107 protein-coding genes and 2 pseudogenes (1 of these 109 only partly in view) are annotated in these 111709 nt (G+C 68.2%); 61 read left to right on the top strand and 48 right to left on the bottom strand.

All coding sequences use genetic code 11. From position 1 onward, the window contains the following. Window positions 1-42 precede the first annotated feature (42 nt). A complete protein-coding gene (locus tag LGM42_RS04045; protein ID WP_226231624.1) occupies window positions 43-597 on the top strand; it encodes a hypothetical protein in 555 nt (184 codons plus the stop codon). A gap of 207 nt (window positions 598-804) precedes the next feature. Here LGM42_RS04045 and LGM42_RS04040 read toward each other — a convergent pair whose 3' ends face one another. Continuing rightward, entirely contained in the window at window positions 805-1272 is a 468-nt protein-coding gene (locus LGM42_RS04040) for a lytic transglycosylase domain-containing protein (RefSeq protein WP_099317268.1), read from the bottom strand. Between the two features lie 173 nt (window positions 1273-1445). Beyond that, entirely contained in the window at window positions 1446-2882 is a 1437-nt protein-coding gene (locus LGM42_RS04035; protein WP_226231623.1) for a helix-turn-helix transcriptional regulator, read from the bottom strand. Between the two features lie 323 nt (window positions 2883-3205). On the opposite strand from LGM42_RS04035, the pseudogene LGM42_RS04030 reads away from it, so the two are divergent. The 10 genes and pseudogenes from LGM42_RS04030 to pilV all read left to right on the top strand — a co-directional run. Next, window positions 3206-3400 (top strand): annotated as a pseudogene (locus tag LGM42_RS04030) (IS256 family transposase); the annotation flags it as partial. A 476-nt stretch (window positions 3401-3876) separates the two neighbouring features. Further along, complete coding sequence (locus LGM42_RS04025) at window positions 3877-5019, top strand: toxin co-regulated pilus biosynthesis Q family protein (RefSeq protein WP_226231622.1); 1143 nt, start codon at window positions 3877-3879, stop codon at window positions 5017-5019. Continuing rightward, window positions 5019-6752 carry a PilN family type IVB pilus formation outer membrane protein gene (locus tag LGM42_RS04020; RefSeq protein ID WP_059639198.1) on the top strand — a complete coding sequence of 578 codons (1734 nt, stop codon included), beginning with the start codon at window positions 5019-5021 and terminating at the stop codon, window positions 6750-6752. Before LGM42_RS04025 ends, LGM42_RS04020 begins: the two co-directional genes overlap by 1 nt. Window positions 6753-6777: 25 nt before the next feature. Then, a complete protein-coding gene (gene pilO2 / locus LGM42_RS04015; RefSeq protein WP_226231621.1) occupies window positions 6778-8094 on the top strand; it encodes a type 4b pilus protein PilO2 in 1317 nt (438 codons plus the stop codon). Between the two features lie 46 nt (window positions 8095-8140). Further along, window positions 8141-8680, top strand: coding sequence for a type IV pilus biogenesis protein PilP (pilP, locus tag LGM42_RS04010; RefSeq protein WP_226231620.1), 540 nt, complete (start codon window positions 8141-8143; stop codon window positions 8678-8680). A 4-nt stretch (window positions 8681-8684) separates the two neighbouring features. Beyond that, window positions 8685-10469: a GspE/PulE family protein gene (locus tag LGM42_RS04005; protein ID WP_226231619.1), complete on the top strand. Its 1785-nt coding sequence runs from the start codon at window positions 8685-8687 to the stop codon at window positions 10467-10469. Continuing rightward, entirely contained in the window at window positions 10459-11535 is a 1077-nt protein-coding gene (locus LGM42_RS04000) for a type II secretion system F family protein (protein WP_060311198.1), read from the top strand. The genes LGM42_RS04005 and LGM42_RS04000 overlap by 11 nt, the downstream gene beginning before the upstream one ends. 103 nt (window positions 11536-11638) lie before the next feature. After that, on the top strand, window positions 11639-12193 hold the full coding sequence (locus LGM42_RS03995; protein ID WP_226224828.1) for a type 4 pilus major pilin: 555 nt from the start codon (window positions 11639-11641) through the stop codon (window positions 12191-12193). 52 nt (window positions 12194-12245) lie between these two features. After that, window positions 12246-12725 (top strand): type IV pilus biogenesis protein PilM, encoded by a 480-nt coding sequence (gene pilM / locus LGM42_RS03990; protein ID WP_060967711.1) that lies wholly within the window; start codon window positions 12246-12248, stop codon window positions 12723-12725. Beyond that, window positions 12718-14415: a shufflon system plasmid conjugative transfer pilus tip adhesin PilV gene (gene pilV, locus LGM42_RS03985; RefSeq protein WP_060311195.1), complete on the top strand. Its 1698-nt coding sequence runs from the start codon at window positions 12718-12720 to the stop codon at window positions 14413-14415. Before pilM ends, pilV begins: the two co-directional genes overlap by 8 nt. Window positions 14416-14512: 97 nt before the next feature. Here pilV and LGM42_RS03980 read toward each other — a convergent pair whose 3' ends face one another. Further along, window positions 14513-15619, bottom strand: a complete 1107-nt coding sequence (locus LGM42_RS03980) for a type IV pilus twitching motility protein PilT (RefSeq protein ID WP_395129553.1) — start codon at window positions 15617-15619, stop codon at window positions 14513-14515. A 103-nt stretch (window positions 15620-15722) separates the two neighbouring features. Here LGM42_RS03980 and sctC point away from each other — a divergent pair, with 103 nt between their 5' ends. From sctC to LGM42_RS03960, 4 genes are all read left to right on the top strand, one after another. Then, complete coding sequence (sctC, locus tag LGM42_RS03975; protein ID WP_226231617.1) at window positions 15723-17492, top strand: type III secretion system outer membrane ring subunit SctC; 1770 nt, start codon at window positions 15723-15725, stop codon at window positions 17490-17492. A 40-nt stretch (window positions 17493-17532) separates the two neighbouring features. After that, window positions 17533-18753 carry an ATP-binding protein gene (locus LGM42_RS03970; protein ID WP_226231616.1) on the top strand — a complete coding sequence of 407 codons (1221 nt, stop codon included), beginning with the start codon at window positions 17533-17535 and terminating at the stop codon, window positions 18751-18753. 88 nt (window positions 18754-18841) lie between these two features. Further along, entirely contained in the window at window positions 18842-19597 is a 756-nt protein-coding gene (locus tag LGM42_RS03965; protein WP_226231615.1) for a response regulator transcription factor, read from the top strand. Beyond that, window positions 19594-21021 (top strand): secretin N-terminal domain-containing protein, encoded by a 1428-nt coding sequence (locus tag LGM42_RS03960; RefSeq protein ID WP_226231614.1) that lies wholly within the window; start codon window positions 19594-19596, stop codon window positions 21019-21021. The genes LGM42_RS03965 and LGM42_RS03960 overlap by 4 nt, the downstream gene beginning before the upstream one ends. Before the next feature lie 140 nt (window positions 21022-21161). Here the strand turns inward: LGM42_RS03960 and LGM42_RS03955 are convergent, their stop codons facing one another. From LGM42_RS03955 to LGM42_RS03935, 5 genes are all read right to left on the bottom strand, one after another. After that, complete coding sequence (locus LGM42_RS03955) at window positions 21162-21617, bottom strand: molecular chaperone Tir (RefSeq protein WP_060311191.1); 456 nt, start codon at window positions 21615-21617, stop codon at window positions 21162-21164. Window positions 21618-21740: 123 nt separating this feature from the next. Continuing rightward, a complete protein-coding gene (locus LGM42_RS03950) occupies window positions 21741-21950 on the bottom strand; it encodes a hypothetical protein (protein WP_006765597.1) in 210 nt (69 codons plus the stop codon). 173 nt (window positions 21951-22123) lie between these two features. After that, window positions 22124-22411 carry a type III secretion system protein gene (locus LGM42_RS03945; RefSeq protein ID WP_226094072.1) on the bottom strand — a complete coding sequence of 96 codons (288 nt, stop codon included), beginning with the start codon at window positions 22409-22411 and terminating at the stop codon, window positions 22124-22126. Beyond that, window positions 22408-23481, bottom strand: a complete 1074-nt coding sequence (gene hrpD5, locus LGM42_RS03940) for an HrpD5 family protein (RefSeq protein WP_081083173.1) — start codon at window positions 23479-23481, stop codon at window positions 22408-22410. The genes LGM42_RS03945 and hrpD5 overlap by 4 nt, the downstream gene beginning before the upstream one ends. Before the next feature lie 87 nt (window positions 23482-23568). Beyond that, a complete protein-coding gene (locus tag LGM42_RS03935; protein WP_226231613.1) occupies window positions 23569-24633 on the bottom strand; it encodes a helicase in 1065 nt (354 codons plus the stop codon). Between LGM42_RS03935 and LGM42_RS03930 the strand changes: the two genes are divergently transcribed. Then, window positions 24625-24810: a hypothetical protein gene (locus LGM42_RS03930; protein WP_226231612.1), complete on the top strand. Its 186-nt coding sequence runs from the start codon at window positions 24625-24627 to the stop codon at window positions 24808-24810. The two genes, LGM42_RS03935 and LGM42_RS03930, sit on opposite strands and share 9 nt — an antisense overlap. On the opposite strand, the gene sctS is transcribed toward LGM42_RS03930, so the two are convergent. The 6 genes from sctS to sctU are packed head-to-tail and all read right to left on the bottom strand — an operon-like array spanning window position 24780 to window position 30845. Continuing rightward, on the bottom strand, window positions 24780-25043 hold the full coding sequence (gene sctS, locus LGM42_RS03925) for a type III secretion system export apparatus subunit SctS (protein ID WP_059582636.1): 264 nt from the start codon (window positions 25041-25043) through the stop codon (window positions 24780-24782). The two genes, LGM42_RS03930 and sctS, sit on opposite strands and share 31 nt — an antisense overlap. A gap of 10 nt (window positions 25044-25053) precedes the next feature. Then, on the bottom strand, window positions 25054-25710 hold the full coding sequence (sctR, locus tag LGM42_RS03920) for a type III secretion system export apparatus subunit SctR (RefSeq protein ID WP_059582633.1): 657 nt from the start codon (window positions 25708-25710) through the stop codon (window positions 25054-25056). After that, window positions 25697-26821, bottom strand: a complete 1125-nt coding sequence (sctQ, locus tag LGM42_RS03915) for a type III secretion system cytoplasmic ring protein SctQ (RefSeq protein WP_226231611.1) — start codon at window positions 26819-26821, stop codon at window positions 25697-25699. The genes sctR and sctQ overlap by 14 nt, the downstream gene beginning before the upstream one ends. Window positions 26822-26828: 7 nt before the next feature. Then, window positions 26829-27788 carry a type III secretion system protein SctP gene (gene sctP / locus LGM42_RS03910; protein WP_226231610.1) on the bottom strand — a complete coding sequence of 320 codons (960 nt, stop codon included), beginning with the start codon at window positions 27786-27788 and terminating at the stop codon, window positions 26829-26831. Between the two features lie 16 nt (window positions 27789-27804). After that, complete coding sequence (locus LGM42_RS03905; RefSeq protein WP_059583109.1) at window positions 27805-29781, bottom strand: FHIPEP family type III secretion protein; 1977 nt, start codon at window positions 29779-29781, stop codon at window positions 27805-27807. Window positions 29782-29786: 5 nt separating this feature from the next. Next, window positions 29787-30845, bottom strand: a complete 1059-nt coding sequence (gene sctU, locus LGM42_RS03900) for a type III secretion system export apparatus subunit SctU (protein WP_226231609.1) — start codon at window positions 30843-30845, stop codon at window positions 29787-29789. A 376-nt stretch (window positions 30846-31221) separates the two neighbouring features. On the opposite strand from sctU, the gene LGM42_RS03895 reads away from it, so the two are divergent. The 9 genes from LGM42_RS03895 to LGM42_RS03855 all read left to right on the top strand — a co-directional run bounded on the left by LGM42_RS03895 (window position 31222) and on the right by LGM42_RS03855 (window position 38112). Beyond that, window positions 31222-31791, top strand: coding sequence for an HrpB1 family type III secretion system apparatus protein (locus tag LGM42_RS03895; protein WP_059582619.1), 570 nt, complete (start codon window positions 31222-31224; stop codon window positions 31789-31791). A gap of 28 nt (window positions 31792-31819) precedes the next feature. After that, the gene (locus LGM42_RS03890) at window positions 31820-32218 is read left to right on the top strand and encodes a serine kinase (protein ID WP_060311186.1); all 399 of its coding nucleotides are present in this window, start codon (window positions 31820-31822) and stop codon (window positions 32216-32218) included. A 1-nt stretch (window position 32219) separates the two neighbouring features. After that, window positions 32220-33014, top strand: a complete 795-nt coding sequence (sctJ, locus tag LGM42_RS03885) for a type III secretion system inner membrane ring lipoprotein SctJ (RefSeq protein WP_060311185.1) — start codon at window positions 32220-32222, stop codon at window positions 33012-33014. Window positions 33015-33066: 52 nt separating this feature from the next. Continuing rightward, window positions 33067-33822, top strand: coding sequence for a type III secretion protein HrpB4 (locus LGM42_RS03880; protein WP_226231608.1), 756 nt, complete (start codon window positions 33067-33069; stop codon window positions 33820-33822). Beyond that, a complete protein-coding gene (sctL, locus tag LGM42_RS03875; RefSeq protein ID WP_226231607.1) occupies window positions 33816-34847 on the top strand; it encodes a type III secretion system stator protein SctL in 1032 nt (343 codons plus the stop codon). Before LGM42_RS03880 ends, sctL begins: the two co-directional genes overlap by 7 nt. 51 nt (window positions 34848-34898) lie before the next feature. After that, the gene (sctN, locus tag LGM42_RS03870; protein WP_226231606.1) at window positions 34899-36290 is read left to right on the top strand and encodes a type III secretion system ATPase SctN; all 1392 of its coding nucleotides are present in this window, start codon (window positions 34899-34901) and stop codon (window positions 36288-36290) included. Between the two features lie 15 nt (window positions 36291-36305). Beyond that, complete coding sequence (locus LGM42_RS03865; protein WP_060311181.1) at window positions 36306-36791, top strand: type III secretion system protein; 486 nt, start codon at window positions 36306-36308, stop codon at window positions 36789-36791. A 51-nt stretch (window positions 36792-36842) separates the two neighbouring features. Next, on the top strand, window positions 36843-37649 hold the full coding sequence (gene sctT, locus LGM42_RS03860; RefSeq protein WP_226231605.1) for a type III secretion system export apparatus subunit SctT: 807 nt from the start codon (window positions 36843-36845) through the stop codon (window positions 37647-37649). Window positions 37650-37722: 73 nt separating this feature from the next. Beyond that, window positions 37723-38112, top strand: coding sequence for an HrpB1 family type III secretion system apparatus protein (locus tag LGM42_RS03855; RefSeq protein ID WP_226231604.1), 390 nt, complete (start codon window positions 37723-37725; stop codon window positions 38110-38112). Between the two features lie 52 nt (window positions 38113-38164). On the opposite strand, the gene LGM42_RS03850 is transcribed toward LGM42_RS03855, so the two are convergent. After that, window positions 38165-39124 (bottom strand): aromatic alcohol reductase, encoded by a 960-nt coding sequence (locus LGM42_RS03850; RefSeq protein ID WP_059582599.1) that lies wholly within the window; start codon window positions 39122-39124, stop codon window positions 38165-38167. Window positions 39125-39216: 92 nt separating this feature from the next. Between LGM42_RS03850 and LGM42_RS03845 the strand changes: the two genes are divergently transcribed. Next, the gene (locus tag LGM42_RS03845; RefSeq protein ID WP_059583104.1) at window positions 39217-39630 is read left to right on the top strand and encodes a winged helix-turn-helix transcriptional regulator; all 414 of its coding nucleotides are present in this window, start codon (window positions 39217-39219) and stop codon (window positions 39628-39630) included. A gap of 71 nt (window positions 39631-39701) precedes the next feature. On the opposite strand, the gene LGM42_RS03840 is transcribed toward LGM42_RS03845, so the two are convergent. After that, window positions 39702-40100 (bottom strand): nuclear transport factor 2 family protein, encoded by a 399-nt coding sequence (locus LGM42_RS03840; protein WP_059639222.1) that lies wholly within the window; start codon window positions 40098-40100, stop codon window positions 39702-39704. Between the two features lie 82 nt (window positions 40101-40182). On the opposite strand from LGM42_RS03840, the gene LGM42_RS03835 reads away from it, so the two are divergent. Together LGM42_RS03835 and LGM42_RS03830 are read left to right on the top strand one after the other, a co-directional pair. Then, entirely contained in the window at window positions 40183-41124 is a 942-nt protein-coding gene (locus tag LGM42_RS03835) for a LysR substrate-binding domain-containing protein (protein ID WP_060311180.1), read from the top strand. 362 nt (window positions 41125-41486) lie between these two features. Continuing rightward, window positions 41487-41699 (top strand): hypothetical protein, encoded by a 213-nt coding sequence (locus tag LGM42_RS03830; protein WP_059583102.1) that lies wholly within the window; start codon window positions 41487-41489, stop codon window positions 41697-41699. A 75-nt stretch (window positions 41700-41774) separates the two neighbouring features. Here the strand turns inward: LGM42_RS03830 and LGM42_RS03825 are convergent, their stop codons facing one another. The 3 genes from LGM42_RS03825 to LGM42_RS03815 form a co-directional block, all read right to left on the bottom strand. Beyond that, window positions 41775-42200, bottom strand: a complete 426-nt coding sequence (locus LGM42_RS03825; RefSeq protein ID WP_060311179.1) for an NUDIX hydrolase — start codon at window positions 42198-42200, stop codon at window positions 41775-41777. 167 nt (window positions 42201-42367) lie between these two features. Next, complete coding sequence (locus LGM42_RS03820; RefSeq protein WP_059639225.1) at window positions 42368-43756, bottom strand: nucleobase:cation symporter-2 family protein; 1389 nt, start codon at window positions 43754-43756, stop codon at window positions 42368-42370. Window positions 43757-43910: 154 nt separating this feature from the next. Then, window positions 43911-44888, bottom strand: a complete 978-nt coding sequence (locus LGM42_RS03815; RefSeq protein ID WP_226231603.1) for a LysR family transcriptional regulator — start codon at window positions 44886-44888, stop codon at window positions 43911-43913. 132 nt (window positions 44889-45020) lie between these two features. On the opposite strand from LGM42_RS03815, the gene LGM42_RS03810 reads away from it, so the two are divergent. From LGM42_RS03810 to LGM42_RS03800, 3 genes are all read left to right on the top strand, one after another. Beyond that, entirely contained in the window at window positions 45021-45740 is a 720-nt protein-coding gene (locus LGM42_RS03810; RefSeq protein ID WP_226231602.1) for an SDR family oxidoreductase, read from the top strand. Between the two features lie 241 nt (window positions 45741-45981). Continuing rightward, window positions 45982-46317 carry a putative quinol monooxygenase gene (locus tag LGM42_RS03805; protein ID WP_060311753.1) on the top strand — a complete coding sequence of 112 codons (336 nt, stop codon included), beginning with the start codon at window positions 45982-45984 and terminating at the stop codon, window positions 46315-46317. After that, on the top strand, window positions 46314-47471 hold the full coding sequence (locus LGM42_RS03800) for an iron-containing alcohol dehydrogenase (RefSeq protein ID WP_226231601.1): 1158 nt from the start codon (window positions 46314-46316) through the stop codon (window positions 47469-47471). Before LGM42_RS03805 ends, LGM42_RS03800 begins: the two co-directional genes overlap by 4 nt. A gap of 130 nt (window positions 47472-47601) precedes the next feature. Here the strand turns inward: LGM42_RS03800 and LGM42_RS03795 are convergent, their stop codons facing one another. After that, window positions 47602-49782 carry an ornithine decarboxylase gene (locus LGM42_RS03795; protein WP_226231600.1) on the bottom strand — a complete coding sequence of 727 codons (2181 nt, stop codon included), beginning with the start codon at window positions 49780-49782 and terminating at the stop codon, window positions 47602-47604. A 506-nt stretch (window positions 49783-50288) separates the two neighbouring features. Here LGM42_RS03795 and LGM42_RS03790 point away from each other — a divergent pair. Next, entirely contained in the window at window positions 50289-52589 is a 2301-nt protein-coding gene (locus tag LGM42_RS03790; RefSeq protein WP_226231599.1) for an Orn/Lys/Arg decarboxylase N-terminal domain-containing protein, read from the top strand. A 58-nt stretch (window positions 52590-52647) separates the two neighbouring features. Next, a complete protein-coding gene (gene potE, locus LGM42_RS03785; protein WP_059582571.1) occupies window positions 52648-54033 on the top strand; it encodes a putrescine-ornithine antiporter in 1386 nt (461 codons plus the stop codon). Between the two features lie 7 nt (window positions 54034-54040). Here potE and LGM42_RS03780 read toward each other — a convergent pair whose 3' ends face one another. Beyond that, window positions 54041-54949, bottom strand: coding sequence for a LysR family transcriptional regulator (locus LGM42_RS03780; protein WP_060311172.1), 909 nt, complete (start codon window positions 54947-54949; stop codon window positions 54041-54043). A gap of 199 nt (window positions 54950-55148) precedes the next feature. Between LGM42_RS03780 and LGM42_RS03775 the strand changes: the two genes are divergently transcribed. Next, entirely contained in the window at window positions 55149-55733 is a 585-nt protein-coding gene (locus tag LGM42_RS03775) for a putative glycolipid-binding domain-containing protein (protein ID WP_060311749.1), read from the top strand. 4 nt (window positions 55734-55737) lie between these two features. Here the strand turns inward: LGM42_RS03775 and LGM42_RS03770 are convergent, their stop codons facing one another. After that, complete coding sequence (locus LGM42_RS03770) at window positions 55738-56730, bottom strand: sulfonate ABC transporter substrate-binding protein (RefSeq protein WP_060311171.1); 993 nt, start codon at window positions 56728-56730, stop codon at window positions 55738-55740. Window positions 56731-56944: 214 nt separating this feature from the next. After that, a complete protein-coding gene (locus tag LGM42_RS03765; RefSeq protein WP_226231598.1) occupies window positions 56945-57352 on the bottom strand; it encodes a DUF427 domain-containing protein in 408 nt (135 codons plus the stop codon). Between the two features lie 348 nt (window positions 57353-57700). Here LGM42_RS03765 and LGM42_RS03760 point away from each other — a divergent pair, with 348 nt between their 5' ends. Further along, a complete protein-coding gene (locus tag LGM42_RS03760; RefSeq protein WP_226231597.1) occupies window positions 57701-59362 on the top strand; it encodes an ABC transporter substrate-binding protein in 1662 nt (553 codons plus the stop codon). A 45-nt stretch (window positions 59363-59407) separates the two neighbouring features. On the opposite strand, the gene LGM42_RS03755 is transcribed toward LGM42_RS03760, so the two are convergent. From LGM42_RS03755 to LGM42_RS03730, 6 genes are all read right to left on the bottom strand, one after another. Then, window positions 59408-60355, bottom strand: coding sequence for a TauD/TfdA dioxygenase family protein (locus LGM42_RS03755; RefSeq protein WP_060311168.1), 948 nt, complete (start codon window positions 60353-60355; stop codon window positions 59408-59410). Between the two features lie 171 nt (window positions 60356-60526). Continuing rightward, complete coding sequence (locus LGM42_RS03750; RefSeq protein WP_226231596.1) at window positions 60527-61480, bottom strand: TauD/TfdA dioxygenase family protein; 954 nt, start codon at window positions 61478-61480, stop codon at window positions 60527-60529. A 148-nt stretch (window positions 61481-61628) separates the two neighbouring features. Then, a complete protein-coding gene (locus LGM42_RS03745) occupies window positions 61629-62474 on the bottom strand; it encodes an ABC transporter ATP-binding protein (RefSeq protein WP_226231595.1) in 846 nt (281 codons plus the stop codon). Window positions 62475-62514: 40 nt separating this feature from the next. Next, window positions 62515-63348, bottom strand: coding sequence for an ABC transporter permease (locus LGM42_RS03740; RefSeq protein WP_226231594.1), 834 nt, complete (start codon window positions 63346-63348; stop codon window positions 62515-62517). Window positions 63349-63383: 35 nt separating this feature from the next. Then, a complete protein-coding gene (locus LGM42_RS03735) occupies window positions 63384-64226 on the bottom strand; it encodes an ABC transporter permease (protein ID WP_060009457.1) in 843 nt (280 codons plus the stop codon). A gap of 14 nt (window positions 64227-64240) precedes the next feature. Next, window positions 64241-65308 carry an ABC transporter substrate-binding protein gene (locus LGM42_RS03730; RefSeq protein ID WP_059582549.1) on the bottom strand — a complete coding sequence of 356 codons (1068 nt, stop codon included), beginning with the start codon at window positions 65306-65308 and terminating at the stop codon, window positions 64241-64243. A 199-nt stretch (window positions 65309-65507) separates the two neighbouring features. On the opposite strand from LGM42_RS03730, the gene LGM42_RS03725 reads away from it, so the two are divergent. Further along, window positions 65508-65654, top strand: a complete 147-nt coding sequence (locus LGM42_RS03725) for a hypothetical protein (RefSeq protein WP_226231713.1) — start codon at window positions 65508-65510, stop codon at window positions 65652-65654. A 28-nt stretch (window positions 65655-65682) separates the two neighbouring features. Here the strand turns inward: LGM42_RS03725 and LGM42_RS03720 are convergent, their stop codons facing one another. After that, complete coding sequence (locus LGM42_RS03720; protein ID WP_089465776.1) at window positions 65683-66669, bottom strand: ABC transporter substrate-binding protein; 987 nt, start codon at window positions 66667-66669, stop codon at window positions 65683-65685. A gap of 167 nt (window positions 66670-66836) precedes the next feature. After that, a complete protein-coding gene (locus tag LGM42_RS03715; RefSeq protein ID WP_060311164.1) occupies window positions 66837-67715 on the bottom strand; it encodes a LysR family transcriptional regulator in 879 nt (292 codons plus the stop codon). A 100-nt stretch (window positions 67716-67815) separates the two neighbouring features. Between LGM42_RS03715 and LGM42_RS03710 the strand changes: the two genes are divergently transcribed. After that, a complete protein-coding gene (locus tag LGM42_RS03710) occupies window positions 67816-69387 on the top strand; it encodes an MFS transporter (RefSeq protein WP_226231593.1) in 1572 nt (523 codons plus the stop codon). Between the two features lie 122 nt (window positions 69388-69509). Here LGM42_RS03710 and LGM42_RS03705 read toward each other — a convergent pair whose 3' ends face one another. The 4 genes from LGM42_RS03705 to LGM42_RS03685 all read right to left on the bottom strand — a co-directional run bounded on the left by LGM42_RS03705 (window position 69510) and on the right by LGM42_RS03685 (window position 73627). Beyond that, a complete protein-coding gene (locus LGM42_RS03705) occupies window positions 69510-69941 on the bottom strand; it encodes a DUF1090 family protein (protein WP_226231592.1) in 432 nt (143 codons plus the stop codon). Further along, window positions 69938-71179, bottom strand: coding sequence for a LysR family transcriptional regulator (locus tag LGM42_RS03700; protein ID WP_319001432.1), 1242 nt, complete (start codon window positions 71177-71179; stop codon window positions 69938-69940). Before LGM42_RS03700 ends, LGM42_RS03705 begins: the two co-directional genes overlap by 4 nt. Window positions 71180-71324: 145 nt before the next feature. Further along, window positions 71325-72053 (bottom strand): aspartate/glutamate racemase family protein, encoded by a 729-nt coding sequence (locus LGM42_RS03690; protein ID WP_060311160.1) that lies wholly within the window; start codon window positions 72051-72053, stop codon window positions 71325-71327. Between the two features lie 23 nt (window positions 72054-72076). Beyond that, the gene (locus tag LGM42_RS03685) at window positions 72077-73627 is read right to left on the bottom strand and encodes an NCS1 family nucleobase:cation symporter-1 (RefSeq protein ID WP_264168082.1); all 1551 of its coding nucleotides are present in this window, start codon (window positions 73625-73627) and stop codon (window positions 72077-72079) included. A 233-nt stretch (window positions 73628-73860) separates the two neighbouring features. Between LGM42_RS03685 and LGM42_RS03680 the strand changes: the two genes are divergently transcribed. Both LGM42_RS03680 and LGM42_RS03675 read left to right on the top strand, forming a co-directional pair. Beyond that, on the top strand, window positions 73861-74127 hold the full coding sequence (locus LGM42_RS03680) for a lipase chaperone (protein WP_059582530.1): 267 nt from the start codon (window positions 73861-73863) through the stop codon (window positions 74125-74127). Window positions 74128-74325: 198 nt separating this feature from the next. Next, window positions 74326-74877, top strand: a complete 552-nt coding sequence (locus tag LGM42_RS03675) for a DUF3005 domain-containing protein (RefSeq protein ID WP_226224780.1) — start codon at window positions 74326-74328, stop codon at window positions 74875-74877. Window positions 74878-75050: 173 nt separating this feature from the next. On the opposite strand, the gene LGM42_RS03670 is transcribed toward LGM42_RS03675, so the two are convergent. Beyond that, window positions 75051-75812, bottom strand: coding sequence for a DUF4397 domain-containing protein (locus tag LGM42_RS03670; RefSeq protein ID WP_059582525.1), 762 nt, complete (start codon window positions 75810-75812; stop codon window positions 75051-75053). Between the two features lie 527 nt (window positions 75813-76339). Between LGM42_RS03670 and LGM42_RS03665 the strand changes: the two genes are divergently transcribed. Beyond that, on the top strand, window positions 76340-76672 hold the full coding sequence (locus tag LGM42_RS03665) for a hypothetical protein (protein ID WP_060311159.1): 333 nt from the start codon (window positions 76340-76342) through the stop codon (window positions 76670-76672). 117 nt (window positions 76673-76789) lie between these two features. On the opposite strand, the gene mmsB is transcribed toward LGM42_RS03665, so the two are convergent. From mmsB to LGM42_RS03650, 3 genes are all read right to left on the bottom strand, one after another. Further along, the gene (gene mmsB, locus LGM42_RS03660; RefSeq protein WP_226231590.1) at window positions 76790-77680 is read right to left on the bottom strand and encodes a 3-hydroxyisobutyrate dehydrogenase; all 891 of its coding nucleotides are present in this window, start codon (window positions 77678-77680) and stop codon (window positions 76790-76792) included. Window positions 77681-77697: 17 nt separating this feature from the next. After that, a complete protein-coding gene (locus LGM42_RS03655; RefSeq protein WP_060311157.1) occupies window positions 77698-79224 on the bottom strand; it encodes a CoA-acylating methylmalonate-semialdehyde dehydrogenase in 1527 nt (508 codons plus the stop codon). 121 nt (window positions 79225-79345) lie between these two features. Continuing rightward, a complete protein-coding gene (locus LGM42_RS03650) occupies window positions 79346-80665 on the bottom strand; it encodes an MFS transporter (RefSeq protein WP_060311156.1) in 1320 nt (439 codons plus the stop codon). Between the two features lie 158 nt (window positions 80666-80823). On the opposite strand from LGM42_RS03650, the gene LGM42_RS03645 reads away from it, so the two are divergent. Both LGM42_RS03645 and LGM42_RS03640 read left to right on the top strand, forming a co-directional pair. Then, on the top strand, window positions 80824-81783 hold the full coding sequence (locus LGM42_RS03645; RefSeq protein WP_060311155.1) for a LysR family transcriptional regulator: 960 nt from the start codon (window positions 80824-80826) through the stop codon (window positions 81781-81783). A 100-nt stretch (window positions 81784-81883) separates the two neighbouring features. Beyond that, window positions 81884-82675 carry a hypothetical protein gene (locus LGM42_RS03640; protein ID WP_060311746.1) on the top strand — a complete coding sequence of 264 codons (792 nt, stop codon included), beginning with the start codon at window positions 81884-81886 and terminating at the stop codon, window positions 82673-82675. A gap of 56 nt (window positions 82676-82731) precedes the next feature. Here LGM42_RS03640 and LGM42_RS03635 read toward each other — a convergent pair whose 3' ends face one another. Both LGM42_RS03635 and LGM42_RS03630 read right to left on the bottom strand, forming a co-directional pair. Then, window positions 82732-83454, bottom strand: coding sequence for a haloacid dehalogenase type II (locus tag LGM42_RS03635; RefSeq protein ID WP_060311154.1), 723 nt, complete (start codon window positions 83452-83454; stop codon window positions 82732-82734). A gap of 201 nt (window positions 83455-83655) precedes the next feature. Further along, a complete protein-coding gene (locus LGM42_RS03630) occupies window positions 83656-85518 on the bottom strand; it encodes a sulfatase-like hydrolase/transferase (protein WP_226231589.1) in 1863 nt (620 codons plus the stop codon). Between the two features lie 135 nt (window positions 85519-85653). Here LGM42_RS03630 and LGM42_RS03625 point away from each other — a divergent pair, with 135 nt between their 5' ends. Both LGM42_RS03625 and LGM42_RS03620 read left to right on the top strand, forming a co-directional pair. Further along, the gene (locus LGM42_RS03625; RefSeq protein WP_226231588.1) at window positions 85654-86703 is read left to right on the top strand and encodes a LysR substrate-binding domain-containing protein; all 1050 of its coding nucleotides are present in this window, start codon (window positions 85654-85656) and stop codon (window positions 86701-86703) included. A 285-nt stretch (window positions 86704-86988) separates the two neighbouring features. Continuing rightward, window positions 86989-89238 (top strand): putative bifunctional diguanylate cyclase/phosphodiesterase, encoded by a 2250-nt coding sequence (locus tag LGM42_RS03620; RefSeq protein WP_226231587.1) that lies wholly within the window; start codon window positions 86989-86991, stop codon window positions 89236-89238. 27 nt (window positions 89239-89265) lie between these two features. On the opposite strand, the gene LGM42_RS03615 is transcribed toward LGM42_RS03620, so the two are convergent. After that, window positions 89266-90327, bottom strand: coding sequence for a diguanylate cyclase (locus tag LGM42_RS03615; protein ID WP_060311153.1), 1062 nt, complete (start codon window positions 90325-90327; stop codon window positions 89266-89268). A gap of 67 nt (window positions 90328-90394) precedes the next feature. Beyond that, complete coding sequence (locus tag LGM42_RS03610; protein ID WP_060311152.1) at window positions 90395-91399, bottom strand: chemotaxis response regulator protein-glutamate methylesterase; 1005 nt, start codon at window positions 91397-91399, stop codon at window positions 90395-90397. Window positions 91400-91710: 311 nt separating this feature from the next. Between LGM42_RS03610 and LGM42_RS03605 the strand changes: the two genes are divergently transcribed. Next, window positions 91711-92139 (top strand): hypothetical protein, encoded by a 429-nt coding sequence (locus LGM42_RS03605; RefSeq protein WP_226231586.1) that lies wholly within the window; start codon window positions 91711-91713, stop codon window positions 92137-92139. A gap of 43 nt (window positions 92140-92182) precedes the next feature. Here LGM42_RS03605 and LGM42_RS03600 read toward each other — a convergent pair whose 3' ends face one another. Then, window positions 92183-92407 (bottom strand): hypothetical protein, encoded by a 225-nt coding sequence (locus LGM42_RS03600; RefSeq protein WP_050013757.1) that lies wholly within the window; start codon window positions 92405-92407, stop codon window positions 92183-92185. A 274-nt stretch (window positions 92408-92681) separates the two neighbouring features. On the opposite strand from LGM42_RS03600, the gene LGM42_RS03595 reads away from it, so the two are divergent. From LGM42_RS03595 to LGM42_RS03580, 4 genes are all read left to right on the top strand, one after another. Next, window positions 92682-93371 (top strand): DUF969 domain-containing protein, encoded by a 690-nt coding sequence (locus LGM42_RS03595; protein WP_059582489.1) that lies wholly within the window; start codon window positions 92682-92684, stop codon window positions 93369-93371. Next, entirely contained in the window at window positions 93368-94318 is a 951-nt protein-coding gene (locus tag LGM42_RS03590) for a DUF979 domain-containing protein (protein WP_099317303.1), read from the top strand. The genes LGM42_RS03595 and LGM42_RS03590 overlap by 4 nt, the downstream gene beginning before the upstream one ends. A 19-nt stretch (window positions 94319-94337) precedes the next feature. Continuing rightward, entirely contained in the window at window positions 94338-95360 is a 1023-nt protein-coding gene (locus tag LGM42_RS03585; protein ID WP_060311739.1) for a DUF2891 domain-containing protein, read from the top strand. A 156-nt stretch (window positions 95361-95516) separates the two neighbouring features. Beyond that, entirely contained in the window at window positions 95517-96581 is a 1065-nt protein-coding gene (locus LGM42_RS03580) for an asparaginase (protein WP_226231585.1), read from the top strand. A gap of 58 nt (window positions 96582-96639) precedes the next feature. Here the strand turns inward: LGM42_RS03580 and LGM42_RS03575 are convergent, their stop codons facing one another. Continuing rightward, window positions 96640-97614, bottom strand: coding sequence for a LysR family transcriptional regulator (locus LGM42_RS03575; protein ID WP_059582480.1), 975 nt, complete (start codon window positions 97612-97614; stop codon window positions 96640-96642). Window positions 97615-97756: 142 nt separating this feature from the next. Here LGM42_RS03575 and LGM42_RS03570 point away from each other — a divergent pair, with 142 nt between their 5' ends. After that, on the top strand, window positions 97757-99163 hold the full coding sequence (locus LGM42_RS03570) for an aspartate ammonia-lyase (RefSeq protein WP_060311148.1): 1407 nt from the start codon (window positions 97757-97759) through the stop codon (window positions 99161-99163). Window positions 99164-99240: 77 nt separating this feature from the next. Beyond that, window positions 99241-100746, top strand: coding sequence for an amino acid permease (locus tag LGM42_RS03565; protein WP_059582475.1), 1506 nt, complete (start codon window positions 99241-99243; stop codon window positions 100744-100746). A gap of 63 nt (window positions 100747-100809) precedes the next feature. Here LGM42_RS03565 and LGM42_RS03560 read toward each other — a convergent pair whose 3' ends face one another. After that, complete coding sequence (locus LGM42_RS03560; protein ID WP_226231584.1) at window positions 100810-101493, bottom strand: alpha/beta hydrolase; 684 nt, start codon at window positions 101491-101493, stop codon at window positions 100810-100812. A gap of 256 nt (window positions 101494-101749) precedes the next feature. Between LGM42_RS03560 and LGM42_RS03555 the strand changes: the two genes are divergently transcribed. The 9 genes from LGM42_RS03555 (at window position 101750) to LGM42_RS03515 (ending at window position 109488) form a co-directional block, all read left to right on the top strand. Next, window positions 101750-101992: an antitoxin gene (locus LGM42_RS03555; protein WP_059639270.1), complete on the top strand. Its 243-nt coding sequence runs from the start codon at window positions 101750-101752 to the stop codon at window positions 101990-101992. Further along, window positions 101989-102396 (top strand): type II toxin-antitoxin system VapC family toxin, encoded by a 408-nt coding sequence (locus LGM42_RS03550; RefSeq protein ID WP_226231583.1) that lies wholly within the window; start codon window positions 101989-101991, stop codon window positions 102394-102396. Before LGM42_RS03555 ends, LGM42_RS03550 begins: the two co-directional genes overlap by 4 nt. Before the next feature lie 398 nt (window positions 102397-102794). Then, entirely contained in the window at window positions 102795-105182 is a 2388-nt protein-coding gene (locus tag LGM42_RS03545; protein WP_226231582.1) for an MCP four helix bundle domain-containing protein, read from the top strand. Between the two features lie 22 nt (window positions 105183-105204). Continuing rightward, complete coding sequence (locus LGM42_RS03540; protein WP_059583079.1) at window positions 105205-105933, top strand: methyl-accepting chemotaxis protein; 729 nt, start codon at window positions 105205-105207, stop codon at window positions 105931-105933. Continuing rightward, window positions 105930-106511 carry a hypothetical protein gene (locus tag LGM42_RS03535; RefSeq protein ID WP_060311143.1) on the top strand — a complete coding sequence of 194 codons (582 nt, stop codon included), beginning with the start codon at window positions 105930-105932 and terminating at the stop codon, window positions 106509-106511. The genes LGM42_RS03540 and LGM42_RS03535 overlap by 4 nt, the downstream gene beginning before the upstream one ends. Before the next feature lie 22 nt (window positions 106512-106533). After that, window positions 106534-107493, top strand: coding sequence for a chemotaxis protein CheX (locus LGM42_RS03530; protein ID WP_060967658.1), 960 nt, complete (start codon window positions 106534-106536; stop codon window positions 107491-107493). Between the two features lie 36 nt (window positions 107494-107529). Further along, window positions 107530-107895, top strand: coding sequence for a response regulator (locus LGM42_RS03525; RefSeq protein ID WP_059639893.1), 366 nt, complete (start codon window positions 107530-107532; stop codon window positions 107893-107895). Window positions 107896-108040: 145 nt separating this feature from the next. Further along, complete coding sequence (locus LGM42_RS03520; RefSeq protein ID WP_226231581.1) at window positions 108041-108511, top strand: DUF3592 domain-containing protein; 471 nt, start codon at window positions 108041-108043, stop codon at window positions 108509-108511. 23 nt (window positions 108512-108534) lie between these two features. Next, window positions 108535-109488, top strand: a complete 954-nt coding sequence (locus LGM42_RS03515) for a hypothetical protein (protein ID WP_226231580.1) — start codon at window positions 108535-108537, stop codon at window positions 109486-109488. Between the two features lie 21 nt (window positions 109489-109509). Here the strand turns inward: LGM42_RS03515 and LGM42_RS33155 are convergent. Next, window positions 109510-109690: pseudogene (locus LGM42_RS33155) on the bottom strand (LysR family transcriptional regulator); the annotation flags it as partial. Window positions 109691-109895: 205 nt separating this feature from the next. Between LGM42_RS33155 and LGM42_RS03510 the strand changes: the two are divergent. Further along, window positions 109896-110690: an enoyl-CoA hydratase gene (locus tag LGM42_RS03510; RefSeq protein ID WP_099317312.1), complete on the top strand. Its 795-nt coding sequence runs from the start codon at window positions 109896-109898 to the stop codon at window positions 110688-110690. Between the two features lie 188 nt (window positions 110691-110878). On the opposite strand, the gene alr is transcribed toward LGM42_RS03510, so the two are convergent. Next, on the bottom strand, window positions 110879-111709 hold the 3' portion of the coding sequence (gene alr / locus LGM42_RS03505; RefSeq protein ID WP_226231579.1) for an alanine racemase. The gene runs 291 nt beyond the window's last position; 831 of the gene's 1122 nt are visible here — the last part of the coding sequence; its start codon lies beyond the right edge, outside the window; its stop codon occupies window positions 110879-110881.

Genomic DNA, 111709 nt, shown 5'->3' with positions numbered 1-111709 from the left:
CCGCACCGACATCGAGCGATGTTGCTGGCGACGGAAATCGTCATGTCACTCAAGGAGTTCGCCATGAACAACTTAGGAATTCGACCGGGGCTCGTCCAGTCCCGTGTCGCGGAGTTCGAGAAAGGGACGAAGAACGGTGCGACCGACGGCGCGCAAAAACAAGCGCCCGCGCGCACCAAAGGCCAACTGGACGGGCTGTCCAGCTTCAAGGGGGCCGACGGCGCGCCGCCACCTCCGCCTCCGCCGCCGCGCAACTTCGCGAGCCTGCCGGGGCGTGCGGGGAACGTCGGTGCACAGGTGCTGAGTTCGGCGCTGCATGCCGGAAGTCACTTTCTGCCGCCCGGCGTCGCGTCGACTGCAATGCATGCGGCGGGGGACATCGTGCGTCCATCGGCCCTCGGCGCAGGGGACCCCGTGACGCAAATGGCCGCGATGCAAAACGACTTCATGCAGCAGCAAAGCGAGATGACGCGGCTCAACAACGCGAACACGTTGGCGGCCGCCGTCAACCAGCAATCGCAGGAGCTCACATCGGCGCTGGCGTCGGTGGGTAACAAGGGTGCCAGCAACATTTCGAACGCCGCCAAGGGGCAGTAGCGGCTGCGGCGGGCCGCGGCGTTTTCGCGCGCGGCTCGCGAACGCCCCGGTCTGATCGTCCACGCTTCCTGCCTGCCTTGTTCCTGCTTCGTCTGCGCTTCGTGCTTGCCCTGGCGCTCGCCATGCGGGACGATTTCCTCATGCAACGTCGCATTCTCGCTTGACGACGTTCGCTGGCAGCCGGGTCTCCCCGGCTACCCCCTGGTCTTACTGCCCGTCATCCGTCAGCTTCATGCGCTCGACGATGCGTTCCACCGAACGCGCGTAGCGGTCGCGCTCGGCAGGTGTCTCCGAATGGTAGGCACCGATCGCCGCCCAGGTATTCCCGTACTTGACCATCATCTTGTGCAGGTGCCACGCAGCCACGTAGACGCTCAGGCATGGGTTCATGAGGTCGTCCGCCGAGACGCCGTAGCGCGACAGCAGCGGAAGGTGAATCGAGTTGATCTGCATCATGCCGTAATCGGTCGAACCGTTCCGGTTGCGATGGAGCGCGTTCGCGTTGCCATGCGATTCTTGCCACGCGATCGCGCGCAGCACGACGGGGCTCACCTGCTGATAGGCTGCGGCCGCCGCAAAGCAGTCGGGAGTCTGGGCGCGCACTTCGGCGGGCCGCGCGGACAGAATGGCAAGCGCCAGCACGAGCGCCGGCTTGGGGGTGAATGGTCGCATCATGGATCATCCGGTAAGAGAAGCGGTGCGGGAATCGCTTCGCACCGACGTGCGAATGAAAACGCCGTCCGACCCACGCGTGTGCGTTTCGTCGGACGGCGTTGGCGAAAAAAGCCGTGGGCCGGCCGTGTTGGCGATCGGCGGTGCAGGCGCTTGGGCGCCGCACACCGCTGCCCTCAGCGGCCCATCGTCTCCGACGGCGCTTCCTGGAACACGCGCCGGTAGCCGTTGACCAGCGTCGAACGATGGCGCACGCCCCACTTGTTCGCGACGTCGAGCACGCGCGTGGCCGGTGCGCCGTCGTCGAGCAGATCGCCGCGAATGCGCTCCATCCGCTGGCGCCGGATCAGTTCGCTCGGCGACAGCCCGAGGTGGTTCTTGAACGCTGCCTGCATCGCGCGCTCGGTCACGCCCACATGCGATGCCACTTCGCGCACCGAAAGGTCCTTTTGGTCGAGGTTGTCCATCAGGTAGCGATAGGCGCGTCGGTATTTCGCCGGCAGGCGGGCGCTCACGTCGTCGGAGCGCTGCGCCGTGCGCGACGCCTGCATGTGATCGGCCGCGGCGGCGGGCATCGACATGCTGTCCGCGCGCACGTGCTGAATCGACGCGAGCGCGTAGCGGCCGTAGAACTGCGCGAATTCGTGCGTGCGCATCTGCTGCTGCATGATCTTCGCGCGGCAGTAGAGGTAGTCGAGGTACCAGCGCGCATGCTGGCTGCCTTGCGAATTCGCCGCGCCGGACGCATCGAGCATCGCTTCGGCCAACGGCGTCGCGTGGCCGGCGATCGCGGCCAGCGTGATTTCCAGGCACAGGCTGCGGTGGTAATCGTTGAGGCCGGCCTGGCGGCTCCAGCTCACGTATTGCTTGAGCGTTTCGCCCGCGCTCGTCCGGCCGTCGGCCAGCGAAACGAGCCGGCTCAGGTGCGAGAGTCGCTCGGCCAGCAGCGGCAGCACGGTCCCGGCGGGCTGCGAGCCGGGTACCGGTGCCTCGCTCGGCTCGAACTCCGCGATGGCCGAGCGCCAGTAGATGTGGTCGGCGAGTCGCTCCGCACCGTGCAGTTCGTGCTGCGCGAAGAGGTCCCGCCGCAGCGCGTCCACGAGGTAGCTCCAACGGCGATCGCCATGCGTTGCCGCCAGAGCGGCCAGCTCGCCGAGGCGATGGCACGCTGCCTGGATCAAGCCCAGATGAAACGAAACGAGCGTCGCACCGAGGAGGCTGTCGAGACGTTGGCGCGGCGTGGCCGCCTTTTCCTCGCCGACGCGCTTGAAGCAACTGAGCGCGACGTTGAACTGGTTGCGGAACAAGGCTTGCCAGCCGGTATTGCGGCACGACGCGATACGCAGACCGTCGCGATGGGCGCGAATGGCTTTTTGCGCGCGGCGATACGTTTCCTCCGCTTCTTCATGGCGGCCGAGCATCAGCTCGAGGTCGGCGCAGACTTGCAGCTGTGCGTAGCCGGGCTGAGCTTGCGCCGTGTCGGTATCGGCATGGCGTGCGGCGTGGCGGACAGCGTCGAGAAACTGGCCGTGGAGCATTTTCGAGGCGACGTCCGCGGGGGTGTCGTCGAAAGCGAGGGCCGAGGCGGCGGCGAAGTAGATCGTTGAGAACATGTCGTGCTCCTGACTCAATGAGCGATGCGTTAAGCGGCGTGAAACGATTCGTGAAGCCGTGAGCGCATGTTTTCATCGCAGGCCGATTCAGGCGCGTGTTTGTGATGGTTTGTTACCTTCGGTTCGGGATCGGCATGTGCCGGATAGGGCGGTGCCGCGGTGGACTTTCACGCACGAGCGGGCGGCCTGTGTCGCGGCTTTTTGATGATTTGTTACGTTCGCCGCCGCCGTGCGCCGTTTGGCGCGGTGCACGGCGAGCCTGTCCGGATCTTCGTGTGTGACGCATGAACCGACGGCCAGGGAGCCGCTTCATGCCACGCAAACTCGAGTCGCTGCACATGCAGGCTCGGACGATGATCACGGCGCGGCCACTTCCCGTCGGATGAGGCGGCGCTCAAGCTGATCTGGCTGGCGCTGCGCAACGTCTTGGTCGAGTGGACCGGTTCCCGGCACGATTGGAGCGCGCCGTGAATCAGTTCGCGCTTGTTTATTCAGAAAGATTAAACAATGGAATCTGAATATCAATCCGCCTGACACACGGATTTCCGGATACCACCTGTACGGCACCCAATTGGCGGCTTGCCCGCGAACGGCGCCATAGCACACGTTTGTATCTGCCATATTTCCAGGGTGGCCATTCCGCGATTCGTGCCTAAACGTCCAAAAAAATTCCTCGGCTGCCACAGCGCCATGCTGGGCGGGGCTTGCGGCGCGAAGGCGACGTTCTCTCGCCAGTGCCTGTATCATCCATGCCGGCCGAGACAGGATGATTTTTCAGGATTATTTTTTTACTTAAAGGTGCGGTGTACGTTGTCGTAAACACCCATTGAGCTGTAGTGCTATCCTTACGCGGCGTTACGGTTTTCTTACATAATTTCTTTCGAATTCCTGACGCCTTTCGGTGCTGCTTTTCGGGCGGCCATTGGCGTGGTTCAAGTAGATTGAAAAGAACGTGGCAACAAGAAAAATAGAGCTTCCGGTGCATCCGAGGTGCATGAGCGACAAGAGGTGGAACCGGGCGAGGGCGAATGTCTGGATAGCGGCGATGCCGTCGGCAATTCGGGTGCTGCTGTGCGGCGTCTGGTTCGCCTGCACGGTCGCGCACGCTTCCGATCAGCAAGTAATCGTCGACGGCGGGCAGCGCCTGGGCGGCGTCGTGCGCACGGGCGGCCACGACGTTCCGTTGCTGCGCGCGCTCGAGCAGATCATGCCGACGAGTTACAGCATCAATGTGCCGAATGCGGGCGCATGGGCCGACGCCCCCGTGAGCTGGCGCGCCGGCTCGTCGGTCGCGCACGCGCTCGGCGAGGTGCTGTCGGTCGATCCCGCGCTGCAGGCGCGCATCGATACGGATATGCGCTTGCTCACGGTGACTGCGCATGCACGGCGCGCAAACGTTGACGCGCCGCGGCCTGCCTCGCAGGCGGCCGGCGCGGCGTCGCGCACGAACGGTGCCGCCACGAATGCGTCTTCCACGTTGCCCACGGGCGCGACGGCGATGGCGCCCGCGGCGGGGTCTGCCATTGCACAGGCGCAGACCGTGGCGCAGGCGCGCGTTTCGACGTCGACGCCTGCAGCACCGGCATCGGCTCGCATACCGGCGGCAGCACCGGCGGTCGTGCCCGTGGCAGCACCAGCACCAGCACCAGCACCCGCTCCGATGACGTCGCCCTCACCGGCAGCCGGGCCGGCCATGCCGGCATCGGTGCCGACACTTGTTTCAGCACCGCCGCGAGCGCAGGTGCCCGCGCCCGCAAAGCGTGACGCCATCGAGCCCCCGCTGCTCGCCGCCATGCAGCCGGCGTCCGGCCCGGACTCGCCGGCCCCATCGTGGGCGCCCGTCGCGACGCCGGCGTTCGCACCCGCGGCGGCGCCCGAGCGCACGGAGTGGCAGATGCGCCTGTCGGACGGCTCCGTGCGCAATGCGCTCGCGCGCTGGGCGAGCGAAGCCGGCTGGCAATTCATTTGGGACGTGCCGACCGATTTTCAGGTCGACGCGACGGCCACGATACACGGCACGCTCGCCGAAGCGCTGCGTCAGGTGACCAATGCGCTCGCCGGCGCGCAGGTGCCGATTCAGGTGGTCTTGTACCAGCGCAACCGCGTCATGCGCGTCGTTCCCAAAGGAGCAAGTTGATGAGCGTCCTCCGTCGTCCTTTCGTCATCCTTGCCGCCTGCCTCTCGCTGCTCGCGGGGTGCACCGGCCTCCTGGACAAGATCGAGCGCAGCTCGCAGGCCGATACCGCGCGTGCGGGGCAACTGCTCGGCAAGCTGTCGAACGGCGACAACCGCGCGGTGCCGGGCAGTGACGACGTCATCGTCAAGGACGAACTCTGGCTTTCGGGCAAGACGATCAAGATCGCGGCGAAATCGACGCTGCCGAAGCTCTTCGACGAGCCGGCGAGCTTCGACGGCACGGTCGATTCGCTGCGCATGTTCGCCGATCGCATTTCGCGCCTCGCGCACCTGCCGGCCAAGGTCGCGCCGGGCACGAGCGAAGCGGCCGCGCGCGCGACGCAGACCGCGGTCGATACGGGCGGCGCCGGAGCCTATCCCGGCGTGCCGCCGCTGCCACCGGGCCTGCTGCAGGGGCCCGCGCCGAGCACGAGCGCCGCGACGGTGGCCGCGCGCGTGCCGAACGTATCGTCGCCCGTGCGCATCGCGTATTCGCGCGGCACGCTGCGCGGGCTGCTCGACACGGCGTCGGCCCGCTTCGGCGTCTACTGGAAGTACGAGGACGGCGCGATCGTCTTCTTCTACACGGCCACGCGCGTCTACCAGGTGGTCGCCATTCCGGGCGACTCGAGGCTGGATACGAACGTCGTGAGCGGTGCGAGCAACAGCGGCGGCGCGTCGGGCAACGGCGCGGGGGCCGCGGGCGGATCGGGCGCCGGTGGCGCGGGCATCGGCGGCGGAGGCGGCGGGGCGTCCGGTTCGCCGTCGGTGTCGTCGGACAACACCGCGAACATCACGATGAACGCGCAACTCTCGGTGTACAACGGCTTGCAGACGGCGATCAAGGCGATGCTCTCTCCGGCAGGCTCGGTCATCACCTCGCCCGCCACGGGCTCGATCTCGGTCACCGATACGCCCGACGTGCTCGAACGCGTGGGCGAGTTCATGGAGCAGCAAAACCGCGTGCTCGCGCGGCAGGTGCTCGTCAACGTGACGGTGCTCTCGGTCACGCTTTCCGCGCAGGACAGCTACGGCATCAACTGGCACGCGGTCTATCAGGCGCTCGGCACGCAGTTCGGCATCACCACCGCGTTCACGAGCATGATCCAGAACCCGAGCGAGCTCTCGGCCACGGTGATCACACCGTCGAGCCGCGCCTCGAGCACGACGGCCATCATCGATGCGCTTTCGACGCAGGGCACGGTGCACCGCAAGACCTCGGCCTCGATCACGACGCTCAACGATCAGCCCGTTCCCGTGCAGGTGGCCGAGCAGCAAGGCTATCTCGCGCAGATCTCGACGACCAACACCGTCAACATCGGCAGCCAGACGTCGCTCACGCCGGGCACGATCACGACCGGCTTCAACCTCACGGTGCTGCCGCACATTCTCGACGACGGCACGATCATGATGCAGTTCTACAGCAACATTTCGTCGCTCGTGAACCTTGCGCCGTTCGGCCCGGCGAACCAGCAGATTCAGCTGCCGACCGTCGACACGCGCAATTTCCTGCAGCGCATCGCCGTGAAGTCGGGGCAGACGCTCGTCATCAGCGGCTACGAGGGCATCACCGATCAGGATAACCGGCAAGGCGTCGGCCATCCGTCGAACTACGCGATGGGCGGATTCAACGCGTCGGGCACGCGCGAGGTGATCGTCATCCTGCTGTCGCCGATCGCGATCAACGGCGCTTGACGCGCGCTCGGGCACAGGATCCGTCATGGCGACGCAAGTCATCCAGATCGGCCGTCAGCGTTTCATATGCGGCCTTTTCTGGCAATCGCTCTCGCGCCGGCACGCGCTGCGCGCGGAGGCCGTGGAACTCGCCGCGCGCCTGAATTTCGATGCGATGGTGCTGCGTATCGACCGCACCTTCGCGGGCGTGGGTTTCGCGAGCACGCGCGAGGGCGCGCAACTGGGCTTGCCGTCGCTCGGCGCGCTCGTGTCGAAGACGATCGCGGCCGAAGGCGCGTTCTACGACGGGCGCCAGCAGCCGGCGCCCAACTGGCTCGGTGCGTTTCATCTGCCCGACGGGCGCTGGGCCTACTTCGCCGTGCGCGACGGCGCGTTCCTGCCGAACGGCGACTGGATCGGTTCGAGCGAAGACGTGTTCGAGCGGCTGCACAGCGATTACAGTCTCGGCGGCTGGAACGTCGTCATCGGCGATCCGCAGCTGGAAGTGCAGGGGTTCCACAACTTCTACGCGCGGCGCATCGAGGACATGATCCCGCGCCGGGGCGGCAAGCCGCATTTGCCGCGCTGGCTCAATCTGTCGCGGGTCTCGCGGCGCGCACCGCGGCGCGAGGTGCTGCTGGTCGCCGGCGCGATCGTGGTGGCGGCCGCGGTGGCGGCCGGCATCGTCGCGTACCGGCACCACCGTATGGAACTCGAGCGGCAGCAGGCGTTCGAGCGGATGCGCGCGGAACTCGCGCTGCATCCGCCCAAGCCCGCGGCGCCGCCCGAAGCCGCGCACCCATGGGCCGGCGCGCCGCGGCCCGATGCGTTCGTTCGCGCGTGCCTCGATCACTTCACGCACATCGCGCCGGGCGGCTGGGAACTCGACGACTACGTTTGCCGCGCGTCGAACGTCAGCTACAGCTGGTCGCGGGGCGGATCGAACGTGGCGATGCTGATGGCGGCGGAGCCGCGCGCGACGATCGACGGCAACGGCGAGCATGCGAGCTACGTGGATCCGCTGGCCTTGCCCGTCGGGGGAGACGAAGTGCTCGATGGCGTGCACGGCGTGCGCTTGCGCATGCTTTCCGCCTTCCAGTTGCTGGGCATCGGCCTGACGTTCACGCTGCAACCGGCAAGCGCGCCGCAGCGCGGCCTCGCTTCGCAAACGCTGGACCGGCTGCATCCGGGCGGCGGCCCGCCCCCGGCACCGAGCTGGCAGACCTGGCGCATGTCGGCGCAACTGGGCGACGTGCGGCCCGACAGCCTCGTCAGGTACCTCGACGAGCCGGGCGTGCGCGTCGAGACGCTTTCATACAAATCCGGGCAGTGGACGCTCGACGGAGTGCTCTATGAGAAATGACGATGCATTGACTGTGCTGGTGCTCGCCTGCTGCTGGGCGTGGCCGTTGGCCGCGTTCGGCGAGGCCAGCGCCACGGCCGCCGCAGCCACCACGGCCGCCGCGCCCGCTGAAGCGGCGCCGCGCATGAACGTCGTTCCGACACCGGCCGCCGTGCAGGCAGCCAACGAACTGATGCGGCTACAGGAGGAAACGATGATCCTCAAGGCGCAGCTGAAAAAGCTCGATGCGCAGGCGCAGGTGGCGGAGCGGCAAGAAGCGCTGCACCGGATGGGCAGTACCGTCTCGTCGTATTCGGACGTGTCGCTCGTGGCGACACAAGGGCTCGGCAAGAAGCTCGGCGCAACCGTGGCGACGAGCGACGGCGCGGAGTTCGACGTCGGGCCCGGCGATACGCTGCCCAACGGCATGCGCGTGGCGGCCATTCGCCCGGGTGCGATCGTCCTCGCATCGCAAGACGGACGGCGCACGACGCTGACCGTCTCCGCGAGCGTGCGGCAGCAGCCCGCGCGCAACGTGGCGTCGACAGGCTCGCCCGGCGTGCCGCCGATACCGACGCTGCCTGCGTTGCCGATGCCGGCGAGGTGACGCGATGAGTTCGTCTCCGACACCTCCGGGCAAGACGCCCACGAGCGTGACGCCGCTGATTATCTCGCGCGCCGTGAAGCCGATCGAAACCGATCCGCCTCTTGCGCAGGTTCAGCCCGCGGCCCCCGGCGCGCCGGCTCTCGCGCCGGTTGCGCGGCCACGCGAGCCGGTGCTGAGCGCCGTGGCCGCGGCCGCCACCGCTTCGGTGCGGCCCGCGCAAACGGCGTCGCAAAGCCAGCCGCCGGGGCAGGCGCTGCCGCTCGCCGCGGTGGCGCGCCCGCTTTCGGACAGCGGCGAGTTCGCCGCGAGCGACGAGGAGCGCAAGTTTCTCTGTCTGCTCGACGACGGCACGCTGCTCGTTGCCGAAGGGCACGAAATGAATCCGTTCGTGCTGTCGTACTGCGCGAGGCTCGAACGGCTCAATTGCCGCTATACGACGCGGCTGGTGACGCTCGATGCGATCCGGCGCAGCTATCAGGGCCCGCGCCGCGACGGCAGTGCCGAGCGCATCGATCACACGCAGATGCAGGCCGTCGCGAAGAACCTGATCGCGCGGGCGTGCGACGAGCGTGCGTCGGATATCCATATCCGTGTGAACCGCTTCAGCACGGAGATTCTTTTTCGTATCCACAACGAACTCGTGCGCATGTCGGAGCAGACGCGCGAGTACGGCGAGCGGCTGCTCGCCACGCTTTACGCGGCGATGTCGAGCGTATCGGACAACACCTACAAGCCGAACGAACGCCAGGACGCGGCCATCGGCGATCGCGACAAGCTGCCGGACCGGCTTTTCGGCGTGCGGATCGCGACGGCGCCCACGAGCGTCGGCAGCGTCATGGTGCTGCGGCTGCTCTACAACGATGCGGGCGAGGCGACGGCCCTGACCGAGCTCGGCTTCACGGTGGCGCAGGCGAACGCGTTCGAGCTGCTCGCGCAGCAGCCGCACGGCATGAACATCATCAGCGGCCCGACCGGCTCGGGCAAATCCACGACGTTGCAGCGCGTGCTGACGAGGCAACTGCGCGAGATGGCCGGCTCGATCCACGTCATCACCGTGGAAGACCCGGTGGAGTACCCGATCGAGGGCGCCGTGCAGACGCCCGTCGTCAACGCGCCGACGGAAGAGGCGCGCTCGCTCGCGTTCGCCGCCGCGATCGCGAACGCGATGCGGCTCGATCCCGATACGATCATGATCGGCGAAGTGCGCGACCGTGCATCGGCGCAAAGCGCGTTGCGCGCCGCGATGACGGGCCATCAGGTCTGGACGACGGTGCACGCGAACGGCGCGCTCGCGATCGTGGACCGTCTCGTCGATCTCGGCTTGCCGATCGCGATGGTGACGGACGAATCGCTCGTCACGGGGCTCATCAGCCAGCGGCTCGTCAAGCTGCTGTGTCCGCACTGCTCGCGCCCGCTGGCCGAGTCGATGGCGCAGCTCGACATGGGGCTCGTCGCGCGCTTGAAGCGGGCCGTCGGCGCGCGGTTCGACGCGGTGCGCGTGGCCGGGCCTGGCTGCCCGCATTGCAAGAACGGCACCGTCGGCCGGACCGTGGTGGCCGAGGTCGTGCGCACCGACGCGACGTTTTGCGAATTGCTGCGCGCCGGGCGCAAGCCCGATGCGCACGCGTACTGGCTCGGCGAGCTCGCGGGGCAGACGGTCGCGCAGCACGCGCTCGAAAAAGTGGCGGCAGGCCTCGTCGATCCGCGCATGGCGGAGCGCGTGGTCGGGCCGTTCATGCAGGGCAGCGGGGGGCGGCCGCAGCCGCTCGGAAGCGGCTATGGCACTTGAGCTCAACCGGCGCTGGGCGCGCGTGCAACTCACGACGCAGGCGCGCCTGCGGCTCTATCGCAAGATCGCGAAAATGCTCGCGAACGGTTTGCCGTTGCTCAAGATTCTCGAGGAGCTCGAATTGCGCGCGTCGCACGAGGGCCGCAAGCCGAACGAGCCGCTGGCATTGACGCTCGCGGACTGGCGCGGCGTCGTGCAAAACGGCGGCATGCTGGCCGAGGCAATGGCGTGGTGGGTGCCGCATACCGAGCAGATGATCGTCATGGCCGGCGAGCAGTCCGGGCGCCTCGAGGCCGCGCTGCTGAACGTGTGCAACGTCGTGCAGTACGGCCGCCGGATCCGGACGGCCATCGTCGGCGGGTTGACCTACCCGTGCGTGATCGTGGCGATGACGATCGGGTACGTGTATCTCTTCGGCAAGCTCGTGATTCCGCGCTTCGCGTCGATCGTGAGCCCGGAGCGCTGGCACGGCGTCGCGAAGTCGCTCTACGAGCTGTCCCGGTTCGTGCAGGGCGGCATGATCTACTGCCTCGTGGTGCTCGCGATCCTCGTCGCGGCGCTCTTGTACTCGATGCCGCGCTGGTCCGGCAACGTGCGGGCCTGGCTCGACCGCTACCCGCCTTACTCGATCTATCGGCTCATTACGGGCTGCGGTTTTCTCGTCGCGCTTTCGTCGCTGCAGGCGGCGGGCTTCACGGTCGAACGCTCGCTCGCGCGGCTGGCCGCCGACGCGACGCCGTGGCTCAGGCAGCGAATCGACGACATGCTGTTCGGCGTGAAGTCGGGGCTCAACGTCGGCGAGGCGATGAAGAACGCCGGCTACCGGTTTCCTTCGGAGGAGATCGTCGACGATCTGTGTGTGTATGCCGAATACAAGGGCTTCGCCGAGGCGCTGCACGCGATCGCCAACGAATGGATGACCGACGGCGTGGAGACGATCGAGGCGCAGATGCGCGTGGTCAACGGCGCGGCGATCGTCGTGCTCGCGCTCGTGCTGTCGTGGCTCATCAGCGGCTTCTTCGGAATTCAGCAGGAAATTGCGGCTTTGGCCCGGAGTGTGCATTGAGCCTGCCGTGTAATGACGTGCAAGCGCAGTGCAAACGAACGGGTGTTGAAGGTAGGGGGCACGTCTTTCTCGCGTGCCGATTGAGGAAACCAAGGAGAGCAACATGAATGTCAAGACCGTCGCATCGATTCGCGCCCGGGTGGGCAGCCGTGGGGCGCGGCACATGCAGCGTGGCGCCACCCTGCTCGAAGCGATCGCCTATCTCGGGATCGCCGCAATCGTCGTCATCGGCGCGATTGCGCTGCTGCGCGGCGCATTCGGCAGTGCTTCGTCGAATCAGACGGCCGAGCAGGTGACGGCCATCCAGACCGGCGTCAAGAAGCTGTATATGGGGCAGACCAACGGCTACAACGGGCTGACGACGACCGTCGCCATTGCCGCCGGCATCATCCCGACGACGCTCGTCATCGACACCGCGGCAAATACCGTCACCGATGCCTGGGGTGGCGCAGTCACCGTTAACGGCACTGGCACCGGTACATTCACGATCACATTCGATTCCGTGCCGACGGACGTATGCATCAACGCGGCATCCGCCGGCGGAACGTGGACGGCCGTCTCTATCGGCGGTACGCCGCAAACCGTGCCGGTCACGCCCGCCGCCGCTCAGGCCGCTTGTGCCGGTGGTGCGAAGACCATCGTCTGGACCTCCGCCTGATCGAGGCCAGAGTATCGGCCTTCACTCCGATTGACGCCACGAGCCGCCCGCCATGTTCCTGATCTGGATCGTCGCCGCCTTCGCGATGCTGACCGGTGCCTACGCGCTGCTCGGCGCCGAGGCGGCGCCGGCACCGCTCGCGCCGTCGGCGATGGCGCTCGCGGCGAACATGAGCGCCTACCGGCAGGCCGTGGTGGCCTTCGCGCGCGCCAACCCGTCGTTCGCCGGCAGCGTGCCGGCGGCGAGCGTCGCGCCTTACCTCGGGGCGACCGTTCCCGATCCGATGTGGCGGAACTACGTCCAGCCCAATACCGGCTATGCGGGCAGCCTGGTCGTGGTCTATGCGGCGTCGGCGGCGGCCGCGGCCGCGGTCGACGGCATCGAGCAGATTGCGCAGGGCTCGGCGCTGGCCGGCGTGGCGCTCGGCGCCAACCTCGTGTCCCCCGGCAACCCGGCCGTGCCGCTGCCGGCCGCACTGGCGAACGCGATCCCGAACGGCATGCCGGTATGGATGGCACAAGCGTATGACTGAGCGCACCCGTACCCTCGCTCGCATCGGCATGCGGCGCGCCGGCCCCCGCGCGCGGCCGGCGCGTCGCATGTCCGGCTTCACGATGGTGGAGATGCTGGCGGTACTTGCGCTCGCGGCATTGATGATGGCGGGCCTCGTCACGCTCACGAACTCGTCGCTCGACGATACGCGCGCGCAGCAGGCCGCGCTTTATCAGTCGCAGCTGACGGCGGCCGCCACGCGGCTCATTCGGCAGAACTACACGGCGCTCGCGGCCCAGGCCACGACCACCTCGCCGGTGATCGTGAAAATGACCGGCTCGCCGTATCAGCTGTCGACCTACCTGTCGAATGCGTTGAGCGGCACGAACCCGTATGGTCAGACGCCGTGCCTGCTCGTCTACGCGGCCCCGGGCGGCGCCAGCCCGGTGGCGTTGCAGGCGCTGCTCGTCACGGAGGGCGGCCGGACCATTCCCGATCCCGAACTCGGCTACATCGCGGCGAACGCCGGCCCGGGCGGTGGCTCGATCCAGGCGACGAACAATACGATCGGCGCGGCCACCGGCGCCTTCGGCACCTGGAAGGTCGATACGCCCAACCCGGCGAATAGATCCTGCACCAACACGAAAACGGGCACGGGACATCTGGCGAGCCTCATCTTCTACGACGGCACGCAGGCGCAGAACGTCGACTATCTGTACCGCGTGGCCGTGCCGGGCAACCCGCAGGCGAACACGATGCAAGTGCCGATCGTGCTCGCGCAGCAGATCGACTACGCCGCCTGCACGCAGCCCGGTGCCATCGCGGCCGACTCTTCGGGCAACGTCCTGAATTGCGATGGAACGCAGCACATGTGGGTGCCGCAGGCGGCCTATCACTGGCGCGAACCGGTGGCCGACGAAGCGGCGCTCGCGGGCGTTGGCGCACATCAGGGCGACGTGCGGCTCACCGCCGCGACGAATCGGGCCTATGCGTACGACGGCGCCGCATGGCAAGCGCTGGCGGTGGACGAAGCGGGCAATCTCGCGCTCGGCAACGCGAACAACGTCGGCGACCCATGCCCGCCCGCGCCGCAGAATGCGGCCATCGCCCCCGCGTCGGCGAGCACGACGCTCGTCTCCACCGATGCGAACGGGCGCGTGCTGTCGTGCCGCGGCGGCAGGTGGCAAACGCAAAGCGAAATCGAGCCGGCGTCATCGCTCACGGGCTGTCAGCTCGTGATGGCCAACCCGAACGGCGCGGGCGATTACTCGGCCTGCACGAGCCAGCCGGCGACGAACTTCCAGTCGGGCGCCTATTCGTACAACGGCAGCAACGGGACGTACTCGTATACGTTCAGGACGACCGTCAACCTCACCAAGCCGGGGATCATCGTCGCGTCCACGTGGGCGCACCTGAACGACGGCATGTGCAACGGCCCCTCCGGCAACCGCGGGCAGCTCTCGCAGAGCATCGACATCACCGACGGCGGCAACCACAACCTCGGGCATACGGAGAGCCAGACGCCGACGCTTCAGGACGATTCGGGCGGGATCAACAACGCGCTGTCCCAGGCGGGCACGCCTGGCACCTACACGATCGTCGTGACGACGAACTGGGCGACGTACGCCGGCATCACGACGCCGTGGGTCAGCAGCTTTTGCGGGGAGTCTGGCCAGACGGTCTGGAACACGCCCGTCGCGGCGGGCTGGACGATCAACTCCTACTACTGAGCGCCCAACCGTGAGCCCGTCGACACCGCACACCTTCGCAGCACCGCCACGCACGGCGCGACCGGCGCCATCGCGCCGGCGCGGCCTTCGCGCGGGCTCAGTGCGGCGCGAGCGTCTGCAGCATTTCGTGCAGCTCGAGCCGGTTGTAGGTCGCGCGCAGCACGTCGCGCGGCAGGCATTGCCGCTTCGATACGAGGCTGAAGAGGTGATCGTTGAGCATGCGCGACATGTTGTCTTCCTTGCGCTTCATGAATTCGGCAAGGTACGGCAGCTTGCCCGGATCGGTCAGCAGGCCGCTGATCTGCTGATTGTTGTTGAAGAGCAGTTCGCTCGCGAGCACGAGGTTCTCGCCATCCTCCGTCGGCACGAGGCACTGGCAGATCACGCCGATCAGGCAGTTCGCGAGCGCGGCCGCATAGCGCTCGCGCTGCTCGGCCGGAAAGAACGACAGCAGCCGCGTGAGCGTGCCGATCGCGCTGCCCGTGTGCATCGTCGCGAGCACGAGGTGGCCCGACTCGCCGGCCTGCAGCGCCGTCTCCGCCGTCTCGGGGTCGCGCACCTCGCCCACCATGATGACGTCGGGCTTTTGCCGCAGCGCCTCGCGCAGGCCGGCCGAGAAGCTCGGCGTGTCGGTGGGCACTTGCCGCTGCGACACGATCGACGTGCGGCCCTCGAGTTCGTATTCGATCGGCTCTTCGATCGTGATGATGTGGCTGTTGCGCGTGCGGTTGATGTGCTCGAGCAGCGACGCGATCGTCGTCGTCTTTCCCGAGCCGGTCGGGCCCGTCACGAGGATCAGCCCCTTGGCGCTGTCGATCATCGAGCGCACGTAGGCGGGCAGGCCGAGCTTGTCGAGCGCGAGCGGCTGCAGCGGCAGGCGCCGGATCGAGATGACGAGCTTGCGGCCGCCATTGGTGCGGTAGATGTTGCAGCGAAGGCGGCAGCGCGTGAGCACGAACGGGCGATCGATCGCGCCGTGCTGAAGCTGCGCCTCCCAGTCCGGTTCGATCGCGGCCAGCGTGGGCAGCATTTCGTCGTGGAGCACGGGCTCCTCGCCGACGGCGAGCCAGCCGCGCGGCGCCTTGATCATGATCGGCCGGTCCTGCTCGATGTGAATATCGGTGAAAGTCTGCCGCAGGTCGATCAATTCGAGAATCTCGCGCGTCAGGTCGCGACGTTCGTGACTCGGAGCGTTCATCGTCAGTGCCCTTCCTATGAAAGATAGTCGGAACTTACATGAAAACTTTGTCTATGTGTCGGCGAAGCATCGGGCGGCGCCGCGTACGTTTCATCGCGGGCGGCGCGTCATGAACTGGGCTTGCCGACTGGGCACCGTGGCCCTCGCCGCCGCGCTCGCATTCGGGGCGACGGCCCCCGTTGCCGAGGCGGCGGCCGTGCGCTGGAAGTCGTCGATCGTCGATTACGAAGCGCAGGCCAAGGACATCAAGGATGTGCTGCGCGACTTCGGCGCGAGCCAGGGCGTCCCCACGCGCATCGCCGCCGATGTGGGCGGCACCGTGAGCGGCAAGTTCCATCTGCCGCCGCGGCGCTTTCTCGATACGCTCGCGGCGTCGTTCGGCTTCGTGTGGTACTACGACGGCGAAGTGCTCGACATCACGACGGCCGCCGAACTGCAGAGCACGCTCGTGAAGCTCGATTCGGCCGATACGGGCGCGCTGCGCGAGGCGCTCGACCGCCTGCGCATCTCCGACGAGCGCTTTCCGATCGTCTACGACAGCGCGCAGGGCACGGCGCTCGTGAGCGGGCCGCCTCGCTACGTGCAGATGGTGACGAACGTGGCGTCGCGGCTCGACAACAACGCCGCGCATCGAAGCGGCACGCAGGTACGCGTCTTTCCGCTCTATCACGCATGGGCGCACGACCGCACGGTGCCCATCGACGGCCAGCAGGTCACGCTGCAGGGCGTGGTGGCCGTGCTCAACGGCATCTACCACCCGCGCACGGCCAAGGCCGCCGACAAGCGCGGCGACGGCGAGGGCGGCCGCCCGGCGAGCGGCGTGAAGCGCACCACGCCGATCAACGACGTGAACGGCAATGCCTACAACGGCCCGTACATTCCGCCGCCGGTGCCGTCGGGCGCGGCCGGCAAGGGCATGTTCGCCGGGCTCACCGGGCAGCCTTCGCCGGCCGTGGCCGCGGCGGTGGGCGAGCCGCCGCCGCCGCAGAACACGAGCACGGCGCCGGCGAGCGACGATCAACTGCCCGTCATCGTCGCGGACCAGCGCACGAACTCCGTCGTGATTCGCGATACGGCCGACCGGATGGATCAGTACGGCAAGCTGATCGATCGCCTCGACGTCAAACCGCAACTGATCGAGATCGAGGCGCACATCATCGAGATCGACGACGACGCGCTGCATCAGCTCGGCGTCGACTGGACCGCGCACAACAGCCACGTCGACGTGCAGACCGGCACCGGCACGCTCGCACAGAGCACCTACAACGGCACGCTCTCGCAGAACTTCGGCCAGACGGCGCTGCCGGGCAACTTGCTCGCGGCGGCGACGCCCGTGGGCGCATCGGTGGCCGCCGTGCTCGGCGACGCCGGCCGCTATCTGATGGCGCGCATCTCGGCGCTGCAGCAGACGAACGCCGCCAAGATCGACGCGAGCCCGAAGGTCGTCACGCTCAACAACATCGAGGCCGTGATGGACAACCAGACGCAGTTTTTCGTGCCGGTGTCGGGATACACGTCGGGCGACCTCTACAGCGTGTCGACGGGCATCTCGCTGCGTGTGCTGCCGATGGTCGTGGAGGAGGACGGGCGCACGCGCATCAAGCTCGACGTGGCGATTCAGGACGGCCAGCTCACCGATCGGACGGTCAGCAACCTGCCGGTGATCCAGAACAGCACGATCAACACGCAGGCGTTCATCGAGGAGGGGCAGGCGCTGCTCATCGCCGGCTATCGCGCGGACAGCGCGACGATGGGCGTGACCGGGGTGCCCGGGCTTTCGAAGATTCCGTTGATCGGCGCGCTCTTCAGGACCGACAACCGCCAGAAGAGCCACATGGAGCGGCTCTTCCTGCTGTCGCCGCGCGTCATCTCGCCGTGATTCACCGCAACCGCCCGCACCGGGGAATGCAGGAGGCCATGTGAACGAATCCGATACTCAGCCGCATTCGCTGCCCGGCGAGCAGCCCGGCAAGCCGTCCGAGCCGCGGCCCGCCCAATCGGGCTTGCCCGCCGAGGCATGCGGCGAGGCATATGGCAAGGGCGCCGCCGATCGCCGCCTGTCCGACGACGAGGCCCGCCGCCTGCGCGGCACGCTGCGCGGGCTGCCGTGCGGGGTGATCGTGCTCGATCGCGCGGGCGCGGTCGTTCACGCGAACGCACGCGCGCTCGAGATGCTGGCGATGACGCTGCCCGCGGGCGTCGATTTCAGCGTGGCGCTGAGCGAGCGCTTCGAGATGACGGACGTGCCGCGGCTGCGCGATCTCGAAGCGGGCCGCGAGGTGCGCGTGGACGATTCGACCTTCTGGATTCAGGCGGGCCCCGCTGGTGCGTGCGGCGGTGCGGGGGCGGGCGAATCCGTCATCGCCGTGACCGACGTGACGCCGTTCGCGCGCTCGCTCGACGAGCGGGCCATGTCGCTGCGCTTCTTGCTGCACGATCTGCGCTCGCCGCTCAATTCGATCAGCGCGCTCACGCAGCTCGACGCGAGCGACCCCGAGGCGTTCGAGCGCTGCGGCGGCATGCAGCAGATCACCTCGCTCGCGCAGTACGTGCTCTCGCTCGGCGAGCAGTTCATCTTCTCGTCGGTGACCGAGCATTTGCAGGCGCGCGACTTCAAACGGTTCGATCTGCGCGCGACGCTGCGCCAGATCATCTCGCAGCTGGAGGTCACCGCCGTTTATTGCGGCGTCGCGCTACACTTGTGGCTACCCGACAGCGCACCGCTCTGGGTGAGCGGCATGCGCAACTTCGTGGCCCGCGCCGTCCAGAACGTCATCGACAATGCCGTTCGCGCGTCGCCGCGCGGCGAGGCGGTGACCGTGTCGATCCGGCAGGCCGACGGTTTCGCCGAGGTGGTCGTCGACGATCGCGCGGGCGGGCTGCCGGGTCTCGTCGAGGGCGATCGGCTGGCCGACTTCGAGAAGCTCGGCAAGCGGACGGCAACGGGCTTCGGCCTCGGGCTCAAGCTCGCCGTGCAGATCGTCGGCATGCACGGCGGCGCACTTTACGCGGAGCTCAACGGGCAAGGCGGTACCATGTTCGTGCTGCGTCTGCCGTGCCTGAATCCTGTCGCCGCGAAGCCGCACGCGACATCGCTCGTCGATGCCGACCGCGCGTTGCGCGCGGCGCGCGGCGAGTGAGGCGCCGGAGCACGGCCCGTATTCGTTTGGCACGCGTCGCGCGGACCGGGCGCCGGCTCCCGCGCGGCCGTCGGAACCAAAGGTCCATATGAAATCGCTTGCAGGCAAACCCGTACGCATTCTGTTCGTCGAGGACGACGTCGCGCATCACGCGCTCGTCCATTCCTGGCTCAAGAGCGAGGGCTACCACATCGACGCTTTTCACAGCGGGCTCGACGCGCAGCAGTTTCTGTCGGAGCAGTGGGCCGATCTCGCGATTCTCGACTGGGACCTGCCGGGCGTCTCCGGCGACAAGCTGCTGCAAAAGATCCGCAGCCGTTCGCAATCGATCATGCCCGTGATTTTTCAGACCGTGCACTCGGCGGAGTCCGACATCGTGCGCATACTGGATGCAGGTGCCGACGACTATCTCGTGAAACCCTACGACAGGCAGGTGCTGCTTGCGCGCATGCGCGCGCTGCTGCGGCGCTTCGCGCCGATGAACGTGCAGGGCCGCAAGATGTTCGTCGACGGCGAATGCGCGCTCGATCAGCAGGCGCGCTCGCTCGTGGTGGCGGGCGTGGCGCACAAGCTCGGCACCAAGGAGTTCGACATTCTCTGGCATCTCGCCCGGCACACGGGCGCCGTCGTGCTGAGGCAGGATCTGATGAGCGTGGTCTGGGGCTGGGATGCGGCCGTGCAAAGCCGCTCCGTCGACATGTACGTGAGCCGCCTGCGTGCGAGCCTGAAGGCGGCCGGCGTCGGCTGGACCGTGCAATCGGTCTATGCGACGGGTTACCGCCTGACCCTCAAGCCGGATGTGGATCAGTCGGGCGCCGGTGCGTCCCCGGAAGGCGCCGCATGAGCGCGGCCCGCATGCGGACGCTCGCACGCGGCGCCGTCGCGGCCTTCGTTTGCGCGGCCGCCGTGCACGCGCAGGCGGCGAGCATGGCGTGGGCCGGCGGCTCCGGCGCACGCTTCGTCTACGTGACGAACGGCGCGGGCCTCGCGGAGGTCCTGAATGCGTTCGCGGCGGGGCAGCACGTTGCCCTGCGCATCGACGGTCAAGTGGACGGCGTCGTGAGCGGCCGTTTCGCGATGCCGCCGCAGCGTTTTCTCGACGTCATGAGCCGTTCGTACGGATTCGTCTGGTACTACGACGGCGCGGTCCTGCACGTGTCGCCCGCGAACGAGCAGGCGCATGTCGCCATCCGGCCTCACTTCCTTTCCGCGAATGCGCTGCGTGCGTCGCTCGAGCAGGCAGGTCTTGCCGATACGCACTTCCCGTTGGCGGTGGATGCCGGCGCGCAAACGGTGAACGTGCGCGGGCCGGCGACCTACGTGGAGCGTATTCGTGCCGCGGCCGAACGCTTCGAGCGCGACGCGCGAAAGCGCGTGCGTTTGTCCGTGCGGGTGTTTCGCCTGAGTGCCGCGAATGCCGCCGACGAAACGCGCGTGGTCGATGGCCGCACGCTCGTCGTGCCGGGTGTGGCCACGCTCTTGCGGCGCCGTTTCGAGCGCCCGGCCGTTGCGAGCGGGCCCGCCGTTTCCGATGCACCGCAGATCGTCGAGTTCGATGCGGCGCTGCCGGCGATCGAAGCGGATGCGACCACGAATTCCATCCTGATACGCGATCGGGCCGAGCGCATCGACGCCGACGGCGCGCTCGTCGCCAGCCTGGACGTGCGTGCGCAGCTCGTATCGGTCCAGACGTGGGTGGTGGACGTCGATGGCGACGCGCTCGACGCGTTGCGGCCCGCACTGCCGCCGGCCGTGGCCGGCGGGGCAGGTGCGCAGGAGGCGACGGCGGACGCGCGCGAGCACCGCGATGCCGGTATCGCGCCCGACGGCGGCCGCGCGCTGCTCGCGCAGCTCAAGGCATTGGCCAGGAGCGGCCGCGCCGAAATCGAGGTGTCGCAAACGGCGCTCACGCACGACCGCTCGCCGGCCGTCATCGATCGCCACGAGGCACGTCTCGCGCGCCGCGACGAGGATGACCTGCCCGATGACGGCGCCCGCGATCTCTGGCTGTCGATTGCACCGACGGTCGAAGGCGCCGCGTCGATGCCGCGTATCGGCTTGCGCGTGGAACTGGGGCGCCGCGGCGATGCACGCCGCTATCGGGCCGTCGACGAAAGCCTGGCGCCGGGCGAGTGCCTCGTCATCGAGGGACCGGCGCCGTACAACGGCGATGTCGCGCGTCGCGCGGACGATACCGATTCCGGCAGTGCGGGAGAGGGCGGTATGCGCCGCCGCCTCGTCTTGCTGATACCGCGCGTGGCAGCATAGCCGCTGACCGGATGAGCGCCCGCGATGGCGTGAGGGTGAGGCCACGTGCCGTGGCCGAACGGATGCGACGGCTGGTCAGTCAGGCATCGACGCGCGCGCGGATGCGCCCGTTGCGCGAGGCGCGCCGGCGCTCGCCGGGGTTACGCCCGCAGCCACATGAAATTGCCCGACGCGATGCCCTCGAACATTTCGTCGGGCGATTCGAGGATGTTGTTCTGCCAGTAGCGGCCGTGTTCGGCGTAGTGCGAGAAGAGATCGGCGAGATAATCGCCGGTGATCGTCGGGCCCATCGGCAGATGGACGAGCAGCACGACGTTGCCCGTATCGGCTTCGAGGCACAGTTGCGCCTGGTCCTGCGCGTAGATGAGCAGGTTGGCCTCGAGCATGAGCCGGAAAACGACGAGCGACCGGCCGGGCGTGACGGCGCCGTAATGAAAGCTGACATAGACCGAATCGGGGTCGGTCTCGTGGTGATTGAGATGGACGTCGAACCCTTCGATCTCGAGCGTTTGCGTCTCGACGACATACTCGGCGTCGGGCAGCCCGACCACCGCGCAAACCTCGTGAATCAACTCGACGAAACGTTCCCTGCTCATGGGCGGCAATCTCCGGCGAAAATAGGGCGGCCCGGCTGCAAAAACGCGGGGGCACGTAGCCGGAAAGCAGGGCTTTCCGCTTTCGTGCCCCTCGCGCGAACGGACTGCGGCAAGGCGAGTGGCTTACTGGCCCTTCGCGGCGTCGGCGATGTTCTTCGCGCCGTTGTTGCCCACGGAAGCGAGCGCCGACGTTTCCTGCTGCTGCATGTTGATCTGCATCGCGGCCATCGTCATCGCGTTGTTCTGGTTGGCCATGGCCTGCATCTGGCCGACCATGTCGGCGTTTTGCGAACCGGCTTGCGAGACGCCCGAGCTTCCGATCGATGAAGACATGATGTATTCCCCTTATCAAGAAAGTGATGGAAAAAGCACTGCTGTGGGTTGACGCGTGATGCTTCGGTAAAAGACCCTTGGCCGTGATGGCCGCCGGTCCGGACCGGCTGACGCGCAGCCGGATGCTGCAACTGCAAACTGTTCAACCGTCTTGCGTATCGCCGCGAATGCGGTCAAAGCGCCGCGCCGCGGGCGCTGTGGCGCTCCTGCAGCGTGAGCACGATGCGACGCGCCGCGATCATCCCGCGATAAAGCTTTTGCAGATCGAGCCGCTCGCGCTCGTCGGCCGCGGACTGCGTGGCCGTACTGATCCGGCGCGCGGTTTCGTCGAAGGCCGCCGCGATGCGCGCGACCCGTTGCGCGCCGTCGGGCGCCGAGAGCGTGGCGTCCAGCGCGTTCAGATCCTGCGCGATGGGAAGCAATGCGTCGTACATGTCGGTTCCTTTGGTGGTCGAGGTCAATTGTTTGCTTCGTCCTTGCTGCTCGCGAACAGATGCTTCGTGCCGTCGGGCGTCTCGATGTAACGCAGCCCGCCCGTGGCGATCACGGCCGTGTACTCGACATCGGGCGCGAGCGCCTGCGCTTCCTTGACATCCACGTCGACGCGCTTGACGTTGTCGCCGAGGTCGGCCCTGATACCTGCGATCAGCGTGCGGAAGGTCGTCATCGACTGCACGCTGCCGCTCACGCGGAAGATGCCGTGGCCCTGGTAATTCACTGCCGCGCCCGTGCCGGCGAGCGACTGCTGGATGTTGTCCACATCCTGCTGCGCGACGTCGTATTCGCGCCGCACCTTGCCGCGCGCGAGGCTGTCCATGATCCGCTGCGCCTTCGCGCTTTCGTCGCTGCTCGTCACGATGCCGCGCACCGCCACACTGTCCTTGCGTGCCATGGCCTGCAGATCGCCGAGGCCTTCGCGGTGCAGGGCCTCCTGCAACTGCCGTGCGAGCGCGTCGGCGTCGAACCTCACGCTCGCCGCCTCGCTCGACTGCGTGCCCGCGAACATCACACCGGCCACGGCGATGCCGCCGATCGCGGCGGTGCAGGCGAGCGCCAGCACCGCCGTGCGCCAGGGCACCTTCGGCGAAGCGGCCGGCGCATGGCCGGCGCCGGGTTCGTCCGAATGGGCCGGGTCCATATCCGGCGCGCCGCTATCCGCGTCGGCCTGCGCCGCGGTGTCGGCGGCAGGCGGCTCGGCCGTCTTCCAGAGGCCCGCCAGCAAATCGAGATCGCGCGGCCAGGCTTCGCCATCGGGGCCCACGCAAAGCACGACGTCGCCGAACGGCACGGCCACGAAGTCCGCCACGAGCACCTCATCGCCGTTCGCCGAGCGGATCCGCGCCACACCGTCCTCGCCCACGCAAAGCTCGATGTCCTCGACCGTCCAGTCGCTGATGCAGACATCGGCGTGCTCGGTGGCGCCGATCCGGTAGGCGCCGCTCGTGAGCCGGACCTGGGCTCCGGCGTGGGTGCCGGTCAGTACTCGAAGCGCTTTCATGATCGTGGTATCCGTGTATCCGACGTGGGTCATGCGGTTGCTGTTGCGGTTGCGGGTCGCCGCTCCGGCGTTGCGCTGCTTCGCGCATCGGGCTGCCGGGCCTCGACCGTCAGAATCAGTTTAGGGTTTAGCCGCTGTCGCAGCCGGCGCCATGCGAACTTCGAACGTCTTATCCGAAGCGCCGGCCGCGGCCTTGGCCGCTCCTTGCGGCGCGGCGCCGGTTTGATCGCCGATCGCGCCGCTCGTCGCGCCGCCCGTGACGGCGGCACCGGCTGGCGCCCCGCGGGCCGGCAGCGCGGCTTGCGTGTCGAGAATGCGTTGCTTCACTGCCGCGATCGATTGATCGTCGTACGTGTATTCGATGCCCGCGCGCTGGCGCGCGAGCGTGTTGTCGAGCGAGACGCCGAGAAGCCCCGCCACCGCGGCGGCCTTGCCCGGGGTCGCCGCGCCTTGCATCAGTGCCGCGTCGCGGTGCGCGTGAAGCCGGGCGGCATTGCGCCGGAGTGCCATCGGCGAGCGCATCGCGAGCAGCATCGGCACTGCGAGCAAGGGCCCCAGCTCGATCTGCGCGGCAAGCCGCAGCACCTCCTTCGCGCACGCCGCCGCGAGTTCGGCCGGCAAGTCCGGCGCACCGAGCTTTTGCGCCGCGAGCAGTTGCAACGTGGCCGCGAGCGGCTCGCTGCGCGCGGCGGCCTTGGCCCGGCCCGCCTTGCCGATCGCGAACTTGCGCGGTTTGTCGCGGCCTTCGCCGGACTGGCGGCCGTCGCGCCGAGGCTGCCCGTCCCGCGGCCCACTCTGCTGCGGCTGCCCGTGCTCCTCGCCTTGCGGATTCGAGCCGCGATCGTGCCCATGGCCGTTGCGATGCTGTTGCTGCCCGTCGCCGTGTTGCTGATCGCGCTCGCGTTTTTGCTGCTGTCCGTGCTTTTGCTGCTGCCCCTGCTCGTGCTTGCGTTCGCGCTCGTGCGGGTGTTCGTGCTCGTGCCGGGGCTCGAGCGCGTGCTGATCGTCCGGCCGTTCGTGAGCCGATGCCTCTTTGCCCTGCGCCTTCGCCGAGCCCGCCGGCCGCGGCCGTTGGCCGAGCTGGCGCATCAGCTTTTGCGCGGAAGGAGGCGGCGGCTTGTGCAAGCCTTCGGCAAAACGCTTGCCCCGGTAGAAAGCGGCGGCGAGCATCTTGTTGTGCTGCATGCGCGCGCGCTGCATCTTCGTGTGCTGCACCTTCACGCCCGTGAAGCCGCGCGCCTGGGTCATCTGCCCCATGTGCTCGGCGCCGGCCTGCGCTTGCTGCGCGAGATCGGCGGCGTGGTGGCCGTGGTTGTTGCGGATCGGCGAATTCACGACGGCACCGCGAGCGTGATGATCTGATTGGCGAAGCGCAGGATCGCGGCGGCGCCCCAGGCGCCGAACATGAGCACGGTGGCCACGACGGCCACGAGCTTCACCGCGTACGAGATGCTTTGATCCTGCATCGACGTGATGGCCTGCACGAACGAAATCGCGAGGCCGGAGAGGGCGGCGACGGCCACCACCGGCATCGAGACGGACAGGCAGAGCAGCAGGCCCTGCGAGGTGATGCGAACGAGCGTATCGGTTTCCATGGCGCGTGCCTCAGCGATAGGTCATGACGAGACCGTGAATCAATGTGGACCAGCCGCTCATGACGACGAACAGGAGCAGCTTGAACGGAATCGCGACGTTCGTCGGCTGGACCTGATTCAGGCCCATCGCCATCAGCACGTTGGCGATGACGAGATCGACGACGATGAACGCGATGTACAGCAGGAAGCCGATCTTGAAGGCGTCGGCCATCTCGGTCAGCGTGAAGGCCGGGGCGAGCACGATGAGGTCGTCCTCGCGGATCTTCGCCGCCATGTCCTTCGGCCAGACCACGGCTGCCGAGCGCACGAAGAACCGCTTTTCGCGCTCGTGCGCGTGCTTCTTCAGAAAGGCGCGAAACGGCTCCTTTGCCGCATCGAACGCATCGAGCACGACGAGCGACGTGTCGCTGCCGGGGGTACGGTGCATCGTCTGCATGGTTTGCATGGCCTGCATGCCGATCGGCGCCATCACGTAGGCGGAGACGAGGACCGCGATGCCGTTGAGCACCATGTTCGGCGGCACCTGCTGCACGCCGAGCGCGTTGCGCAACAGCCCGAGCACGACCACGATCTTCGCGTACGAGGTCGCGACCATGGCGACGAACGGGATCAGGCTGATCGCGACGACGGTGATCAGCAGCCCGGTGAGGTCGCTAAACTGAACCATGGCCGCGCGACAGCTGAACGAGACGCACGCCGAGATGATCGCCGACGCTCACGAGTTCGCCGAAGCCGATCGTCTGCCCGTAGGTGACGAGCCGCACGCGCGCATCGGGCAGCGCGGTGGGAAGCTCGAGCACGTAGCCCGCGCGCAGCGCCGAGAGCTGCGCGACCGGCATCGACACCGTGTCGATCTCGAGCTTCAGCGGCAGGTCCAGCTGGCTGATGTCGACGGGCGTGTCCATCGAATCGGTAAGCGGCGCGTTGAACTGCGTCTCATGGCTCATGGTGGGGTCCTCGCTCAAGGTCATCAGATGGTGGGTGACGTCTGCCACGGCGCGCAGTTGCCGCGTCCCGTAGCGGCCCCAGACGACTTGCATCGGGGCGGATGAACGCTCGCTCGCGAAGAGCGCGCGGGTGGCTTCGGGTACGGCGCGCAAGATGACGTCCCCCGCGCGCAGCGAATCGAGCGTCGTCACGCTCATCGTTTTCTCGCCGATCCGCAGCCGGCCCGGTACGGCGATCTCGCTCACGTGCGTGGCGAACGGCGTGCATTGCCGGGCCACGAGCGTTTCGAGCGCGTCGAGCCAGCCGCCGTCGATGTGCTCGATCACCGCATCGAAGCGGCTATCGCCCACGCGCAGCGAGAGCGCGCAGCAAGGCGCGTTCAACGGCGCACGTGCGGCCCGCTCGAGCGAGACGATTTCCACGCCGTCGAAGCCGAGCGCTTGCAGCGCGCGCCGCAGCGGATCGAGCAGGATGGCGCACACGGCATGGCGCAAGCGCTCGTTGACGGGCTCGTCCGACGCGACGACGCTCGCGAGCCCCGCGTGCTGTCCGACGTCGATGCGCACCGCGGCCGTCTCCATGCCCCAGCGCACGCGCACGACGGCGGCGCGCTCCGGCGCCACGAAATCGTGCGTACCGACGCCGAAGGCCGACACGCCGAGCGTGTGAGCGAGCAGTGCGCTCAGGCGCTCGTCGACGGCGAGCCGATGCAGGCGCGCGGTGGCGGCCGCAAGCGCGGGCAGCCGCGCGGGATCGAGCAAGACGGCCGCCGCCGGCGCTTGGGCGCCTGCCTCGGCGTGGTCTGTCAGTAGCGTTCGTGTGGTGTCCATATTGGTTTTACGTGACGATGATCTCGACGCTGCGCGCGCCGTCGAAGCGGTTTTGCATCACTTCCTCGAGGCTCGTGCGCAACGTCGCCGCATGCTGTGAGATTAGTTCGCGCGAGCGTGCGTCCGTGGTGTCGAAGCGAAGCGTCAATTGGAAATGCGAAAGCGCGAGGCTCAACGTGCAGCCAGGCAGCAGCGCCGGATCGATGGGAATCGTGATCTGCCAGTCGCCGCTTTCGAACACGATCGGATTCGCGCAGAAGTCCGACACCTCGGCGACGATCGAATCGACGAACCGGTTCATGTCCTGGCCCGTGCGCGCCGGTGCCCGCACGGCGGCCACGGCGTGCGGGCCGCCCGCTGTCGGGCGCTGCGGCTCGCGCGCGGCTTGTGCGCGCGGCATGTGCGGCATGTGCGGCGCGGCCGTCGCTGGCCGGGCGTTGGGCGGCCGCTGCGATGAAAGCGGCGCCGCGCCGCGCGCCGGCATCGGCATCGGCATCGGTGCGGGCATCGTCGAATATGCCGGCACGTGCATGAACCCATGCATGGCCGAATGCACCGGCAGGCGCATCGTCGAATGCATGGGCGGATGAATCGTCGCCGGTACCGGAGCCGGCACCGGCGCTGCCGATCGAGCATGCGCGGCAGCGTCGTCGCGTTCGTCGCCGGAGCCGGCCGGCGCGTCGTCGTCGCGCCCGCCGCTGCCGGCATCGTCGCGATGTTCGTCCGCGGCGAACCCGGCGACCGCGTAGCGCGGATCGGCTTGCTCGGCGAATGAAGGCTCGGCCGGCGCGGCGCATGGCTGCTCGTCGCCGGGCGTTTGCGACGCGCCGGCGTGCACGCCGGCGCGCAGGCGCTGAAAAAGGGCGGCCTGACGGCTCAACTGCGCGGCCGGCATCTCGGGTGCAGGGTCGGTGTGCGTGGCCGGCGCCGCGATGACGCGGGCGCGATGAGGGGCGGAGGAATGCATGGCGCGGCTCGCTCGATCACATCGCCAGGCGGCCGACGGGCTGGAGATCGACGTGCGAGCCGAGCTCCTGGTACGAATACACGGGCAGCCAGGGCAGCCGCGCCTCGATCATGCGCTTGATGTAGCGCCGGATGTCCATCGACGCGACGAGCGCCAGCGGCTGCCGCGGCGTATCGCCGACGATGTCGGCGATCTTGCCGACGAGCTGGGCGATTTCGTCGGGCGGCAGCGCGAGGAAGTTGCCCGTGGGGGTCTGTTTGATCGACTGCCGGATGTGCTGCTCGACCTGAACGTCGACGAGTACGACGGGCAGATCCCGCACGCCACCCGTCGCGCGATAGGCGATGAGCCGGCCGAGCTCCATGCGGATGTATTCGGTCAACATCAGCATGTCCTTCTCCTTCGGTCCCCAGACGATCAGGCTTTCGGTGATGCTGCGGATATTGCGCACGGGCACCTCTTCCTCCAGCAGCCGGCGCAGCACGTCCGCCATCTTCTGCAGCGGCAGTGCCTTTTGTACCTCCGCGACGAGGCCCGGGTAGTCCTCGTTGAGCTGGTCGAGCATCCACTGTGCTTCCTGAATGCCGAGAAAGAGATGGGCGTTGCGCCGCAGCAGGTCGATCGTGTGGCGCGCAATCAATGCTTCCGGTGTCGCCGCGGCGGCAGGCGCGTCCGCGGCGCCGCCGTCGGCCGCCGCGTGTACCGCGCGCGTTTCGGCGAGCGTCGTGCGCCCTTGCGGCACGTCGAAGAGGAGTACCTCGTAACTGTCTTCGGGCAGCGTGCCGTCGGTCCACATCATGATGCCGGGGAACGGCAGGCCGACTGCCGATTGCAGCGCGTGGCGCTGGGCGTCGAACGCGCGGTCGAGGGCATCGGCCGCGAGACGCGCGCTGACATCGGCTGCGAGGCGCACGCCGAGCGGGCACGTGAACTGCGGCGGGCGTGGCAGGATCGACGGCGCGTCGCCCTTGGCGCCGGCGCGCTGCAGTGCCCCGACGGGCTTGCCGGCGCCTTTGGCCGGACCATCCTGCTTTTTCTGCAGACGGTAGCCGACGAAGCCGAGCAGCCCGGCGAGCAGCGCGAAGAGCGCCGCCGGAAAACCGGGCACGGCGGCGAAGCCGAGCAGAAGCAGCGCGGCGAAGAACAGCGCGCGCGCGCTGCTCGTGAACTGGCGCCTGATGTCTTCGCCGAGGGAGGAATTTCCATGGTCGCCGCCTTCGTCCACGCGCGTGATCATGACGCCCGCGGCCACCGAGATCAGCAGCGAGGGAATCTGCGAGACCATGGCGTCGCCGATCGACAGGACCGAGAAGCGGTTGGCCGCCTCGCCGGCCGACATGCCGTGATAGGCGACGCCCACGGCGATGCCCGCGACGATGTTGATCATCGTGATCATGAGGCCGGCGATCGCATCGCCTTTCACGAACTTCATCGCGCCGTCCATGCCGCCATGCAATTGGCTTTCGATGGCGAGCCTTGCGCGTTTCCTGCGCGCCTCGTCCGGCGTCAGGATGTTCGCGCGCAGGTCGGCGTCGATGCTCATCTGTTTGCCGGGCAGCGCGTCGAGCGTGAAGCGGGCCCCCACTTCGGCGACGCGCTCCGAGCCCTTGGCGATCACGATGAACTGCACGACGGAGATGATGACGAACACGACGAGGCCGACGACGAGATTGCCGCCCACGACGAGCTGGCCGAAGCTTTCGATGATTTCGCCGGCATCGGCATGCAGCAGGATCGACTTCGTCGACGCGATATTCAGCGAGAGCCGGAAAAGCGTCGTGAAGAGCAGCACGGACGGGAACGCCGAGAGCGTGGCGATATGGCCCACATACATCGTCACCATGAGCAGCGTGATGCTGATCGTGATGTTGATCGCGAGCAGCCCGTCGATGATCGCGGGAGGCAGCGGCAGGATCATCAGCGAGACGATCGCGATCAGCAGGACGGCGATGCCGGCCTCGCCGATGCCGGGCAGTTTCATGGTCTTGAACATGTCCACTACTCCGTGGTGGCGGTTTGAGGCGCGAGGCCGTCCACCCAGCGAAGAATCGCGGCGACGACTTCGAACAGTTCTTCGGGAATCGGCTGATTGAGCGGCACCTTGTGCAGCATGCGCGCGACGGGCGGGTTCGCGACGATGGGCACGCGCGCGTGCATCGCCTGCTGGCGCAGCCGCAGCGCCTGCTCGTCGAGGCCCTTGGCGAGGACGACGGGCAGCGGAAACTCCGCGGGGTCGTAGCGCAGCGCGACCGCGTAGTGAACCGGGTTGACCACGACGACGTTCGCGCGCGCGACGCCGCCTTTCGGGCCTTCCTGCGATATCTCCCTGGCCATGCGCTTGCGCTCGCCCTTGAGTTCGGGGTTGCCTTCGCTCTCCTTGTGCTCGCGCTTCACCTCGTCCTTCGACATCCGGTTCTTGCGGATGAAGAGCCACTTCTGCAGCTTGTAGTCGAACGCGCCGATGACGACGAACACGCCGAGCGCGACCACGACCACGTGCATGAGCACGGACCACAGCACGCCGATCAACTGCGGTACCGACTGATCGAGCGCGCTCGCCACCACGGGCATCGCGCTTTTGATCGTCTGCCACATGACGGCGACGAGAATCGCGGCCTTGCCGACCATCTTCGCGAGGTCGATGGCGGAGTTCATCGAGAAGATGCGCTGAAAGCCGGACCCGGGGCTGACCGACGCAAGCTTCGGCATGACGGCTTTCAGCGAAAACTTGAGCCCCGTCTGGGGGGCGAGCGCGATGATGGCGGCGACGAGCGCGACGGCCGCGATCCCGCACAGCAGGCCAAGCGCCTGCAGGCCGACATGAACGAGGACGGTCCAGAGGTCCTGCAACTCGCGCTCGCCGTGAGTGAAATCGATCGCCTCCTTGACGATCGCGCGCAGCGTATCGGCCAGATAGTGCTGGCCCGCCGTCAGCACGAGCACGATCGAGCCGAGCGAAGCGACTTCGACGAGGTCGGAACTCTTCGCGACCTGGCCTTCCTCGCGGACTTTGTCCAGCTTCTTGTCTGTGGGCTCTTCGGTTTTTTCGTCGCTCATGACCGCTGTCCTTCGCTTGTCGCAGGCGCGCACCCGGGATGGGGCGCCCCGATGCAACGTTAGCGGCGCCGCTATATCCGGCGCGATGGCGATGCGAAGCAAGGACGAGGGCTGCGAAGCAAGGCGGCGCGGCGGCGCGTCGCTCGGGCGCGGGCCACGTGAGCCAGGCGACCCGCGCGGCGGCGGGCAGGCGCGAAGACGTCCGCGAACGCGGCACGCGCCGCCGTCCCTCGCATGCGGCGCTTCGCAATTCGTTGTGCGACTTCGTGCCGGGCACGTGGCGTATCCATCGTGTTGCGTAACTTAGCGTCAACGGAAGGCCACGCCTCATCGGGTGCGGCCCATCGGATCGAATCTGATTTCCTTGGGGGAAAGGATGGACGTTCTGAAGGATCGGCCGCAGTGCCCATCGGGAGTCGTCGGCGCGGTCGTCGACCTGGTCAGGGTGGCATTGGCCCGCGCAGGCACGCCGGAGCAAGTCGATATCGACGATCTCGAGCACCTCGTCGAAGTGCTGCATCTGCTGCGCCCGGATTCCGCCGAATTCGCGTTTTTCGACGGCTGGCTGCATATGGTGCGCGAGGAATGGAGCGAGGCCGAACGGCTCTTTCGCAATCTGGTCGAGCGCTCGGTCTGCGTGCCGGCCAGCAAGGGAATGTTGCTGCAGTGCCTGAAGGCCCGCCAGGAGTTCGGTTGGCAGGAGGAGGCCCGGCGCCTCCTGGAGGAAGGCGGCAACGAAGAGGTTGAACGGCTCGCGAAGGTTCTGCTTGCGAGCGAGGAGCTGAAGCAGGCGGTCGCGACCGCGAAGCGCACGGGCCGCTTCGTTGCGCCGGATTCCGCGCTCGCGTTCGAGAACGGAGCGCATGCCGAAGACGGCGAAGCGGTCGCGACGCCGTCGTCCTCATCCAGCGACATGCTGCTGACGATGCAGTACATGCGTGTCTGAGCCTGTTGCCCCTACCAGGAGAAACGAAATGAGCATCACGACTGCATCGCAACTCCAGTACGAACTGGCCCGCGTCACCGGCACGACGCCCGCGGCGCCGACCGCGGACGCGGTATCGCAGCCGCTCGTCGACAAATTCCAGGCGATGATGGCTTCGGGGCGCCAGCATGCGGCGGCCTTGCACCCGACCGAGCGCGCGGACCTCGTGACGAAAGCGGTCGAGGAGCAGGCGGACTATTACCGGCAAGTGCCGAACGACGTGCTCTACATGACTCAGCACATGAGCGCGCTGTCGATGGAGCGCCTTGCCGCCGCCGACATGACCATCCAGCTCGAGATCGCAAGCCTGAACGCCGATCTGCAGGTGAAGATGGCAACCGTGCAGTCGTCGAAGGACGCCGTGCAGACGCTCATGAAGAACCAGTGAAATGAAACCGAACCTTGTGCCTTCGAGGCTGCCCTCCGCATGGCGGCTCGTCGCGGTGGCGGCGCTCGTGCTGTCGCTTGCGGCCTGCAAGCAGGAGCTCTACGGGCAATTGACCGAAAGCGACTGCAACGAAATGGTGGCGGCGCTGCTGATGTCCGGCGTCGACGCGCAAAAGAGCACGCCCGATGGCGGCAAGACCTGGTCGGTCGGCGTCGACGAAAAGCAGATCGTGCATGCCGTGGAAGTGCTGCGCGCACGCGGCCTGCCGCGCAAGAAATTCGACGACCTCGGCGCGCTGTTCAAGAAGGACGGGCTCGTTTCCACGCCGACCGAGGAGCGCGTGCGCTTCATTTACGGTTTGTCGCAGGAGCTCGACGACACGTTGTCGAAGATCGATGGCGTGGTCGTGGCGCGCGTGCAGATCGTGCTGCCGAACAACGATCCGCTCGCGCAGTCGGTCAAGCCGTCGTCCGCATCGGTCTTCATCAAGTACCGGCCGGACGCGAATCTCGAGCGGATGACGCCGGCGATCAAGAACCTGGTCGTGCACAGCATAGAGGGGCTGACCTACGATCAGGTCAGCGTGACGAGCGTGCCGGCCGATGCGCTCGATCCACCTGCCCACCCGCATCGCCAGGACGGCTGGATCGTCTATGCGGGCGGCGCACTCGGCGTGCTGCTGTTGATGATCGCCGGCGGCTTCGCGCTCTTGCGCGGCAACCTGCTCAAGGGCGGCGGCGGACTGGCGGGCCTGCTCGCGCGCCGGGCGGGGCGCGCGGCGAAAGCGCCGGCATGAGCTTCGATCCGAACGATCGCATGGCCGGCAGGGCAAGCAGGGGGAGCACACGATGAGCGCATACGACGCAGCCGATGCATACGACGCAACCGCCGACAGCGTTGCCGCCCCGAACGGCGAGACGCCGGCGGCCGTCGCGGCGAGGCTGGCCGCCTACCATCAGCGCCGGCGTACGCTGTTCGACTGGATGCATCCGGCGCGCCTTGCACGCGTGCCCTGTGCAGACCGGCTCGGCGCATGCGGCCCCGCGCAGGCGGAGGCGCTTGCCGATGCGCTGCTCGACGAATGGGGCATGCCCGTGCCGCCGCTTGCCGCGTTCAACGCGCCGGAAGCGGCGCTTGCCTTGCTGCCGGCGCACGATTGTCTGACCGTGTTCCGCCTGCGCGCGCTCGTGGAGCAGGTGGAGCCATTGCGCACCTGGATCGACCGGCCGCGTCGCGAGAAGTTGACGGCCTGGATCGGGGCGCGCGGCGTCAATCTGCTCTTCGCGCGCGGGCGAGAGCTTGCGGGCGAGGCGCGCTCGCTGGCCGCGCGCGCGCACCCCGCGGCATCGGTCATGCCAGTGCCGCTCGACGCGGCCGATGGCGACGTCCTCGCGTGGCTCGGCTTTCGGCTTTTCGAGCGCGACTGCCGATGGGCGCCGGGCGGCCCGCTCGCGATCATGCGGTGGGCCATGCCGGCGCGCGACGAGGAGGGGGCGTGGCCGTCCCCGTCGTTGCCGCCGTCACTCCCGTCTTCGGAAGGCTCGAGCCCGAGCCTTTCGATCGTCTCGCAACTGCCCGACTTGTTTCCGGAGTGGTCATGGTGATCTGGTTACGCAATCCGCAGGCCGAAGGCACGGACCTCGGCGTGGGCGTCGAAGGGGACGTCCTGCGTCATGAACGCCTCGCGGCGATCGTCGAGATCGATGCGGCGTACGCCGAGATGCGCCGGCAATGCGACGAGGCGCTGGACGCGGCGCGCGCCCAGGCCCGCGTGCTGCTCGACGAAGCCCGCGCCCGCGCGGAAGAGCTCGCCGAGCGTGCGATGCGTGAGTTCGCGCAAGCGGCCGAGCGGGGCTACGACGATGGTTTGCGGCGGGGGCTGACCGATTGGTACGAACGCGCGGCGGCCGCGCACGCCGAAGCCTGCCGGCTCGCGCCCGGGCAGCAGGACCGGCTGGCCGAACTGGTCGCGCTGGCGGTCGAGCAGATCGTTGCGTCGGCCGATCCCAAGGCGCTTTTCGCGCGCGCGGCCGCGACGGTGGAGCGGATCGTCGCCGACGGCAGCCCCGTTCATCTGCGTGTTCATCCGTCGGATCTGGCCGCGGCGAGCGCGGCCTTCGACGAAGCGGCCGCGGCGTGGCGCGAGGCCGGGCGCGCCGTGCGGTTGCGCGTGGCGGCCGACGCGACGCTTGCGCCCGGCGCATGCGTCGCCGAAACCGACCTGGGCGCGATCGACGCGAGCCTGTCGTTGCACCTGGCGGCGATGCGCGACGCCCTGGCGCGCGCGGTGCGAAGCGTGGCGGAGGAGCCCTCGCGCGAGGCGCCGAATGCGCGGCCCGGGGATGACGCACAAGCGGTCGACGCGCAGGCCGGTTTCGCCGGCGACGCCGAGGTGCCGATCGGCGAGTACGCCGTCGGCGCTGGCGAGGATCTGGCGGACCCGGATGCGCGCGCGAACGACGGCGGCGATGGCGGCGAGGGCGGCGAGGGCGGCAACCTCGGCGACGGCAACCTCGGCGACGAAGGAGGTTGGCAGGACGATGCCGCGGCCCTGCAAACGGCGGGGGACCTGCACGACGAGGGTTGGACCGATGCCGCGCATGCCGACGCCGACGCGATGTCCATCTGAACGGGCCTTCGCGCGGCACGTGGAAGAACACATGACAAGGAAGGGAGCGCCATGATCGACAGCGCGGACAGTTTCGGAACCGATGAAGCGAGCGGGGCGCACATCGCGCAGCCGCGGGCCATACGCGGCTTCTCGGCGCTGATGGAGGCGATGGAGCGCGAACTGCGCGCCGGCGCGCAACCCGCGGCGTGCGGCAAGGTGCAGGAAGTGATCGGCACGCTCGTACGCGTATCGGGCCTCGACGCGACGCTCGGCGAGCTATGCGAGCTGCGTTCGCCCGAAGGCGCGTTGCTGCAGCGTGCCGAGGTGGTCGGCTTCTCGCGCGACGTCGCGCTGCTCTCGCCGTTCGGCCGGCTCGGCAGCGTGTCCCGGGCGACACGCGTGGTGGGGCTCCGGCGTCCGCTTTCGCTGCGCATCGGCCCCCGTCTGCTCGGCCGCGTGATCGACAGCCTGGGCGAGCCGATCGACGGCAAGGGGCCGCTCGAATGCGACGAGTGGCAGCCCGTCATCGCCGATCCGCCCGATCCGATGTCGCGGCCCGTCGTCGATACCCCGATGCCGACGGGCGTGCGCGTCGTCGACGGCATGATGACGCTGGCCGAGGGCCAGCGCATGGGCATCTTCGCGCCGGCCGGCGTCGGCAAGAGCACGTTGATGGGCATGTTCGCGCGCGGGGCGCGCTGCGACGTCAACGTCATCGCGTTGATCGGGGAGCGCGGCCGCGAAGTGCGCGAATTCTGCGAGCACATTCTCGGGCCGGAGGGAATGGCCCGCTCGGTCGTCGTCTGCGCGACATCGGACCGCTCGTCGATCGAGCGCGCGAAGGCCGCTTATGCGGCAACGGCGGTGGCCGAATACTTCCGCGACCGCGGCATGCGGGTGCTGCTGATGATGGATTCGCTGACGCGCTTCGCGCGCGCGCAGCGCGAAATCGGCCTGGCGATGGGCGAGCCGCCGACGCGGCGCGGCTTTCCGCCGTCGATCTTCGCCGAGCTGCCGCGGCTGCTGGAGCGCGCGGGCCGTTCGGAGCTCGGCTCGATCACCGCCCTTTATACCGTGCTGGCCGAGGACGAATCGGGCGGCGACCCGATTGCCGAGGAAGTGCGGGGCATTCTCGACGGCCACATGATTCTTTCGCGCGAGATTGCGGCACAGAACCGCTATCCGGCGATCGACGTGCTCGGCAGTCTTTCGCGCGTGATGACGCAGGTGGTGCCGCGCGAGCACGTGGCGGCGGCGGGGCACGTGCGGCGGCTGATGGCCAAGCACAAGGAGGTCGAACTGCTGCTGCAGGTGGGCGAGTATCAGAGCGGCACCGATGCGCTTGCCGACGAAGCCATTGCGAAGATCGACGCGATTCGGGCTTTCCTCGGCCAACCGACCGATCTGCTCGTCGACCCGAGCGACACGCTCGCGGCCCTCGGCGAGATCGTGCAGTCCTGATGCCGGAGGCGAGCGATGAAGGACCGCCGCGTTGCCGCGTTCGAGCGCGTGCTCTCGCGTCGCCGCCAGCTCGATCGCAAGCTCAATGCGGCGCTCGGCGGTTTGCGCGGCGAGCTGCAGGCGCTCATGGACGCCTTGGACGAAAGCCGCACGGCGGTGCGCGCGCATGCGGCCGAGCTCGCCGCGCACGACGGCAAGATCGACGCGATGCTGGGCGGCGTTTCCTTCCGGGCGGACGAGTATCTGAAGCTGCGCGAATTTCGCTCGCACGCGGCCGAGCAGCACGCGATGCTCGAGGCCCGGGCGGCGCAGGCCGGGCAGGCGCTCGCGGCGAAGGAGGCGCAGATCGGTGCGCTGCGCACGGAGATCCTGCGCAACCGTGCCCGCATCGACATCTACGGCAAGCGGCGCGACACGCTCGTCAAGGGTATCGAGCTCGCGATCGAGGACGCGCAGGACGAGGAAACATCGGAGAGTCGCCGGCCCAGTCCGGCGTTCTGAAGCGGCGAGCGCGCTCGCCAGCCGGCATCCATTGAGCGACAGGTGACTGAAATGAGCGAGATTACATTCGCATCGATCGAATCGAGCCATCAGCTGGTCAGGTTTCTGATCGTGCTCGGCCTTTGCAGTGAACGATTGATGGTCCTGATGATGATTTTTCCGCCGACGTCCGACAACGTCGTGCAAGGCCGCGTGCGCACCGCGCTGGCGCTGCTGTGGGGCAGCTTCATCGCGTACGGGCAACGCGGCCTGCTCGAGCAGGGCGATGCGACGATGCTCGTGGGCATCGGGTTGAAGGAGGCGCTGATCGGCGTTGGCCTCGGCTTCGCGGCGTCGACGGTGTTCTGGGCCGCCGAAAGCGTCGGCACGTACGTCGACGATCTGACCGGTTTCAATCAACTGCAGATGCAGAACCCGAGCCAGGGGCAGCAGACGTCGCTGACTTCCACGCTCCTGAGCCAGTTCGCGATCGCGGCGTTCTGGTGTCTGGGCGGCATGACGTTTCTGCTCGGCGCGATCTACCAATCGTATACCTGGTGGCCGCTTGCGAACCTCACGCCGGCCGGGGGGGCCGTACTCGAATCGTTCGTGCTGGGGAAGACCGACTCGCTGATGGAAACGGTGGCGAAGCTGGCCACGCCGATGATGCTGATGCTGCTGCTGATCGACATCGGCTTCGGCTTTACCGGGAAGGTGTCGCAAAAGCTCGATCTGCCGTCGCTGGCGCAGCCCGTGAAAGGTGCGCTCACGATTCTGATGCTCGCCCTGATGGCGGCGATCTTCATCGATCAGGTACGCGATCAACTGTCGCTCGTGGGCATCGCGGCCGAGGCGAGGGCGCTCGCGGGCGGCAAGTGAAACGCGGTGAATGCGCGAGCGCGCAAGTATGCGTTCGCCGATGGCGACTGGCCGAAAAAGCTTGGAGAAAAACATGATCGAGGCGTTGAGCGACAACGCGATCGTCACGGGGATGATGCACGTGCTGTGGGCCGGTGCGGCGCTGGATACGTTTTCGGACGTTCAGGACCTGCTCGATGCGATGGCGGTGCTGCGTCCCGGGAGCGGCGAAATGCGCGAGGTGCTGGCCTGGTGGCATGTGCGTGCACGCGCCTGGGGCGAGGCGCTGACCGAATTGCGCCGGGTGGAGCGCGACGGCACGCTGTCGTCGCGCGGCATGTCGCTCGCGGCGGTATGTCTTTACGCACTTGGCGATGCATCGTGGCGTACCTATGCGTACGCGGCGGCGTACAAGTCTGATGACCCGATGGCGACGCGCACCGCCCAGGCGCTGCTCGCAGCGCCCGCGATCGGGCGTGGATAGCCGCCCGCGGCTGCGTCAAGCGGGGACCGGCCGTCTGCCCGGCCGGCCGGTTTCACGATGACTCGCCGCGGCCCGAAGCAAGGTTTGCCTCGATCCACGATGCCACGTCGGTGACCGGAATGGCGTGGCGTTGATTGAACGTCCCGCGCTTGTCCCACGCGACACCCCGCCCTTGAGCGAAAGCGGCACGATACTTCCGCATCATGTTGTGTGGGTCCCGCGCCAGTTCATCCAGCAAGTACGCCTCACTCCACACCGCACGGCTGAAAGGGCGGCCGAGGCCCGCTTGCAGCTTGTCGGCGACCTCACCGTAAGTCACGGTGTCGCCGGCCAGATACACGATCTCGTTCCGGATACGAGGTTGGGCGAACACGATCTCGGCAGTCAGTGCGCCGATATCGTCGGGCGTCGTCAGCGTCACGGCGGTGTCGAGGCTGCCCAACGCGTGGACCGTGTCGTTTTTCAGGTCAACGACACCGAAGTCCGGCTCGAACAGATAGCTCATGAACATGCCGGTCGAGATGATGACCCACTCGGTGTCGTGCTGACTGCGCAGCAATTCGCGCACGTCCAGCTGTGCGTCGAAGATGTCCTGCGGACTGCCGCGACCGATCACGTCGAAATCGACCCCGAACTGCCACGGGAAGTACCTCGGGATTCGCGCCTGCAATGCAGCGCGTGCCAATTTCATCGGCGTGTCGATTCCGGCCGTAATGCCCGCGCAACCGATTACCGTGTCATATCGCGCGAACAAGACAGCGAGTTCATCGATGGAACGCTTCACGAAATCGCCTATGACGATCTCGATCCCAAGATCCCGAATCTCCGCGATATCATGCCGCTTGGCGGGTGCGCTGGATTCGACGGCACTGGCGCGCAGCAGCACGCTGATCTTCGCGCCAGTCACGTCCTTCGCCCGGCGTGCAAGACTGCGTAGCACCGGGAGGCCGAGTTCGCCGGCACCGAGCACGAGAATGTTTCGAGACGTAGCGTCAGGATCTGTTCGGTTCATCGTTTAGCCCATCAAGGAATGCGTGGCGGCAGTCTAGCAATGCGTGGGCGTGGATGAAAGAAGGCACACGCGTGATACTGGGAGCCAGAGAGTTGGATCGAGATGAACTTCTTCAATATTCGCAGACCGTGTGTGACGGCCTGCGGGACGATGATGACGGGTTGCGGCGGGAGGTGCTTGCCCATGCCGGAAGCCGTTGGTCGCTCGGTGTCGTGCACACGCTCGGCGTGTACGGCAGGCTGCGCCATGCGGAAATCGGCAGGCGCATGCACGGGGTGACTCAGCGCATGTTGACGCGCACGTTACGGCAGCTCGAGCGTGACGGCCTCGTGCGCCGTCACGATTTCGAAGAAGTCCCCCCCAGAGTCGAATACGAGTTGTCCGACACGGGCATGGACCTGCTCGTTCGCATGGTCCCGCTGTGGACCTGGATCGTCGAGAATGCGGACCGCTTCCGTGAAGCGAGGCGGAATTTCGACAGGCAGCACCGCGACGCAAACGCGTAGTCGACGCCGCCGCGGCGGTGGAGCGGCGCTGCACAAATGCCGGCGCTCGGTATCGCGCGACATCGATTCGGTCACGCGTACTTGTCGCCGACCGTACTGCGAATCGGATGGGTGTCGTAGACGATGATCATCCGTTCGATCAGCCCCGCGATGTCGAACTCGAACACGTCGACGCACTCGAAGCGCGCCACCGAACCGTCTTTCAGGGCCCAGTCGTAGATGAAGTAACCGGTCGCACGTCGAGCGCCTGTCGTGCTGACGCAGATATCGATCGGTGTAATCTTGCTTTCTCCCGATGCGGCAGCGACCTTCGAAAAGAAGGGTTCGGCGTGCATCCAGCCGAGAAACGGCGAAAAAATCCGCGCGTCCGGCGTGAATAGCGCGCAGATGGCGCCCACATCGCCTCGCTCCAGCTCCCGAAGGTAAGTGCGAACCTGTTCCGTATAGAGTGATGCCGACGTTGAGCCCAAAATTATCCTCCGATCATTCGTTGACGCCCCCGTTCATGCGTAGGAGCGGGGTATCCGGTAGACGCACGATAACGACGCACCGATGACCGAACAATCGAAAAATTTGCAACCCGGGTATGCGGCGCATGCATATCCGCTGGCCGACCTGACGCGGCCGCTCCCGCCGTTGGCGGCGATTCAGTCGTTCGTCGCCGCGGCGCAGCTCGGCAGCGTCAGCAAGGCGGCGGATCATCTGTGCCGTACTCAAGGCGCGGTGAGCCGCCAGATACAGCAGTTGGAAACGCATTATCGATGCGCACTGTTCGTGCGCCATGTATCGGGGCTGACGTTGACCGCGGAAGGAAATGCACTGCTGACGGTCGCGGTCGACGTGCTCACGCAATTGGTCCAGCACGCGGATTCCCGAGCACGGGCGACCGCGGTGCTCACGTTGAAGTTGCCGTCCACGTTCGCCGTTCGCTGGTTGCTCCCGCGGCTGCCGGACATTCATCGTGCGATGAGCGGGACGGAGCTGCGTATTTCGACATCCGCGGACGATACGCCGGATTTCACGACGTCCGACGTCGACGCCGTCATCGTGCGCGGCACGGGGCAATGGACCGGCATGGAGGCGGTAGCGCTATTTCCCGAGAGGCTCACGCCGATGTGCGCGCCCGCCTTGGCGACATCGCTGCGATCCGTTGCCGATCTTGCGCAGGTCGATTTGCTCCATCCAGGGCCCAGCCATGCGGAGTGGCGATGCTGGCTCGATCACGTTGGCGCGCGCCAGATCGATGCGGGACGCGGGCTGGTATTCGATACCCTCGAATTGACGCTCGCGGCATCGACGGAAGGGCACGGCATTGCAATCGGCGACCCACGAATGGCGAGAGACCGGCTCCGTGCCGGATCGCTGGTGACACCGTTCGAGGAGGTGGTTGAAGACGGCCTGTCGTACTTCCTCGTCTATCCGCCGCAACGTGCGGAACAACCGAAAATTCGGGCCCTTGCCGACGTCTTGCTGCGACTTGCGCGAGAAGACTGATCGACAGGTGAGCGACCGATTCGGCATTCCTCCCGATCCTCCTGCCCACCGACGCTAGATACGGAACGCCGCCGGCGGGTCTGCGTCCGTCGAAAATGCCGCGCTTGCCACCGCGGCGACGCTTCGACTCCACGGATGCCGCGCCGAATCCGATGCGGTCCATCGATACTCACGCTCCCGGGCAGGATCATGCCGCGCCCGCGTCGCGCACCGACGCCGTACAACGGCCACGCCCATGCAAACTTGATCGGGAAAAGCACTAGACGTACGGGAATTATTTCCCGGCTATAGTGGAATGACTGAAGGTAGATGCGGCGCTTTTTGCCGATACCGACCAGGTCTTGACCGTAGACGGGTGCTGTATGAAAAATAAAATCGAAAAGACCGCCGGACCGATGTGGGGTATGGCGGCAGGATTGCTTCTCGCGGTGGCGGGGTTGAGTCTCGGCATTCTCCCGAAGTCCTTGCATGGCTCGGGAAGCGCAAACGACTTCATGGCGTTCGGCGTCGCGATGCTGGGCATCTTCCTCGTCGTCTATTCCACGCACGAACTGCGCAGAAAGCGCTTGCACTGAGCGTTCGCGCGTCGATCCGCGAAAAAATCGATTCCGGCGGGCCGGCGGCTCGCGCGTGCCCGCGCCTTCGACGTGCTATGCGTTGCGGATTTCGTGGTTGTAGACGAGTTCGACGATGCGTTTCGTCGGGATGCTCGCGCGCAGTGCCTCGACGCCTTCGATCGGAAACCACCTGCATTTCTCGATCTCGTTGTTCGCTTGCGGCGTATGGTCCGGGCCGACTTCCGCGAAGAACACGTGATGGATTTTCGCGAGCCCGGTGAACTGCATCGCGTACACGAGATCGTGGCCCGTCATGCCGGTTTCTTCGCGCAACTCGCGATGCGCGGCGTCGAGCGGCGTCTCCCCGCGCTTGATCGTGCCGCCGGGTAGCGCCCAGCGCGACGACGCACGCGCGACGAGCAAGACGTGCTCGCCGCGGTAGCAGACGACCGTCGCGCGCTCCTTGATCGGGACGGCGCTCGCTTCGGCGGCAGTATTGGGCGCTGGTGTTCGGGGCATGGCGCCATTCTAACCAGCGTCGATCGTTCGGCCAAGCGGCGCCGACCGGGCTGGATGAACGGTCGTCGTCGCGTGGCCGACGGCTGCGCGACGGGGCCGGGCGCGCGGGACGCCGTTGGCGCGGGGCGGCCCGTCACGCGCACCGTGCCGCCGCACGGTGCGTTCGGTTACTTCTTTTCCGGCAGGAACCAGTTCATCACGAGCGCGCAGATACCGCCCGTCGCCACGCCCGATTCCAGCACGTTCTTCAGCGCATGCGGCAGGCTGTTCAGGATGTCCGGCACCTGCGATACGCCGAGGCCGAGCGCCAGCGACACCGCGATGATCAGCAGCGCGCGACGGTCGAGGTGGATGCCCGCGAGGATGTTGATGCCCGATGCGGCCACGGCGCCGAACATCACCATCGCCGCACCGCCGAGCACGGGCTCGGGCACGGCCTGCAGCACGCCGGCGACGACCGGGAACAGGCCGAGCACCACCAGCATCCCCGCGATCCAGATGCCGACGTGACGGCTCGCGACGCCGGTGATCTGGATCACGCCGTTGTTCTGCGCGAATACCGAGCTCGGGAACGTATTGAATACGCCGGCCAGCAGCGAGTTCGCGCCGTTCACGAGCACGCCGCCCTTGATCCGCTGCATCCACACCGGCCCTTCGACCGGCTCGTTCGAGATCTTGCTGGTGGCCGTCACGTCGCCGATCGCCTCGAGCGACGTCACGAGGTAGATGATCAGCATCGGCACGAACAGCGCCCACGAGAAGCCGATGCCGAAGTGCAGCGGCGTCGGCACCTGGAACAGCGCGGCCTGATGCATGCCGGTGAAGTCGAGGCGGCCGAGGAACGCGGCGGCGAGATAGCCGATCGCGAGCGCGATGACGAGCGCGGTGCTGCGCACCCACACGACCGGCACGCGGTTCAGCAGGATGATCGTGCCGAGCACGAGGCCCGACAGCGTCAGGTTCTCGGCGCTCGCGAACGTGCCCTTGGCCATCGCGCCGTAGCCGCCGCCCATGCTGATCAGGCCGACCTTGATCAGCGTGAGGCCGATCAGCAGCACGACGATGCCGGTGACGAGCGGCGTGATCAGGCGCTTCACGAACGGCAGGATGCGCGACACGCCCATCTCGACGAACGACCCGGCGATCACGACGCCGAAGATCGCGGCCATCACGGTCTCGACCGGCGTGCCCTGCTTGACCATCAGGCTGCCGCCGGCGATCAGCGGGCCGACGAAGTTGAAGCTGGTGCCCTGGACGATCAGCAGGCCGGCGCCCAGCGGGCCGAAGCGCTTGCACTGGACGAAGGTGGCGATGCCGGAAATCACCAGCGACATCGACACGATCAGGGTCGTATCGCGGCTGGACACGCCGAGCGCCTGGCAGATCAGCAGGCCGGGCGTGACGATCGGCACGATGATCGCCAGCAGGTGCTGGAGCGCGGCGACGAAGGCGACCATCGGCGCCGGCCGGTCGTTCGGGCCGTAGACGAGGTCGCGGGCCGATTCTGCGGCGTCAGCGCCGCGAGAGGCGGATTGGGCGGAGGAGGCGGGTTGCATGGCGAGCGGGCCGGACGAGGTGGAAAGTGCGGCATTTTAGCCGAAGGGCCGGCCGGCGCCGCGGGCCGGGCCGCAATGGTGACGAGCCGGTGGATCGCGCAAAAGGCGCCCGATCGGCGGCCGGCTGGTTCGAACTGCGGGATGTGGCCAACGGTCAGCCCGCGACGCGTGCTCCGTTGCCGCGCGTCGTGGTGCGCGGCGGACGGGAATCCGGATACGCGCGCTGGCAGACGGCGATGACCGTATCGCGCAAGCGGCGGTGCACGGGGTCGCCGTGCATGCGCGGATGCCACAGCGCGGACACGAGGATCGCCGGCAGACGGACCGGAATTTCGAAACTGCGCAGCCCGAGGACTTCGGTGAGCCCCGGCGAGCACGCATTGCCGAGGCTCGAACGCGGCACCAGCGCGATCAGGTCGGTGCTGGCGGCGACACGCATCGCGTCGGGGTAGCCCGGCACGACGACGTGCACGGCGGGGCCGGGGCCGGAGTTGCCGGTCGTGTCGTCGGCCGGCCCGGCGAAATCGCCGAGCTGGGCCGCCATGACGTGGCGGCACGCGGCATAGCGCGCGGGCGTGATCCGGGCCGACGCGAACACCGGATGCCCGGCGCGCGCCACCGCGACGTGCCAGTCGTGAAAGAGCATGCGCGTGTGTAGCTCGGGCGCGTCGTCGCCGCGCTTGCCGATTTCCAGGTCGACCGTGCCGTCGCGCAGCGCTTGCGGATCGCGGTCGAGCTTCGGGACGAAGCGGATACGGACGTGCGGCGCGACGTCGGCCAGCGCGGCGACGACCGGGCCGGACAGCATTTCCATGAACGACGCGGCGGCCCGGATCGTGAACGTGGCCGTGAGCGTCGCGAGATCGACGTCGGCCGTCGCCGGCCGGAGCACGGCGCGCGCGTCGCTCGCGACCGCATGCACGCGGTCGCGCAGCGCGGCTGCGTGCGGCGTCGGCACGAGCCTGCGCCCGGCGCGGACGAGCAGTGGATCGCCGGTGGCGATACGCAGCCGCGTGAGCGTGCGGCTCATCGCGGACGTGCTCAGGCCCAGCCGGCGCGCGGCGGCGGTCACGCTGGCTTCCGACAGCAGCACGTCGAGCGCGGTAACGAGGTTCAGGTCGATGTCGTCCATGCAGACAGGATACGCTTTTGTGCCGATAACATGGCGTCTAATGCAACTATCGATTGCATTGAATGCGTCTGGCGCCTGTCGTAGCGCGCGCCTATAGTGGGCGCATGACGAAACGCGGCAAAGGCGAAAACCATGCAATCGACTGAATCGAATCGACGAAACGCGCCCGCGATCCTTCTCGTCGCGGCGTCGCGCGGCCTCGGGCTGGCGATGGCGGAGGCATTCCTGAACAAGGGCTGGAACGTGACGGGCACCGTGCGCGCAGGATCGGGGCGCACCAAGCTGCACGACCTGGCCGACCGGTTCGACGGCCGGCTTGATATCGGCACGCTCGACATCTGCGAGCCCGCGCAACTGGCCGCGCTGCGCGAGCGCCTGTCGGGCCGGCGCTTCGACATGCTGTTCGTGAACGCGGGCACGACCAACGATCCGAACGAAACGATCGGCGAAGTGACGACCGACGAATTCGTGCGCGTGATGATCACGAATGCGCTGGCGCCGATGCGTGCGATCGAGACGCTGCAGGATCTCGTGACCGACGACGGCCTGATCGGCGCGATGTCGTCGGGGCAGGGCAGCGTCGCGAACAACGTCAGCGGGATGCGCGAGGTGTATCGCGGCAGCAAGGCCGCGCTGAACCAGTTCATGCGCAGCTTCGCGGCGCGTCAGGCCGATACGCGCCGCGCGCTGGCGCTGATGGCGCCCGGCTGGGTCCGTACCGAACTTGGCGGGCCCGATGCGCGCCTGACCATCGACGAGAGCGTGCCGAGCCTCGTCGACGTGCTGCTGGCGAAGCGGGCGCGGCCCGGGCTCGAATATCTCGACTATCTGGGGCGGACGGTGCCGTGGTGAACGACGGAGGCGGCGCAAGCGCGCGGCGGCCGGCCAGGTTCCGGCTCGTCGTGAGCGTGCCGCGGGATTCGGCCTGTGGTTCGCGGCGCGGTCGCGGCTCTGCGAAGGCCGTGCCGATTCAATACAATGCGACGACGCGTCAGTGATACGGTGCCGCCTCATCGCGTTTGAATTCATCCGGCTCATGGCGGATGGGGGGCGCTCCCGTCGCGACGGGCTTGTGTCGAACATGGAGCGCAGCATGAACGAACCCTATCTGCAGGTCATCGCGCATTTCTTCGCGAAACCCGGCAACGGCGACCGCGTGGTCGAATTGCTGGCCGAACTCGCGCCGGCCACGCGCACCGAGCCGAAAAACCTCGACTACGCGTACTTCCGGTCGCCGGAGAACCCCGACCACATCGTGATCCTCGAGCGTTACAGCGAGGCCGACGGCCTCGACGTGCATCGGGAAACGCCGCATTTCCAGCGGATCGGTGTCGGCGCGATCATGCCGTTGCTCGATCGTCGCGAGGTGATCCGCTACATGGTGCAGCCGGACACGGACACGGCGACGGCCCCGGGAGGCGCTCGATGAACCCGTTTCAATTCCGTACCGTTCCGACGCAGATCGTCGAATTCGGCGCCGCGCGCCGGCTCGGCGCGCTGTTGCGCGAACGCTTTCCGGCGCTCGCGCGGCTGTGCGTCGTCACCGACGCGTTCCTGCATCGCAGCGGCGTGCTCGCGCCCGCGCTGGCGAGCCTCGCCGCGCACGGCTGGCGGGTCACCGTGATCGACGACGTGATCGCCGATCCGCCCGAGCACGTGGTGCTCGACGCGACCGCGCGGGCCGTCGCGGCCGACGCGGAGATCGTGCTCGGCCTCGGCGGCGGCTCGTCGATGGACGTCGCGAAGCTGATCGCGGTGCTCGTGCCGGGGCAGCAGGCGCTGGCCGACATGTACGGCGTCGACAAGGTCGCGAGCGCGCGGCTGCCGCTCGTGCAGATGCCGACCACGGCCGGCACGGGCTCCGAGGTCACGGCCGTGTCGATCGTCACGGTCGGCGAGGCGCGCAAGATGGGCGTCGTGTCGCCGCACCTGTTCGCGGACGTCGCGATCCTCGACGCGGAACTCACGCTCGGCCTGCCGCGCGCGGCGACGGCCGCTACCGGCATCGACGCGATGGTGCATGCGATCGAGGCGTACACGTCCGCGCGGCTGAAGAATCCGGTGTCCGACATGCTGGCGACGCACGCGCTGACGCTGCTGTCGCGCAACCTGCTGGCCGCATGCGACGACGGGCAGAACCGGCACGCGCGCGAAGCGATGCTGGTCGGCGCGATGTTCGCGGGGCAGGCGTTCGCGAATGCGCCGGTCGCGGCCGTACACGCGCTGGCCTATCCGGTCGGCGGGATCTTCCACGTGCCGCACGGTTTGTCGAACGCGCTCGTGCTGCCGTACGTGCTGCGCTTCAACGCGCCGGCCGCCGCGCCGCTGTATGCGGAACTGGCGGCGATCGTCGCGCCGTCGGCCACGGGCAGCGACGAAGCGAAAACGCACGCGCTGATCGCCGAGATCGACCGGCTGATCGTCGCGACGGGCATTCCGCGCACGTTGCGCGAGGTCGGCATCGGCGAGGCCGACCTGCCGAGGATGGCGTCGGACGCGATGCTGCAGACGCGCCTGCTCGTGAACAATCCGCGCGAGGTGACCGAGGCCGACGCGCTGGAGATCTATCGGCAGGCGTGGTGACGCGGCGGGCGCGCGTGGCGCATCGCCCGGCACGATTCACGACGCGCGCACGACCGGCCGCGCGAGCCGTGCCGCAACCCACGTGCATGCCGGCGCGACGGCCACGAGCGTGCCGAGCCGCTCGCCGTGCCTACATGCGCGACGCGTCGGCGCCGGCTGCCACCACGTACGCCGACGCCTGCTTCGTGCCGTCCGGCTTCGTCTGCAGGTACACACCCTGGATTTCCGGTTCGAAGCCGGGCAGCGCGTTGATCCCGGCCTCCAGCGCGCGGAAGTAGTCGAGCGCCGGGCCGCCCCATACTTCGCCGGGCACCACGCAGAAGATGCCGGGCGGATAGGGCAGCGCGCCTTCGGTCGCGATCCGGCCTTCGATGCGATCGAGCGTGACGAGCTCGACGTCGTTGCGGATCAGCTCGGCATTCGCGGCCTGCGGCAGCATCGCCTGCTTCGGGAACTGCGCACGCCGGAACATCTGTTTCTGCAGATGCTTCATGTCGTGGCTGCGATAGAAATCATGCATGCGCTGGCACAGCTGCCGCAGGCGCATCCTGCCGTACAGCTCGGGATAGGCTTCGCACAGCGACGGAATCGCTTCGCGCAGCGGCGTGTCCTGATCGAGATGGCGTTCGAATTGCGCGAGGTGAGCGACCAGATGCTGCAGCTTGCCGAAGCTCTCCGACGGCGTGAGCAGGAACAGGATCGTGTACAGGTCGGCCTTCTCCGGCACGACGCCGTGCTCGCGAAGGTAGCGCGCGAGGATCGGCGCCGGCGCGCCGAACGGCGCATATTCGTGCGTGTCGCGATCGATGCCGGGCGTGGTCAGCAGCAGCTTGCACGGATCGACGAAATACTGGTCGTCCGCATAGCCTTCGAAGCCGTGCCACGTGTCGGCCGGGTGGAAGCGGAAGAAACGCAGGTCGTCGACGATCTGCTCGGTCGGGTAGTCGGCCCACGGGCGGCCGTCGATCTGCTGCGGAACGAACGGGCGGATCTGGCGGCACGTTTTCAGCAGCAGCTTGCGCGCATCGACGCCGTGTGCGACGCAGTCGCGCCACAGGCGCTTGCCGGCCGGGCCCGCATGCATCTGCGCGTTGACGTCGAGCGCCGCGAACATCGGATAGAACGGGCTCGTCGACGCGTGGATCATGTACGCGTTGTTGAAGCGCCGGTGATCGCAGAAGCGCTTCTGTCCTTCGATGTGGCTGTCCTTCTTGTGGATCTGCGAGGTCTGCGAGAAGCCGGCCTGTTGCTTGTGCACCGACTGCGTGACGAAGATGCCGGGATCGTCGGGCCCGAGCGTCAGCATCAACGGTGAGCAGTCCTGCATCATCGGGATGAACTGCTCGTAGCCGACCCACGCCGAATCGAACAGGATGTAGTCGCACAGATGCCCGATCCGGTCGACGATTTCGCGCGCGTTGTAGATCGTGCCGTCGTAGGTGCCGAGCTGGATCACCGCGAGCCGGAACGGGCGCGGCAGGTCGGCGCGCTCGGGCGCGACGTCGCGGATCGCGTCGCGAATGCGCGCTTCGCCGAGCGCCGCGCTGTCGACGCCGCCGATGAGGCCCCACGCGTTGCGTGCGGTCTCGAGGTAGACCGGCCGCGCGCCGGACAGCACGAGCGCGCCGAGGTGCACCGACTTGTGGTTGTTGCGGTCGAACAGCACGAGATCGCCGGGCGCGAGCAGCGCGCTCGTGACGACCTTGTTCGACGTCGACGTGCCGTTCAGCACGAAATACGTCTTGTCGGCGTTATAGATCCTTGCGGCGTTGCGCTGTGCTTCCAGCGCCGGCCCTTCGTGGATCAGCAGGTCGCCGAGCCGCACGTCCGCGTTGCAGAGATCCGCGCGAAACAGCGTCTCGCCGAAGAAATCGAAGAACATCCGGCCGAGCGGGTGATTGGAGAAGAACTGGCCGCCCTGATGGCCGGGGCAGTCGAACTCGACGTAGCCGCGCTGCACGTAGTCGCGCATCACCTTGAAGAACGGCGGCAGCAGACTCTCGCTGTAGATGTCGGCGGCGGCGGAAATCTGTCGGCCGTAGTAATGGCGGCCGCCGTGGCGGAGCTGGATCACGCCGCTCGCGCGCGGCAGGACCGACGGCGGCACTTCCTGGTCGGGCTCGACCGCGACGAAGAACGGAATCGCGAAGCCGGTTCGCTCGACGGTTTTCAGCACCTTTTCCGCGGCGTCGATACCGACGACGATGGCCGCGATATTCGTGAAATCGGTCTGAAATACGTCGACCTGTTCGTGCGTGGTGAGGAAGGCGCCGATCAGCGCCGGCTCGACTGCGATTTTCAACAGGCTCACGCGAACTCTCCGGTAAATGACCTGAAACGGGAGCCGCATTCACGCCGATGCGTCATGTCGATACGACGCGCGCCGCAGCCGATTGAAATGCTCCCGCGAATGCGGAATGCCGAATGCGCACCGCGCCGGGAAGCGTCGAACAGCGCGGCACAGCCGTGATCGGACGGTGCTCGGCGCCGCCGATCGTAGCAATAAAGGCCCGCGAATTCAATCGACCAGAATCGTCAATGTCATTGACGGATGAGCCTAATCAATTGATCGGCAATTGACGTGCTGCAGCGCATATAAAAATGATCCAATGATGAAATCCTATTGGAAAGGCGCCGATGGTTTCACCGAATCGTCGGCTTTTCATCGAATGGCGTTCATGGCATAGTCGGCTCCGAACTGGGTGGCGAATCAAGCCGGAATGGCGAGCGTCCGATGCCGCAGCCCGTGAGCTGCCGTCCGCGTGCTCGCGAGACGAACGATACCAATCGAAGCAACCCAACCGCGAGGGCAACAACATGAACACTTCCGTCGGCGGCATTCGCCGTCTCGGCATGCGTGCGCTACTGGTCGACGACGAAATCGCGCAGGAAACCGCGACCGGCCGTGCGGTCCGCACGCTGAGCGCGGAACTCGCGCAACGCGGCATCGACGTGTTGACGGCCACGTCCGCCGACGATGCCGTCGTGCTGATCCGCTCCGATCCGTCGATCCAGTGCGTGCTGCTCGACTGGGATCTCGGCGTGGACGGTCACGGGCCGTCCGAGGCGGTGGTCGACGCGATCCGGCATCGCAACGGCAGCGTGCCGATCTTCCTGCTGGCCGACCGCAGCGTCGCGTCGACGGTGCCGGCCGCGGTGATGGGCAAGGTCGACGATTTCGTGTGGCTGCTCGAGGATACGGCCGACTTCATCGGCGGGCGCATCCACGCGGCGATCGAACGCTATCGCTCGACCGTCCTGCCGCCGATGTTCGGCGCGCTCGCGAAGTTCTCGCGCGTCTACGAATACTCGTGGCATACGCCGGGCCACACGGGCGGCACCGGTTTCCTGAAATCGCCGGTCGGCCGCGCGTTCTTCGAGTACTTCGGCGAATCGCTGTTCCGCTCGGACCTGTCGATCTCGGTGGGCGAACTCGGCTCGCTGCTCGATCATTCGGGCCCGATCGGCGAAAGCGAGCGCTATGCGGCGCGCGTGTTCGGCGCGCATCGCACGTATCACGTGACGAACGGCTCGTCGACGTCGAACCGCATCATCCTGATGGCGAGCGTGAGCCGCGACCAGATCGCGCTGTGCGACCGCAACTGCCATAAGTCGGCCGAGCATGCGATGACGATGTCGGGCGCGATTCCGACCTACCTCGTGCCGACGCGCAACCGCTACGGGATCATCGGGCCGATCGCATCGGAGCGCCTCACGCAGGCGGCGATCCGCGAAGCGATCGCATCGAACCCGCTCGCGGCCGGGCTGGCCGATCGCCAGCCGAAGCACGCGATCGTCACGAATTCCACGTACGACGGCCTCTGCTACAACGTCACGCGCGTCGAGGAATTGCTCGGCGCGAGCGTCGACCGGCTGCACTTCGACGAAGCGTGGTACGGCTACGCGCGCTTCAATCCGATCTACCGCGACCGCCATGCGATGCACGGCGACCCGCGCGACCACCACAGGGATCGGCCCACGGTGTTCGCGACGCAGTCGACGCACAAGCTGCTGACCGCGTTGTCGCAGGCGTCGTACATCCACGTGCGCGACGGCCGCAGCCCGATTCCGCATGGCCAGTTCAACGAAACGTTCATGATGCACGCGTCGACGTCGCCGAACTACGCGATCATCGCGTCGAACGACGTCGCGGCCGCGATGATGGACGGCCCCGGCGGCGCCGCGCTGACGCGCGAATCGATCGAGGAGGCCGTCGCGTTCCGGCAGATGATCGCGCGAATGAACAATGAATTCGGCGCGAAGGGCGACTGGTTCTTCGAATGCTGGCAGCCCGATACCGTGCTCGAGGCGCGCACGGGCCGCACGCTGCCGTTCCACGAAGCGCCGCCCGAGCTGCTCGCGAGCGACCCGGCGTGCTGGGTGCTGCGCCCCGGCGCGCAATGGCACGGCTTCGGCAATATCGAGGACGGCTACTGCATGCTCGACCCGATCAAGGTGTCGATCGTCACGCCGGGCGTCGCGCCGGCCGGCGGCCTGATGCCGGTCGGCATCCCGGCGAGCATCGTCACCGCGTATCTCGATGCGCGCGGGATCGTCGTCGAGAAGACCACCGATTTCACGATCCTGTTCCTGTTCTCGATCGGCATCACGAAGGGCAAGTGGGGCTCGCTCGTCAGCGCGCTGTGCGATTTCAAGCGCGACTACGACGCGAACCTGCCGCTCGACATGGCGATTCCGTCGCTCGCGAACGAGCATGGTTCGCGCTATGCGGGCATGGGGCTCAAGGATCTGGCCGACACGATGTTCGCGGCGATGGAGCAGCTCGGCACGACGCGGCTGATGTCGGAGGCGTTCTCGATCTTGCCGACGCCGGAGATGAGCCCGGTGCGCGCATACGAGCATCTCGTGCAGGGCCGCGTCGAACAGGTCACGCTCGACGAGCTGGCCGGGCGCACGGTGGCCACCGGCGTCGTGCCGTATCCGCCGGGCATTCCGCTCCTGATGCCGGGCGAGAACGCGGGGCCGGCCGGCGGCCCGGTGCTCGGCTACCTGAAGGCGCTCGAAGCGTACGACCGGCGTTTCCCGGGCTTCGCGCACGACACGCACGGCGTGGAAGTCGAGGACGGCACGTACCGCGTGTACTGCCTGACGGCCTGACGAGCGAACGAACGAGCGACCGGCCGCGCGGCGGCCTCACATCGAAGGATCGAACACCATGGACAACGCAGCGCACCTGTCCGGCGCGGCCACGACGGCCGCGCCGAAGAACCGGATGAACGTCTGGCAGCTCACCGTCCTCACGGCGGTCAACATGATGGGCTCCGGCATCATCCTGCTGCCGGCGAAGCTCGCGCAGGTCGGCACGATCTCGCTGCTGTCGTGGATCGTCACGGCCGGCGGCTCGCTCGCGCTCGCCTATGCGTTCGCGCGCTGCGGGATGCTGAGCCGCAAGCCGGGCGGGATGGGCGGCTACGCGGAGTACGCGTTCGGCAAGGCCGGCAACTACATGGCGAACTACACGTACGGGCTGTCGCTCGTGATCGCCAACGTCGCGATCGGCGTCACGGCGGTCGGCTACGGCACCGTGCTGTTCGACGCGACGCTGTCGCCGCTGCAAACGGGCCTCTGGACGATCTTCCTGCTCGTGCTGACGACGGTCGCGAACTTCGGCGGCTCGCGCATCACCGGCCGGATCGGCGCGGTGACGGTATGGGGCGTGATCATTCCGGTCGTCGTCGTGTCGCTGATCGGCTGGTTCTGGTTCAGCGGCGCGACCTGGGGCGCCGCCTGGAATCCGCACGACCTGCCGTTCGGGCCTGCCGTGGGCGGCTCGATCGCGGTGACGCTGTGGGCGTTCCTCGGGCTCGAATCGGCGTGCGCGAACTCCGACGCGGTGGAGAATCCGGAGCGCAACGTGCCGATCGCCGTGCTCGGCGGCACGATCGCGTCGGCGATCTTCTACATCGTGTCGACCAACGTGATCGCCGGGATCGTGCCCAACGCGATCCTCGCGAAGTCGAATGCGCCGTTCGGCATCGCGTTCGCGACGATGTTCACGCCGGCCGTCGGCACGATCGTCACCGCGCTGATGGTGATCGCATGCATCGGCTCGCTGCTCGGCTGGCAGTTCACGGTGGCGCAGGTGTTCAAGAGCTCGGCCGACGTCGGCTACTTCCTGCCGGTGTTCGCGCGCGCCACGCGCACGGGCACGCCGATCGTCGGCATGGTGATCCTGCTGGTCGCGCAGGTCGCGCTGGCGCTGATGACGATCAGCCCGGAGCTGAGCAGCCAGTTCCAGAAGATCGTCGATCTCGCGGTCGTCACGAACCTCGTGCCCTACGTGATGTCGATGGCCGCGCTGATCACGATCCAGAAGGTCGCGAAGGTGCCGCCCGGCAAGGCGCTGTTGACGAACGTGGTCGCGATGGTCGCGACCGCGTACAGCTTCTACGCGCTCTACAGCTCGGGCGAGCAGGCGCTGATGCTGGGCGGCCTGTGCGTGTTCCTCGGCTGGACGCTGTTCGGCTTCGTCAGCGCGCGCTTCTACCAGATGGAAGTCGATGCGCACGTGAAGGAACCGGGGAAGTCGCTGCAGGCGTGAACAGGCCCTAACGCTGCCGCTGCATCAGCAGCGGCGGGAGTGCTCGTTTCAGCAGATCGACGACGGCGCGCACGCGCGGCGGCAGCGACCGCTGCGCGTGCACCAGCACGTTAAGTGCGAAGTCGGGAACGTCGTAGTGCGGCAGCAGGCGGACGAGCCGGCCGTGCGCGAGCGCATCGGCGCAAGCCGGGTGCTGGACCACGCCGATGCCGCCGCCCGCCGCGATCGTGTCGAACATCGGGCGCCAGTGGCTCGCGGTCATGACCGTGCGGATACGCGCGTATTCGACTGCGCTGCCGTCGCGCTGCAGCGGCACCTGTTCGTTCGCGAACACGCCTTTCACGCGGATGAACGGATGGTTCGCGAGATCGGCCTTCGTGTCGATCGGGCCGTGCCGGTCGAGATACGACGGTGCGGCGACGAGCACGCGGCCGACCGCGCCGAGCGCGTAGGCGACGAAGCCGCCGTCGCCGAGCTGGCCGACCCGGATCGAAATGTCGACGCCCTCGGTGACCGGATCGACGATGTCGTCGTTCAGCACGAGGTCGATGTGCAGCTTCGGATACGCGGTGCGGATCTGCATCAGCACGCCCGGCAGTACGACCTCGCCGAAGCATTGCGGCGCCGCGAGCCGGATCGTGCCGTCGAGCGCGTTTTCCGTCTTCGACACCGATGCAACGGCCAACTCGGCCGCCTCGAGCAGCGCCTTGCTGCGTTCGTAGAAAAGGCGGCCTTCCTCCGTGCACGCGAGCGTACGCGCACTGCGCATCAGCAGCCGCGTGCCGAGATGTTTCTCGAGTTTCTCGATGCGCTCGCTGACGGCCGGTTGGCCCATGTCGAGATCCCGTGCCGCGCCGGACATCGTGCCGCGCTCCACGACCCTGACGTAGATGCGCATCGTCGCCAACAAATCCATGAAGTCGCGCCTTTTGTCTTCCGGTACGATTTTGTGCCGATCGACGGATGGTATCAAAGCGGCGGAGGGCCGACGGTGTGCGTCGGGCCGATACTCATTATCGGCCGGGGCGCTCATGGTGCCGACGAAGCCGCGTGCGTTCGTCCGCGCCGTGAGCGAAAATCGGCTTCGTTCCCGCGCGACCGACAGGAGACCCGGCATGACGCAACGCAACGAAGCCCCACGGACGCATTGCGTCGCATGGCAGATCGTGCAGACGTGGCAGGCGGCCGAATGGTGCCGGCTCGACGAGTCGCAAACGGGCATCGCGCTGGCGGGGACGGTGGCGGGCGCGATCGACGGCACGCCGTTTCGCATCGATTACGCGATCGCATGCGGGACCGACTGGCTCACGCGTTCGGCGCGCGTGACGCGGTGGACCGGCACGGCGCCGCCACGGCAATGGGACATCGCGTGCGATGCGGGGCGGTGGACGATCGACGGCGTCGATGCGTCGGCGCTCGCGGGCGCGACCGACATCGATCTCGGCTTCAGTCCGTCGACCAATACGCTGCCGATCCGGCGGCTCGCGCTCGCCGTCGGCGAGTCGGCGGAGATTCGCACCGCGTGGCTGCGTTTTCCGGATGTCGACATCGTGCGCGGCGAGCAGCGCTATACGCGCACTGCGCCGCACGTGTATCGCTACGAGAGCGGCACGTATGCGGCCGATATCGCGATCGACGGCGCGGGCCTCGTCACCGACTACGACGAATGGCGGCGCATCGGCGCGGCGCCCGCTTCGTGACGCATCAGCGCGCGCTGGCGACCGACAGCTTGCCCGGGATCAGCTTCAGCGTGCTGAACGCGTCGGCGATGCTCTGCTGGTACGCGAGAGTCGCTTCGGTGATCGGCTGCACGCCGTAGCCGGCGCGCCTGAGCGCGACTTCGAGCGTCGGCGCGTCGAGGCCGACGAGCGGGGACAGTTGCGCGGCCACCTCGGGCACGTGATCGCGCGCCCAGCGGTCGACCGCATCGACTTCGTCGAGCAGCGCGCGCAGCACCTGCGGGTGCGCGGCCGCGTACTTGCGCGCCGCGAGGTAGTACTGCGTATTGCGCACGAGCGCGTCGCCGTTCGCGACCACGCGCGCGCCGAGCTGCCGTTCGGCGGCGGCCAGATACGGATCCCAGATCACCCACGCATCGACGCTGCGCTGCACGAACGCCGCGCGTGCGTCGGCCGGCGTCAGGTAGATCGGCTGGATGTCGGCATAGGTCAGGCCCGCGCGCTCGAGCGCCTTCACCAGCAGGTAGTGGACGTTCGAACCCTTGTTGAACGCGACCTTCTTGCCGCGCAGTTGCGCGACGGTTCGGATCGGCGAATCGGGCAGCACGACGATCGCCTCGCCCTGGGGCGCGGGCGGCTCGTTGCCGATGTAGACGAAATCGACGCCGGCCGCCTGCGCGAAGATCGGCGGAGTTTCGCCGACCGTGCCGACGTCGATCGCGCCGGCGTTCAGCCCCTCGAGCAGTTGCGGGCCGGCCGGGAATTCGAGCCATTGCACGGCGACGCCCTGGCTCGCGAGACGCTTCTCGAGCGTGCCGCGCGCCTTGAGCACGACGAAGTTGCCGTATTTCTGGAAGCCGATGCGCAGCCGCGTGCCGCCGGCGTCGGCGCGTGCGGGCGCGGCCGCGAGCGGCCCGAGCGCGAGCCCGGCCAGCCCGGCGGCCGCGCCGTGCAGCCACTGGCGGCGGCGCGGGTTCGCCGGAGTCGATTCAAGGTCTGCGTTCGGTGTGTCGTTCATCGAGGCGTCCTGCTGGCGGGTTCACGGGCCGCGCGCGAAGGCGGCGCGGCCGGCGCAGGACCGGGCCGGATGCGGGCGACGCACGCAACGGGCCGGCCCGCGCCGGAGTCAGGACGATACGGCGCGGCGGGCCGGCGGCCAACCAACGAATCCGAATATGCAAATCAGCGGCCGGACGATACGTAACCGGTGACGCGGCAGCACGCCGCCGCGCTCACTCGGTGACGAGCAGGCGCTCCTCGATCGAATCGACGCGATCCGGATAGAACGCGAGGTGCCCGCGAATCGATTCGACGGCCGGATTCGGATGCTCGTACGTCCACACGGCGTTGATCGAGCGTTCGCCGCCGGCGGGGATCGAGTAGTACGCGCAATCGCCCTTGTACGGGCAGTAGGTCGCGTGGTCGGTGCGTTCGAGCAGCGACATGTCGGCATCCTCGCGCGGAATGTACAGCACCGCCGGATAGCTGGCCTCGCGCAGCACCAGCGCATGGCGCGTATCGGCGACGACCTTGTCGGCCACCTTCACGATCACGCGGGACGAATGCGGTTCGATCAGGATCGGGTGATCGGGGCCCGGCGACTTCACGGGACGAGAGGGCGTATCGGGGTTGATCGGCATCGGGTTCCTCCGGAAAGGGCGGCGCGCACGGACGCGCCGTGCCGGCATGTGCACGCCGGGCGGATTCCCGCGCGCCGGCGCCGGCGTCGGCCAATCGATACGATGCACCCATTCCGGAGAACTTGCAGGGGGCCGGAAGGCCGTGCGGCGGTTTTCGATCGGGTGTCCGGACGGCTCGCCGCGGCGGGGTTCCGCATGCATGCGGCGCTCGCATGGACTTTTCGATGCAGCGGCAGCGGGATGCATCCACGACGATAAGCAACGCGGAATTAATTGGTAAGCGATCGGCGGCAGGCGCGCGAAGATCGGCGGTCATCAATCGCATGACAGCCTTTTTTATCCGCCACCATGAAGAATCCTTTCGTTTCGTCAGCCGCGCGCCGCACGCGCGGCGTATCGCATGCCGGCGCCGCGCTCCGCTGCATCGCCGCGTCGTTGCTATTGGCGGGCGCCGCGACGAACGCGCTCGCGGCGCCCGCGGGCAAGACGCTCGTGTACTGCACCGAAGGCAGCCCGGCCGGCTTCGATCCCGGCCAGCACACGACGAGCACCGATTTCGATGCGAGCACGTACCCGGTCTACAACGGGCTCGTGCAGTTCAAGCGCGGCACGCTCGATCTCGTACCCGCGCTCGCGACGAGCTGGGACGTGTCGCCCGACCAGCGCACGATCACGTTCCACCTGCGGCGCGGCGTGAAATTCCAGACCACCGCGTGGTTCAAGCCGACGCGTCCGTTCCAGGCCGACGACGTCGTGTTCACGTTCCGCCGGATGCTCGACCCGGACGATCCGTTCCGCAAGGCCTATCCGGTCAGCTTCCCGTATTTCAGAGATCTCGGCTTCGACCGCAACATCGAGCGCATCGAGAAAGTCGACGACTACACGGTGCGCTTCGTGCTGAAGTCGCCCGACGTCGTGTTCGTGCGCAATCTCGCGATGGCGTTCGCGTCGGTGCTGTCGGCCGAATATGCGGGGCAGCTCGCCGCGCGCCATCGCGAGTCGGACATCAACCAGTTCCCGGTCGGCACGGGGCCGTTCGTGCTGCGTACGTACCAGAAGGACGCGCTGATCCGCTACGACGCGAATCCCGACTACTGGAACCCGGACGACGTGAAGCTCGCGCGCCTCGTGTTCGCGATCACGCCCGACCCGGCCGCGCGCTTGCAGAAGCTCGTGGCCGGCGAGTGTCAGGTGTCGGCGTTTCCGCGGCCGGCCGATCTCGAGACGGTGCGGCGCGACCCGAAGCTGACGCTGTTTTCGGGGACGGGCTTCAACGTCGGCTTCGTTGCGTACAACACGCAGCATCCGCCGCTCGATCGCGTCGACGTGCGGCGCGCGCTCGACATCGCGATCGACAAGGCGGCGATCATCAAGACCGTGTTCAACGGCGACGCGACGATCGCGACGAACCCGATGCCGCCCGCGCAATGGTCGTACAACCCGCGCCTGAAGGACGCGCCGCGCGATCCGGCCGCCGCGAAGGCGCTGCTCGCGCAGGCCGGCTTTCCCAACGGCTTCGACCTCACGCTGTGGGCGATGCCCGTGCAGCGCCCGTACAACCCGAACGCGCAGTTGATGGCGCAACTGATCCAGCAGGATTGGGCGAGGATCGGCGTGCGCGCGAGGATCGTCAGCTACGAATGGGGCGAATACAACCGCCGCGCGAAGCACGACGGCCAGCACGACGCGATCCTGTACGGCTGGTCGGGCGACAACGGCGACCCCGACAACTGGCTCGGCACGCTGCTCGGCTGCGACGCCGTGCACGGCAGCAATCTCGCGAAGTGGTGCAACAAGGACTTCGAGCAACTCGTGACGGCGGCGCGTTCGAATGCCGATGTCGCGAAGCGCACGGCGCTGTACGAGCAGGCGCAGGTGGTGTTCAAGGACCAGGTGCCGTTCACGCCGATCGCGACGTCGATCGTGTCGCTGCCGATCTCCAGGCGCGTCCACGGGCTGACGTTCTCGCCGCTCGGCGGGCACCGGTTCGACGGCGTGTGGCTCGATTGACGGAAGGGGGGGCCGGCGCGCCCGTGCGCACCGGCGTTTGCCGCGTCAGTCGAGCGCGACGGCCGCGGCCGTTTCGACCGGCGTGCCTTCGAGCGCGACCGACGGCCGGCCGTCGGGGCCTACCGGCACGTCGCCGACGAGCGTCGTGCGATATAGCTGGCGGTCGAAGTCGAGATCGAAGATGTCGACGGGCGCGAGATGCGCGGTCGCCCGGTTGTCCCAGAACGCGATGCTGCGCGGCTCCCACTTGAAGCGGATCGTGAATTCCGGCCGCGTCACGTGCTCCCACAGCAGTTCGAGCAGCGCCTGGCTCTCGCGCGGCGTCAGCCCGACGATCGATTTCAGGAAGCTCGGGCTCACGTACAGCGCGCGTTCGCCGGTTTCCGGGTGCACGCGCACGAGCGGATGCTCGGTCACGAGCGGGCGGCGCTCGACCGCATCGTCGAATGCGCCGGTCGCGCGCGCGCCTGGCGGCGGCGTGAAGCGATGGATGCCGCGCAGCGTGTCGACGAAGCCGCGCAGCGGCGCGGACAGCGTTTCGTAGGCGCGCACGAGGTTGGTCCAGTGCGTGTCGCCGCCGTACGGCGGGATCGTCACGCCGCGCAGGATCGATGCCCACGGCGGATTCACGGCGGCCGTCACGTCGGTGTGCCAGCCGGTCCAGGGCCGGCGCACCGGTTCGCCTTCGAAGCGCGTCGCCTTGCGATGCTTCGCGATCGAATAGACGGCCGGATGGCCGTCGACATGCCCGAACACCGGGTGCCCAACCGTCGGCTCGCCGAACTGCGCGGAGAACGCGACATGTTGCTCGTGCGTGAGAAATTGTTCGCGGAAGAAGACGACGCGCCATTTCAGCAGCGCGGCGCGGATCGCCGCGATCTGCGGCGTGGTCAACGGTTGCGTGAGGTCGACGCCGCGGATTTCCGCACCGATGTGGGCGGACAGCGGGATCACGTCGACCGGCTGCGCGGCGGGTTCGAGTAGGGCGCTCATGCGACGCTCCTGGCGGAAGTGAACGGGGAAGACGGACGACATCGTTGCGCATGCAAGCATCGGTCCGGTGGCGCGAGGTTCATTGCGGGTGTCCGGCAGGGAGTGGCGCGGCGGCGCGCGGGAAAAAGGGAAAGGAAACAGGAAAAAGGGCGCCGCCGCGGGACATGGACGTTATTGCAGCGTGGCGCCGGGCCCCTTCAGCAGGACGCTCCGGCGGCCGTCGATGCCGACCGGCACGTCGCCGTGAACGGTCGCGCGGCGCACGACCCGGCGCGCATCGCCGTAGTCGTTGATCGCATAGTGCTGCGTCGCGCGGTTGTCCCAGATCGCGACGTCGCCCTCCTGCCAGTTCCAGCGCACGGTGTTCTCGAGACGCGTCACGTGCTCGTGGAACACCTGCAGCAGGTGCGCGGAATCCTGCGCCGACAGCCCCTTGAGCCGCTGCACGAAGTGTCCGAGCACGAGCGTGCGCTCGCCGGTTTCCGGATGCACGCGCACGACCGGGTGCTCGGTTTCGTAGACGGTCGACGTGAACACTTCGCGGTAGCGCTTCAGTTGTGCATCGTCGGCGTGCACGTGCGTCGACGCATAGTCGTAGGCGTTCGTGTGCAGCGCCCACAGCGTGTCGGCGAGCGCGCGCAGCGAATCGGGCAGATGCGCGTACGCGGCGGCCGTGTTGGCCCATACGGTGTCGCCGCCGAACGGCGGGATCACGACCGCGCGCAGGATCGAGACCTTCGGGTACGCATCGACGAAGGTCACGTCGGTGTGCCACGAATTCGCGCGTGCGCCGTGCGCGGAATCGAGTTCGAGCAGCGCCGCGCTGCCGTCGACGGACGGCACGGTCGGGTGCGCGACCGTGTCGCCGAAGCGGCGGGCGAACGCTTCCTGCGCGGTGTCGTCGAGATGGTGCTGGCCGCGGAAGAACAGCACCTTGTGCCCCAGCAGCGCGGCGTGGATCGCGTCGAACGTCGCGTCGTCGAGCGTGGCCGACAGCCGCACGTCGGAAATTTCGGCGCCGATCCGGCCGGCGACCTGGCGAAGCTGAAGCGGGACGGCGGCCGTGCGCGGCGCGGCGTGCGAAGCAGGCGAAGGCGAGTGAGCGGCGTGCTGGACATCGGACATCGGGAGTCTCCTGGAGTCGGGTCGGTCGAGCCTCCATTCAAGCAGGCGCCGCGCGGATTCGGAACCGATGAATCGTCACAACCTTAGCGTGCGGGCTGCGATGAACGATATGTGTCGTCATGCTGAGCAATGCAAACGCGTTGTATCGCTACCACGCGAGCCGCCATTCGCCGATCGGGTGCGCTCGCGCCGCGTCGATGCGCTTGCCGCCCGACGCGTCGTCGCCCGACGGGTCGCTGTCGTCGAAATCGGCGAGCACCGTGGCGCGCAATCGCGCGAATGCCGGCGAATCGCGCCGGCGCGGGCGCGGCAGCGCGACGTCGACGATGCGCGCGATGCGGCCCGGACGCGGCGCCATCGTGACGACGCGGTCGCCGAGATAGACGGCTTCGTCGACGTCGTGCGTGACCAGCACCATCGTGATGCGTTCCTGTTCCCAGATGCGCAGCAGTTCGTTCTGCATCTTCGCGCGCGTCTGCGCGTCGAGCGCGCCGAACGGCTCGTCGAGCAGCAGCACGCGCGGCCGGTTCACGAGACCGCGCGCGATCGCGACACGCTGCGCCATCCCGCCCGACAACTGGTTCGGAAACGCGTGCTCGAAGCCGTTCAGCCCGACGAGGGCGATGTGTTCCGCGACCGCACGCCGTTTCGCGGCGGCGTCCAGCGGCGCGTTGCGCAGCGCGGCGCCGATGTTCTGTTCGACGGTCAGCCACGGAAACAACCGGTGATCCTGGAACACGATGCCGCGCTGTAGCGACGTGTCGCGCACGCGTTCGCCGCCCGCGCGGATTTCGCCCGTGTAGTCGGTGTCGAGCCCGGCGACGAGCCGCAGCAGCGTGGACTTGCCGCAGCCGCTGGCGCCGACGATCGTGACGAATTCGCCGGCACGCACGTGCAGCGATACGTCGTCGAGCACGGCGAGCGCCGCGTCGCGTCGCGCGTAGTGCTTGCTTACATGGAGGATGTCGAGCGAATCGGAGGCGAGGGTCGTCATGGCGGTACGAAGAAGGGGGCGGAAAGGAGGCAAGAGGCGCTTAGCGCGTGAGGTCGCCGCGCCGGGCCAGCACCTTGCGCTCGATCGCTCGCGCGCTCGCGTTCAGCGCCCAGCCGGTCACGCCGACGACGATGATCCCGAACAGCACGAGATCCATCCGGAACTGCTCGCTGCCGTCGATCAGCGTGTTGCCGATCCCGCTGCCGGCGACGAGCAGGTATTCGGCGCCGAGCGTCGCGAGCCACGAATAGATCAGGCCGAGATACAGGCCGGTGAAGATCGACGGCAGCGCGGCCGGCAGGATCACGTGGCGGATCAACTGGAGCCGCGAGTAGCGCAGCGCGCGGGCGACGTCGACATACGCGCGCGGCACCGCGTGAATGCCGTCGCAGGTATGGGCGGCGACCGGCAGCAGCGCGGCGAGTGACAGGAACACGACCTTCGCGACGTCGCCGAGGCCGAACCACACGGAAATCAGCGGAATCCACGCGAACAGCGAGATCTGCTTGAACGTGTCGAAGCTCGGGCCGACCATCCGCGCGGCGATGCGCGACAGCCCGAGCACCGCGCCGAGCAGGAGGCCGCCCGTCGCGCCGATCGCGAACCCGCACGCTTCGCGCGCGAGCGACGCCGACAGCGCACGGCCGAGCGCGCCGCTTGCCGCCTGCGCCCACGTGGTGTGCAGCACGTCGGCCGGGCCGACGAGCAGCCCGCTTCTCGCGAGATGCGCGGAAGCGATCGCCCACCAGAGCGCGAACGCCGCGAGCGGCAGCACGAAGCCGCGCCAGTCGGGCACATGCGGACGGCGGGCGGCCGCGGCGGATGTAGCGGTGGTAGCGGGCGGTGTGGCTGACGGCGCGGCGGCAGGCGGCACGGGCGATTCTCCTTCGGTTGGACGGGCGGGCCCGTTCAGCCGCGAAACGCGGACGGCACGCCGCGGCGCAGGCGCGCTTCGAGTGCGTCGAGCGCCCGGTTGATCAGCAGGCCGACCGCGCCGACCACGACGACGGCCGCCATCACGAGATCGAGCTGGAACAGTTGCCGCCCGTACACGATCAGGTAGCCGAGCCCTTCGGACGACGCGACGAGTTCGACCACGACGAGCGCGAGCCACGACTTCGTGAACGCGAGCCGCACGCCGGTCGCGAGCGTCGGGATCGCGGCCGGCAGCACGACGTGGACGATGCGTTGCCGGCGCGTGTAGCCGAACCCGCGCGCGACTTCGTCGAGGGCGGGCGGCGTCTGGCGAAACCCTTGCAGCGTGCTCAGCGTGACGGGGACGAGCGCCGCATGCGCGATCAGCAGGTACTTCAGCGGCTCGCCGACGCCGACGAGCAGCAGCAGGAACGGCAGCCAGCCGAGCACCGGGATCTGCACGAGCGCGTTGAAGCTCGGCAGCACGTAGGCTTCCAGCGTGCGCGACAGCCCGAGCGCGACGCCGATCGACACGCCGAGCAGCGTGCCGGCCGCGAAGCCGACGAGCACGCGTTGCAGGCTGATCAGCGTGTGGCGCACGAGATCGCCGTTCGACGCGAGCTCGGCCAGCGTGTCGACCACGCGTTCGGGCGGCGGCAGGATTTGCGGCGCGATCCAGCCGCGCGCGCTGCCCACGCTCCACAGCGCGAACAGCAGCGCGGGCAGCACCCACGGCGCGAGCCGCCACGCGAGCCGTTCCAGCGCGGCCGCGCGGCGCGGCGGCACGGCGAGCGTGCGCGACTCGGACGACGGGACGGGAAACGCGGTGTCGCTCATCGGGGTCGATCCGGTCAGGAGAGAGGCTTGCCGGCCGCGTCATAGCGCGGCCAGTAGTTTTCGAGCTTGAGCGTGCGCAAGGCATGGTCGAGATACTTCGGCTCGAACCAGCCGTCGACGTCGACCGGCTGACGGATCAGCTTCAGGTTCAGCGCATCCTGCGCGACGGCCTTGTAGCGCGCGACGACGAACGGGTCGATCAGCGGGGACAGGCGGTCCTTCAGGCGCTGGTTCGCATAGTCGGCCTGCCACGACGTGTACGGCACGCCGCTCTTCGCCCACAGCTTGAACAGCGCATCGCGGTTCGCCTCGTCGGACGACCATTGCGCGCCCTTCACGAACGCGGTGACGACGCGCTGCACGATGTCCGGGTGCGCGCGTTCGAAATCGTCGAGTACGAGCAGGTGGGTCTGGCGCGTCAACTGCGGGCCGTCGTTCTGCGATTCGTAGATGATTTTCGCGAGGCCCGCGTCGCGCAGCTTGTAGAGCCCGTAATCGCCGACCGACGCGTCGATGCCCTTCGACGCGAGCGCGGCGAGCGAACTGGCGGCGTCGAGATTGATCACGCGCAGGTCGCGTTCGCCGAGGCCGTTCTTCGCGAGCGCGTTGTCGGCGACGAGCTGCAGGTTGGTGCCGCGGAAGATCGACACGCGGCGGTCCTTCAGGTCCTTGATCGAGCGGATCGTGGAGTCGGGCGGCACCGCGATCTTGATGCCCGAGCGCACGCTCGCGGCGAGCAGCAGGCGCGTCTTGATCCCGTTCGAGCGCGCGAGCACGGCGGGCAGGTCGCCCTGGTACGCGAAGTCGAGCGCCTTGTTGGCGATCGCCTCGTTGACGGCCGGCCCCGCGCCCTTGAAGAACAGCCATTCGACCTTGATGCCGTCGGCGGCGAATTCCTTTTCGACGAGCTGCTGCAACTGCACCGTCGCGGCGCTCGATCCGCCGAACGTCGGTGGGTCGCCGGCGCCCTGCTGGGCGACGCCGATGCGGAGAATGGCGGGCTTGTCCGCGTGCGCGGCGGCGGCCGGCAACGCAACGAGGGACGCGATCAGCAGTGATCGCAGCAGGCGCAGTGGAAGCATGAATCGATGGATCCGGAACGTTGGGGAACGAGGCCGGGCCGCAGCCCGTCGGGTCATTCTCGATGACGCCCGGAGGCCGGACAAGCAACGATTTGAACTATGCTTATCGCCGCGCGGGGGATCGCGGGAGGGACCGAGCGCGCTGCAGCAGCACGAGCAGCGCGATCGACGTGATGGCGGGCGGGACGCGTGGCGCGCCGTGTTGCATCGGGCCGTGCCGGCCGCGGGCGAGCGCTGCACGTTCAACCAGTCGGGGCCGACGTTGCTGATCGCCGCGATGCGCACGATCGTCGCGTCGACGTTCGGCGACGACGTGCCCGACCTCGATATGGCGCGCCCGCGCTGACTGCGCGTCGCGCCCCGCGCGGCGCCACTCAGGCCGACACGTTCCGGATGGCGATCGACGCGACGTCGACGCGGCGCGGCAGGATCGCGTCCGCCGCCGCGCGATCGGCGACGCGCTGCAGCACGTCGATGTCGGCGCCGCTGAGGCTGCGCTGCGCGAGCGCGGCCCGGCGCGCGATATCGGTGGCGGCGTCGGGCGGCAGGCGCGTGAGCGACGCATAGACGCTCGCGTAGTCGGCCGGGTGCGCGAGCGCCCATTGCCCCGCCCGGGCGAGCCGCGCGAGCACGTCCGCGAGCGCCGCGCGCTTGCCGCGATCGTCGAGCGTTTCGACTGGCGACGTGAGGAACGCGAGCCCCGAATTGATGCCGCTGCCGTCGCGGACGATGCGCGCGCCGCGTCGCACCGCATGCCCGTAGTACGGATCGAACGTGGCCCAGATGCCGATCCGCTTCGCCTCGAACGCGGCGAACGCGTCGACCGGCAGGACGAAACGCACCTCGACGTCGCGCGGCGCGAGCCCATGTTCGCGCAGCGCGCCGTACAACTGGTATTGCGAGATGCTGCCGCGCGCCGACGATACGACGACGGTTTGCCCTTTCAGGTCGGCCACGGTGCGAACCGGCGAGTCCGGCTGCACGACGATGCCGAGCGACGTCGGCGAGCCGACGCGCGTCGCGACGATCCGCAGCGACGGATCGCCGAGCGCGGCCGTCAGGACGGGCAGGTCGCCGGCCGGCGCGAGATCGATCGCGCCCGCGCGCTGCGCTTCGAACAGCGGCGCGGCGCCCTGGAAGTTGGCCCAGCGGAACCGGTACGGCGTGCCGTCGAGCACGCGCGCCGCTTCGGCCAGCGCGCGCAGGCCGCCGGCCTGGTCGCCGAGGACGAGCGTGACGCCCGACAGGTCGGCGCCGGCCGCGCGGGCCGGCAGTGCGAGGCCGCCCGCGAGCGGCGCGGCGGCGAGGGCGGCAAGGCGCTGCAGCGCGCGGCGGCGCGCTGTGGCGAAAGAGTGGGTCATCGGCGGCGTGTCCTCGGTGATCCGCGCGCGGACGGCGCGGCTGCCGGGCAGGTTACGGAATCGGTTTCCGGCCGACAAACATCGAATCGTGAAATGCATATTCGTGCGGAGGGCGGCCGGTTTGGCCGGTGCGGCGGCGCTCGACCCGGCGCCCGAGCGCGCACGTCTTACGCGGCCGGCCGAATCGTCCGCAGGAATGCCCGCACGGCCGGCGCCTTTTCGAACCGCCGGTGCGCGAGCGCGAGCGCCGACATGATCGGTTTGCCGGCGATCGGCCGGTACACGACGCCCGGCAGCGACACGCAACCGGCAAGTGCATCGGGGATCACCGCGACCCAGCCGTTCACCGACACGCACGCGAGTACCGCGAGCAGCCCGCCCGGCCGCGCGGCGACGACCGGCGCGAAGCGGCCGCGGCGCGCGACTTCGAGCGTGCCGAGCGCCTGTTCGGGCACCGCGAAGCGCGCGTCGGCGAGGTCCGCCGCGCGCACGGTCGCCATCGCCGCATAACGCGAATCGGCCGGCACGGCCGCGACGAACACGTCGCGCTGAAGCGTGACGATCCGCAGGCCGCCGGGCAGTGCCAGCGGCGGGCGCACGTACGCGAGGTCGAGCCGGCCCGTGTCGAGCTGGTTCGCGACGTCGTCCATCGGCACCTCGCGCAGGTTCAGCTCGATGCGCGGGTGCGCGGCGCGGAACGCGCCGACGGTGCGCTGCAGCGTGCCCGAATAGACGGCCGACGACACGTAGCCGATCTCGATCCGGCCGAGTTCGCCGCGTTCGGCCAGCGCGGCGAGTTCGCGGCCTCGCTGCAGGTGGTCGACCGCGGCTCTCGCTTCCGCGAGATAGGCCTCGCCGGCCGCGCTGAGCGTGACGGCGCGGCGCGACCGGTGAAAGAGCCGCACGCCGAGCGCGCGCTCGGCTTCCTGGATCTGCCGCGTGAGCGCGGGCGGCGCCATGTCGAGCGCCTCGGCCGCGCGCGCGAAATGCAGGTGTTGCGCGACGCTCAGGAACGCGCGCAGATGACGGAATTCGAGCTGGTTCATGGTTGCAGTTTTCGTCAATGAAACAGCATGGAAGTATCAATGACAGGCAATACCGGGCGAGCCTAGCATACGGCTCGTTCATCCTGTTCCGGAGTGGCCGATGTCTCCGTCTTCACCGGCGTCGCGCGCAAGCGCGGCCGCCGCCCCGCGCGCCGGCACCCGTCTGCCTGCCGCCGCGACGCTCGCCGTCGCGTCCGCGACCTGTTCGCTGATCGTGCTCGACACGAACGTGGTGGCCGTCTCGCTGCCGAGCATCGCGCGCGGCTTTCACGCGAGCTTCGCCGATATCGAGTGGGTCGTCAGCGCGTACATGACCGCGTTCGCCGCGTGCCTGCTGCCGGCCGGCGGGCTCGCCGACCGCTTCGGGCGCAAGCGGATGCTTTTCGCGGGCCTCGCGCTCTTCTTCATCGCGTCGCTCGGTTGCGGTATCGCGCCGTCGGCGGGCTGGCTGATCGCCGCGCGTGCGGTGAAGGGTGGCGGCGCCGCGCTGCTGCTGACCGCGGCGCTCGCGGTGATCGCGAACCGTTTCCCGGACGGGCGCGAGCGTGCACGCGCGTGGGCGATCTGGGGCATGTGCATGGGGATCGCGACGGCCATCGCGCCGCTCGTCGGCGGCGCGATCACGCAATGGATCGGATGGCGCTGGGTGTTCCTGCTGAACTTGCCCGTCTGCCTGCTGCTGGCGGCCGGCGCGCGCGTCGCGATCGACGAATCGAACGATCCCCATGCGAAGCGCGTCGACGTGGCCGGCAGCCTGCTGTTCGGCGCGGCGCTCGCCTGCGCGATCGCGGCGCTGATCGGCGCGCCGTCGCACGGCTGGCTGTCCATCGCGACGCTGGGCCGGCTCGCGCTCGCGGCGGCGCTGCTGGCGGCGTTCGTCGGCGCGGAGCGCTGGCAGGCGCGGCCGATGATCGATCTCGCGCTGTTTCGCCAGCCGCGCTTCGTCGGCGCCGTGCTCGCGATGTTCGGTTACGCGGCGTGCGCGCAGGTGATGATGACGTTCCTGCCGCTGTACCTGCAAAACGCGTTCGGGATGTCGGCGATCGATGCAGGGCTCGGGATGCTGCCGTTCGCGTTCGCGATGATCGCCGGCCCGTCGCTCGGCGCGGCGCTCGCCGCGCGCGTGTCGTCCGGCGGCGTGCTGGCCGGCGGGCTCGCGCTGATCGGTGCGGGCAACCTCGCGACCGCGGCGCTGACGGGCGGCGGCGACTACCGGCTCGTCGCGCTCGGCATGTTCGTGACGGGGTGCGGCGCCGGCATCATGAACGGCGACACGCAGAAGGCGATCATGGCGTGCGTGCCGCCGAATCGCACGGGCATGGCGTCGGGCATCAGCACGACGACGCGCTTCTCGGCGATCGTCACGGCCGTGGGCGTGCTCGGCGCGGTGCTGGCGGCGAGTACGCATGCGCGGCTCGACGGGCTGCTGTCCGCGACGCCCGACCTGCGCGCATTCGTCGACGCGCCGTTCATGTCGAGCCTGCTGGCCGGCGACCTCGCGCAGGCGCTCGGCCGCGTGCCGCCGTCGGCTACTGGCGTGCTCGCACAGGCGGCGCCGGCCGCGTTCGCGAGCGGATTCGCCGATGCGCTGAAGGTAAGCGGCATACTGGCGCTGGTTGCGGCCGTCGTTGCGTACAAGTTGCTTACGCAACCGATGCGCGAGCGCGCGTGACGCGGACGCTTGCATGCGCAGCGCATCGTTCTGCTGTCGACGCTCGAGTCGATCGTCTCGCTGCCGGTGCGGCTCGCACTCACGCGGCGCCTGTGAGCCGGTGCGTCGTTTGACGCATCCCGTCAGCCTTTCAGTGCGTCGCGATCGACTTGCGCGTCGTGCAGCTTGCGCATGGCGTCGCGCAGTTTGGCCTGCTTGTCGGCGAGCTTGCGTTGCGCGTTGTTCGACTTCTTCGCATCGCCGAGCGTTTCGGCTTCATGGGCTCGTGCCTGTGCGTCGCGCACCTCGTCCTGCGCGTGCTGCAGATCGCGCTGCTTGTCGGCGACCTTGCGCTCGGCGCGCGCGAGCTGGCCGGCGTCCGTGCAATGGGCCTTGATCTGTTCGAGCGCGGCCTGCTGGCGCATCGCCTGATGCGTGTTGCCGAATCGCGTCGCGTTGTCGATCTGCGTCTGCAATGCACGAATGCGTGTCGCGCAATCTTGCGTATCGGCGAAGGCGCCGGTGCTCGCGAGCAGTGCGGCGGGAATGGCCAGGATAACGAGCGTTTTCTTCATGGTGGGGTTCTCGACAGGATAGCGGCCGGGTGAATCAGTGATGCGGTACGGTCGCGGCGATGTTTCGAGAACGCATTCTGACGATTCGGTACCGGGCGCGTAAATAGGACTAGTCTGACTTGAGTCCGAATAGGGAATCGCACGGACCATCCGCGCGTGCACGCGTTGAGCAGTGAATCGTTGCAGGCGCGGGCCGCGGAAGGGGAACGCCGCGTGACGCCTGCGCCGGTCAGTGCGGTTTCGTCGCGAGGCGATGGATGCGTGCCGCTTGCGCGACGCGCGCCGGGTGGGACGCGTGACCATGCGCGGCCGGTGTGCGGCGCGGGCGAGGGGTCGGCTCCGAGGAGTCGGCGACGTTCGGTGCGGTTTTCGCGGTATCCGCCTCGATCCCCGAAGCGGCGATCGCGGCGACGGCCGGCAGCGTCGCGTCGGCGTCGAGCCATGCGCGCGTCGCTTCCGCGATCAGCCCGCGCAGCCACCGCACACCTTCCACACACGATCCCGATTCGTTCCACGTCATCCGGTACACGATGTCCGGCGGTTCCGCCGGCAGCGCGACCGCGGCGAGCGGCAGCAGCTTCGCGTAGTGCCGCGCGAGCCGGTAAGTGGTGGTGAGGATCAGGTCGGCGCGCACGAGCGCATGCGCGGCGAGCTCGAAGTGCGGCAGCGTGACGGCGATGCGCCGCCGCGAACCCGGCGGCCGTCATCGCGCCGCGCCGCGCAAGCGGATGCGTCGAGCGCATCAGGCACACGACGCGGTCGTCGAACAGGTCGTCCTGACGGAAGCGCGACCGGCGCGCGGGCCGGTTGTCGATCACGACGTCGAGCTCGCCGTCGGCCAGCGCGCGCTCGTCGTCGAACCCGTCGCCGAGCGGATGAAACACCAGTTGCGCGTTCGGCGCACGCTCGCGAAACAGCGCGACGAGTTTCGGCACGAACAGCACGTTCAGGTAGTCGGGGCAGCCGATCCGGTAGGTGCGCACCGACGTGCGCGCGTCGAACGTCGGCTGCTGGATGCGGATGAAATCGATCACGCGCAGCGCGTTGCGCAGCGGCTCGATCAGTCGCGCACCGAACTCGGTCGGCACCATCCCGTAGCGGCTGCGCACCAGCAGCGGATCGCCGAGCAGCGTGCGCAGGCGCTTGAGCGCGGCGCTCGTCGCCGGCTGCGACATGTTCAGGCGTACGGCCGCACGCGACACGGTACGCTCGGTCAGCAGCACGAGCAGGATGCGCATCAGCCGCGCATCGAGCACGTCGAGCGCGCCCGAGTCGTCGGACGCGTCGCGGGGCGGCGCGGCCGGGTCTAGCGGATCGCGCATGTCGATACGCGTCCCGGCGAGGCGAGGCGGCCGCGCGACGCGGCGGCCGGCCGGCGGCCCGTCATTTCGCGAAGGTGCCCGGCCAGCCGACGATCCGCTTCGGGCGCGGCGGCGCGTAGGTGCGGACCTTCGACGTCTTCAGCTTCAGGCGCACCAGCGACTCGGCGAGCGCGACCGCGGCCGATACGCCGTCGACGACCGGCACGCCCGTGCATTCCTCGATCTGCCGGTCGAGGCCGGCCATCCCGCCGCAGCCGAGGCAGATCACTTCCGCATGATCGTCCCGCACCGCGCGCTGCGCCTCGTCGACGATCGACTCGATCGCGCGCGCCGGGTTCTCCTCGAGTTCCAGCACCGCGAGACCGCTCGCACGCACCGACGCGCAACGCGCATCGAGCCCGGCGAGCTTCAGGCGATCCTCGATCAGCGGCACCGTGCGGTCGAGCGTCGTGACGACCGAGTAGCGATGGCCGAGCAGCATCGCGACGCTCGCGGCCGCTTCGGTGATGTCGATGACGGGCGCCGTCAGCAATTCCTGCAGCCCTTCGCGGCCGTGTTCGCCGTAGCCGGCCTGGATCACCGCATCGTAAGGTTCGTCGTAGCTCATCACGCGATCCATCACGGCGATCGCCGCGAGGTAGCTCTCGAAGTTGCCTTCGACCGACTCCGCGCCGAAGCGCGGCGTGAGCCCGACGATCTCCGTGCCGGGCGACGCGGCGGCCTGCGCCTGCGCGGCGATCGCGTCGGTGATCGACTCGGTCGTGTTGACGTTGACTACCAGGATCCTCATCCGTGACTCCGTATGCGTGTGTATCAGTGTCGCGCGCAGGCAACCGCGATGTGTTCGCCCGAGCGCGCCTCGTATTGCCGCTTGCGATCGGCCAGCAGCCAGTACACGCTGCCCGCGATCGCCGCGCCGAGCAGCCACGAGAACGGCGTCATCGCGCTGAAGGCCGGTACGACGGCGAGCGTGATCGAGATCAGCGCGGACGGCACGAGCGCCGCGAGCGCGTTGCGGTTAACGCCGCGCGTGTAGAAGTAGGCGCCGGTCGGCGCTTCGGAATAGAGATCGGGCACGTTCACGCGCTGCTTGCGCACGAGCCAGTAGTCGACCGTGATGATCCCGTACAGCGGGCCGAGCAGCGCACCGAGGCCGGACAGAAAATAGACGATCACGATCGGGCTGTTGTACAGGTTCCATGGCAGGATCAGCACGGCGATCGTCGCGCTGATGAGGCCCGCGCGGCGAAACGACAGGCGGTGCGGCGCGAGGCTCGTCAGCACGAAGGCCGGCGCGACGAAGTTCGCCATGATGTTCACGGCCACCGTCACGATCAGGAACGCGAGGCAGCCGAGCACGAGGAACAGCTTGTTCGGCACCGTCGCGATGATTTCCGTCGGGCTGTGGATCACGTGGCCGTTCAGCGTGAACTGTGCGCCGGCAAGCACGAAGCTGATCGTCGCGAACACGAGGATGTTGACCGGCAGGCCCCAGAAGTTGCCGACGCGTACCGTCTTCGCGCTCGGCGACGAACGGGTGAAATCGCAGAAATTGAGCACCAGCGTGCCGTAGATCGCGAGCCACAGCGCGCCGCCCGCGAAGATTTCCGCCCACATCTTCAGGCCGGTCATCGGCTTGCCGATCGACATCGCGAGGTGGCCGCCGGTGCGGCTGAACATCCACGCGGCGAGCGACAGCGTCGTGACGAGGATCACCGGGCCGGCGAGCCCCTCGTACTTGCGGACCATCTCCATCCCGTACGTGAGGATGCCGATCTGCACGAGCCAGATCGCGACGAACGTGATCCAGCCGAGCGTCGACAGCCCGAAGATCGCATTCCGGTCGAATGCGGCGAGGCCCGGCCAGATCGCGGTAAGCAGCACGCGCAGCACGACCGACGCGAGATAGGTCTGGATGCCGAACCATGCGATCGCGATCACCGCGCGAATCATCGCGGGCAGCATCGCGCCGTAGATGCCGAAGCTCATCCGGCTGATCACCGGGAACGGCACGCCGGTTTTCTGGCCCATGTAGCCGGTGAGATTCATGAAGCAGTACACGAGCACCGCGCCGATCGCGAGCGACGCGAGCATCTGCCAGCCCGACAGGCCGAGCGCGAACAGCCCGATCGCGAACGAGTAGTTCGCGATGTTGTGCACGTCGTTGGTCCAGAGCGCGAAGATGCTGTAGCGGCCCCACGTCCGGCCTTCGGCCCGGGTCGGCGCGAGATCGGGGTTGTGCAACCGCGGGCTCGGCGCGGGCTCGAGCGCGGCCGTATCGTGTCGATGCGATGCGTCGTCCGCGCCGAGCCCGATGCTCGCGCGGTGGATGGCTTCCAGTTGCACGCCGTTGTCTCCTTCCATGTGCGGGGCGCGAAACCGGCCGCGTATGCACGCGGCGCGGGCCCGGCCGCCGTGGACGTTATGTGTCGGATTTGTTCGCGAGTATGGGCGGCAGGTACGGCGATGGGAAATTAAATATTCGGCTGGGGGGCATTCAAAAAACAAATGGAACGCGCCCGGCCGCGCCGGCCGGCGCGCGGCACGCAAATTGCGGGTCAACGGGTTCCCTTCACATCGACATCAGCGGAGGTGTCATGCAGCGATATTCATTTCGTCACGTATCGCGAGCCGTCTTCGCCGGCATCCTGATCGCGGGCCTCGCGGCAGGCGCGGGCTGCCAGAAGAAGAGCGACAACGCCGACTCGGGCGCATCGAGCGGCATGTCGGCCGCGCCTTCCACCGCGCCTTCCACCGCACCGTCGGGCATGCCCAGCAGCGGGGCGGCCGGCAGCAGCGGCGATACCGGCGCGAGCCTGCCGGGCGCGGCTTCGGCGCCGGCCGGCGCGAGCGGCGGCGGTTGACCCGCGTTCAGGCGGCAGGCGGGCGGCGCGCGAGCGTGTCGTCCACTTCCCGGCCGCTGCAGTGCCCGGCGGCAGGTGCGCCAGACGGACGGCGCGCGCAGTGGTGCGCATGAAAGATTTGCAAGGACCGTTGTAGCGATTTCCGGCCTGGCGGCGACGGCGTGACGCCGGCGTGCGTCGGCCGGCCAAGGAGGTGCGATGCAGAACGCGGAATCGAACCCTACCCCCGAAAAGCAGCGGGAACAGATCGAGAAGAGCCCGGTGAAGACGCCGGCCGCCGGCGACATGCCCGACGCGGCGACCCAGGCCGAGCAGGTCGCGCGGCGTCCGCTGACGCCGGAGGCAGTCGCCGGCAAGATGCCGACCGGCCTGCCGGAGATCGACGTCGACGCGCATGCGGTCGACAGCGGCGATCCGGTGCGTCGGGCCGCCGGCCGGATCGTCACGCTCGACAACGCGAACATGGCGATGACCGACAACACGGTCGACGTCGACGGCAAGGGCATGGAGGCGCGCACCGGCGCGTCCGAACTGCAGGACAACGTGATCTATTCGAACGCGTCGCTCGACGAAGCGGTCGCTACGCCCGACGAAGGGCTGGGCGGGATCGAGAGCCGGCCGTCCGGCAACATGCCGCAGATCGCGACGCGGCCGGGCTGGCGCGTGCGCCATGTCGGCGACGTGGATATCGCGCACGGCGACGGCACGCGTGCCGAGCACGTGATCTGCCTGGAGCGGGTGGACGACTGATAGCCGGCATTGATGCCGGCGTTTGATCCCGCGACGTTTGATCCCGCGACGTTTGATCCCGCGACGTTTGATCCCGCGACGTTTGATCCCGCGACGTTGGATCCCGGTATACGACACGCGGCGGCCGATGCAATCGCACCGGCCGCCGCGACCGTTTTCGGACCCTTGCCGCGTTACTGCGGCCCCAGCTCCTGCGCGGACGTATCGGCGTCGTTGCCCTGCGCGACGAGCACGTGGATGTCGTTCGGCGTCACGTCGCCGATGCCGCCCGACGGAATCGTCAGAAGCAGCCAGTCGGCGTTGTTGCCGATGTTGACCGGCGCGGTCTTGAGGATCGGCGACTTGCTGCCGGCCGTCGTCACGACCACCTGGTAGGTGCCGCCGTTCAGGTAGACCGAATCCTGCGTCGTTGCCGGCACGGCATTCTGGTAGGCGGCGCCCGCCATCGTCGGGCTGACCGTCGTGATGTCGGTGCCCGGCGCCACGACGTACACGTCCACGTTCTGCGCATTCGGCGACGCGTTGAAGCTGCGCACGCGCGCCTTGTCGGACAGCAGCCCCTTGTCGTACGGATCGTCGATGACGGAGATCAGCGACGTCGTGCTCGGCAGCGCGATCGTCGTGTAATGGTGACCGTTCGCCGCGCTGAACGACTGGGACGCGATGGTCGTCGTCGTGCCCGATACGTCATAGCTCGCGGTCTGATTGCCCGAATCGATGTCGTGATAGCGCGTCACGCCCTTGTAGGCGACGCCCGCCTGGTCGACCTTCGCATTCAGGTAGTAGTCGAGGTTCGGGCCGGCCGGCACCGCGTTGATGAAGCGCGCCTGCGGCTTCGAGATGCCGAGTACGGTCCCGGCGTCGTCGCCGCCGCCGCATGCCGTGAGCATGGAAATGACGGAGCACAGGGCCACTATCGTTCGTATTGATTTCATGTCGTCCTCTCGTTCAGGAAACCTGTATTGCGATGCGGGACCGCCGCGTGAAGGATCGCGCGGGGCGCAGCGCCGGTTGGAAGGAAGTTGGCTGTCCGCCGGAGGGCGGGCGCGAGGATGACGCAATCGACGTGCCCGCGGGAAGACCAGGCCCGACGGACGCAGGCGGGCGCGCACTGGCCGGGATGGCGGCGCGAGGCGCGGGCGCGTACCGCGTGAGTGGCGCGGTTGTAAAAAGGGCGTGGCGCGTGCGGTCGCTAACCGTGTGGCATAGGCAAGCACGAGTGCGCAGCCGGTCCCCATGCCCGCGGGCGGCCCGCAGCATCCCGCGTGGCGAGCGCGCCGGGCGAAATGACCTGCGAACGAAAACGATGGCCGGCGACGGCTGTAATTCTTGCCGGGTTCGACCATCGTTTAACCATTCGAAACAATGTGTTCACCGAAAGGGGCATGATCTCCGGCGATCGAGCAGGCATACTGTCGCCTATGTTGCTCAATGCGCGCCGAACGGCGTGCGCTTGCCCTCCATGTCCATTCCAGTCTCTTTTCGAACCGTGCGATGGTTGACCATTGCGGCTACTGCGTGCTTGCTCGCCGCGTGTTCGACCGCTTCCGACGTCACCACGACGTCGAACCCGAACGTATTCACCGTGACGACGCGCACGCTCGGCGTGTCGACGACATGGGCCGACGCCCACGCGAAGGCCGTCAGCGAAGCCACCAACTACTGCTCGCAGCGCGGGATGCGCGCGAGCGTGAAGCAGGAATCGCTGACCGGCGGCCGCCGCGTCGACGCGCGCTCCGAACTCGCGTTCGAGTGCCATCCGACCTTCGAGACGGCGTCTAACCCGCGCGGTTGACCGGCGGGCGGCAATGACTGCGCCGCCCGCGTTTTCCTTCCCCCGCACGGCAAACCGACCCGCGATGCCGTACCGGCATATCGCGGGCCGGCGCACGTTCGGCGTCGGCCGGGCGGGTCAGGCCGGCTGCGCCTCGTACAGCTTCACGCACGCGGAGAAGTCGAGCGTGCCGAGCCCCTGCTGGCTCATCGACTGATAGAGCTGCTGCGCGAGCGCGCCCATCCACACCGGCTGATGCGCGCCGCGTGCGGCTTCCGTCGCGAGCCCGAGATCCTTCAGCATCAGGTTCGCCGCGAAGCCGCCCGCATAGCCGCGCGCGGCCGGCGCCGTGTCGCTCACGCCGGGGTACGGGTTGTACGTGTCCGAGCTCCAGCAGCGGCCGGTCGACGTGTTGATGATGCCGGCCAGCACGGCCGGATCGATGCCGAGCGCGGCGCCGAGCGCCATCGCTTCCGCCACGCCCATCATCGAGATGCCGAGCAGCAGGTTGTTGCAGATCTTCGCGATCTGTCCGGTGCCGGTGCCGCCGCAGTGCACGACGTTCCTGCCCATGTCGAGCAGCACCGGGCGGATGCGCTCGAACAGCGCGCCGTCCGCGCCGACCATGAAGGTCAGCGTGCCGGCCTGCGCGCCGCCGGTGCCGCCCGACACGGGCGCGTCGGCGAGCGGGAGGTGGCGCCGTGCGGCGGCCTCGGCCACCGCGCGCACGGTGCCGGGGTCGATCGTGCTGCAGTCGACCAGCGTCGCGCCGGCGCGCGCGCCGGCCAGTACGCCGTCGTCGCCGAGGTAGACGGCGCGCACGTGCTGCGCGGCCGGCAGCATTGTGATGATCAACGTGCTGCGCGCGGCGGCGTCACGCGGCGACGCCGCCGCCGTCGCGCCCGCGCGCACCGCGGCGCCGACCGCGTTCGCGTCGAGGTCGAACACCGTCAGCGCGTGGCCGGCCTTGAGCAGGTTGACGGCCATCGGGCCGCCCATGTTGCCGAGTCCGATGAAGGCGATTTCCATGTCCGGGCTCCGTCGGTTCAGCGCAGCGCGATCGTCGTGTTCACGCCGCCGGCCGTCGCGTCGTCGTCGAACCAGCGCGCGGTGACCGTCTTCGTCTGCGTGTAGAACTGCACGACCTGCTTGCCGTACGGGCCGAGATCGCCGAGCTTCGAGCCGCGCGAGCCGGTGAAGCTGAAGTAGGGCACCGGCACCGGAATCGGGATGTTGATGCCGACCTGGCCGACGTCGATTTCGCTCTGGAACTTGCGCGCGGCCGCGCCGCTCTGCGTGAACAGGCCCACGCCGTTGCCCATCGGGTTGCGGTTGACGAGCGCGATCGCCTCGTCGAGCGTGTCTGCTTCCATCACGACCACCACCGGCCCGAAGATTTCCTCCTTGTAGATCGACATGTCGGTCGTCACGCCCGAGAAGATCGTCGGGCCGACGAAATTGCCGTGCTCGTAGCCGGGCACCTTCACGTCGCGGCCGTCGAGCAGCAGCGTCGCGCCTTCGTTCACGCCCGCGTCGATCAGCGACAGGATGCGCGCCTTCGCCGCCTTCGACACGACCGGACCGACGTCGGTGCCGGCTTCGGCGCCCGCGTTGACCTTCAACGCCTTCGCCTTTTCGACGAGATCGGGCAGCCAGTCGCGCGCCCGGCCGACCAGCACGACGACCGACGTCGCCATGCAGCGCTGGCCGGCCGCGCCGAAGCCCGCGCCGACGAGCGCGTTGATCGACTGCTCGCGATGCGCGTCGGGCAGCACGACCGCGTGATTCTTCGCGCCCATCATCGACTGCACGCGCTTGCCGTGCTGGCTGCCGAGGTTGTACACGTGCGTGCCGACGCGCGTCGAGCCGACGAACGAGATCGCCTTGACGTCCGGGTGCGTGCACAGGCGATCGACCACCGTCTTGCCGCCGTGCACGACGTTCAGCACGCCTTGCGGCACGCCGGCCTCGAGCGCGAGTTCGACGAGCTGCATCGTCGACAGCGGGTCCTGCTCCGACGGCTTCAGCACGAACGTGTTGCCGCACACGATCGCCATCGGGAACATCCACAGCGGGATCATGCCGGGGAAGTTGAACGGCGTGATGCCCGCGCACACGCCGATCGGCTGGCGCAGCGTGTAGGTATCGACGCCGCCCGCGACGTTCTCCGCGAATTCGCCCTGCTGCAGCGTGCCGATCGAGCACGCGTGCTCGACCACTTCGAGGCCGCGGAAGATGTCGCCCTGCGCGTCGGGCAGCGTCTTGCCTTGTTCGGCCGTCAGCGTGTGCGCGATCCGTTCGAGATTGCGGCGCACGAGATCCTGGAACTTCAGCATGATGCGCAGCCGCGCGCCGATCGGCGTCGTCTTCCAGGTCTGGAACGCGCGCTGCGCGGACGCGATCGCGGCATCGACCTCGTCGAGCGTCGCGTACGGCACGCGGCCGATCACTTCCTGCGTCGCGGGGTTGACGATGTCGCCCCATTCGGCGCTTTGCGAATCGACGAACGCGCCGTCGATCAGCAGCTTGGCGGTGGGCAGGGCGAGGGTGGTCTGGGGGACTGCGGCGTTCATGGCATGCTCCGGGGAAACGGTGTGACGATGAAAAAGGGGCTGCGTCCGCCGCGCGCGCAGGCACGGCGGGCGGCAGGTCGAACTGAAATCGAATGAATGCGGGCGCTGCGAGCCGGTCGGCTTACGTCCGCGCCGGACGCATCAGCGCGGTACAAGCAAGCGCGAACACGCCGAAGCCGACGAGGTACACGATCACGTAGTGCGGCTGGCCGCCGCCGGCCTTGAGCAGCGACGTCGCGATCATCGGCGCGAAGCCGCCGCCGATCACGCCGGCGAGCTGCACCGACAGCGAGATGCCGCTGTAGCGGATTTCCGCGGGAAACTGCTGCGCGAACAGCAGCGATTCCGGCGCATAGAGAATCGGGAACACGACGCCGAGGCCGAGCACGATCGCCCACCACGCGGTCGACGTCTGCTGCGTGCCGAGCATCATGAAGAACGGCGCGGCGAATGCGCACATCAGCACGAGGCCGATCGCGAACATCCGGCGCTGGCCGATGCGGTCGCTCAGATGCCCGCACAGCGGCATCGTCACGAGCGACAGCGCGGCGCCTGCCGTGATCGCGTGCAGCATCTCGGCCTTCGGCAGATGCAGCTGCTGCGTCGCGTAAGCGAGTGCGAACGTGACGACCATGTAGAACCACGTGTTCTCGGCGGCGCGCGCGCCGACGATCGTCAGCACTTCGCGCGGATGGCGGCGCAGCGCGGCCGTCACCGGCGATTTCTCGGCCTTGCCCTGGCGCTGCATCTTCTCGAAGTCGGGCGACTCGGGCACCTTCGCGCGGATGAACCAGCCGAGGCCGACGAGCGCGATGCTCGCGAGGAACGGCACGCGCCAGCCCCACGACAGCATGTCGGCTTCCGGCAGCGCGGCCACCGCGGCCATCGCCACCGACGACAGGATCAGGCCGAGCCCGACGCCCGTCTGCGGCAGGCTGCCGAACAGCCCCTTGCGGCCTTGGGGCGCGTGCTCGACGGCCATCAGCACCGCGCCGCCCCATTCGCCGCCCACGGCCATCCCCTGCAGGAAGCGCATCGCGATCAGCAGCGCGGCGGCCCAGTAGCCGATGCTGTCGTACGACGGGATCAGCCCGATGATCATGCTCGGCACGCCCATCAGCAGCAGCGTGATCATCAGCATCGACTTGCGGCCGATGCGGTCGCCGAAGTGGCCGAACACGATGCCGCCCATCGGCCGCCCGATGAAGCCGACCGCGAACGTGCCGAACGCGGCGAGCGTGCCGACGACCGGGTCCAGCGACGGGAAGAAGATGCGGTTGAACACGAGCGCGGCGGCCGTGCCGTACAGGAAGAAGTCGTACCACTCGATCGTGGTGCCGGCCATGCTGGCCCAGCCGGCCAGCAGGTGGTGCTTCGCGGTGCGCTCGGGCGCCGGCGTCGCGATGGTCGCATGCTCATCGAGGGTGGATCGGGTCTGCATGGTGTCTCCGGTTTTATTGCCCGCGGCTCATGGTCCGCAGGTCACGGTCGAGTATAGTTATGCGCGGATTCATGATGTACCGACAAAGAAACCGGTTGGATGTGCATTTATGCATATCGACGGCCGGCCCGGAGACGCCCGCCTTTTTCCCCTCGCCGATGCGACATGCCACCGAGCCGGTTTCCGGCAACCTGAACTGGGACGACCTGCGCTTTTTCCTCGAAGTCGCGCGCACGCAGCGCGCGAGCGGCGCGGCGAAGCGTCTCGGCGTCGACTACACGACCGTCGCGCGGCGCATTCGCGCGCTCGAGGCCGCGCTGGGCACGCTGCTGTTCGACAAGTCGCGCTCCGGCGGCTTCACGCTGACGGCCGAAGGACAGCGGCTCGTCGCGTATGCGGACGCGATGGAGACGACCGTGCAATCCGCGTGCGATCAGGTCGCGAACACCGGCGAGGCGCTGTCGGGCCACGTGCGGATCGGGTCGACCGAGGGGTTCGGCTGTTTTTTCCTCGCGCCGCAGCTCGCGCGGTTCCGCGCCGCGCATCCGCACGTGACGGTCGATCTGCTGCCGGTGCCGCATTTCGTCAACCTGCCCAAGCGCGAGGCCGATCTCGCGATCACGCTCGAGCGGCCCGAGCGCGGGCCTTACGTGGTCACGAAGCTGTGCGACTACCAGTTGCGGCTCTATGCGACGCGCGACTATCTGGCGAACCACGCGCCGATTGCCTGCACGGACGATCTCGCGCGGCACGCGTTCATCAGCTACGTCGACGATCTCGCGTTCAGCAATGAGCTGCTGTACCTCGATCGCGCGGTGCCCGGCGCGACGGCCGGGTTGCGCACGACGAGCGTGATCGCGCAGGTTTTCGCGGCGCTGCAGGGCGGCGGCCTCGCGATCCTGCCGTGCTTCATCGCGGCCACGCAGCCGGCGCTGGTGCCCGTGCTGCCGAACGACGTGGTCGTCACGCGATGTTTCTGGCTGACGTGCCGCGAGGATCTGCGCAAGCTGCGGCGCGTGACCGCGCTGTGGGATTACCTGCGCGCGGCGGCGGATGCGAACCGTGCGTTGCTGGCGGGGGAGTCGGGGGCGCTGAGGTTCGTCGGCGAGCCGGCATAGCGGGTTGCACGCGCGTCGCGACGGCGGCGCGATCGACATGACCGACGTGGATGACGAAACAGCCGGCGGCGATTCGACCGGCTATCGGGGGGGAAGGCAGATGGCTTTGACGCATGCGGGCAAGGTTTTCGTGGTGTGCGTGGTCGTATTCGGCGTGGCCGCTTACTGGCTCGCGTCGCGCATGGTGCGCCGCCAGACGGGCGGCAAGCGCGGCTCCGGCGGCGCGGTCGCGTTCTGGTGGCTCGTGTGTTTTTGCCTGGTGTCGCTGTTGTTCCCGTTCGCGTACTGGATCGGCGACGAGATTTACGCGCTCGCGGTGTCGCCGACGTACGAAGCGACCGTCGTGTCCTACCAGTCGGAGTGGGACACCTGCGAGCGCCGCGAAAGCTCGGGGCGAACCTCTTCGTACCGGTGCATCAAGTACACGTCGATCCTGGAAGCCGTGATGCCGAATGGCGAGCGCATCGTGCTGCCCGGCAACATCCGCTCGGGCGCCGTGCCCGAAATCGGCGAGAAGGTCGATGTCGTGTTGCCGCAAGGGGCGCGTCAACTGCACGAGCGCAGCGCGCGCAGTATCGGCCTGCTGGCCGGCGGCGCGGTGATGGTCGCGATCATCGGGTATTTCGTCTATCTGATCGCGGCGTACGGGGCCGGGAAGAAAATCGACGGCGCGGCCCGCTTCGGCATGGCGGCGGTGGTGAACGGGCTCGTGCCGCTCGGCGCGCTACTGATGGAAATCGCATTCCTGAGCGTGCCGTACCGTTACTGGGTGCACGGGAATCCGCAGCAATGGCCGGTGTGGGTGCTCGCGCTGGGCATGCTGTTCGCGCTGGCGCTGCTGCCGTTGCTGCTGCTCTATGCGCGGGCCGCATGGCGGGCGGTCGTGAAGTAACGGCGCCTCGTCGCCTCGCGGTCGCGGCGCGGGGGGGGCGGCCGCGCCGCCGGTAGTCAACCCGGGCAGCCCAGCCGATCGGCGAGTTCGTTCAGATCCCTGACGTCGAAATCCCACGCGTCGTCTGCTTGCAGGTCGGTCGTCTGGCCGGGCCCGTGCTCGGTCGGCCGCAGCACGAACGCGGTCGACAGCCCGAGCCGGCGCGCGGCGGCCAGATCGCCGTTGTGCGCGGCCACGAGGCACAGCTCGGCCGGCGCGAGGCCGAGAATCTCGACCGCTTCGGTATAGACGGCCGGCGACGGCTTGTACGCGCGGGCGACCTCGGCGCCGAGAATCGCGTCCCACGGCAGCCCGCCGTGTTTCGCGACGTCGACCATCAGCCGGATGTTGCCGTTCGACAGCGGCGCGATGATGTAGCGCTGCTTCAGCCGGTGCAGCCCGGCGACGGAATCGGGCCACGGATCGAGCCGGTGCCATGCGAGATTGAGCGCGTCGATGTCGGCATCGGGCACGTCGACGATCCCGAAACGGTCGAGCGTGCGCACGAGGTTCTCGCGATGCAGCACGTCGAGCCGCACGTAGCGGCGGCGTCCGCTGCGGATTTCTTCCATCGACGGCGAATATTCGGCGCGCCACGCGTCGGCGAACGCGAACGGGTCGAGCGTCGGCGCGTGACGCTCCAGGAATGCGGCGGCGCCGCGCGCGACGCCGCTTCTCCAGTCGACGATCGTTCCGAAGACATCGAAAACGAGCGCCTTGATTTCGGCAGGGTTCGTCATGGTGATCGAGTGAAGGTCGTTCGATGAGGGGTCACATCGCCGTGCCGCCGGATGGCGTGGCGCCGGTTCGATCGACATTGAATCACGGATACGAAAACCCGGCCCGGGAGGGCGCGGTGCGTGGCTCGCGCGGCGGCCGGCCGGACGGTACCGGCTGACGCGCGCGCCGAACCTCGACTGGGGCCCGGTGCGTTCAGGCGGTCAGTGCCGCTTGCGGACCTGCACCTGCACCTTCCCGTCGCGAATCGGCATCACGTCCGGGCTGTCGTCGCCGACTTCGCTGGCGATCAGGTCGTTCAGGCGGCCGTTCATCGCGAGCAGCAATTCGCCGTGCTGCTTCCTGTCCATCGCGAGATTGCGCATCTCGCCCGGGTCGCTCGCGATGTCGAACAACTCGACGTCGTTGCGCGCGAACAGATCCTCCATCGTCGTCGGCCGGTTGAATTCGAGCGGCGAGAAATAGCGCGTGAAGCGGTAGCGGCCGTCGAACACGCTGCGGATCGTGCCGCGCAACCGGAAATCCGGCTGCTGCGCGAGCGCGCGGCGCAGACGTTCATCCTCCGGCACGCCTTTCTGCCGCAGCGTGCCGAGTTCCTTCAGCATCCATTCGCTGTCGTAGTACAGCAGCATCGCGTAGTTGAACAGCGTCGCATCGCGCGCGCCGCGCGGTTTCGCGTCCGCCGGTTTCGCGAGCCAGCGCGTGAGGTCGTGCCCCTTCAGCGCGCGGCCGCGGATCGTCGCGAGCCGCGCGGCGTCGAGGCCGGTGAGTCCGAGCAAGGTCGGCGCGATGTCGATGTGCGACGTCAGCGCATCGCACTGCATGCCGCCCGGATACGCGGGATGCCGGATCACGAGCGGCACGTGATTCTGCGGCTGGTACGCGGCCGCGCCCTTGCCGACGAGCTGGTGCGCGCCGACGTGGTCGCCGTGGTCGGCCGTCATCACGACGATCGTGCGTTCGTCGAGCCCGAGCGACTGCAGCGTCTGCAGCAGGCGCACGACGTGCGTGTCGCAATCGCGGATGCAGTTGAAGTAGTTGTCCTGATAGAGGCGCACGCGTTCGTCGGTGAACGGGTAGCGCCCGACGAGGTTCGCATGCGCGGCGTTGAACATGCCGTGCGCGGGCGGCCGCCCCGGCTCGTCGTACGGCTGCCGCCGCGACGCCGCGAGCGGTACGTCGCGCCATGACGTGCGGTACAGCGCGTCGTTCGGCGGCGGCGCGTTGCCGAGCATCGGGTGGTTCGCATCCTGCACCGTCGAGCCGTTCGTGTCGGTGTTTACGAACATCGCGTCGTGCGGGTTCACGAGATTCACCGCGAGGAACCACGGCCTGCCTTCCTTCGCGAGGCGCGGCGCATGGTTGCGCATCCAGCTCACCGCGGCCTCGGCCGTGAGCCCGTCGTACTGGTAGCCGCCGCGCACCATGCCGATCAGGTCGCCCACGCCGAAGTAGTCGTCGAAGCCGTACGCGCGGATCGTGCGGTTGTAGTCGGCCACGGGCGCCGTGTACGGGCTCGCGGTTTCGTGCATCGACGCGCTCAGGTGCCACTTGCCGAGATACGCGGCGTAGTAGCCGGCATCGCGCAGCATGTGGCCGACGGTGCGTATGTCCGGCGACATGTCCTGTTGCCAGGGCAGGCCCGCGTTGTCGAGCACGCCGGTGTGCTGGATGTGCTGCCCCGTATAGACCGTCGAGCGCGACGGCGAGCACACGCATGCGGCGATCTGGTGATGCATGAACGTGATGCCGTCGCGGCGCAGCGCTTCGCGGCCGGGCACCGGGAACGGCCAGCGGTCGAAGTGGCGTTCCTGGTCGGTCAGGATGAACAGGATGTTGTAGCCGGCGGGCGGGGTGGCGGGCGCCGTTGCGGCGCCGCGCAAGCCGGGATCGACGGCTGAGGCGGTCGCGGCGGCCGCGGTACCGGCGGCCGGGGCGGCCGGCGGCGGGTTCGCGGCCAGCGCATCGGCGCCGATGCCGGCCGACGCGACGGCCGCACCGGCCAGCTTGAGGAACCGACGCCGCGCGGTGGGCTCGGTGGCGGGGGCGTCCTGATCGTCTTTCACGTCGGCTGTCTCCTGGTCATGCACGGCTCGTGCCGGGGGTTTTCATGCCGACGACTATGCGGCAGGATCGCGTATCGATCGATGAAAGATCAGGATCGATCGATAACCTGACGAACATGAATGACGGAGGCGCCCGTGACCCTCGACCCCCGCGGCCCGGCCGGCCGCACGCGACCGGGCCCGCTCGCGCCGCCCGGCGCGCCGGCCCACGAGCAGCGCATCGCGCAGGCGCTGCGGCGGCTGCGTGTGCGCGACATGGAAACGCTCGATACGCTCGGCCGCACACGCAGCTTCGCGCGCACGGCCGAGGCCGCGTCGATCACGCAGCCGGCGCTGTCGAAATGGCTGCGCGAGCTCGAGGACTCGCTCGGGCTGCCGCTGTTCGAGCGCACGTCGCGGCGGGTCGCGCCGACGGCATACGGCGATGCGCTGCTCGAATGCATCGGCCGCGTGCTGACCGACATGCGCGGCGTCGCACCCGCGTTCGACGCATTGCGGACCGGCGCCGGCCGACCGGTGTCGATCGGCCTGCTGCCGAACATGGCACCGCAACTGATTCCGGGCGCGCTCGCGTGGCTGCGGGAAGCCGGCCGCCCGGTACAGCTCAACGTGCGGGAAGACACGCTCGACCGGATGCTCGTGCAGGCGCGGCGCCACGAGCTCGACCTGCTCGTGTGCCGGCTCGACGCGTCGGCGTTGAGCGCGGGGCTCGCCGTCGCGCCGTTGTACCGCGACGACATGATCGTCGTGTGCGGGCCGCGCCATCCGTTGCTCGGGCGTGCGCGGATCGGCTGGCGCGACGCCGCCGCGTTTCCGTGGATCGCGCCGCCGTTCGGTTCTCCCGCGCGCACGGCGCTCGATGCCGAGTTCGCGAAGGCCGGCCTGGCGCCGCCGGCCGTGCTGATGGAGTCGGTGTCGTGGCAGACCAACCGCGCGGTCGCCGACCAGTCGCCGTGCCTGTTCGTGCAGTCGGCCCGCGCGTTCGACCTCGCCGCGCGGGCCGGCGAGCGCGTCGGCCGGCTGCCGCTGAAGTTGTCGACGATGCCGGAGACGGTCGGTGCGTTGTATGCGGCGCCGGCGAGCGTGTCGGTCGCCGCGGCGATCGACGCGCTGAGCGCGGTGACGCGCACGCATCCTGGCGCGGACGACCGACCGGGAACGGAGCGGGGCGCGGACACATTCTGACGGATCGTTTTCGGAGAACGCGCGCGCGGCGTTCGTGCGGTGCAGCAACCTGGCGGCGAACCGTTCGCCGCTGGCGGGGGCAGCGCGGCAACCGAGCGTATCCCCTGATGGAAGCAGGTATGCCGATCGTCACGGATTGGTGTTAAATAGATTTCGGCGCGCCCTCGCTCGGCGCGCAAACGGGGCGCACCGGGCATCGGCGTAAACCCGAGGCGGAACAGGGCACGAAATATCGAAAACGAATCGGGCGCATCAGACCCGGTCGGACAGACGGCAGGATTCACTTTGAATACCGAACCGCAAAGTTCTCGCTACAGCCTCGGGCTCGCCGCGGAAGTGCTCGCATCCGAGCAGAGCGTGCTGAGGCTGATCACACGCAACACGCCGCTGCCGGAACTGTTGGTCGAGGTTTGCCGGCGTGCCGAGGCTTTGCTCGGCGACGGCGCGTCGTGCACGATCCTGCTGCTCGATACGGACGGCATGCACGTGCGCGTGGGCGCGGCGCCGTCGTTGCCCGCGCAGTACAGCGCGGCGATCGACGGCGCGACGATCGGGCCCGCGGCCGGCTCGTGCGGCACCGCGATGTACGAGCGCCGGATGGTCACCGTCGAGGACATCGAAACCGATCCGCTATGGGCCGACTACCGCGCGATCGCGTTGCCGCTGGGCTTGCGCGCGTGCTGGTCGGTGCCGTTTCTCGACGATGCGGGCGCCGTGCTCGGCGCGTTCGCCGTCTATCACCCGCGGCCGTGCCGGCCCAGCGACGAGGAAACCGCGCTGTTGCGCGATATCGGCAACAGCGTCGGCCTCGCGGTGCATCAGGACCGGATCGCGCGCCAGCTCGCGCGCAGCGAGGAACATCACCGGCTCGTCGTCAACAGCCTGAGCGAGGGCATCCTCGTCGTCTCGCGCGACGGCGTCGTGATCGCGAGCAATCCGAGCGCGAACCGGATGATGCGCGTGAAGGGCGAGCTCGTCGGCCGCCGGCTGTCGACGGTGATCCTGCGCAAGCTGCGCGAGGACGGCACGCCGATCGAGCCGCACGACTGGCCGAGCCGGCGCGCGCTCGAGACGGCCACGCCGATGCTCGACTATACGGTCGGCTTCGGTCTCGCGGACGGCGACATCATCTGGGTGCGCGGCAACGCGGTGCCGATCGTCAGGCCGGGCGACACGCAGGCCGATTCGGTGCTCGTGTCGTTCAACGACATCGGCCCCGTGCGCGAAGCGCAGCAGCAGTTGCGCTACATGGCGACCCGCGACGCGCTGACGGGCCTCTACAACCGCCGCTGGCTCGGCGACCGCATGCGCGAGCTGTTCGGCGCGCCCGACGCGGCGGGCGGGCCCGCGCGCGTCGCGATCCTGTTCATCGATCTGGTCGGCTTCAAGAAGGTCAACGACACGGCCGGCCACGACGCGGGCGACGCGCTGCTGCGCAGCGTCGCGTCGCGGCTCGCGGCCTGCGCGGACGGCCGCTACGCGCTCACGCGCGTCGGCGGCGACGAGTTCGTGATCCTCGTCGACGACTGCGACGATCCTGACCGTCTCGCGGTGCTCGCGCGCGAGGTGATCGACGCGATCGCGAAGCCGTTCGCGATCGCGAACAACGAATACTGGCTCGGCGTATCGATCGGCATCAGCGTCGCGCCGCGCGACGGCGACGATGCGGTGACGCTGATGCGCAACGCCGATTCGGCGATGTACGACGCGAAGCAGCGCGGCCGCAACCACTTCACGTTCTTCACCGCGCAGCTCAACCTGCGGCTGCAGCGCCGCTTCGCGATCGAGCAGTCGCTGCGGCGCGCGCTGGCGTCGGACACGCTGCGGCTCGCGTATCAGCCCGTCGTCGATGCGCGCAGCGGCCGCACGGTCGGCGCGGAGGCGCTGCTGCGCTGGACGAGCCCCGAGCTCGGGCCGATGTCGCCGGCGGAATTCATTCCGGTCGCGGAAGATACGGGGCTGATCGTCGCGATCGGCCAGTGGGTGCTCGAAACCGCGTGCCGGCAGGCCGCCGAGTGGCGTCGCACGATCGCGCCGGACCTGATGCTGGCCGTCAACCTGTCGCCGCGGCAGTTCCACGAGGGGCTCGTCGAATCGGTCGGCCGCTGTCTCGCGCAAACGCGGCTCGACCCGTCCGCGCTGGAGCTGGAGATCACCGAAGGCGTGCTGATGAACGATACGGACACCGTGCTGCCGATGCTCGAAGCGCTCACGGACATGAACGTGCGGATTTCGGTCGACGATTTCGGCACCGGCTATTCGTCGCTCGCGTACCTGAAGCGCTTTCCGCTGCACAACCTGAAGGTCGACCGCTCGTTCGTGTCGGGCGTGCCCGATCATCACGACTCGGTCGCGATCACGCAGGCGGTCGTCGCGATGGCGCATTCGCTCGGGATGAAGGTCACGGCCGAGGGCGTCGAGACGCAGGCGCAGTCGTGGTTCCTGCAGCAGATCGGCTGCGACATGCAGCAGGGCTACCTGTTCAGCCGCCCGCTGGACGCGGGCGACTACGCGCGCCGGCTCGGCGCCGCCTGAGCGCGGCGCGTTCGCCGGTTGCAGCCGCTACCGAGCGCCGAACCCGCCGGCGTCTGGCGGCGTCGACGACGGATCGATCTCGACCCGGTTCTTGCCCGCGTGCTTCGCGCGATAGAGCGCGCGGTCGGCCGCCTCGATCAGGACGGTCGTCGGCAGGCCGGGCGCGGGCACGATGCTCGCGCCGCCGATGCTGATCGTCACGGTCTGGTTGCCCGTCGACGAATGCGCGTGCCGCAGTCGCAGCGCCTCGACCGCGAGCCGGATCTTCTCGCCAAGCAGCCGCGCGGCGCCGGGCGACGTGCCGGGCATCACGACCGCGAATTCCTCGCCGCCGAAGCGCGCGGCGAGATCGCCCGATTGCCCGAGGCAGCGCTCGATCGTCGACGCGATCTGCTTGAGCACGCTGTCGCCCGACACGTGCCCGTACGTGTCGTTGTACAGCTTGAAGTTGTCGACGTCGATCATCAGCAGCGACAGCTCGCTGCGCTCGCGCGCGCCGCGCCGCCACTCGGCGGCCAGGTATTCGTCGAGATAGCGGCGGTTCGACAGCCCGGTCAGGCCGTCGGAGTGCGTGAGGCGCCGCAGTTCGAGATTGGCCTCGAGCAGTTGCTGCTGCGACTGCCGCAACGCGCGATAGGCCTCGTCGCGCTGCAGCAGGTTCAGGTACGAGCGCGAGTGGTAGCGGATGCGCGCGACGAGCTCGATGCGATCGGGCAGCTTGACCAGATAGTCGTTCGCGCCGGACGCGAACGCGGCGCTCTTGATCACCGGTTCTTCCTGCGTCGACAGCACGATGATCGGCACGTCGCGCGTGGCCGGATTCGCGCGGTACGCCCGCACGAGGCTCAGCCCGTCGGTGCCCGGCATCACGAGGTCCTGCAGGATCACGGTCGGGCGCGTCTCGATCGCGGCGGCCATCGCGTCGTCCGAGCGCGGGCAGTAGTGGAAGTCGATGCCTTCCTCGTCGACGAGCGCGCGCCGCACGGCTTCCGCGACGATCGTCTGGTCGTCGACCAGCAGCACCATCGCCGGCGCGTCGGCGGGCGACGCGCTCGGGCCGCCGGGCGGGCGAGTCAGGTCAATCGTCATGGTCGATGCTGATTGTTGCGGTTGTTGCAGGAGCAGGCATGGGTGTTGCGCGTGGTCATCGTCGGGCTCAGATACGCGCGAGCGCGGCCAGTTCGCCCGCGATGCGCCCGAGCGGCAGGATCGCGCGCGCCGCGCCGAGCGTCGCGGCCGCCTTCGGCATCCCGTACACGGCACTCGTCGCTTCGTCCTGCGCGATCGTATGGTAGCCCTTCATCCGCAGCGCCTTCAGGCCGATCGCGCCGTCGCGGCCCATCCCCGTCAGCAGCACGCCGATCACGCGGCCGGGCCAGTGCTCGGTCAGGCTGTTGAAGAACACGTCGACCGACGGGCGATACGGCGTGGCGGCCGGTTCCCGCGTGTATTCGAGCGTGCCGGCGCGCGTGACGCGCAGGTGATCGTCGGTCGCGGCGAGCAGCGCGACGCCCGGCTGCGGGCGGTCGCCCGCGCGGGCGACGCGCACGGTGAGCCGGGTCTGGCCGTCGAGCCATTGCGCCATGCCTTCGGCGAACGCGCGATCGACGTGCTGCACGATCACGATCGGCGCATTGAAATCGGCCGGCAGGCTGCCGAGGATCGACGCGAGCGCGCCGGGGCCGCCGGCCGATGCGCCGATCGCGACCAGCGGGCCGCCGCCGGTGCGTGCGGCCGCGCCGGCGATGCGCGCGCCGCCCGGCGCGTCGAGCAGGTGGCCGATCTGGTCGATCTTCGCGAGCAGCAGTTTCGTCGTGTCGCCGGCCGCGCCGTCGCCGAGCCGCGGCGTGTCGACCGCGTCGAGCGCACCGGCGCCCATCGCCTCGAACACGCGCCACGCGTTCGCGCCGATGCAGCTCGTCACGATCAGGATCGCGCATGGCCGTTCGGAACGCATGATCCGGCGGGTCGCCTCGATCCCGTCGCATTTCGGCATGATCAGGTCCATCAGGACGATGTCGGGCGGCTGCGTGGCGCACAGTTCGACGGCTTGCGCGCCGTCGGTCGCGACCCACAGCACGCGGTGCTCGGGCCGTCGCGCGATCGCGCGGCGCATCGCCTCGACGGCTAGCGGGAGGTCGTTGACGATGCCGATGTTCACAAGCGGAATTCTCCGGTCGGTTCGTGGTGTTGGAGCTGGGCCGGGTTCATGGAGGGGGCAGCCTGTTCGGCGCGGCCGAACGGCATCGGCGGCCGGACGGCGCGGCATTCTTTTCGGTTGGCGACGCCCGAATGCTGTCATGCGGCGCGGGCGGCGGCAATCGAAAAATTTGCGCATTGCGCCGTTTCAGACCATTTCCTCTATGGCGATGCCGCATTGCGTCCCAGCGGGCCAGTCGATCCTGTCCCGACAGGCCGCGAAAGTCCGCATGTTACCGTGCCGGCATCGACAAAAAGAAAGGAGGGAACCGAATGACCGCGCCCGAAACCGTACTCGTCAGCCGCGCTCCATACGCGCCGATCGTGATCGAGCAGGACGGCCGTTTGCTGTACCGAATCCACATCGAGAGCGGGCACGCGTCGTTCCACCGCGATTTCCCGGTCGAACCCGACGCGGTGCGCGTGCTGCGCGACGATGCCGAGCGCTACTACTTCCTGTTCGCGGCGCTTCACCATCCGTATCAGCTGCGCGCGACGAACCTCTCCGACGCGGAGCGCGAGCGCCATTTCGGCACGATCCTGTTTGCCGGCCGCGACAAGGTCGAAGCCTTCATGACGGAACGCGATCGCGCGAGCAACGGCGCGGTGGCGAACCTGCTGAGGATCTTCACGCAGGCCGATTACCGGCAAATGCGCGAGGGCCGGTGGTTCGGCGTGGGCGCGGGCACGCCGGCCGCGTAGCGGGCCGTACCGCGCATCGGGCAGCGGCCGCGCTGCCGCGCGGTCAATGGCTGCGCGCGTAGCCCTGGATCAGCGCGCGCATCATTCCCTCGACCGTCGCATCGCGCAGGTCGTCTTCCTGCTCGGCTTCCTCGACGAGCGCGGCATAGGCGGTCGCGAGCGTCACGCGGTCGACTTCATGGCGTTGCTCCATCAGCGTCACCATCCCGTCCTTCGCCAGATGGGCGGAGAACGCGCGGCTGCCGATGGTCTGGAATACGTCAATCATGGCGGCTCTCCCGTACGTTGCCGATGCTTTTCAGTGTAGTCGGCGTGCCGCGACCGCGCCACGCGGGCGGGCCGGCACGCCCGATTCATCGGATGAAAGGCGGCCGACACACGGTGCGCGCACGGTGTGCCGCTTCAACGTTTACCCGAACCTGCAAATTGTCGACTTTTTATCGATAAAGTCTCGTGTTAGATTTCGCCGTCCGAGCCCGATGCAAACCGGGCCGGCCGCGCGTGGCCGACGTGCCGCGCGTCCCCAGACACGAGGAGGAGAAATGCTGGTGCTGATTGGGGTGCCGATCGTCGTGATCGGCTTCGCGCTGCGCTTCAATGCGCTGCTGGTGGTCACGATCGCGGGGCTCGCGACGGGGCTGGCGGGCGGGCTGAATCTCGTCGACATCGTCAGCGCGTTCGGCAAGGCGTTCACCGAGAACCGCTACATGGGGCTGATCTGGCTCACGCTGCCGGTGATCGCGCTGCTCGAGCGCAACGGGCTCAAGGAGCAGGCGAAGCGGATGATCTCGCGGGTGCAGGCGGCCACCACGGGCCGCGTGCTGATGCTGTACTTCGTGCTGCGCCAGGGGACGGCCGCGCTCGGCCTCACGTCGCTCGGCGGTCACGCGCAGATGGTGCGGCCGCTGATCGCGCCGATGGCCGAGGCCGCCGCGGTCGGCCGGCACGGCGAGTTGCCCGAGTCGGTGCGCCAGCAGATCCGCGCGCATGCGTCGGGCGCCGACAACGTCGCCGTGTTCTTCGGCGAGGACATTTTCATCGCGATCCAGTCGATCCTGCTGATCAAGGGCTTTCTCGAACAGAACGGCATCTCCATCGAGCCGCTGCACCTGTCGGTGTGGGCGATCCCGACCGCCGTCGCCGCGCTGCTGATTCACTGCACGCGCCTCGCGCTGCTCGATCGCCGGCTCGCTCGCGGCTTCGGCCTGGTGAAGCAGGAGGGCGCGCGATGATCGGCCTCGAATCGCTGTACACGCTCGCGGGGCTGATGTTCGCCGCGTTCGCGTACTTCAACCTGACGGACCGCACGAACCCGCGTCGCGTCGTCAATTTCGCGTTCTGGGCCATTTATGCGGTCACGTTCCTGTTCGGCGCGCTGCTGCCGCATTTCGTGACGGGCTGCCTCGCGATCGCGCTCGCGGTGATCGCCGGTTCGGGCAAGCTTGGCCGCGGCCAGTCCGACGAGGCGGGCGGTGCGGCGGCGGTGCGGCGCGAGACGCTCGCGCAGCGGTTCGGCAACCGGCTGTTCCTGCCCGCGCTGCTGATTCCGGTCGTCACGCTGATCGGCACGTTCGCGCTGAAACTCCTGCCGTTCGTCGAGCCGAAGAGCGTGACGCTGATCTCGCTCGTGCTCGGCACGATCGTCGCGTTCGTCGTCGCGCTCGCGATGCTGCGCGATTCGCCCGTGCATGCGCTGAAGGAAGCGCGTCACACGATGGATGCGGTCGGCTGGGCCGCGATCCTGCCGCAGATGCTCGCCGCGCTCGGCGCGCTGTTCGCGGTCGCGGGCGTCGGCGGCGTGGTGTCGGGGCTCGTGAAGGAGTGGGTGCCGATCGATTCGCCGTTCGCGGTGGTCGCGGCCTATACGGTCGGCATGGCGCTGTTCACGATGATCATGGGCAACGGCTTCGCCGCGTTTCCGGTGATGACGGCCGGCATCGGGCTGCCGTTGATCGTCCATCAATTCCACGGCAATCCGGCGATCATGGGCGCGATCGGGATGCTGAGCGGCTTCTGCGGTACGCTGATGACGCCGATGGCCGCGAACTTCAACATCGTGCCCGCGGCGCTGCTCGAACTGAAGGACAAGAACGGCGTGATCAAGACGCAGTGGCCGACGGCCGTGCTGCTGCTGGCCGTGAACACGCTGCTGATGTACGCGTTCGTATTCCGCTTCTGATTCGATGGAAGAGATCCTCATGACCGACCGACTCACCCCCGAACTCGCGTCGAAATTCGCGTCGCTCGCGCTCGCGCACCTGACTCGCGAATATCCGAACAAGCTCACGCATGCGCTCGAAGGGCCGCACGACGTGCAGGGCCCGCGCGCGCTGCACCCGATCTTCTACGGCAGCTACGACTGGCACTCGTGCGTGCACGGCTACTGGCTCGTGCTGCGCGTGCTCGAACGCTACCCGGCATTGCCGGAGGCCGAGCGCATCGTCGCGATCGTCGACGCGCACTTTACCGACGCGAACGTCGCCGGCGAACGCGCGTATCTCGCGCTGCCGCACAACGCGGGCTTCGAGCGGCCGTATGGCTGGGCGTGGCTGCTCGCGCTCGCCGCGCAACTCGAGCGGCTTGCGCTGAAGGGCGCGCTGCCGCAGGCCGCGCGCTGGGCGAAGACGATGGCGCCGCTGGCCGACCTGTTCGTGTCGCGCTTCGAGACTTTCCTGCCAAAGGCCACCTATCCTCTGCGTGTCGGCACGCACTTCAACACCGCGTTCGCGCTGGCACTTGCGCTCGATTTCGCCCGCGACACGCAGCGCGACGGGCTCGCGGCGCTGATCGTCGATACCGCGAAGCGCTGGCACCTGAACGACGTCGCGTGCCAGGCGTGGGAGCCGTCGGGTGATGAATTCCTGTCGCCCGCGCTGATGGAAGCCGAACTGATGCGACGCGTGTTGCCGGCCGCCGAATTCGACGGCTGGTTCGCGCGCTTCCTGCCCGATCTCGCGCGCGGCGAGCCGGCGACGCTGTTCGAGCCGGCGACCGTCAGCGACCGCAGCGACGGCAAGATCGCGCACCTCGACGGGCTGAACCTGAGCCGTGCGTGGTGCCAGCGGTCGCTGGCCGGCGCGCTGCCGCAAGGCGACGCGCGGCGCGCGAAGCTGCTCGACGCGGCCGACCGGCATCTCGCGAGCGCGCTCGCGCACGTGGCCGGCGACTACATGGGCGAGCACTGGCTCGCCACGTTCGCGTTGCTCGCGCTGGACGCGTAGCGCGCCACGGGCGTTCGTGGGGCGCGCTTGCCTTTGCGTCGCATGCAACACCGCTTTCCATGTCAGGGCCGACGCGCGGCGGCGACGACTCGCTACACTGCCGTACCGGTTGGACGGGCCCCGGCATCAGGCCCCCGAGCAAGGAGACAAAAGAGGATGGACACCCCACGCGCAGCGGTCGTCACGTACCGCGGCAATGCGATCGAGAACACGCACGTCGCCCATGTGGCGGTCGTCGATGCACGCGGCCGGCTGCTGGCCCGGTTCGGCGATCCGTTCCGGATGACGCTCGCGCGGTCGGCGGCCAAGCCGGCCCAGGCGCTGTCGGTGATCGAGACGGGCGCGCCGGAGCGCTTCGGCTTCGACGACGCGGACATCGCGCTGATGTGTGCATCGCACAGCAGCGAGGACCGTCACATCGAACGCACGCGCGCGATGCTCGCGAAGGTCGCCGCGCACGAAGCGGATCTGCGCTGCGGCGGCCATCCGCCGTTGTCCGACGCGGTGTACCGTTCATGGATCAAGCGCGACTACACGCCGACCGGCGTATGCAGCAACTGTTCGGGCAAGCATGTCGGGATGCTGGCCGGCGCGCAGGCGATCGGCGCGGCGATCGCCGATTACCATCTGCCCGACCATCCGATGCAGGTGCGCGTGAAGCAGGTGGTGGCCGATGCGTGCGGCCTGCGCGACGATCAAGTCGTCTGGGGCATCGACGGCTGCAACCTCCCGACGCCGGCGTTCCCGCTGGATCGGCTGGCGCGCCTGTACGCGTCGCTGGCCGACGGCGCGGATGCGGTGGAAGCGGGCGGTGCCCAGGTGACGGACCGGATCCGCGCACTGGCGCGCATTCATCGCGCGATGACCGCCCATCCGGAACTGGTGGCGGGTGAAGGGCGCTATTGCACGGTACTGATGAACGCGTTCGGCGGGCAGGTGGTCGGCAAGCTCGGCGCGGATGCGTGCTACGGGGTCGGCGTGCGCGCGTCGGAACGCACGCGGCAACTCGGCGCGGATGGCGCGCTCGGGATCTCGGTGAAGATCGAGGACGGCAATCTCGACGTGCTGTACATGGTCGTCAGCGAAATCCTCGAGCGGCTGCAGATCGGCACGGCCGAGCAGCGTGCGCAACTGGCCGGCTTCCACCGCCCGCCGATGCTCAACACGCAGGGCGTCGAGTTCGGGCATGCGACGTTCCCGTTCGAAGTGCAGGCGGCCTGAACGCGGTTACCGCGCCGATGCCGCCGGCCCGTGACCCGGGCATGCGCATCGGCGCGCGCTACGCGCGTGCGCCGCGAATCCTCGCGAGTTCGCGCGCCGACAGCTCGCCGATCTGCGCGAGGTGTTCCACCAGAAAGTCCTTCAGCACGCGCAGCTTCGCCGAGCTGCGCCGGTTCGCCAGATACGCGATGTAGATGTATTCGCCGGTCAGCCGGTTCTGCAGCCGGTGGCGCGGCAGCACGGGTTCGAGCTCGCCGCTCGCGAGCAGGTCACGCACGAGCCAGATTTCGAATTCCGCGATGCCGAGCCCCGCGCAGGTCGCTTCCAGCAGCAGTTCAGAATGGTCGGTGACGAGATTGCCGGCCGGCAGCACGCTGTGCCGCGCATCGCCGCTCACGAGCTCCCAGCGCGGATCGCCTTCGGGGTGCACGTAGCGCAGGCAGTTGTGGTGCTTCAGGTCGTCCGGCGTCGCCGGGCGCCCGCAGCGGTCGAGGTAGCCGGGCGTCGCGCACAGGATGCTGTCGTTGCGCGACAGCCGGTGGACGACCAGGTTGTCCAGGTAGTTCTCGCCTTCGTGGATGTCGAGATCGAAGCCGCCGGCCACGAGGTCGTTGTGGTTGTCGGTCAGCCGCACGTCGAGCTGGATCGTCGGATAGCGCGCCAGAAACGGCGCGATCAGCGGCGCGAGATGACGGCGGCCGAACGCGACGGGCGCGGTGAGCTTCAGCGGGCCGCTCGGCTGCGCATTCAGCTCGGCGACGACACGCAGCGTGTCGTCGAGATCGGCGATCAGCGTGACCGCGCGTTCCAGGTAGATATGGCCGGCTTCGGTGAGCGTCACGCTGTGCGTCGAGCGGTGCAGCAGCGCGACGCCGAGTGCCTCCTCGATCGCCGTGACCTTGCGCGCGACGGTGGACGTCGACACGTGCATCTCCTTCGCCACCGCCGAAAAACTCCCCGTTTCGACCACGCGCACGAACGCGCGCATCGCGCCGAGGTGATCGATGCCGGTTTCTCTCGCACCTTTTTTCATTCGATTCTCGCTGTTGCGTCCCACGCAAAACCGCTTTCGATAATACAGAAGCGAGCTTGTTTTTGCAAAGGCATAGAATGCGAACCCGTCGCGTCGGGAAGCGGCGGCCGGCGAGCGGCACGAGACATTTCAGGAGGGCACGATGGCAGAAAGCGGCTTCCGCGTCGAAGCGGATCTTTTAGGGAAGCGAAGCATTCCGGCTACCGCGTATTACGGCGTCCATACGCTGCGCGCGAAAGAGAATTTCGACATTTCGGGCCGCACCATCGCGTCGCTGCCGTACCTCGTGATGGCGCTCGCGGCCGTGAAGGAAGCGGCGGCCGACGCCAATTGCGAACTCGGTCTGCTGCCGCGGCCGTACCGCGACGCGATCGCCGCGGCGTGCGTCGAGATCCGCGAAGGGCGGCTGCACGACCAGTTCGTCGTCGACGTCATCCAGGGCGGTGCCGGCACGTCGACCAACATGAACGCGAACGAGGTGATCTGCAACCGCGCGCTCGAAATCATGGGGTACGCACGCGGGCAGTACGAATATCTGCATCCGAACGAGCACGTCAATCTCGCGCAGAGCACCAACGACGTCTATCCGACCGCGATCCGGATCGCGACGTGCTTCGCGGTCGAGCACCTGCTCGAGGCGATGGCGCGGCTGCGCGATGCCTTCGCGGAGCGCGCCGACGCGTTCGCCGGCTTGCTGAAGCTCGGCCGTACGCAGTTGCAGGACGCGGTGCCGATGACGCTCGGCCAGGAATTCTCGACCTACGCGGTGATGCTGACGGAAGACATCGCGCGGCTGCAGGAGGCCGGCTGGCTGATTCGCGAGATCAACCTCGGCGCGACCGCGATCGGCACGGGCATCACCGCGCATCCGGAGTACGCGGAGAAGGCGCTGGCCGCGCTGCGCCGCATCACCGGGCTCGACCTGAGCACCGCGCCGAACCTGATCGAGGCGACGCAGGATTGCGGCGCGTTCGTCCAGGTGTCGGGCGTGCTCAAGCGGATCGCCGTCAAGCTGTCGAAGATCTGCAACGACCTGCGGCTGCTGTCGAGCGGCCCGCGCGCGGGCTTCGGCGAGATCAACCTGCCGCCCGTGCAGGCCGGCTCGTCGATCATGCCCGGCAAGGTGAATCCGGTGATCCCGGAGGTCGTCAACCAGGTGGCGTTCGAGGTGTTCGGCAACGACGTGACCATCACGTTCGCGGCTGAGGCCGGCCAGCTTCAGCTCAACGCGTTCGAACCGGTGATCGCGAGCGCGCTGTTCCGCAGCTTCAGCCATCTGACGGCCGCCTGCACGACGCTCGCGCAGCGATGCGTGAGCGGCATCACCGCGAACCCCGAGCGGCTGCGCGAAACGATGGAGCGCTCGGTCGCGCTCGCCACCGCGCTGAATCCGTACATCGGCTACAAGCGCGCGACCGCCGTGGCCGCCGAAGCGCACGCGACCGGCAAGTCGATCCGCGAGGTCGTGCTGGCGCGCGAACTGATGACCGAGGCGCAACTCGACGAAGCGCTGCAGCCCGAAGCGCTGATCCGGCCGCGCGTGTTCTGACGCCGGCCGGGTCGCGGCCCAACCGAAAGCGCCCCCGCAGCGGGGCGAAACACATCGACAAACAACGGAGACTCACGATGAAACACCCCACCGAGCGCCCGGCCGGTCCGGCCGGCGGCGCGGATGCCGCGCATGCCGATCCCGATGCGATGTTCGCGTCGCACGAAGCCGGTTATGCGAAGCAGTTGAAGCCGCGGCACGTGCAGATGATCGCGATGGGCGGTGCGATCGGCACCGGCCTCTTTCTCGGCGCGGGCGGCCGCCTGCAAAGCGCGGGGCCGGCGCTCGCGCTCGTGTATCTCGTGTGCGGCGTGTTCGCGTTCCTGATCATGCGCGCGCTCGGCGAGCTCGTGATGCACCGGCCGACCAGCGGCAGCTTCGTGTCGTACGCACGGGAGTTCATGGGCGAGCGCGCATCGTTCGTCGCGGGCTGGATGTACTACCTGAACTGGGCGACGACCGGCATCGTCGACATCACCGCGGTCGCGATCTACATGAAGTACTGGGCCGTGTTCACCGACGTGCCGCAATGGGTGTTCGCGCTCGGCGCGCTCGGGATCGTGTCGGTGATGAACATGATCGGCGTGAAGGTGTTCGGCGAGATGGAGTTCTGGTTCTCGCTCGTGAAGGTGGGCACGCTCGCGGTGTTTCTCGCGGTCGGCGCCGTGTTTCTCGCGAGCGGCCATCCGGTGGCGGGACAGATGACGGGGCTGCATCTCGTCGCGGATCACGGCGGGATCTTCCCGCACGGGATCCTGCCGGCGGTGCTGATCGTGCAGGGCGTCGTGTTCGCGTACGCGAGCATCGAGCTCGTCGGCGTCGCGGCGGGCGAGACCGCCGACGCGCGCAAGGTGCTGCCGAAGGCGATCAACAGCGTGATGTGGCGCATCGCGCTGTTCTATGTCGGCTCGGTCGTGCTGTTGACGCTGCTGCTGCCGTGGACGGCGTACAGCGCGCACGAAAGCCCGTTCGTCACGTTCTTCAGCAAGCTGGGCGTGCCTTACGTCGGCACCGTGATGAACGTCGTGGTGCTGACGGCCGCGCTGTCGAGCCTGAATTCCGGCCTTTATTCGACGGGACGCGTGCTGCGCTCGCTCGCGATGGGCGGCTCGGCGCCGCGCTTCGTGTCGCGGATGAACGCCCGCGGCGTGCCGTACGGCGGCATCCTGATCACGGTCGCGATCAATGCGATCGGCGTGCCGCTGAACTACATCGTGCCGGCCCAGGCGTTCGAGATCGTGCTGAACATGGCGTCGCTCGGGATCATCACGACGTGGGGCTTCATCGTGATGTGCCAGATCCTGTTCCGCCGCGCGGTCGATCGCGGCGAGATGAAGGCCGTGTCGTTCCGGATGCCCGGCGCGCCGTTCACGTCGTGGCTCACGCTCGCGTTTCTCGTCGGCGTGCTGGTGCTGATGGCGTTCGACTATCCGGGCGGCACGTGGACCATCGCGACGATTCCCGTCGTCGTGCTCGCGCTGGTGATCGGCTGGAAGCTCGCCAAACGTGGCGCCGAGCGCGAGCGGGCGGCGGCGGTGCCCGCATCCGTGCGTGGCGTGGCGGATCCTGCAAGGAACGCGTGACGGGATGCAACCGGGGGCGCCGGTTCGTTCGCGGGCCGGCGCCCCGGGCCGTTCCATTCAAATTCAGTTCAACCCCGCGCGTTCACCGACCCATCGGCCGAAATCGGCCGCCATCTCCGCGGTCAGCTCGTGGCCGGCTGCATACAGCCGCGTGTCGTGCGCGACGCCGAGCGCCGCCAGTGTCGCATCGGCCTTGTCCGCCCACGCGACGGGCAGCTTGTCGTCGAAACGGCCATGCACGATCAGCGCATGAAGCGGGTGAAGCGCAGCGCGCGGCGCGATCAACGGATCGATTTCAGGCAGGATGCGCCCGCACAGCACGGCGAACGCGCTCACGTCGCCCGGCGACGTGAGGCCGACGCTCGCGCTCATGATGCCGCCCTGGCTGAAGCCGGCGATCACGGTCGGCAACGCGGGGGCAGCGCCATCCCGCGCGCGGAGCGCATGCAGCAGCGTGATCAGTTGCACGCGGCTCTCGTCCGCACGCGCCGCATCGATTTCAGGGCCGTTCGGGCCGAAACGCACCGGAAACCATGCATGCTGATTGGGCCCGAACGTGAGCGGGCCGCGCAGGAACGCGATTTCGATGCGCGGATCGATCGTGTCGGCCACGTTCAACAGGTTGGTCTCGTTTCCGCCGACGCCGTGCAGCAGCAACAGGCGGGCGGCCGGGCGGCCAGTGGCCGGACGCAGCCGGTATTGAAGGCCGGATTCGGGCTCGGTGGTCAGCGGCAGGACGTCGGTCATTGCGTGGGTCCGAAAGGGGAACGATGCAACAGTCTAGAGCGGGCGGACAGGGAGGGGAATCGCCGGGGCGGGATTGATTGTTTCGTGACCGGAACGAATCGGGGCCCGGTACGTTGCAGGAACGGATCGCGACGTCACGCGATCGGGCATGGGCCGGCGGCCCGGCAATCCGTTCACACCAGGCCGATCGGACGACTCGTCATTCTCACGTTCAATTGATAAAATAGATACATTCTGTAGATACGTGAGGGCGAACATGGATACTGCAAAGCTCTTCAAGCATGGCGGTTCGCAGGCCGTCCGGCTGCCGAAGGAATTTCGCTTCGATACGGCCGAGGTCCGCATCCGCCGCCACGGGGCGTCCGTCGTTCTCGAGCCGGTGCCGCAGGACTGGGCCTGGCTGACACCGCTGATCGGCCCGGTCGACGCCGATTTCGAGGCTGCCGCGACCACGCAGCCGTCCGCTCAGGAGCGCTCGGGCCTGGATGTGTTCGAATGAAGTTCCTGCTCGATACCAACGCGGTGATCGCCATTCTCAAGGGCGAGCCGGCGATGCTGGCCCGCCTGCATGCGTGGCAGCCGGCCGATTTCGGCATCCCGGCGAGCGTCGCGCACGAGCTTTACTACGGCGCGTACAAGAGCCAGCGAGCGGCGGCGAACGCCGCGCGTGTCGACGCGCTGCAGTTCGAGGTCGTGCCGTTCGACACCGAGGATGCGCAGCATGCGGGCGAAATTCGTGCGCATCTGATCGCGGCCGGCACGCCGATCGGCCCTTACGATGCATTGATCGCAGGGCAGGCGCGTGCGCGGCACCAGGTGCTCGTCACGCACAACGTCCGCGAATTCGAGCGCGTTCCGCGGCTGCAATGCGAAGACTGGCTCGCCGAGCCGAACGAAGGCTGAACAGTCGATCATGCGGTGGACACACTGACGAACCAGCCCGGCGAATACTGCAACGATTATAAAAATACCAAAACAAACCGGCTCGCCGATAATACGCAAACGTTTTGCCGGCATTCAATAAAACGGATTTTGCGGAGCCGGCATAAAACAATAAATATCCGCTATTTCGACGATTCCTCGATCGTCGCTTCCGCACCGGTAAGGCGGTGCGAAGTTAACGGCAAATCCGCAAAAGACTTTAGGCTTTTCCCCGCACAATTATTCATTCCATTTTCCTCAATGACCGAATGATTTTCGGTCATCGGACCGTCATACGCCATCCCCGATAATTCGGCGCTCACACTCTTTCAACAGACCAAAGGGCGATCGCACCCGGATCGCCACGGGGAGCTGTACTCATGACCATCCGTCATCGCATCACGCTGCTAGTCGTCCTGACGTTCTTCGCGCTGTCCGCGATCGGCGTCTATGCCGTGTACCAGACGCGCAAGAGCGCGTCCGAAGTGCGTCAGGTCACCCAGGGAATCGTGCCAAGCGCGCTCGCGTCGGCCGATCTCGTCGCCGAGGTGAAGAACATCCAGATCGCGGCGATGACGCTCGTCTACGCGCCCGACGCGAACACCGCCGCGCAGGCGCGCGACGAATTGAAGGCGAAGCAGGCCGCACTGCGCGCCGCACTCGACGCGCAGGCGAAATCGGCGGTCGGCCGCGCGCAGGAAGGGCTCGTCACGCAGGCGAAGGACAGCGCCGCCAACTATTTCGCGGCGATCGACGACACCGTGAAGATGAAGACGGACGGCAAGGCCGAGATGGCGCAGGCCTACCTGTTCGCGAACGTCGCGCAGTATCGCGACGAACTCGAAAGCATCGTCGACACGCTGCGCGTCGAGAAGAACCGCCAGAAGGACGACGCGATCGGCGCGCTGAACGGGATGCTCGCGACCACGGCCACCGCGATCGCGGGCGTCGCCGGCACGGTGATCGTGCTGCTGACCGCGCTCGGCTTCGTGCTGTATCGCCAGATCACGCGCCCGCTGATCGGGATGCAGACGGCGATGAGCGAGATCGCGACGAGCCAGGATTTCACACGCCGCGTGCCGGTGGGCCGGATGGACGAAATCGGCCATTCGATCGTCGCGTTCAACGGGATGATCGAGAAGATCCAGGAGAACGCCGCGCAACTGAAGCAGAAGACGGCCGACATCCAGGCGATGCTGCAGAACATGCAGCAGGGCATCCTGACCGTCGTCGAAGGCGGCGTCGTCCACGCGGAATATTCGGCGTACCTCGAAACCATCTTCGAGACGAACGACATCGCCGGCCGCGACCTGATGGCGCTCGTGTTCGACGATTCGGCGATCGGCGCCGACGCGCGTTCGCAGGTCGACGCGGCCGTGCACGCGTGCCTCGGCGAGGACAGCATGAACTTCGAATTCAACGAGCACCTGCTCGTCAACGAAGTCGCGAAGCGAATGCCGGACGGCCGCGAGAAGTGGCTCGACCTGAGCTGGTCGGCGATCACCGACGAAACCGACACCGTGGTGCGCCTGATGCTGTGCGTGCGCGACGTGACCGAGATCCGCGCGCTGACCGCGCAGGCCGGCGAGCAGCAGCGCCGCCTCGAGATGATCGGCGAGATTCTGTCGATCAGCCAGGACAAGTTCCACGACTTCGTGCACAGCGCGAAGGGCTTCCTCAGCGAGAACGAGCGGATGATCCGCCAGCACGAGCGCGCCGATCACTCGATCGTCGCGGCGCTGTTCCGCAACATGCACACGATCAAGGGCAATGCGCGCACGTACAGCCTGCAGCACCTGACGAACATCGTCCACGAAGCGGAGCAGGCGTACGAATCGCTGCGCCGCGCGGACAGCGGCCCCGAGTGGAATCGCGACGCGCTGATGGAGGATCTGGCGCGCGTACGCGAAGCCGTCGACCACTACGCGACGATCAACGCGGTCACGCTCGGCCGCAGCGGCGAGCCGGCGCAGAATGGCGCCGATTTCCTGATGGTCGAGCGTGCGCACATCAGCGAGAGCCTGCGTGTGCTCGACGGCGCCGATCCGGCCAACGCATCCGACTGGCGGGCGGCGCGCGATGCCGTGCGCCGCATGCTGAGCCAGCTCGGCACGCAAGGGATCGGCGACGCGCTCGGCGGCGTGATCGAATCGCTGCCGTCGCTCGCGGCCGAGCTCGGCAAGCCGGCGCCCGTCGTGCATATCGACAGCCACGGCCAGCGCGTGCGCAGCGAGATCGTCGCGACGCTGAAGAACGTCTTCATGCACCTGCTGCGCAATGCGATCGACCACGGGATCGAATCGTCCGACGCGCGGCGCGCGGCCGGCAAGCCGGCGTCCGGCACGATCGACATCGCGGTCGGCGTGGGCGGCGGCGAACTGTGGTTCGTGCTCGGCGACGACGGCCGCGGCCTCGCGCTCGACCGGATTCGCGGCATCGCGCGCGAGCGTGGCTGGATCGATGCCGCGAGCGAAGCGGCGTTGTCCGACGAGGATGTCGCCGAGCTGATCTTCCGGCCGGGCTTCTCGACCGCGCAAGCGGTGACCGAAGTATCGGGGCGCGGCGTCGGCATGGACGCGGTGCGCAATTTCCTGAAGCGCGACGGCGGCGATATCGCGCTGCGCTTCACCGACGATCGCGTCGGGGCGCCGTATCGCGCGTTCGAGACGATCGTGTCGCTGCCGGCGCGCTTCGCGGCCGACGGTGCCACTCACGGCGCAGGGCACGCGCAGCCGGCGCGCCTCGCGGATATCGGCGCGGCGGAGTGACGGCGTGATCGTGCAGGCGTGGATGATTCAGATGGCCGCCGCGCTCGCGGGCGGCGTGGTCGTCGCGGTGGCGGCGGCGATCGTGTGTCGTGTGATGCGCCAACGGCTCGTCGCGTCGATGGAGCGCGACGCGCATGCGTTGCGCGGTGCGCTTCACGCGGCCGAGGCCCGGGCGGAAGAGACGGCGTCGGCGCATGCGCAAGCGGCCGACGCATGGGCGCAACGCGAGGCGCAACTGGAAGAGGCGCTGGCGCGGGAGGTGTCCGAGAGCGCCGCGCAGCGCGACGCGTTGCAGGCACTGTCGGCCGACCGCGCGGCGCTCGCGCAGCATGCGATGAAGATCGCCGACGAAGCCGCGCGCCTGCGCGGGCTCGCCGGGACGTTCGAGCGCTGGCACGAGCAGATGATCTCGCTGACCACGCAGAACCAGGACATGCGCGCGAAGAACCTGGAGCTGTCGGCGATCGTCGCGCACGTGTCGATCGTGTCGCTGAACGCGTCGATCGAGGCGGCGCGTGCCGGCACGGCCGGGCGCGGCTTCTCGATCGTCGCGAGCGAGGTGCGCGGGCTGGCCGCGCGCTCGCAGGAACTGTCGAACAGCTATCGCGACAGCCTGAACCGCAACGATCTCGTGACGGCCGCGACGTTCCAGGACATTCAGGCCGGCGGCAAGATGATCACGGCCGCGCTCGCGACGGTCGAGACGCTGGCCGGGCAACTGCACGCGCGGATCGAAGGAGCGGCCCCGTGATCAGCGCGCAGGCGAGGGCCGGTTTCGAGCGGATCTTTTTCGATGCCGCGCGCACGCGGCTCGCGGCCGGCGGCGCGTGCGACATCCGGCCGGCCGCCGGGCACGCACACGACGCGCCCGATCGCATGCACGCGAAGCCGCGCTCGAAGCCGACGGTAGCCGAACATGTGGTCGTGCTGACGATCTCGGCGCTGCATTTTCGCCTGCTGCTTGCGCTGCGCTTCAGCGACGACGACGCGACGCGCCGCCATTTCGCCGGCGCGACGGCGGGCGCGAGCAGCCAGCGGCCGCTGACCGACGCGTTCATGGAAGTCGCGAACCTGTGTTGCGGCGCGATCAACCAGGCGCTGACCGCGCCGTTTCCCGATCTCGGAATGTCGACGCCTTACCTGCTGAGCGGCGCGAGCATCGACGCCATGCACGCGCTCTCGCCCGATTACGTGGCCGCGTACGACCTGACGCTCGACGGCGACGTACGCGTCGGCGCGACGCTGTGCGTATGCGCGAACGCGCCGGTCGATTTCCATGTGCCGGAAACGGCCACGGTGGAGAGCGGCGGCGAGCTCGAACTGTTCTGACCGACCATCAGGAATCCATCCGATGACCGAAGACCAACCCGTCAGCAAGGTACTCGTGCTCGACGACAGCCGCGTGCATGCCGACGCGATCAAGCGTTTCTGCGACGAGCACAATCTGGTCGGCCTGACCGTGCGGCGCAGCCGGCTCTTGAAGGTGCTGCGCTCGAACATCGATCTCGGCGCGATCCTGCTGGCCGAGGACTACGGCGGCTCGCCGGCCGAGAGCGCGATCATCGCGACGCAGATCGACGCGCTGCGGCCCGAGCTGCCGATCATCCTGCGCCGCGAATCGCTCGCGTCGCGCGACGGGCTGCCCGATGCGCTCGCGCGTGTCGCGTGCGCGGCCTATGTCGCCGACGACATGACGCCGCTCGCGCGCGCGATCGACGAATACCTGTTCGGCCGCGACTACCCGAACGCGCTCGTGCGCGGCATCTCGGAGATCACCGAGGCGCGCATCGACAGCCTGTTTCCGGGCATGACGATCGAGCACGACACGCCGTGCATCGTGCGCGACCAGATCATCTTCGGCGAAGTGTTCAGCCTGATCGCGCTCGAAAGCGCGTGGTGCCGCGGCTACATGCTGCTGCAGACGAGCGAGCAGCCGCTGCTCGACATGCTCGGCGGCACGCGCGACAGCGGCCGCGCGCCGGATTTCCGCGACGTGAACAGCGTGCTCGGTGAACTGACCAACCTCGTGTGGGGCGCGTTCAAGAACCGCTATCTCGGCGACGCCGAGGCGCTGGCGCGCCATCCGGTGCAGGTGCCGCTCGTCGTCAATCACAAGCAGAAGTTCATCTCGTTCGGCGGCGACTGTCCGCAGCTGTGTTTCAAGTACCGGATGACCGATCCGGCTTCGGGGCGCTCGGTCCGTCTCGACCAGCGTTTCGTGTTCAGCCTGAGCTGGTCGCCGGAGGATTTCCGCGAATCGGTGCAAGACGTCGGGCCGATGGTCGAAGCGGGCGAACTCGAACTGTTTTGAATGTTGAAGTCGGCAACGACGAAAGGGGAATACGACATGGCAAAGATTCTGGTGGTCGACGATTCGGGCACGGTGCGCGACGAAGTGGCCGGCTTCCTGCGCAATCACGGGCTCGACGTCGCGACAGCCGTCGACGGCAAGGACGGGCTCGCGAAGCTCAAGGCGACGCCCGGCGTGCGCCTCGTGATCAGCGACGTGAACATGCCGAACATGGACGGCCTGACGATGGTCGAGAAGATTCGCGGCGAACTGGCGAACACGGCGGTCAACGTCGTGATGCTGACGACCGAAAGCAGCCCGGCGATGAAGGCGCGCGGCAAGGCCGCCGGCGTGAAGGGCTGGATCGTGAAGCCGTTCAAGGGCGATGCGGTGCTCGACGCGCTGAAGAAGCTCGCGGGCTGACGCGCCAGCGGGCCGTCGAACGGTTGCGCGCGCAATTTACAGCGCGCCGCGATGTCCGTATCCTGCCGGATGCCGAGGGCGGCGTGGCGGCGCATCGTGCGCCGCACGCCCGGCATTGACGAACATCAGGAACGGGACGAAACCGATGGCATCCGAATACGTGCGACCCGCTGTGCGGCACACGGAGACGCTGATCGCGAAGGGCGTCGTTTTTACCGTCGTGGGCACGTGCGTGCTGATCGGCGTCACGTTGCATGCGCAGTCGACGCGCGAATTCCTGCGAACGTCGGTCGTCGTGCCGGGGCGCGTGGTCAAGCTGAACGCGGGCCAGCATCATCCGGAGATCGCGTTCACGACGCTCGCGGGCGAGCAGGTCGAATATGCGCAGGGCGGCGAGGTCAGCGTGCAGGACGGCGCGACGGTCGAGGTGCGCTATGCGCCGGACGCGCCGAGGATGACGGCGCGGCTCAATACGTTCGGCGCGATCTGGGGCGGCGTGCTGACCATCGGCGCGATGGGCGCGGTCTTTTTCGCCGTCGGCGTCGGTCAGTTGTGGTCTGGCGTGCGCGCGTGGCGCAGCGGGCGTAACCGGGTGCGCCCGCCCGCCGCGCACTGAAACACTTCACAGGACATTCCGGCATGACAACTCGCTTGATGCCGTGGCTCGTCGCGATCGGCGCCGCGTTCGCGGGCTGCGCCGCGCACGCGGCGGGCACCGCGCATTCGCTCGATCAGGTGCCCGGGAAATTCGATTCGCCCGACGCCCGCGCCGCGTATGCGCGCGACATGAGCGGCGCGCCGGAAGTGGACGGTTTCGGCGTGCACTTGCCGCCCGGGTTCACGAACGAGGGGCTGGTGGCGCAGCTTGCGCCGGGCCAGCCGCTTGCGCGTGTCGTGCTGGCCGGCGCGAAACCGTGGCCGCAGCGTCCCGGCGCGTTCGTCGCGATCGTTTGCGTGGCGCCGACCGACGAGTCGGCGCGCGAGGCGCTGCGATTCCGTGCACCCACCGATTGCGAGGGCTTCGACCGCCACGCCGAGGCCGATGATCAGAAGGAACTGGTCTGGCTGGGCGTGTTCGAGCGCGGCCCGGACGGCGTGCCGCGCCTCGTCGCGCGAACCCAACAGCCGCTCGACCAGGCCACCGACTGGAGCAACACGAATCTCGACAGTCCCGACTACCTCGAGGAGGCGAAGCCGCCGGGTGATCGCGTGCTACGTCCCGAGCGGTGGTCGCGGTTCGATCTCGCGCCGTATGCGCTGCGGGCGGGCGATGCCGCGTTCGGGGTGCGGGCGGGCTGGTCGATCGGTTATTCCGGCGGCGGTGCGTCGTTCGAGGCGTTGTACCTGTTCCGGATCGACGGCAAGACGCTGCGCGTCGTGTTCGCGCAGCCGATGATGTTCTACCGGGATATCGCAGGCGATTGGCATCGCAACGGCACGCGCGATCACGACATCACCGAAGGCAGCAATACGCTGAGCGTGCTGTCGACGTCGACGGACGGCTTCCGCGACCTGCAGTTGCGCGAGCGCGGCGGCAAATGGCGCCGGACGTTTCGCTGGTCCGCGGCGGACGGCGCGTATCAGCCGCGCTGACGCACCGGCCCTGGCGGTCCGCTACCGGGCCACGACCGGGCCCGCCGCCGCCGTCGCGAATTCGTCGACGACGGCTTCGATCACCGCCCGTACATGCGGTCTTGTAGAGATCGGCACGGGCGACGAGCCACACGGTGAAATGATTGCATCGCCGCTCCATCAGGCGCACCAGTTCAGGCTCGGCGTCGGCGCGGAAGCACGGCGCGCAACGGCGCCGTTGACGGGCGAGCGGCATCGCACGTCGCGCGGTGGCGGACGGGCCGGCGTGCATGCGCATGCGGCGGCGCGGCTGGACGTCGTGCCGAATGTGGAGGACCATTTCCCCGACATGCCGCGAGCGGGCGGGCGCGATGGCCGCTCGTTCGCATCGCCCCTCAACCCTGCCGAACCCCGTCGAGCGGAACACCATGGAACCCATTCACGAGACAGCCGGGCCGATCCTGCTGCGCGACACGCGCGACGGCGTCGTCACGCTGCGCCTGAATCGCCCGCAGCAGTTCAACGCGTTGTCCGAAGCGATGCTTTCGGCCCTGCACGATGCGTTCGATACGCTTGCCGCCGATCCGCACGTGCGCTGCGTCGTGCTGGCCGCCGAAGGCAAGGCGTTCTGCGCCGGCCACGACTTGCGGCAGATGCGCGGCAAGCCCGAACTCGGCTATTACCGCACGCTGTTCGCGCAGTGCAGCCGCGTGATGCTCGCGATGCGCGCATTGCCGGTGCCCGTGATCGCGCGCGTGCACGGCATCGCGACGGCGGCCGGCTGCCAGCTCGTCGCCGCGTGCGATCTCGCGATCGCGGCCGATACCGCGCGCTTCGCGGTGTCGGGCATCAACGTCGGGCTGTTCTGCTCGACGCCGGCCGTCGCGTTGAGCCGCAACGTCGCGGCCAAGCGCGCGTTCGACATGCTGGTGACCGGGCGCTTCGTCGATGCGGCGACGGCCGCCGCGTGGGGGCTCGTCAACGAAGCCGTGCCCGAGGACGCGCTCGATGCGGCCGTCGCGCGCAAGGTCGCGGAGATCGTCGCGAAGAGCCCGGCCGCGGTGCGATATGGCAAGCAGATGTTCTATCGTCAGCGCGAGTTGCCGCTCGACGAAGCGTATGCGTACGCGGGCGACGTGATGGCGCGCAACATGATGGAAGAGGATGCGGGCGAGGGCATCGACGCGTTTCTCGAGAAGCGCAAGCCGACGTGGCGTTCGTGATGCGTTGACGGAAGCCGGCAGCGAGCGCGTCGTCGTGCAACGCACAACGACGGGCCGCGTCGTTGCCGGTGCGCGTGGGCGGTTCGCCGCAAAGCAGCCGGGTCGCCCGAGGCGGCCACGCCAGCACGTGGCACGGCAGGTGGCGGCGACGCGGTTACGCATCGCAGCACCGCAGCACCGCCGGCCCGTCAGCGTCCGTAGCTGCCGGTCCGTAGCGCCGGCTGCACGCTCGTCGCCCCGGGCGGCACGATCACGACGGGCACGCGGCGCGCGAGCGCGCACATCAGCTCGTAGCCGATCGTGCCGCTAGCTTGCGCGACATCGTCCACCTTCACCTGGTCGCCCCACAGCTCGACGCTCGAGCCGATGCCCGCGTTCGGGCACGGCGTCAGGTCGACGGTCAGCATGTCCATCGATACGCGGCCGACGACGCGCGTCATCACGCCGTCCACCGCGATCGGCGTGCCGGTCGGAGCATGGCGCGGATAGCCGTCCGCGTAGCCGCACGCGACGACGCCGATCCGCATCGCCCGATCGGCCGTGAAGCGGCGGCCGTAGCCGACGGTTTCCTCCGGCGCCAGCGTCTGCACGCCGATGATCCGGCTCGTCAGCGTCATCGCGGCCGTCAACGGCGTGTCGGCGATATGCCGCGAGGCGCCCGTCGGCGAAGCGCCGTACAGGATCGTGCCGGGGCGCACCCAGTCTCGGTGCGCGCGCGGGTGCCACAGCACGGCCGCCGAATTCGACACCGAGCGCTCGCCCGGAATCCCGGTCGTGGTCGCGTCGAACTGGTCGAGCTGCCAGTCGACTTCGCCTTCGTCGGCGTTCGCGAAATGCATCATCAGCGTGATCTTGCCGATCGACGGCGCGCTCGCCGCGCGTTCCCACGCGGCGCGGAACGCGGCCGGCCGATAGCCGAGCCGGTTCATGCCGGAATTCATCTTGAGCTGGATGTCGATCGGCTGCTGCGGCTTCGCGGCGATCAGCAGGTCGAGCTGTTCGTCGCAGTGCACGGCGAC

Source organism: Burkholderia sp. AU39826, from assembly GCF_020419965.1.
Classification (GTDB): domain Bacteria; phylum Pseudomonadota; class Gammaproteobacteria; order Burkholderiales; family Burkholderiaceae; genus Burkholderia; species Burkholderia semiarida.
Note: the sequence above shows the minus strand (reverse complement) of the source record. Positions and strands in the feature narration are given on the sequence as shown.

What these genes read in the sequence shown, in the direction of transcription:
- LGM42_RS04045 (WP_226231624.1), top strand. Translation starts at nt 43, where the DNA reads ATGTCACTCAAGGAGTTCGCCATGAACAACTTAGGAATTCGACCGGGG.
- LGM42_RS04040 (WP_099317268.1), bottom strand. Translation starts at nt 1,272, where the DNA reads ATGATGCGACCATTCACCCCCAAGCCGGCGCTCGTGCTGGCGCTTGCC.
- LGM42_RS04035 (WP_226231623.1), bottom strand. Translation starts at nt 2,882, where the DNA reads ATGTTCTCAACGATCTACTTCGCCGCCGCCTCGGCCCTCGCTTTCGAC.
- LGM42_RS04025 (WP_226231622.1), top strand. Translation starts at nt 3,877, where the DNA reads ATGAGCGACAAGAGGTGGAACCGGGCGAGGGCGAATGTCTGGATAGCG.
- LGM42_RS04020 (WP_059639198.1), top strand. Translation starts at nt 5,019, where the DNA reads ATGAGCGTCCTCCGTCGTCCTTTCGTCATCCTTGCCGCCTGCCTCTCG.
- pilO2 (WP_226231621.1), top strand. Translation starts at nt 6,778, where the DNA reads ATGGCGACGCAAGTCATCCAGATCGGCCGTCAGCGTTTCATATGCGGC.
- LGM42_RS04005 (WP_226231619.1), top strand. Translation starts at nt 8,685, where the DNA reads ATGAGTTCGTCTCCGACACCTCCGGGCAAGACGCCCACGAGCGTGACG.
- LGM42_RS04000 (WP_060311198.1), top strand. Translation starts at nt 10,459, where the DNA reads ATGGCACTTGAGCTCAACCGGCGCTGGGCGCGCGTGCAACTCACGACG.
- LGM42_RS03995 (WP_226224828.1), top strand. Translation starts at nt 11,639, where the DNA reads ATGAATGTCAAGACCGTCGCATCGATTCGCGCCCGGGTGGGCAGCCGT.
- pilM (WP_060967711.1), top strand. Translation starts at nt 12,246, where the DNA reads ATGTTCCTGATCTGGATCGTCGCCGCCTTCGCGATGCTGACCGGTGCC.
- pilV (WP_060311195.1), top strand. Translation starts at nt 12,718, where the DNA reads ATGACTGAGCGCACCCGTACCCTCGCTCGCATCGGCATGCGGCGCGCC.
- sctC (WP_226231617.1), top strand. Translation starts at nt 15,723, where the DNA reads ATGAACTGGGCTTGCCGACTGGGCACCGTGGCCCTCGCCGCCGCGCTC.
- LGM42_RS03965 (WP_226231615.1), top strand. Translation starts at nt 18,842, where the DNA reads ATGAAATCGCTTGCAGGCAAACCCGTACGCATTCTGTTCGTCGAGGAC.
- LGM42_RS03960 (WP_226231614.1), top strand. Translation starts at nt 19,594, where the DNA reads ATGAGCGCGGCCCGCATGCGGACGCTCGCACGCGGCGCCGTCGCGGCC.
- LGM42_RS03955 (WP_060311191.1), bottom strand. Translation starts at nt 21,617, where the DNA reads ATGAGCAGGGAACGTTTCGTCGAGTTGATTCACGAGGTTTGCGCGGTG.
- LGM42_RS03950 (WP_006765597.1), bottom strand. Translation starts at nt 21,950, where the DNA reads ATGTCTTCATCGATCGGAAGCTCGGGCGTCTCGCAAGCCGGTTCGCAA.
- hrpD5 (WP_081083173.1), bottom strand. Translation starts at nt 23,481, where the DNA reads ATGACCCACGTCGGATACACGGATACCACGATCATGAAAGCGCTTCGA.
- LGM42_RS03935 (WP_226231613.1), bottom strand. Translation starts at nt 24,633, where the DNA reads ATGCAGCACAACAAGATGCTCGCCGCCGCTTTCTACCGGGGCAAGCGT.
- sctS (WP_059582636.1), bottom strand. Translation starts at nt 25,043, where the DNA reads ATGGAAACCGATACGCTCGTTCGCATCACCTCGCAGGGCCTGCTGCTC.
- sctR (WP_059582633.1), bottom strand. Translation starts at nt 25,710, where the DNA reads ATGGTTCAGTTTAGCGACCTCACCGGGCTGCTGATCACCGTCGTCGCG.
- sctQ (WP_226231611.1), bottom strand. Translation starts at nt 26,821, where the DNA reads ATGGACACCACACGAACGCTACTGACAGACCACGCCGAGGCAGGCGCC.
- sctP (WP_226231610.1), bottom strand. Translation starts at nt 27,788, where the DNA reads ATGCATTCCTCCGCCCCTCATCGCGCCCGCGTCATCGCGGCGCCGGCC.
- LGM42_RS03905 (WP_059583109.1), bottom strand. Translation starts at nt 29,781, where the DNA reads ATGTTCAAGACCATGAAACTGCCCGGCATCGGCGAGGCCGGCATCGCC.
- sctU (WP_226231609.1), bottom strand. Translation starts at nt 30,845, where the DNA reads ATGAGCGACGAAAAAACCGAAGAGCCCACAGACAAGAAGCTGGACAAA.
- LGM42_RS03895 (WP_059582619.1), top strand. Translation starts at nt 31,222, where the DNA reads ATGGACGTTCTGAAGGATCGGCCGCAGTGCCCATCGGGAGTCGTCGGC.
- LGM42_RS03890 (WP_060311186.1), top strand. Translation starts at nt 31,820, where the DNA reads ATGAGCATCACGACTGCATCGCAACTCCAGTACGAACTGGCCCGCGTC.
- sctJ (WP_060311185.1), top strand. Translation starts at nt 32,220, where the DNA reads ATGAAACCGAACCTTGTGCCTTCGAGGCTGCCCTCCGCATGGCGGCTC.
- LGM42_RS03880 (WP_226231608.1), top strand. Translation starts at nt 33,067, where the DNA reads ATGAGCGCATACGACGCAGCCGATGCATACGACGCAACCGCCGACAGC.
- sctL (WP_226231607.1), top strand. Translation starts at nt 33,816, where the DNA reads ATGGTGATCTGGTTACGCAATCCGCAGGCCGAAGGCACGGACCTCGGC.
- sctN (WP_226231606.1), top strand. Translation starts at nt 34,899, where the DNA reads ATGATCGACAGCGCGGACAGTTTCGGAACCGATGAAGCGAGCGGGGCG.
- LGM42_RS03865 (WP_060311181.1), top strand. Translation starts at nt 36,306, where the DNA reads ATGAAGGACCGCCGCGTTGCCGCGTTCGAGCGCGTGCTCTCGCGTCGC.
- sctT (WP_226231605.1), top strand. Translation starts at nt 36,843, where the DNA reads ATGAGCGAGATTACATTCGCATCGATCGAATCGAGCCATCAGCTGGTC.
- LGM42_RS03855 (WP_226231604.1), top strand. Translation starts at nt 37,723, where the DNA reads ATGATCGAGGCGTTGAGCGACAACGCGATCGTCACGGGGATGATGCAC.
- LGM42_RS03850 (WP_059582599.1), bottom strand. Translation starts at nt 39,124, where the DNA reads ATGAACCGAACAGATCCTGACGCTACGTCTCGAAACATTCTCGTGCTC.
- LGM42_RS03835 (WP_060311180.1), top strand. Translation starts at nt 40,183, where the DNA reads ATGACCGAACAATCGAAAAATTTGCAACCCGGGTATGCGGCGCATGCA.
- LGM42_RS03830 (WP_059583102.1), top strand. Translation starts at nt 41,487, where the DNA reads ATGAAAAATAAAATCGAAAAGACCGCCGGACCGATGTGGGGTATGGCG.
- LGM42_RS03825 (WP_060311179.1), bottom strand. Translation starts at nt 42,200, where the DNA reads ATGCCCCGAACACCAGCGCCCAATACTGCCGCCGAAGCGAGCGCCGTC.
- LGM42_RS03820 (WP_059639225.1), bottom strand. Translation starts at nt 43,756, where the DNA reads ATGCAACCCGCCTCCTCCGCCCAATCCGCCTCTCGCGGCGCTGACGCC.
- LGM42_RS03815 (WP_226231603.1), bottom strand. Translation starts at nt 44,888, where the DNA reads ATGGACGACATCGACCTGAACCTCGTTACCGCGCTCGACGTGCTGCTG.
- LGM42_RS03810 (WP_226231602.1), top strand. Translation starts at nt 45,021, where the DNA reads ATGCAATCGACTGAATCGAATCGACGAAACGCGCCCGCGATCCTTCTC.
- LGM42_RS03805 (WP_060311753.1), top strand. Translation starts at nt 45,982, where the DNA reads ATGAACGAACCCTATCTGCAGGTCATCGCGCATTTCTTCGCGAAACCC.
- LGM42_RS03800 (WP_226231601.1), top strand. Translation starts at nt 46,314, where the DNA reads ATGAACCCGTTTCAATTCCGTACCGTTCCGACGCAGATCGTCGAATTC.
- LGM42_RS03790 (WP_226231599.1), top strand. Translation starts at nt 50,289, where the DNA reads ATGAACACTTCCGTCGGCGGCATTCGCCGTCTCGGCATGCGTGCGCTA.
- potE (WP_059582571.1), top strand. Translation starts at nt 52,648, where the DNA reads ATGGACAACGCAGCGCACCTGTCCGGCGCGGCCACGACGGCCGCGCCG.
- LGM42_RS03780 (WP_060311172.1), bottom strand. Translation starts at nt 54,949, where the DNA reads ATGGATTTGTTGGCGACGATGCGCATCTACGTCAGGGTCGTGGAGCGC.
- LGM42_RS03775 (WP_060311749.1), top strand. Translation starts at nt 55,149, where the DNA reads ATGACGCAACGCAACGAAGCCCCACGGACGCATTGCGTCGCATGGCAG.
- LGM42_RS03770 (WP_060311171.1), bottom strand. Translation starts at nt 56,730, where the DNA reads ATGAACGACACACCGAACGCAGACCTTGAATCGACTCCGGCGAACCCG.
- LGM42_RS03765 (WP_226231598.1), bottom strand. Translation starts at nt 57,352, where the DNA reads ATGCCGATCAACCCCGATACGCCCTCTCGTCCCGTGAAGTCGCCGGGC.
- LGM42_RS03760 (WP_226231597.1), top strand. Translation starts at nt 57,701, where the DNA reads ATGAAGAATCCTTTCGTTTCGTCAGCCGCGCGCCGCACGCGCGGCGTA.
- LGM42_RS03755 (WP_060311168.1), bottom strand. Translation starts at nt 60,355, where the DNA reads ATGAGCGCCCTACTCGAACCCGCCGCGCAGCCGGTCGACGTGATCCCG.
- LGM42_RS03750 (WP_226231596.1), bottom strand. Translation starts at nt 61,480, where the DNA reads ATGTCCGATGTCCAGCACGCCGCTCACTCGCCTTCGCCTGCTTCGCAC.
- LGM42_RS03745 (WP_226231595.1), bottom strand. Translation starts at nt 62,474, where the DNA reads ATGACGACCCTCGCCTCCGATTCGCTCGACATCCTCCATGTAAGCAAG.
- LGM42_RS03735 (WP_060009457.1), bottom strand. Translation starts at nt 64,226, where the DNA reads ATGAGCGACACCGCGTTTCCCGTCCCGTCGTCCGAGTCGCGCACGCTC.
- LGM42_RS03730 (WP_059582549.1), bottom strand. Translation starts at nt 65,308, where the DNA reads ATGCTTCCACTGCGCCTGCTGCGATCACTGCTGATCGCGTCCCTCGTT.
- LGM42_RS03720 (WP_089465776.1), bottom strand. Translation starts at nt 66,669, where the DNA reads ATGACCCACTCTTTCGCCACAGCGCGCCGCCGCGCGCTGCAGCGCCTT.
- LGM42_RS03715 (WP_060311164.1), bottom strand. Translation starts at nt 67,715, where the DNA reads ATGAACCAGCTCGAATTCCGTCATCTGCGCGCGTTCCTGAGCGTCGCG.
- LGM42_RS03710 (WP_226231593.1), top strand. Translation starts at nt 67,816, where the DNA reads ATGTCTCCGTCTTCACCGGCGTCGCGCGCAAGCGCGGCCGCCGCCCCG.
- LGM42_RS03705 (WP_226231592.1), bottom strand. Translation starts at nt 69,941, where the DNA reads ATGAAGAAAACGCTCGTTATCCTGGCCATTCCCGCCGCACTGCTCGCG.
- LGM42_RS03700 (WP_319001432.1), bottom strand. Translation starts at nt 71,179, where the DNA reads ATGCGCATCCTGCTCGTGCTGCTGACCGAGCGTACCGTGTCGCGTGCG.
- LGM42_RS03690 (WP_060311160.1), bottom strand. Translation starts at nt 72,053, where the DNA reads ATGAGGATCCTGGTAGTCAACGTCAACACGACCGAGTCGATCACCGAC.
- LGM42_RS03685 (WP_264168082.1), bottom strand. Translation starts at nt 73,627, where the DNA reads ATGGAAGGAGACAACGGCGTGCAACTGGAAGCCATCCACCGCGCGAGC.
- LGM42_RS03680 (WP_059582530.1), top strand. Translation starts at nt 73,861, where the DNA reads ATGCAGCGATATTCATTTCGTCACGTATCGCGAGCCGTCTTCGCCGGC.
- LGM42_RS03675 (WP_226224780.1), top strand. Translation starts at nt 74,326, where the DNA reads ATGCAGAACGCGGAATCGAACCCTACCCCCGAAAAGCAGCGGGAACAG.
- LGM42_RS03670 (WP_059582525.1), bottom strand. Translation starts at nt 75,812, where the DNA reads ATGAAATCAATACGAACGATAGTGGCCCTGTGCTCCGTCATTTCCATG.
- LGM42_RS03665 (WP_060311159.1), top strand. Translation starts at nt 76,340, where the DNA reads ATGTCCATTCCAGTCTCTTTTCGAACCGTGCGATGGTTGACCATTGCG.
- mmsB (WP_226231590.1), bottom strand. Translation starts at nt 77,680, where the DNA reads ATGGAAATCGCCTTCATCGGACTCGGCAACATGGGCGGCCCGATGGCC.
- LGM42_RS03655 (WP_060311157.1), bottom strand. Translation starts at nt 79,224, where the DNA reads ATGAACGCCGCAGTCCCCCAGACCACCCTCGCCCTGCCCACCGCCAAG.
- LGM42_RS03650 (WP_060311156.1), bottom strand. Translation starts at nt 80,665, where the DNA reads ATGCAGACCCGATCCACCCTCGATGAGCATGCGACCATCGCGACGCCG.
- LGM42_RS03645 (WP_060311155.1), top strand. Translation starts at nt 80,824, where the DNA reads ATGCGACATGCCACCGAGCCGGTTTCCGGCAACCTGAACTGGGACGAC.
- LGM42_RS03640 (WP_060311746.1), top strand. Translation starts at nt 81,884, where the DNA reads ATGGCTTTGACGCATGCGGGCAAGGTTTTCGTGGTGTGCGTGGTCGTA.
- LGM42_RS03635 (WP_060311154.1), bottom strand. Translation starts at nt 83,454, where the DNA reads ATGACGAACCCTGCCGAAATCAAGGCGCTCGTTTTCGATGTCTTCGGA.
- LGM42_RS03615 (WP_060311153.1), bottom strand. Translation starts at nt 90,327, where the DNA reads ATGACGATTGACCTGACTCGCCCGCCCGGCGGCCCGAGCGCGTCGCCC.
- LGM42_RS03605 (WP_226231586.1), top strand. Translation starts at nt 91,711, where the DNA reads ATGACCGCGCCCGAAACCGTACTCGTCAGCCGCGCTCCATACGCGCCG.
- LGM42_RS03600 (WP_050013757.1), bottom strand. Translation starts at nt 92,407, where the DNA reads ATGATTGACGTATTCCAGACCATCGGCAGCCGCGCGTTCTCCGCCCAT.
- LGM42_RS03595 (WP_059582489.1), top strand. Translation starts at nt 92,682, where the DNA reads ATGCTGGTGCTGATTGGGGTGCCGATCGTCGTGATCGGCTTCGCGCTG.
- LGM42_RS03590 (WP_099317303.1), top strand. Translation starts at nt 93,368, where the DNA reads ATGATCGGCCTCGAATCGCTGTACACGCTCGCGGGGCTGATGTTCGCC.
- LGM42_RS03585 (WP_060311739.1), top strand. Translation starts at nt 94,338, where the DNA reads ATGACCGACCGACTCACCCCCGAACTCGCGTCGAAATTCGCGTCGCTC.
- LGM42_RS03580 (WP_226231585.1), top strand. Translation starts at nt 95,517, where the DNA reads ATGGACACCCCACGCGCAGCGGTCGTCACGTACCGCGGCAATGCGATC.
- LGM42_RS03575 (WP_059582480.1), bottom strand. Translation starts at nt 97,614, where the DNA reads ATGAAAAAAGGTGCGAGAGAAACCGGCATCGATCACCTCGGCGCGATG.
- LGM42_RS03570 (WP_060311148.1), top strand. Translation starts at nt 97,757, where the DNA reads ATGGCAGAAAGCGGCTTCCGCGTCGAAGCGGATCTTTTAGGGAAGCGA.
- LGM42_RS03565 (WP_059582475.1), top strand. Translation starts at nt 99,241, where the DNA reads ATGAAACACCCCACCGAGCGCCCGGCCGGTCCGGCCGGCGGCGCGGAT.
- LGM42_RS03560 (WP_226231584.1), bottom strand. Translation starts at nt 101,493, where the DNA reads ATGACCGACGTCCTGCCGCTGACCACCGAGCCCGAATCCGGCCTTCAA.
- LGM42_RS03555 (WP_059639270.1), top strand. Translation starts at nt 101,750, where the DNA reads ATGGATACTGCAAAGCTCTTCAAGCATGGCGGTTCGCAGGCCGTCCGG.
- LGM42_RS03550 (WP_226231583.1), top strand. Translation starts at nt 101,989, where the DNA reads ATGAAGTTCCTGCTCGATACCAACGCGGTGATCGCCATTCTCAAGGGC.
- LGM42_RS03545 (WP_226231582.1), top strand. Translation starts at nt 102,795, where the DNA reads ATGACCATCCGTCATCGCATCACGCTGCTAGTCGTCCTGACGTTCTTC.
- LGM42_RS03540 (WP_059583079.1), top strand. Translation starts at nt 105,205, where the DNA reads ATGATTCAGATGGCCGCCGCGCTCGCGGGCGGCGTGGTCGTCGCGGTG.
- LGM42_RS03530 (WP_060967658.1), top strand. Translation starts at nt 106,534, where the DNA reads ATGACCGAAGACCAACCCGTCAGCAAGGTACTCGTGCTCGACGACAGC.
- LGM42_RS03525 (WP_059639893.1), top strand. Translation starts at nt 107,530, where the DNA reads ATGGCAAAGATTCTGGTGGTCGACGATTCGGGCACGGTGCGCGACGAA.
- LGM42_RS03520 (WP_226231581.1), top strand. Translation starts at nt 108,041, where the DNA reads ATGGCATCCGAATACGTGCGACCCGCTGTGCGGCACACGGAGACGCTG.
- LGM42_RS03515 (WP_226231580.1), top strand. Translation starts at nt 108,535, where the DNA reads ATGACAACTCGCTTGATGCCGTGGCTCGTCGCGATCGGCGCCGCGTTC.
- LGM42_RS03510 (WP_099317312.1), top strand. Translation starts at nt 109,896, where the DNA reads ATGGAACCCATTCACGAGACAGCCGGGCCGATCCTGCTGCGCGACACG.